The organism is Streptococcus pantholopis, from assembly GCF_001642085.1.
Classification (GTDB): domain Bacteria; phylum Bacillota; class Bacilli; order Lactobacillales; family Streptococcaceae; genus Streptococcus; species Streptococcus pantholopis.
In genome coordinates, this window is the sequence record NZ_CP014699.1 from 749,485 (window position 1) to 864,827 (window position 115,343).

At 42.1% G+C, this 115,343-nt stretch carries 103 protein-coding genes and 2 other annotated features (2 of these 105 only partly in view); of the genes, 87 read left to right on the forward strand and 16 right to left on the reverse strand.

Going from position 1 to position 115,343, the window contains the following annotated elements; translation table 11 throughout:
* Together pepT and A0O21_RS03505 are read left to right on the forward strand one after the other, a co-directional pair.
* Positions 1–13 carry the end of a peptidase T gene (pepT, locus tag A0O21_RS03500; RefSeq protein ID WP_067061345.1) on the forward strand. It extends 1,208 nt beyond the left edge of the window, so 13 of the gene's 1,221 nt are visible here — the last part of the coding sequence; the start codon falls outside the window, past its left edge; the stop codon is at positions 11–13.
* 58 nt (positions 14–71) lie between these two features.
* Positions 72–563, forward strand: a complete 492-nt coding sequence (locus A0O21_RS03505; protein ID WP_067061348.1) for an EbsA family protein — start codon at positions 72–74, stop codon at positions 561–563.
* Here the strand turns inward: A0O21_RS03505 and A0O21_RS03510 are convergent.
* Positions 550–747 (reverse strand): ferredoxin, encoded by a 198-nt coding sequence (locus tag A0O21_RS03510; protein WP_067061351.1) that lies wholly within the window; start codon positions 745–747, stop codon positions 550–552. The two genes, A0O21_RS03505 and A0O21_RS03510, sit on opposite strands and share 14 nt — an antisense overlap.
* Before the next feature lie 46 nt (positions 748–793).
* Here A0O21_RS03510 and A0O21_RS03515 point away from each other — a divergent pair, with 46 nt between their 5' ends.
* The 5 genes from A0O21_RS03515 to rplT all read left to right on the forward strand — a co-directional run bounded on the left by A0O21_RS03515 (position 794) and on the right by rplT (position 3,345).
* The gene (locus A0O21_RS03515) at positions 794–1,303 is read left to right on the forward strand and encodes an SAG1386/EF1546 family surface-associated protein (RefSeq protein ID WP_067061354.1); all 510 of its coding nucleotides are present in this window, start codon (positions 794–796) and stop codon (positions 1,301–1,303) included.
* 18 nt (positions 1,304–1,321) lie between these two features.
* Positions 1,322–2,002 carry a (d)CMP kinase gene (gene cmk / locus A0O21_RS03520; protein ID WP_067061357.1) on the forward strand — a complete coding sequence of 227 codons (681 nt, stop codon included), beginning with the start codon at positions 1,322–1,324 and terminating at the stop codon, positions 2,000–2,002.
* A gap of 27 nt (positions 2,003–2,029) precedes the next feature.
* Positions 2,030–2,156 (forward strand) — a sequence feature (ribosomal protein L20 leader region).
* 17 nt (positions 2,157–2,173) lie between these two features.
* On the forward strand, positions 2,174–2,704 hold the full coding sequence (gene infC, locus A0O21_RS03525; RefSeq protein WP_067061361.1) for a translation initiation factor IF-3: 531 nt from the start codon (positions 2,174–2,176) through the stop codon (positions 2,702–2,704).
* 40 nt (positions 2,705–2,744) lie between these two features.
* Positions 2,745–2,945, forward strand: coding sequence for a 50S ribosomal protein L35 (rpmI, locus tag A0O21_RS03530; protein WP_067061364.1), 201 nt, complete (start codon positions 2,745–2,747; stop codon positions 2,943–2,945).
* 37 nt (positions 2,946–2,982) lie between these two features.
* Complete coding sequence (gene rplT / locus A0O21_RS03535) at positions 2,983–3,345, forward strand: 50S ribosomal protein L20 (protein ID WP_067061369.1); 363 nt, start codon at positions 2,983–2,985, stop codon at positions 3,343–3,345.
* 205 nt (positions 3,346–3,550) lie between these two features.
* On the opposite strand, the gene bsh is transcribed toward rplT, so the two are convergent.
* Positions 3,551–4,531, reverse strand: a complete 981-nt coding sequence (bsh, locus tag A0O21_RS03540) for a choloylglycine hydrolase (RefSeq protein WP_067061372.1) — start codon at positions 4,529–4,531, stop codon at positions 3,551–3,553.
* Between the two features lie 289 nt (positions 4,532–4,820).
* The gene (locus tag A0O21_RS03550; protein WP_418346438.1) at positions 4,821–6,977 is read right to left on the reverse strand and encodes an LTA synthase family protein; all 2,157 of its coding nucleotides are present in this window, start codon (positions 6,975–6,977) and stop codon (positions 4,821–4,823) included.
* Positions 6,978–7,113: 136 nt separating this feature from the next.
* Here A0O21_RS03550 and A0O21_RS03555 point away from each other — a divergent pair, with 136 nt between their 5' ends.
* The 8 genes from A0O21_RS03555 (at position 7,114) to gorA (ending at position 15,923) form a co-directional block, all read left to right on the forward strand.
* On the forward strand, positions 7,114–8,280 hold the full coding sequence (locus tag A0O21_RS03555) for a class I SAM-dependent rRNA methyltransferase (RefSeq protein WP_067061379.1): 1,167 nt from the start codon (positions 7,114–7,116) through the stop codon (positions 8,278–8,280).
* On the forward strand, positions 8,277–8,954 hold the full coding sequence (gene aroD / locus A0O21_RS03560; RefSeq protein ID WP_067061382.1) for a type I 3-dehydroquinate dehydratase: 678 nt from the start codon (positions 8,277–8,279) through the stop codon (positions 8,952–8,954). Before A0O21_RS03555 ends, aroD begins: the two co-directional genes overlap by 4 nt.
* Positions 8,944–9,807 (forward strand): shikimate dehydrogenase, encoded by an 864-nt coding sequence (locus A0O21_RS03565; protein ID WP_067061384.1) that lies wholly within the window; start codon positions 8,944–8,946, stop codon positions 9,805–9,807. Before aroD ends, A0O21_RS03565 begins: the two co-directional genes overlap by 11 nt.
* Before the next feature lie 12 nt (positions 9,808–9,819).
* Positions 9,820–10,887, forward strand: a complete 1,068-nt coding sequence (gene aroB, locus A0O21_RS03570; protein WP_067061388.1) for a 3-dehydroquinate synthase — start codon at positions 9,820–9,822, stop codon at positions 10,885–10,887.
* Positions 10,888–12,054, forward strand: coding sequence for a chorismate synthase (aroC, locus tag A0O21_RS03575; protein WP_067061390.1), 1,167 nt, complete (start codon positions 10,888–10,890; stop codon positions 12,052–12,054).
* A 29-nt stretch (positions 12,055–12,083) separates the two neighbouring features.
* Positions 12,084–13,190: a prephenate dehydrogenase gene (locus tag A0O21_RS03580; RefSeq protein ID WP_067061393.1), complete on the forward strand. Its 1,107-nt coding sequence runs from the start codon at positions 12,084–12,086 to the stop codon at positions 13,188–13,190.
* A gap of 9 nt (positions 13,191–13,199) precedes the next feature.
* On the forward strand, positions 13,200–13,535 hold the full coding sequence (locus A0O21_RS03585) for a YlbF/YmcA family competence regulator (RefSeq protein ID WP_067061396.1): 336 nt from the start codon (positions 13,200–13,202) through the stop codon (positions 13,533–13,535).
* Between the two features lie 1,035 nt (positions 13,536–14,570).
* Positions 14,571–15,923 carry a glutathione-disulfide reductase gene (gorA, locus tag A0O21_RS03595; protein WP_067061403.1) on the forward strand — a complete coding sequence of 451 codons (1,353 nt, stop codon included), beginning with the start codon at positions 14,571–14,573 and terminating at the stop codon, positions 15,921–15,923.
* A 110-nt stretch (positions 15,924–16,033) separates the two neighbouring features.
* Here the strand turns inward: gorA and A0O21_RS03600 are convergent, their stop codons facing one another.
* Positions 16,034–17,296 (reverse strand): bifunctional folylpolyglutamate synthase/dihydrofolate synthase, encoded by a 1,263-nt coding sequence (locus A0O21_RS03600; protein ID WP_067061406.1) that lies wholly within the window; start codon positions 17,294–17,296, stop codon positions 16,034–16,036.
* Positions 17,297–17,488: 192 nt separating this feature from the next.
* Between A0O21_RS03600 and pgfS the strand changes: the two genes are divergently transcribed.
* The 11 genes from pgfS (at position 17,489) to A0O21_RS03660 (ending at position 33,253) form a co-directional block, all read left to right on the forward strand.
* Positions 17,489–18,448: a glycosyltransferase PgfS gene (gene pgfS, locus A0O21_RS03605; protein ID WP_067061410.1), complete on the forward strand. Its 960-nt coding sequence runs from the start codon at positions 17,489–17,491 to the stop codon at positions 18,446–18,448.
* The gene (gene pgfM1 / locus A0O21_RS03610) at positions 18,448–21,384 is read left to right on the forward strand and encodes a glycosyltransferase PgfM1 (protein WP_227806884.1); all 2,937 of its coding nucleotides are present in this window, start codon (positions 18,448–18,450) and stop codon (positions 21,382–21,384) included. Before pgfS ends, pgfM1 begins: the two co-directional genes overlap by 1 nt.
* 365 nt (positions 21,385–21,749) lie before the next feature.
* Positions 21,750–22,130: a DUF1149 family protein gene (locus A0O21_RS03620; RefSeq protein ID WP_067061418.1), complete on the forward strand. Its 381-nt coding sequence runs from the start codon at positions 21,750–21,752 to the stop codon at positions 22,128–22,130.
* The gene (locus tag A0O21_RS03625) at positions 22,130–22,978 is read left to right on the forward strand and encodes a DegV family protein (RefSeq protein WP_067061422.1); all 849 of its coding nucleotides are present in this window, start codon (positions 22,130–22,132) and stop codon (positions 22,976–22,978) included. Before A0O21_RS03620 ends, A0O21_RS03625 begins: the two co-directional genes overlap by 1 nt.
* 9 nt (positions 22,979–22,987) lie before the next feature.
* A complete protein-coding gene (gene dapB / locus A0O21_RS03630) occupies positions 22,988–23,755 on the forward strand; it encodes a 4-hydroxy-tetrahydrodipicolinate reductase (RefSeq protein ID WP_067061425.1) in 768 nt (255 codons plus the stop codon).
* Positions 23,752–24,966, forward strand: a complete 1,215-nt coding sequence (locus tag A0O21_RS03635) for a CCA tRNA nucleotidyltransferase (protein WP_067061428.1) — start codon at positions 23,752–23,754, stop codon at positions 24,964–24,966. Before dapB ends, A0O21_RS03635 begins: the two co-directional genes overlap by 4 nt.
* A 120-nt stretch (positions 24,967–25,086) precedes the next feature.
* Entirely contained in the window at positions 25,087–26,964 is a 1,878-nt protein-coding gene (locus A0O21_RS03640) for an ABC-F family ATP-binding cassette domain-containing protein (RefSeq protein ID WP_067061432.1), read from the forward strand.
* Positions 26,965–26,981: 17 nt separating this feature from the next.
* Complete coding sequence (locus A0O21_RS03645; RefSeq protein WP_067061435.1) at positions 26,982–27,455, forward strand: GNAT family N-acetyltransferase; 474 nt, start codon at positions 26,982–26,984, stop codon at positions 27,453–27,455.
* Positions 27,456–28,494: 1,039 nt separating this feature from the next.
* On the forward strand, positions 28,495–30,219 hold the full coding sequence (locus A0O21_RS03650; protein ID WP_067061439.1) for an ABC transporter ATP-binding protein: 1,725 nt from the start codon (positions 28,495–28,497) through the stop codon (positions 30,217–30,219).
* A gap of 12 nt (positions 30,220–30,231) precedes the next feature.
* Positions 30,232–32,004, forward strand: a complete 1,773-nt coding sequence (locus tag A0O21_RS03655; protein ID WP_067061443.1) for an ABC transporter ATP-binding protein — start codon at positions 30,232–30,234, stop codon at positions 32,002–32,004.
* A 328-nt stretch (positions 32,005–32,332) separates the two neighbouring features.
* Entirely contained in the window at positions 32,333–33,253 is a 921-nt protein-coding gene (locus tag A0O21_RS03660) for an AEC family transporter (RefSeq protein ID WP_067061447.1), read from the forward strand.
* Positions 33,254–33,369: 116 nt separating this feature from the next.
* Here A0O21_RS03660 and A0O21_RS03665 read toward each other — a convergent pair whose 3' ends face one another.
* Positions 33,370–33,876 carry an HdeD family acid-resistance protein gene (locus tag A0O21_RS03665; protein ID WP_067061451.1) on the reverse strand — a complete coding sequence of 169 codons (507 nt, stop codon included), beginning with the start codon at positions 33,874–33,876 and terminating at the stop codon, positions 33,370–33,372.
* Positions 33,877–34,313: 437 nt separating this feature from the next.
* Here A0O21_RS03665 and gdhA point away from each other — a divergent pair, with 437 nt between their 5' ends.
* The 12 genes from gdhA to A0O21_RS03730 all read left to right on the forward strand — a co-directional run bounded on the left by gdhA (position 34,314) and on the right by A0O21_RS03730 (position 47,332).
* The gene (gene gdhA, locus A0O21_RS03670; RefSeq protein ID WP_067061454.1) at positions 34,314–35,663 is read left to right on the forward strand and encodes an NADP-specific glutamate dehydrogenase; all 1,350 of its coding nucleotides are present in this window, start codon (positions 34,314–34,316) and stop codon (positions 35,661–35,663) included.
* 164 nt (positions 35,664–35,827) lie between these two features.
* On the forward strand, positions 35,828–36,274 hold the full coding sequence (locus tag A0O21_RS03675) for a MarR family winged helix-turn-helix transcriptional regulator (protein ID WP_067061457.1): 447 nt from the start codon (positions 35,828–35,830) through the stop codon (positions 36,272–36,274).
* A gap of 1,019 nt (positions 36,275–37,293) precedes the next feature.
* Positions 37,294–39,096 (forward strand): ABC transporter ATP-binding protein, encoded by a 1,803-nt coding sequence (locus A0O21_RS03685; RefSeq protein WP_067061463.1) that lies wholly within the window; start codon positions 37,294–37,296, stop codon positions 39,094–39,096.
* The gene (locus A0O21_RS03690) at positions 39,086–40,837 is read left to right on the forward strand and encodes an ABC transporter ATP-binding protein (RefSeq protein WP_067061467.1); all 1,752 of its coding nucleotides are present in this window, start codon (positions 39,086–39,088) and stop codon (positions 40,835–40,837) included. The genes A0O21_RS03685 and A0O21_RS03690 overlap by 11 nt, the downstream gene beginning before the upstream one ends.
* 276 nt (positions 40,838–41,113) lie before the next feature.
* Entirely contained in the window at positions 41,114–41,569 is a 456-nt protein-coding gene (locus A0O21_RS03695; RefSeq protein WP_067061471.1) for a MarR family winged helix-turn-helix transcriptional regulator, read from the forward strand.
* The gene (locus tag A0O21_RS03700; protein ID WP_067061474.1) at positions 41,562–42,197 is read left to right on the forward strand and encodes an ABC transporter permease; all 636 of its coding nucleotides are present in this window, start codon (positions 41,562–41,564) and stop codon (positions 42,195–42,197) included. The genes A0O21_RS03695 and A0O21_RS03700 overlap by 8 nt, the downstream gene beginning before the upstream one ends.
* Positions 42,187–43,092: a glycine betaine ABC transporter substrate-binding protein gene (locus tag A0O21_RS03705; protein ID WP_067061477.1), complete on the forward strand. Its 906-nt coding sequence runs from the start codon at positions 42,187–42,189 to the stop codon at positions 43,090–43,092. Before A0O21_RS03700 ends, A0O21_RS03705 begins: the two co-directional genes overlap by 11 nt.
* An 11-nt stretch (positions 43,093–43,103) precedes the next feature.
* Positions 43,104–43,877: an ABC transporter ATP-binding protein gene (locus A0O21_RS03710; protein WP_067061481.1), complete on the forward strand. Its 774-nt coding sequence runs from the start codon at positions 43,104–43,106 to the stop codon at positions 43,875–43,877.
* Entirely contained in the window at positions 43,870–44,511 is a 642-nt protein-coding gene (locus A0O21_RS03715) for an ABC transporter permease (RefSeq protein ID WP_067061484.1), read from the forward strand. Before A0O21_RS03710 ends, A0O21_RS03715 begins: the two co-directional genes overlap by 8 nt.
* Before the next feature lie 83 nt (positions 44,512–44,594).
* Positions 44,595–45,215, forward strand: coding sequence for a GTP pyrophosphokinase (locus A0O21_RS03720; RefSeq protein ID WP_067061487.1), 621 nt, complete (start codon positions 44,595–44,597; stop codon positions 45,213–45,215).
* Between the two features lie 205 nt (positions 45,216–45,420).
* A complete protein-coding gene (locus A0O21_RS03725; RefSeq protein WP_067061490.1) occupies positions 45,421–46,092 on the forward strand; it encodes a response regulator transcription factor in 672 nt (223 codons plus the stop codon).
* Between the two features lie 10 nt (positions 46,093–46,102).
* Entirely contained in the window at positions 46,103–47,332 is a 1,230-nt protein-coding gene (locus A0O21_RS03730; protein ID WP_067061493.1) for a sensor histidine kinase, read from the forward strand.
* 135 nt (positions 47,333–47,467) lie between these two features.
* Here the strand turns inward: A0O21_RS03730 and A0O21_RS03735 are convergent, their stop codons facing one another.
* Positions 47,468–48,373: a LysR family transcriptional regulator gene (locus A0O21_RS03735; protein ID WP_067061496.1), complete on the reverse strand. Its 906-nt coding sequence runs from the start codon at positions 48,371–48,373 to the stop codon at positions 47,468–47,470.
* 209 nt (positions 48,374–48,582) lie between these two features.
* On the opposite strand from A0O21_RS03735, the gene A0O21_RS03740 reads away from it, so the two are divergent.
* The 10 genes from A0O21_RS03740 (at position 48,583) to fni (ending at position 64,325) form a co-directional block, all read left to right on the forward strand.
* Entirely contained in the window at positions 48,583–49,596 is a 1,014-nt protein-coding gene (locus A0O21_RS03740) for a uroporphyrinogen decarboxylase family protein (protein ID WP_067061500.1), read from the forward strand.
* Positions 49,597–50,031: 435 nt separating this feature from the next.
* A complete protein-coding gene (locus A0O21_RS03745; protein WP_067061505.1) occupies positions 50,032–50,898 on the forward strand; it encodes a transporter substrate-binding domain-containing protein in 867 nt (288 codons plus the stop codon).
* Positions 50,899–50,909: 11 nt separating this feature from the next.
* A complete protein-coding gene (locus A0O21_RS03750) occupies positions 50,910–51,602 on the forward strand; it encodes an amino acid ABC transporter permease (protein WP_067061510.1) in 693 nt (230 codons plus the stop codon).
* A 9-nt stretch (positions 51,603–51,611) separates the two neighbouring features.
* On the forward strand, positions 51,612–52,292 hold the full coding sequence (locus tag A0O21_RS03755; protein WP_067061513.1) for an amino acid ABC transporter permease: 681 nt from the start codon (positions 51,612–51,614) through the stop codon (positions 52,290–52,292).
* 10 nt (positions 52,293–52,302) lie between these two features.
* A complete protein-coding gene (locus A0O21_RS03760) occupies positions 52,303–53,061 on the forward strand; it encodes an amino acid ABC transporter ATP-binding protein (protein ID WP_067061516.1) in 759 nt (252 codons plus the stop codon).
* Positions 53,062–53,412: 351 nt separating this feature from the next.
* On the forward strand, positions 53,413–59,934 hold the full coding sequence (locus A0O21_RS03765) for a GEVED domain-containing protein (protein ID WP_067061520.1): 6,522 nt from the start codon (positions 53,413–53,415) through the stop codon (positions 59,932–59,934).
* A gap of 565 nt (positions 59,935–60,499) precedes the next feature.
* Complete coding sequence (mvk, locus tag A0O21_RS03770) at positions 60,500–61,381, forward strand: mevalonate kinase (RefSeq protein ID WP_067061523.1); 882 nt, start codon at positions 60,500–60,502, stop codon at positions 61,379–61,381.
* Positions 61,363–62,298 carry a diphosphomevalonate decarboxylase gene (gene mvaD, locus A0O21_RS03775; RefSeq protein ID WP_067061527.1) on the forward strand — a complete coding sequence of 312 codons (936 nt, stop codon included), beginning with the start codon at positions 61,363–61,365 and terminating at the stop codon, positions 62,296–62,298. Before mvk ends, mvaD begins: the two co-directional genes overlap by 19 nt.
* Before the next feature lies 1 nt (position 62,299).
* Complete coding sequence (locus A0O21_RS03780) at positions 62,300–63,322, forward strand: phosphomevalonate kinase (protein WP_173644627.1); 1,023 nt, start codon at positions 62,300–62,302, stop codon at positions 63,320–63,322.
* Positions 63,303–64,325 carry a type 2 isopentenyl-diphosphate Delta-isomerase gene (gene fni, locus A0O21_RS03785; RefSeq protein ID WP_067061530.1) on the forward strand — a complete coding sequence of 341 codons (1,023 nt, stop codon included), beginning with the start codon at positions 63,303–63,305 and terminating at the stop codon, positions 64,323–64,325. Before A0O21_RS03780 ends, fni begins: the two co-directional genes overlap by 20 nt.
* Before the next feature lie 70 nt (positions 64,326–64,395).
* Here fni and trhA read toward each other — a convergent pair whose 3' ends face one another.
* From trhA to A0O21_RS03805, 4 genes are all read right to left on the reverse strand, one after another.
* Positions 64,396–65,052, reverse strand: coding sequence for a PAQR family membrane homeostasis protein TrhA (gene trhA, locus A0O21_RS03790; protein WP_067061533.1), 657 nt, complete (start codon positions 65,050–65,052; stop codon positions 64,396–64,398).
* Positions 65,042–65,494, reverse strand: coding sequence for a DUF1836 domain-containing protein (locus tag A0O21_RS03795; RefSeq protein WP_067061538.1), 453 nt, complete (start codon positions 65,492–65,494; stop codon positions 65,042–65,044). Before A0O21_RS03795 ends, trhA begins: the two co-directional genes overlap by 11 nt.
* A 239-nt stretch (positions 65,495–65,733) precedes the next feature.
* Positions 65,734–67,032, reverse strand: coding sequence for a hydroxymethylglutaryl-CoA reductase, degradative (locus tag A0O21_RS03800; protein WP_067061542.1), 1,299 nt, complete (start codon positions 67,030–67,032; stop codon positions 65,734–65,736).
* A complete protein-coding gene (locus A0O21_RS03805; RefSeq protein ID WP_067061545.1) occupies positions 67,022–68,209 on the reverse strand; it encodes a hydroxymethylglutaryl-CoA synthase in 1,188 nt (395 codons plus the stop codon). Before A0O21_RS03805 ends, A0O21_RS03800 begins: the two co-directional genes overlap by 11 nt.
* Positions 68,210–68,808: 599 nt before the next feature.
* Here A0O21_RS03805 and A0O21_RS03810 point away from each other — a divergent pair.
* The 8 genes from A0O21_RS03810 to mmuM all read left to right on the forward strand — a co-directional run bounded on the left by A0O21_RS03810 (position 68,809) and on the right by mmuM (position 75,898).
* Positions 68,809–69,246 carry a MarR family winged helix-turn-helix transcriptional regulator gene (locus A0O21_RS03810; protein WP_227806885.1) on the forward strand — a complete coding sequence of 146 codons (438 nt, stop codon included), beginning with the start codon at positions 68,809–68,811 and terminating at the stop codon, positions 69,244–69,246.
* Entirely contained in the window at positions 69,243–69,623 is a 381-nt protein-coding gene (locus A0O21_RS03815; RefSeq protein ID WP_067061551.1) for a hypothetical protein, read from the forward strand. Before A0O21_RS03810 ends, A0O21_RS03815 begins: the two co-directional genes overlap by 4 nt.
* Positions 69,624–69,804: 181 nt before the next feature.
* Positions 69,805–70,644: a thymidylate synthase gene (locus A0O21_RS03820; protein WP_067061556.1), complete on the forward strand. Its 840-nt coding sequence runs from the start codon at positions 69,805–69,807 to the stop codon at positions 70,642–70,644.
* Between the two features lie 86 nt (positions 70,645–70,730).
* The gene (locus tag A0O21_RS03825) at positions 70,731–71,228 is read left to right on the forward strand and encodes a dihydrofolate reductase (protein ID WP_067061557.1); all 498 of its coding nucleotides are present in this window, start codon (positions 70,731–70,733) and stop codon (positions 71,226–71,228) included.
* 236 nt (positions 71,229–71,464) lie between these two features.
* Positions 71,465–72,694, forward strand: a complete 1,230-nt coding sequence (gene clpX, locus A0O21_RS03830) for an ATP-dependent Clp protease ATP-binding subunit ClpX (RefSeq protein WP_067061562.1) — start codon at positions 71,465–71,467, stop codon at positions 72,692–72,694.
* 15 nt (positions 72,695–72,709) lie between these two features.
* On the forward strand, positions 72,710–73,309 hold the full coding sequence (gene yihA, locus A0O21_RS03835; RefSeq protein ID WP_067061565.1) for a ribosome biogenesis GTP-binding protein YihA/YsxC: 600 nt from the start codon (positions 72,710–72,712) through the stop codon (positions 73,307–73,309).
* Positions 73,310–73,533: 224 nt separating this feature from the next.
* Positions 73,534–74,910 (forward strand): amino acid permease, encoded by a 1,377-nt coding sequence (locus tag A0O21_RS03840; RefSeq protein ID WP_067061570.1) that lies wholly within the window; start codon positions 73,534–73,536, stop codon positions 74,908–74,910.
* Between the two features lie 37 nt (positions 74,911–74,947).
* Positions 74,948–75,898 carry a homocysteine S-methyltransferase gene (mmuM, locus tag A0O21_RS03845; protein ID WP_067061574.1) on the forward strand — a complete coding sequence of 317 codons (951 nt, stop codon included), beginning with the start codon at positions 74,948–74,950 and terminating at the stop codon, positions 75,896–75,898.
* 58 nt (positions 75,899–75,956) lie between these two features.
* Here the strand turns inward: mmuM and A0O21_RS03850 are convergent, their stop codons facing one another.
* Positions 75,957–76,601: an endonuclease III domain-containing protein gene (locus tag A0O21_RS03850; RefSeq protein WP_067061577.1), complete on the reverse strand. Its 645-nt coding sequence runs from the start codon at positions 76,599–76,601 to the stop codon at positions 75,957–75,959.
* Positions 76,602–76,774: 173 nt separating this feature from the next.
* Positions 76,775–78,886, reverse strand: a complete 2,112-nt coding sequence (locus A0O21_RS03855; protein WP_067061580.1) for an AAA family ATPase — start codon at positions 78,884–78,886, stop codon at positions 76,775–76,777.
* Between the two features lie 425 nt (positions 78,887–79,311).
* Here A0O21_RS03855 and A0O21_RS03860 point away from each other — a divergent pair, with 425 nt between their 5' ends.
* The 11 genes from A0O21_RS03860 (at position 79,312) to A0O21_RS03900 (ending at position 90,774) form a co-directional block, all read left to right on the forward strand.
* The gene (locus tag A0O21_RS03860) at positions 79,312–79,767 is read left to right on the forward strand and encodes a GNAT family N-acetyltransferase (protein WP_067061583.1); all 456 of its coding nucleotides are present in this window, start codon (positions 79,312–79,314) and stop codon (positions 79,765–79,767) included.
* Between the two features lie 279 nt (positions 79,768–80,046).
* Positions 80,047–80,181 (forward strand) — a sequence feature (ribosomal protein L10 leader region).
* 28 nt (positions 80,182–80,209) lie between these two features.
* Positions 80,210–80,710: a 50S ribosomal protein L10 gene (rplJ, locus tag A0O21_RS03865; RefSeq protein WP_067061587.1), complete on the forward strand. Its 501-nt coding sequence runs from the start codon at positions 80,210–80,212 to the stop codon at positions 80,708–80,710.
* A gap of 73 nt (positions 80,711–80,783) precedes the next feature.
* Positions 80,784–81,155, forward strand: coding sequence for a 50S ribosomal protein L7/L12 (gene rplL / locus A0O21_RS03870; RefSeq protein ID WP_067061590.1), 372 nt, complete (start codon positions 80,784–80,786; stop codon positions 81,153–81,155).
* Positions 81,156–81,703: 548 nt separating this feature from the next.
* Entirely contained in the window at positions 81,704–83,575 is a 1,872-nt protein-coding gene (locus A0O21_RS03875; protein WP_067061594.1) for an AAA family ATPase, read from the forward strand.
* Positions 83,576–83,849: 274 nt separating this feature from the next.
* Positions 83,850–84,800: a helix-turn-helix transcriptional regulator gene (locus tag A0O21_RS03880; protein ID WP_067061599.1), complete on the forward strand. Its 951-nt coding sequence runs from the start codon at positions 83,850–83,852 to the stop codon at positions 84,798–84,800.
* A gap of 86 nt (positions 84,801–84,886) precedes the next feature.
* Positions 84,887–85,015, forward strand: a complete 129-nt coding sequence (locus A0O21_RS11065) for a hypothetical protein (RefSeq protein WP_257722086.1) — start codon at positions 84,887–84,889, stop codon at positions 85,013–85,015.
* 138 nt (positions 85,016–85,153) lie between these two features.
* Positions 85,154–86,470, forward strand: a complete 1,317-nt coding sequence (locus tag A0O21_RS03885) for a DUF262 domain-containing protein (protein ID WP_067061602.1) — start codon at positions 85,154–85,156, stop codon at positions 86,468–86,470.
* Positions 86,470–88,254 (forward strand): DUF262 domain-containing protein, encoded by a 1,785-nt coding sequence (locus A0O21_RS03890; protein WP_067061606.1) that lies wholly within the window; start codon positions 86,470–86,472, stop codon positions 88,252–88,254. Before A0O21_RS03885 ends, A0O21_RS03890 begins: the two co-directional genes overlap by 1 nt.
* A 247-nt stretch (positions 88,255–88,501) precedes the next feature.
* The gene (locus A0O21_RS10850; RefSeq protein WP_158511687.1) at positions 88,502–88,675 is read left to right on the forward strand and encodes a hypothetical protein; all 174 of its coding nucleotides are present in this window, start codon (positions 88,502–88,504) and stop codon (positions 88,673–88,675) included.
* 262 nt (positions 88,676–88,937) lie between these two features.
* Positions 88,938–89,558, forward strand: coding sequence for a DNA alkylation repair protein (locus A0O21_RS03895; RefSeq protein ID WP_067065102.1), 621 nt, complete (start codon positions 88,938–88,940; stop codon positions 89,556–89,558).
* 226 nt (positions 89,559–89,784) lie between these two features.
* Positions 89,785–90,774 carry an aldo/keto reductase gene (locus A0O21_RS03900; RefSeq protein WP_067061610.1) on the forward strand — a complete coding sequence of 330 codons (990 nt, stop codon included), beginning with the start codon at positions 89,785–89,787 and terminating at the stop codon, positions 90,772–90,774.
* Between the two features lie 241 nt (positions 90,775–91,015).
* On the opposite strand, the gene A0O21_RS03905 is transcribed toward A0O21_RS03900, so the two are convergent.
* Complete coding sequence (locus A0O21_RS03905; RefSeq protein WP_067061613.1) at positions 91,016–91,903, reverse strand: LysR family transcriptional regulator; 888 nt, start codon at positions 91,901–91,903, stop codon at positions 91,016–91,018.
* Positions 91,904–92,009: 106 nt separating this feature from the next.
* On the opposite strand from A0O21_RS03905, the gene A0O21_RS03910 reads away from it, so the two are divergent.
* The 6 genes from A0O21_RS03910 (at position 92,010) to A0O21_RS03935 (ending at position 95,996) form a co-directional block, all read left to right on the forward strand.
* The gene (locus tag A0O21_RS03910) at positions 92,010–92,381 is read left to right on the forward strand and encodes a nuclear transport factor 2 family protein (RefSeq protein ID WP_082854402.1); all 372 of its coding nucleotides are present in this window, start codon (positions 92,010–92,012) and stop codon (positions 92,379–92,381) included.
* A gap of 20 nt (positions 92,382–92,401) precedes the next feature.
* Positions 92,402–92,845: a nuclear transport factor 2 family protein gene (locus A0O21_RS03915; RefSeq protein WP_227806886.1), complete on the forward strand. Its 444-nt coding sequence runs from the start codon at positions 92,402–92,404 to the stop codon at positions 92,843–92,845.
* A gap of 111 nt (positions 92,846–92,956) precedes the next feature.
* On the forward strand, positions 92,957–93,544 hold the full coding sequence (locus tag A0O21_RS03920) for an NAD(P)H-binding protein (protein ID WP_067061616.1): 588 nt from the start codon (positions 92,957–92,959) through the stop codon (positions 93,542–93,544).
* Between the two features lie 26 nt (positions 93,545–93,570).
* Entirely contained in the window at positions 93,571–94,410 is an 840-nt protein-coding gene (locus A0O21_RS03925; protein WP_067061619.1) for an SDR family oxidoreductase, read from the forward strand.
* Between the two features lie 25 nt (positions 94,411–94,435).
* Positions 94,436–94,993: a DapH/DapD/GlmU-related protein gene (locus A0O21_RS03930; RefSeq protein WP_067061622.1), complete on the forward strand. Its 558-nt coding sequence runs from the start codon at positions 94,436–94,438 to the stop codon at positions 94,991–94,993.
* A complete protein-coding gene (locus A0O21_RS03935; RefSeq protein ID WP_227806887.1) occupies positions 94,986–95,996 on the forward strand; it encodes an aldo/keto reductase in 1,011 nt (336 codons plus the stop codon). Before A0O21_RS03930 ends, A0O21_RS03935 begins: the two co-directional genes overlap by 8 nt.
* Before the next feature lie 99 nt (positions 95,997–96,095).
* Here A0O21_RS03935 and A0O21_RS03940 read toward each other — a convergent pair whose 3' ends face one another.
* From A0O21_RS03940 to A0O21_RS03950, 3 genes are all read right to left on the reverse strand, one after another.
* Complete coding sequence (locus tag A0O21_RS03940; protein ID WP_067061629.1) at positions 96,096–97,187, reverse strand: hypothetical protein; 1,092 nt, start codon at positions 97,185–97,187, stop codon at positions 96,096–96,098.
* 155 nt (positions 97,188–97,342) lie between these two features.
* Positions 97,343–98,521: a low temperature requirement protein A gene (locus tag A0O21_RS03945; protein ID WP_067061631.1), complete on the reverse strand. Its 1,179-nt coding sequence runs from the start codon at positions 98,519–98,521 to the stop codon at positions 97,343–97,345.
* A 169-nt stretch (positions 98,522–98,690) separates the two neighbouring features.
* Positions 98,691–99,608, reverse strand: coding sequence for a polysaccharide deacetylase family protein (locus A0O21_RS03950; RefSeq protein ID WP_067061634.1), 918 nt, complete (start codon positions 99,606–99,608; stop codon positions 98,691–98,693).
* 212 nt (positions 99,609–99,820) lie between these two features.
* Here A0O21_RS03950 and A0O21_RS03955 point away from each other — a divergent pair, with 212 nt between their 5' ends.
* The 14 genes from A0O21_RS03955 to A0O21_RS04025 all read left to right on the forward strand — a co-directional run.
* Positions 99,821–101,107 carry a homoserine dehydrogenase gene (locus A0O21_RS03955; protein ID WP_067061637.1) on the forward strand — a complete coding sequence of 429 codons (1,287 nt, stop codon included), beginning with the start codon at positions 99,821–99,823 and terminating at the stop codon, positions 101,105–101,107.
* Between the two features lies 1 nt (position 101,108).
* Positions 101,109–101,981: a homoserine kinase gene (gene thrB / locus A0O21_RS03960; protein ID WP_067061641.1), complete on the forward strand. Its 873-nt coding sequence runs from the start codon at positions 101,109–101,111 to the stop codon at positions 101,979–101,981.
* A 390-nt stretch (positions 101,982–102,371) separates the two neighbouring features.
* Positions 102,372–103,628, forward strand: coding sequence for a bifunctional folylpolyglutamate synthase/dihydrofolate synthase (locus tag A0O21_RS03965; protein ID WP_067061643.1), 1,257 nt, complete (start codon positions 102,372–102,374; stop codon positions 103,626–103,628).
* Positions 103,629–103,778: 150 nt separating this feature from the next.
* Positions 103,779–104,339: a GTP cyclohydrolase I FolE gene (folE, locus tag A0O21_RS03970; RefSeq protein ID WP_067061647.1), complete on the forward strand. Its 561-nt coding sequence runs from the start codon at positions 103,779–103,781 to the stop codon at positions 104,337–104,339.
* Positions 104,340–105,099: 760 nt separating this feature from the next.
* The gene (gene folP, locus A0O21_RS03975; protein ID WP_067061651.1) at positions 105,100–105,912 is read left to right on the forward strand and encodes a dihydropteroate synthase; all 813 of its coding nucleotides are present in this window, start codon (positions 105,100–105,102) and stop codon (positions 105,910–105,912) included.
* A 109-nt stretch (positions 105,913–106,021) separates the two neighbouring features.
* The gene (gene folB / locus A0O21_RS03980; RefSeq protein WP_067061654.1) at positions 106,022–106,384 is read left to right on the forward strand and encodes a dihydroneopterin aldolase; all 363 of its coding nucleotides are present in this window, start codon (positions 106,022–106,024) and stop codon (positions 106,382–106,384) included.
* On the forward strand, positions 106,381–106,878 hold the full coding sequence (folK, locus tag A0O21_RS03985) for a 2-amino-4-hydroxy-6-hydroxymethyldihydropteridine diphosphokinase (protein ID WP_067061657.1): 498 nt from the start codon (positions 106,381–106,383) through the stop codon (positions 106,876–106,878). Before folB ends, folK begins: the two co-directional genes overlap by 4 nt.
* Before the next feature lie 146 nt (positions 106,879–107,024).
* Positions 107,025–107,924, forward strand: a complete 900-nt coding sequence (gene murB / locus A0O21_RS03990) for a UDP-N-acetylmuramate dehydrogenase (RefSeq protein ID WP_067061660.1) — start codon at positions 107,025–107,027, stop codon at positions 107,922–107,924.
* Positions 107,925–107,955: 31 nt separating this feature from the next.
* A complete protein-coding gene (locus tag A0O21_RS03995; protein WP_067061663.1) occupies positions 107,956–109,098 on the forward strand; it encodes an ABC transporter ATP-binding protein in 1,143 nt (380 codons plus the stop codon).
* Entirely contained in the window at positions 109,095–109,898 is an 804-nt protein-coding gene (locus A0O21_RS04000; protein WP_067061666.1) for an ABC transporter permease, read from the forward strand. Before A0O21_RS03995 ends, A0O21_RS04000 begins: the two co-directional genes overlap by 4 nt.
* 830 nt (positions 109,899–110,728) lie before the next feature.
* Positions 110,729–111,508, forward strand: a complete 780-nt coding sequence (locus tag A0O21_RS04010) for an ABC transporter permease (protein WP_067061672.1) — start codon at positions 110,729–110,731, stop codon at positions 111,506–111,508.
* Positions 111,501–112,568, forward strand: coding sequence for an ABC transporter substrate-binding protein (locus A0O21_RS04015; RefSeq protein ID WP_067065109.1), 1,068 nt, complete (start codon positions 111,501–111,503; stop codon positions 112,566–112,568). The genes A0O21_RS04010 and A0O21_RS04015 overlap by 8 nt, the downstream gene beginning before the upstream one ends.
* A 141-nt stretch (positions 112,569–112,709) precedes the next feature.
* Positions 112,710–113,546: a BglG family transcription antiterminator LicT gene (gene licT / locus A0O21_RS04020; protein ID WP_067061675.1), complete on the forward strand. Its 837-nt coding sequence runs from the start codon at positions 112,710–112,712 to the stop codon at positions 113,544–113,546.
* 219 nt (positions 113,547–113,765) lie between these two features.
* On the forward strand, positions 113,766–115,343 hold the 5' portion of the coding sequence (locus tag A0O21_RS04025; RefSeq protein ID WP_067061681.1) for a beta-glucoside-specific PTS transporter subunit IIABC. The gene runs 363 nt beyond the window's last position; only the first 1,578 of its 1,941 coding nucleotides appear in the window; the start codon lies at positions 113,766–113,768; its stop codon lies beyond the right edge, outside the window.

Consider the following 115,343-nt stretch of genomic DNA (forward strand, 5'->3'; position numbering starts at 1 on the left):
CGTAAAATTTTGATAATTCCCACTAAAAAAGAAAAAAATATGATAGAATAGAGGTATTGGGGGAGGGCTTCATGATCAAGATTTTTGGCAAAATAAGGTACCATTGGCAGCCTGAATTATCTTGGCTGATTATTTATTGGTCAATTGCAATCGCTCCTATATTTATTGGCTTGTCACTTTTGTTTGAAAGAACTAGGATTCCGTCTTATATTTTTATTTTGTTTGCTTTATTTATTGTTCTTGTCAGCATTGGTTTTTACAGGTATTTCATTATCGAAGATAATGGAATTTTGCGAGTCGTCTCTCTGAATCCGAGAATTCCTAAAAAAATAGCGATTGCCTCCATTGACAAAATAGAGGTGACCTATTCAACCTTAGCTCTTCATTTGGCTGACGGACAAAGCTATATGTTCTATATGAGAAAATGGCCGAAGAAATATTTTTTAGATGCTTTGGCTGTCGATCCGGATTTTAGAGGAGAAGTTGAGCTGCTGGATAATTTTACAAAGATGGACTATTTTGAAGTTTATAAAGAAAACAAAAAAACTCCTACAAAATTGTAAGAGCTTTAGTTGGGCAGGCTTTAACAGCTTTTAGGGTATTCTGGTCCTGACTGTTGATTGTTTTAACCAATTCTGAGCTGTCAGAAAATTTGACTATGCCGTCATCGTCATAATCAAACAGTTTGGAATAGGTCTGGCAAAGCCCGCAGGCGATACATTTTTCTGGGATTAATACTACTTTCATGCTATTATTGTAATATGAATTGAATTATTTAACAAGGGGGAAAATCATGGCAAAACAACCATGGGAAGAAAAAATAGTTGACGACAGTGAAGAGCAGACAGCAGACAGCAAGGAAGAAAAGAAAAAAGCAGAAGACAGTAAAACCTTGGTTATTTCGACACCTTGGCTGACAGCTTTGCTGAGCGTTTTTTTCTTGTTGATTGTCGGCATATTGTTTGTCTTTTACTACACTTCAAACAATAATACAGATGAGACTGCCCAGTCATCATCTGCTCAGGTTACAACGTCTGCAGGGAATTCAGCTGAAACGACAGTCAGTCAGGAAACATCAGCCAGCTCAAGCTCTGAAGAAACAACTGCATCTTCCAGTGATACAACAACATCGGAAAGTTCTGAAGGAAACGGTGATACCATAACGGTTTTAGCTGGTGAAGGAGCAGCAGCTATTGCTTCACGTGCAGGGATATCGGTAGAAGAGCTGCAGGCCTTGAACCCAGATCATATGACACTCGGTTACTGGTATGCGGATCCGGGTGATGAAGTTCGCATTAACTAATCGGAATTAGAGGAAACCATGAAACCCATTACAATTGCTATTGATGGTCCGGCTTCAAGCGGAAAAAGTACAGTAGCCAAGATTGTTGCCAAAAATCTTGGCTATACTTACTTGGATACCGGAGCAATGTACCGTTCGGTGACTTATCTCGCTCTGCAGCATCAGCTCAGAGAAGAGCAGATTCCTGAAATTTTGGGGCTTATCAGGACTAATCCTATTTCTTTTTCACAAACAGCTGATGGCCAGCAGATTGTTTTTGCTGGCGATCAAGATATCAGTTCTGCTATTCGCCAGAATGCTGTCACCAGAAATGTTTCTTGGCTGTCAGCTATCCCCGAAATCAGAGAAGAGTTGGTTGCTCAGCAGCGCCGGATTGCAAAAGATGGAGCCATTGTTATGGACGGACGTGATATCGGAACGGTCGTTCTGCCTGATGCAGAGCTTAAAATTTTTCTGCAGGCATCTGTTGAGGAACGGGCGCAGCGCCGTTTTAAGGAAAATCAGGAGAAAGGGATCAAAACCGACTTCGAAAGGTTAAAGCGTGATATCGAAGAACGTGACTATAAAGACAGTCATCGTGCTGTTTCGCCCTTAGTGCCCGCAGCAGATGCGCTTATTTTTGATACGACAGGTGTTAGTATTGCAGAGGTTGTTCATTTTATTCAGGAAAAAGCTGAAAAAATTATTGACAGGAACTAAAGCTCATGTTATACTAATTGCTAGCAGTGAGAAAAGCAGAAGTGAGAACTTCTCGCCTTGCGACTAAACGTTGTCTGGCTCTACATATCAAGTTTCAGTAATGAAATATATTGTAGTGCGGATTTGTGAATCAAGTCCGCTTTCGTTTTTCTCTTGAAAAAGAAAAAAGAGGTGAAGATTATAGCTAAGAAAGATCTATTCATTAATGACGAAATCCGTGTCCGTGAAGTTCGTCTTGTTGGTCTTAATGGCGAACAGCTGGGCATTAAGCCGCTCTCGGAAGCTCAGGCTGCTGCGGATGAGGCTAATGTAGATTTGGTCCTGATTCAGCCGCAGGCGACCCCCCCAGTTGCGAAGATTATGGACTACGGCAAGTTCAAATTTGAATATCAAAAGAAACAGAAAGAGCAGCGCAAAAAACAAAGCGTTGTCACCGTAAAAGAAGTCCGTCTGAGTCCGGTCATTGATAAAGGTGATTTTGAGACAAAACTTCGCAACGGCCGCAAATTTTTGGAAAAAGGCAATAAAGTTAAGGTTTCCATTCGCTTTAAGGGCCGAATGATTACCCATAAAGATATCGGAGCAAAAGTCTTAGCTGAATTTGCTGAAAGAACTCAGGATATTGCGATTATTGAACAGAGAGCTAAGATGGACGGCCGGCAGATGTTTATGCAGCTTGCCCCGATTCCTGATAAAAAATAAGCTTGATATAAGTATATTACGACGTAAGGAGAATAGAAAAATGCCAAAACAAAAAACTCACCGCGCCTCAGTTAAACGTTTTAAACGTACAGGTTCAGGTGGCCTTAAACGCTTCCGCGCTTATACTTCTCACCGTTTTCACGGTAAAACTAAGAAACAGCGCCGCCACCTTCGCAAAGCAGCGATGGTTCATTCAGGTGATTTTAAGCGTATTAAATCGATGGTAACAGGACTTAAGTAAGTCGGTATTTCTGAAAAAAGTATTGGAGGATTTATAAATGGCTCGTGTTAAAGGTGGCGTTGTTTCACGCAAACGCCGTAAACGTGTTTTAAAATTAGCAAAAGGTTATTATGGTGCAAAGCATATCTTGTTCCGGACTGCAAAAGAACAAGTGATGAATTCTTACTACTATGCTTACCGTGACCGCCGTCAAAAGAAACGTGATTTCCGTAAGCTGTGGATTACTCGTATCAATGCAGCGGCTCGTATGAATGGCCTGTCTTATTCGCAGTTAATGCATGGTTTGAAGTTGGCTGAAATCGAAGTTAACCGGAAGATGTTAGCTGATTTGGCTGTTAATGATGCTGCAGCTTTCACTGCGCTTGCTGAGGCAGCAAAGGCTAAACTGGAAACAGCCTAGTTTAAATTGAGATTAGCAGATTCTATAAGACGGTAAAGGCCGTCTAACAAACGAGAGCAGAGGAAAACCTGTTCCTGTCGGAACTGCGTTTTTTCTCCTATTCTTCATTTTTAGGACAGCTATACATGCAAAGCAAGAATAGCTTTGTTTGATTCCAAAAAAACCGAAGCTGAGACATTTTTGTCCCAGCTTCGGTTTTTTGGATTTAGACTTGGTTAACAATATGAACCTGCTGTTCATCACTGATAGGATAGGTGATGGTTTGATGTCCGTCCAAGTCTTCGTTATTCAGATCGACTGCTGTGATTTGGCTGTTATGATAAGTTTTGTAATAATAAAGTCCTTTATCTAGATTACAGCAGGAAGAATAAATCGTATATTCGTATTTTTGCCCCTCAACCTGGCATAAGCCCATTTGCTGTTCAACAGATCCTAAAATGTGGAAGAACTGGCTGATACTTTCACTTTCTGAGCTGCCAGACACTGAGTTAAGCCGTATAAAGGCGGCTTTTACAAAGCGTGAAGCGGATGACAAATCGCCTGGCAGCCCAATACCGCCCATTCCCCGGCTATAAAGATCTAACTCTATTTGGTCAGAAAAGTGGTTCTCCGGTGTTGCTGTAGATAATGCCCGATAATTATTAAGGTTAAACAGCTGATAGTCGAAAGGAGGATTGTTGGTCAATACTCCAGCAGGGTTATCATAAAGTTTTAATCCCTCTTTAACACTTTCAATGACAATAGCCTCATCTTTGTCAGCCAGCAGCCAGTGCAAAGGTGAAAGCGGCAGCTCAGGACTGAAATTGATGTTAACGAGGTTAATGCGGGCTAAAAACTCTTTGGCTTCAGCCACCGTAGAACATTGGCTGAGAATCCAAGGGATAAATTCAAAAGGAGTGATATTATCTTTTTCGTCTGCAAACGGTTTATAATCTGCGTTGTCCGGAAAGTTGAGTCCAGCCATGGCTAAGCCTTTTTCGTTCATAGCATCGTAGTATAAAGGATATTCTTTTACATTAGCTGTGATACCGATAATAGCATAATGGCGGTCAATGCTGTCTGCTTTTCGAAAGACAAAGGGATAATTTCTTGGCGTAATCCTGACAACTTCATTATAAGAAATGTCATAATCAAAATTTCGGCCGAAATAATGATCTTTTGTTGACAATGTTATCGCAGTACACATAATATTGAACCTCCTTAATTATTATAATCTTACATCTTCATGTTAATACTAATTCTAAATTTTTTCAAATAAAGTGTTCATATTTAGTAAAAATTTGTTGCTGAAGACGAAAGAGAAAAATTGCTTAATCAGCTGCTGAAAAATTTTTGGCCGGCGAAAAAACAAAGCTGAGATATTAATCTCAGCTTTGTTTGCTTTATGAGAATAAAAATAAAGGGATGCTCTTGAAATCATAATTTTTTTATCCGCTCGCTTTGTTCTTGCTTAATCTCCCCAGATCAGCCTCAAATTATGGTGCTGAGCTGGAAGAAGAACTGGAGCTTGAAGGAGAAGTATCATGAAGCTCCGCATAGCTGGGTGCCTGAAAGAGGTCCTGAGTTGTTTTATTGCCATTTTGGCTGAATATACTGTTTGATTTCTGCCCCAAATCTTTAGCTGTGCTTTCTAGCTGCTTGAGCTGATCTGTGTAGGCTATCTTACTGCTATCCATAGGTTTTAAATCCTCATTGTTGTAAAAGCGCAAAAGGTCACCTGTTTGAATAGCATCACTGATCGAAAGCTGCATCGAAGCTACCTCACGAATTTCTTTCAGTTTGGCTTCTGTTTCCTCATCAGGGTTTGTAATCTCTTCACCGCTTTGCGTGAAATAGGTTCGTCCGCTGTAGCTGGTGTATTCCGGGGTGATATAGTAACCGGAAGTTCGGAGTGCTACAATCTGGTCATTATCCGGTGAGAGGAGGTCTTGACCTAGCTGTATATATTGACTGGTGTCAATCCCTAACAGATGAAGCAGTGTTGGCAGCGAGTCAATTTCACCTCCGTAAGTATCGCTGATAAATCCTTGACTGTAGCCAGGAATATGAATCATATAGGGTACCCGCTGAAGCATAGCATTGTCATACTCTGTCCAAGTTTCCGGATCTTTGCCGAGTAAGCTGGCTAAGCTGGTATTGCGGCTGTTAGAAATCCCGTAGTGATCGCCGTACAGAACTATTATCGAATTATCATAGATTCCAGCTGCCTGCAGGTATTTAAAGAAAGCTTCGACCGATGCGTCTAAATAGTTTGCTGTTGCAAAGTATCCATTGATGGTTTCATCTCCCGTATCAGCCAGAGGAAAGCCTTCTTCGTCCGCTTCTCCCGACAGGCTGGTGTAGGGATAATGGTTTGAAACAGTGATATACTTAGCATAAAAAGGCTGCTGGAGCTGCTCTAAATATGTTATGGAATCGGCAAACATATATTTATCATTGAGGCCGTATTGGAAAGAATTGCTCTTGGTTTGTTCAGAAAAAGAGGCGGAATCAAAGAAATAGTTGTAGCCCCATTGCTTATAGGTGTTGTTTCGGTTCCAAAAGCTGCCGACATTGCCGTGAAAAACAGCACTGGAATAGTTATCTTTTTGTGCCAGAATGGACGGAGCGGCGTAAGCGGTGTTGTCACCGCCGTAATTAACCATATAGGATCCGGTATTGAGACCGAATAATGATGTTTCCATCATAGTTTCTGCATCTGAAGTCTTACCCGCTTTTACCTGATGGAAAAAGTTGGAAAACGAAATAGTAGACTGAGAATGGTAAAGAGAGTTAATAAAAGGCGTCACTTCATGTTCGCTTCCATCAGCATTTAACTTATAGTCAATCAGGAATTGCTGAAAACTTTCCAAATGAATCACAATGACATTGCGATTTTTTGCGATTCCGAAGTATTTAGCATCGGGTTTAGCATAATGATCTGAAACATAGGTTTCGACTTCGGCTAATTTCTCAGCCGTCGCCTCCGAACGTTCTTTCTGAGCCTGATAGGTCTGATTAGCGCTGTAAACCGTAAAGGCCGGAAGACCGATAGCACGAACGAGATAGGTATTGGAAAAGCCGCGGGTTAGAAGCTGCGGCCGGTCAACCTCTGCCATGAATAGATTAATGGAGAAGAAAAGACCGGATAGGGCTGTGACAGCAAAAGCTGCTCGTTTATTGAAAGGGCGGCTGTCTGTGTTGACTTTTTTTCTGACAAAAATATAAATTAAGAAGAAAAAATCCAGTATATAGATGATATAGCCCGGTTTCAAAAGATTCAATGCAGAATCACCCAAGCCTGCCGAAGCGCTTCCGCTGGCCAGCATGGTACTGACAGTGATGAAATCAGTGAATTCACTAAAATAGATAACATTTGCCAGAAGCAGGAAATTTAAGATAATATAGACTGCAAATTCTACAGTGTAGAAAGCTTTTGTATTGGTGATATATAAGGGTAGCCCCAGAACCAAAAGGGCGATAGGGAGCGGATTGATAACTGTCAGAAAAATTTGGTAAAGATTGCCGACATCTAAGGAAAAATCAATATTGTAGGCCCAGAGGTTTTTTAACCAATAAAACAGCAGCAACGTTAAAACAAAACCCAGACGGCTGTTCATCATAGCGAGAAATTTGTTTATTACTTTTTTCACTAAACTAACTTCCTTATATTAATAGAATTTCCAAAAGGTTCTTATTCACAATTATACCATAAAATGAAAATTTTCATGTGAGAATAAAGTTTTTTAGGAGTAGGAATTTTGCTGAAAATCTGCTATAATATGGGTTATGAGTAAACTGTATGTGACTTCTGCAGCCGAAAGGAAAATAAGCAGAGGAATTCAGTGTTTAGAGGCGAAAGATTTTCAAGAATTAAAGCAGACGGATAAAGAAGTTTTGCTTTACAATAAAGCGCAGCAATTTCTGGGAACAGCTTATCTATCTAAGCAGAATAAGGGAGTTGGTTGGTTTGTATCAAAAGAAAAAATAACCTTAAATAAGGCCTATTTTGTTGCCCTTTTTCGGGCTGCTCGGAAGAGACGGTCCTTTTACGAACGCTCGGATGGGACGACAGCTTACCGTGTTTTTAATCAGGACGGTGATTTTTTTGGCGGTCTAACAGTCGATTTATACGGGGATTATGCGCTTTTCTCTTGGTATAATGCCTTTGTGTACACTATTCGTCAGACGATTGTTGCTGCCTTCAAAGAGGTCTTTGCTGACAAAGTGAAGGGTGCCTATGAGAAGGTTCGTTTTGATGGGCCTGCCTATGACTCCTCTTTTGTTTATGGAGAAAGAGCAGCAGAAAAGTTTCTTATCGCTGAAAACGGCCTAAAATACAGTGTTTTTCTAAACCAAGGTTTGATGACCGGTCTTTTTTTGGACCAGCGCGAAATTCGCAAGGATTTAGCTAACGGTTTAGCAGCCGGTAAACGATTGCTCAATCTTTTTTCCTATACGGCAGCCTTTTCTCTTGCTGCTGCTTCTGGGGGAGCAAAAGAGACAGTGTCGGTTGATCTGGCTAAGAGATCTAAGGAGCTCTCACAAGCCCATTTTGCAGCCAATGCTATTGCAGATGACAGCCATCAGTTTCTTATCATGGATGTGTTTGACTACCTAAAATATGCTAAGCGGAAGGGCCTCCTGTTTGATATTATTCTGATTGATCCGCCCAGTTTTGCGCGGAATAAGAAGCAAACTTTTTCGGTTCATAAGGATTATCCCAGATTAATTTCTCAGTCACTGGATATTTTAACCGAAGGAGGGATGATCATTGCTGCGGTCAATGCAGCTAACATGAGTATTTCCCGATTTCAAAAAGAACTGGAAAAGGGGTTTAGCACACGCAGACACACTTACCTTAGTCTCAAGCAGCTGCCGGACGACTTTGCTGTAAATCAAGCAGATGAAAAAAGTAATTATTTAAAAGTATTCACAATAAAGGTGGAAAAATGAAGATAGTAGTACCAGTAATGCCTCGAAGTCTTGAAGAAGTTCAAGCGTTTGAACTTTCCCAATTTGAAACGGCTGATATTGTTGAGTGGCGGGCAGATTTTTTAAATAAAGATGATATTATGACGGTTGCTCCGGCTATTTTTGAAAAATTTGCCGGCTTTGAAATCCTTTTTACGCTCCGAACGACCAAAGAAGGCGGCAACATTGACTTGTCTGATGAGGAGTATTTGGGTCTGATTAAGGGTATCAGTTCGATTTACAATCCGGATTATATTGATTTCGAATATTTCACACATATGGAAGCTTTTCAGGAAATGCTGGACTACCCTAATTTAGTCTTGTCCTATCATAATTTTCATGAAACTCCGGAAAATATCATGGAAGCTTTTTCTGAACTAACAGCTCTGGCGCCTAGAGTTGTCAAAATAGCGGTAATGCCTAAAAGCGAGCAAGATGTTTTAGATTTGATGAATTATACCAGAGGCTTCAAAACGCTTAATCCTGAGCAGCTCTATGCCACCATGTCCATGGGAAAATTGGGGCGTATTTCACGAATGTGCGGTGACTTGGTCGGTTCCAGCTGGAGTTTTGCCAGCCTTGAGCAAGTCAGCGCTCCCGGACAGATTGCGCTTCCCGATATGAGAAAAATTAAGGAGATTCTTGATGCAGATTGACGGTCATACTAGGCTGGCAGCTGTAGTTGCCAGTCCGATAAAGCATTCAATCTCTCCTTTTATCCATAATTACGCCTTTGCCCAATTAGGCATTAACGGTGTTTATGTCGCTTGGGATACACGGCCGGAGGATTTGGAGGAGACCGTAAAAAATATTCGGCGCTATAATATGTGGGGGATTAATTTGTCCATGCCTTATAAAAGAGTGGTGACGCCTTATCTTGATGAGCTGGATGTCAGTGCTTCTTTATTTGGAATGGTCAATACGGTTGTCAACCGCGATGGTAAACTAATCGGCTACAATACAGACGGCTACGGTTTTTTTGCCTCTCTCCCCAGTGATTTTACTATTAAGGGGACAACACTGACGGTTTTGGGAGGAAGCGGTGCTGCTACAGCTATCTCTGCTTATGCGGCCAGACACGGTGTCGCTAAAATTAATATGTTTAACAAGGAGAAGTACCTCGAAGTCACACGGCAGCGTCAGGGCAAGGTGACTGAGGTAACAGGTGTTCCTGTGGCCGTTTTTGATTTAGCTGATCAGGCCCTTATTCAGCAGAAAATCAATGAGGCTGATTTAGTGGTCAATGCCAATGGTGTTGGCATGGATGGTATTACCATGGTCGTGCTTCCTGAAACGCGTTTCAAACAGGGGCAGCTGGTCGCAGATGTAATCTACAATCCTTTTGAAACTCCTTTTATCAAACTGGCTAAATCGCAAGGCATAGAGACCATCAATGGTTTGGGAATGCTTCTGCATCAGGCTGCTGAGACTTTCAGACTGTGGACAGGGCAGGAAATGCCGGTAATCGAAATTTGGGATGAGCTTTTGAAAAAGTATGCTATCAAGTAAGCAGGTGAGTGAATGAATTTACGGGTTAATCTATCGAGCAATCCTTATGACATTATTATTGACAGACACTCTTTAGCAAAGGCAGGAGAATGGGTCAGCAGCATTTGGCAGCCGCAGAAAATTGCGGTAATTACTGATAACCATGTTGGCAGTCTGTATGCCGAGAAAGTTAAACTCAGCCTTGAGGATGCAGGGTTTGATGTGGTTGTTTTTGATTTTTTGGAAGGTGAAGCCAGTAAAAGTCTGACAACTGTCAATAAAGCTTATGAGTTTCTGGTGGAACAATCCTTAACGCGGAGCGACGGGATTGTGGCTCTCGGCGGTGGGGTTGTCGGAGATTTGGCTGGATTTGTAGCCTCTACTTATATGCGAGGGCTGCATTTTTTACAAATTCCTACCAGTCTGACTGCTCAAGTGGATTCTTCTATAGGCGGCAAAACAGGAGTTAATACAGTATTTGCTAAAAATATGGTAGGAACATTCGCTCAGCCTGACGGTGTCCTGATTGATCCAGAAACGCTTAAGACGTTGGGAAGAAGAGAGCTGATTGAAGGTATGGGTGAGGTGATTAAATATGCACTGATTGCTGATCCTGAACTTTGGCAGGAGCTCCTTTCTATGGATGGTTCAGTTCAGTCTATCTTAGATCATGCAGACTCCATTATTTATCATTCCTGCAATGTTAAACGTAACGTCGTAGTTGAAGATGAATTTGACAATGGTAAGCGGCTCTATTTAAATTTCGGCCATACTATCGGTCATGCTGTTGAGGCGACTGCAGGCTACGGTCAAGTAATGCACGGGGAAGCAGTGGCAATCGGGATGGTTCAGATGGCTCGGGCAGCTGAGAAAAAAAGACTGATGCCGGCTGGAATCGCAGACGACATTGCTGCTATGTGCCAAAAATTCGGCTTACCAACAGTTTATCAGCCATGGGATATAAATAAATTATATGATGCTTTAAGGCATGATAAGAAGGCTCGCGGCAGTTCTATTAAGACGGTCATTGTTCCGGAACTGGGGCGGGCAGCTATCAATCAAATCCCCCTTGAAGAAATGAAAGACTATTTGGAGAGATAGATGAGATATTTAACAGCGGGTGAGTCACATGGTCCGCGTCTGACAGCTATCATTGAAGGTGTGCCTGCGGGTCTTTCCCTGACGGCAGAAGATATTAATATTGACCTCAAACGGCGCCAAGGCGGCTACGGCCGGGGCGGCCGTATGAAAATCGAATCGGATCGGGTTGTTTTTACCTCTGGTGTCCGCCATGGTAAAACAACAGGTGCGCCGATTACTATGGATGTTATCAATAAAGACCATCAAAAATGGCTGGAAATTATGTCAGCAGAGGATATTGACAATCGGCTCAAAACTAAGCGCAAAATTACCCATCCGCGTCCCGGCCACGCTGATCTGGTGGGCGGTATGAAATACCGTTTTGAGGATTTACGCAATTCGCTGGAGCGTTCTTCAGCGCGTGAAACGACCATGCGTGTGGCAGTAGGAGCTGTCGCCAAGCGCATTCTGACTGAACTCGATATTGAAATTGCTAATCATGTAGTCGTCTTTGGCGGTAAAACAATTGCTGTTCCGGACGGCTTAACTGTTTCGGAAATCAAAACCTTAGCCGGACAGTCTGAGCTTTCTGTAGTCAATCAGGAACGTGAGCAGGAAATTAAGGATTATATCGACCGAATCAAAAAAGAGGGCGATACAATTGGCGGCGTTGTTGAAACAATTGTCGGCGGCGTGCCAGCTGGTCTGGGGTCTTATGTCCAATGGGACAGAAAATTAGACGGCAAGCTTGCTCAGGCAGTTGTTTCTATTAATGCTTTTAAGGGGGTTGAATTTGGCGTCGGCTTTCAGGCTGGCTATAGAAGAGGCTCTGAAGTGATGGATGAAATTCTGTGGAATGAAGAAGACGGCTATACTCGCCGTACCAACAATCTCGGCGGCTTTGAAGGCGGTATGACCAATGGACAGCCAATTGTCGTGCGAGGAGTGATGAAGCCTATTCCGACACTTTATAAACCGCTGATGTCAGTTGATATTGAAACCCATGAGCCTTATAAGGCTACGGTAGAACGTTCTGACCCTACGGCTCTGCCGGCTGCCGGTGTTGTTATGGAAGCTGTTGTGGCGACAGTTATTGCTAATGAACTTTTGGACAAATTTTCTTCAGATAATATGGAAGAATTAAAAGAAGCTGTCGCCGGCCACCGGGAGTTTGTTAAACATTTTTAGGCTGACAGCTTATGGGATTGGAGTAAAATATGGAAGAGAAAATCATCTATATAGCCGGATTAGGGTTGATTGGAGGGTCGCTGGCTCTGGGAATTAAGCGCAGGCACCCTCATTATAAGATACTTGGCTATAATCGTTCTGATAAATCACGGATTATCGCTTTGGAACGCGGCTTGGTTGATGAAGCGACCGATGATTTTAAAGCTTTTGCTCCTCTGGCTGATGTGATTATTCTGGCTGTGCCGATTAAACAAACCATCACCTTCCTTAAAATTTTATCTGAAATTGATTTGAAAGAGAATGTGATTATTACAGATGCCGGTTCAACTAAGTTAGAAATCGTGTCAGCTGCTGAGCAATATCTGACGGGAAGACCAGTGCAGTTTGTCGGTTCGCATCCTATGGCCGGCAGTCATAAATCCGGTGCGGCAGCAGCAGATGTGCACTTATTCGAAAATGCTTATTATATTTTTACTCCCAGTAAATTGACAGGACAGCAGACGATTGCAGATTTAAAAGATCTGCTGTCAGGTTTGCAGGCCAGATTTATTGAAATTGAGGCTGCTGAACATGATCGGGTAACCAGCCAGATTTCGCATTTTCCTCATATTTTATCTGCCAGTTTGATGGAACAAGCCGGGGACTATGCTGCTGAACATGAGATGGCCAGCCGTTTCGCAGCCGGTGGCTTTCGTGATATGACCCGTATTGCTGAGAGTGAGCCCGGCATGTGGACCAGTATTCTTTTAACGAATAAAGCAGCTGTTTTGGAGCGTATTTCAGACTTTAAACAGCGTCTGGACAGTGTTGCAGAGCTCATTTCTCAAAATGATGAAAATGCGATTTGGGACTATTTTGCTAAGGCAAGACAGACCCGCAAAGAAATGGAAATACACAAACGCGGCGGTCTTGAAAGTTCATTTGATATTTTTGTGGATGTTCCGGATGAAGAAGACGTGATTTTGGAAATTTTGGAGCTCTTACGAGGGACTTCTCTGGTCAATGTTCATATTAATGAGGAAAATCGAGAAGACATTAACGGTATTCTCCAAATTTCTTTTAAAAATGCTAATGATTTGGAACATGCACGGCAAGTGATTACAAGTAAGACTGCTTATAAGGTTTTTATTGAATAGGAGACAGTAATGGCAAATGTTTATGATATTGCAAATGAGTTAGAAAGAGCTATTCGGGTGCTTCCTGAGTATCAGGCAGCAGTTACTGCTAAGTCAGCTGTTGAGGCTGACAGCGAGGCTAAGGAACTTTGGGAGCAATTTTTACAAGCTCAGAAAAAGTTTCAGACTATGATGCAGTCAGGGCAAGCGCCTTCTCAAGAGGAACAGGAAGAATTAACTGTCTTGGGGCAAAAAATCGAAGAAAACCCTGTTTTGAAGGCTTATCTCGAGCAGCAGCAGCGTTTGTCTGTTTATATTGCTGACATTGAAAAAATTGTTTATGCGCCTTTGCGGGACCTTCAGTAAAAATGCCCTATTAATAAGCGGTCAGTCTATTTAGACTGACCGCTTATTTTATCCAGATACAGAGGCCGATAGCAATCTTTTTAAAAGATTGATAGGCTAATTGGCCCCCTTCCTCACTTATAAGAAGGACGTAGCAGATTTTTGTTTTAAATGCCTTTTTATGCTAAAGTAAAATTATCCTAGTCAAACAGATTGAGCCAGCTAAGCTTTCACAACATGGGACCAACCGTCTGAAGGCTTTGCTGTCTTAACAGTTGACTGCATCTTTCTAGTCGTTCTGGCAGGGGTGCGTCTACGAAATCAAAGATTTCGGACTTACCGTCAGCCGTAAACGTCTGAAGGCTTTGCAGTCTTTACAGCCTGCCGCACCCTTCTAGTCGTTCTGGCAGGGGTGCGTCTACGAAATCAAAGATTTCGGACTTACCGTCAGCCGTAAACGTCTGAAGGCTTTGCAGTCTTTACAGCCTGCCGCACCCTTCTAGTCGTTCTGGCAGGGGTGCGTCTGCGAAATCAAAGATTTCGGACTTACCGTCAGCTGTAAACGTCTGAAGGCTTTGCAGTCTTTACAGCCTGCCGCACCCTTCTAGTCGTTCTGGCAGGGGTGCGTCTACGAAATCAAAGATTTCGGACTTACCGTCTTTTTGCTGTACTCTTTTAACGGGCTTTGTATCTTGGTCAACTGAACACGGCCTAAACTCCGCGGGAAAAAGATGACCTGACTTAGAATCTGGCGATTCGTCAGTCCGTTCCCTATTTTCCTTTTGCGTTTTTAACGGCCTTTGTATCTTATTGGAATTGAACACGCCCTAAAATCCTAGTGAAAAAGATGGCTGTCATCGTGATGCCAGCATCACTTGCCATCCCCTATTTTCATACGGATTTTTAGACGGCCTTTGTATCTTATTGGAATTGAACACGCCCTAAAATCCTAGTGAAAAAGATGGCTGTCATCGTGATGCCAGCATCACTTGCCATCCCCTATTTTCATACGGATTTTTAGACGGGCTTTGTATCTTGTTTTTAGAGGAGTGTGTAATGGTAAAAGCATATGATTATATTGTCATTGGCGGCGGCAGCGGCGGAATTGCTTCGGCTAATCGTGCTGCTATGCATGGAGCTAAGGTGTTGTTAATTGAGGCTAAAGATATCGGGGGAACTTGTGTAAATCGCGGCTGTGTTCCTAAAAAGGTGATGTGGTATGGAGCTCAGGTTGCTGAAACTCTTCACCATTATGCGGCAGATTATGGTTTTTCTTTGTCAGATACTGCCTTTGATTTCGCAACTCTCAAGAAAAATCGTCAGGCCTATATTGATCGGATTCATGGCTCATATGAGCGGGGATTTGATCAGACGGGAGTAGAACGGTTATATGAGTATGCTACTTTTGTCGACAGTCATACTGTTACTGCCGGGGGCGAAAGCTATACCGCTCCGCATATTTTAATTGCTACAGGCGGGCATGCTCTTATCCCCGATATTCCGGGCAGCCAATACGGTATTACTTCAGACGGCTTTTTTGAACTGGAAGCTGTCCCTAAACGGACGGCAATTGTAGGAGCTGGTTATATTGCTGTTGAGTTAGCCGGGGTTCTTCATGCGCTGGGCAGTCAGACCCATCTTTTTGTCCGTAAGGACCGTCCTTTACGGAAGTTTGACCGAGAAATTGTCGATGTTCTTGTAGAAGAAATGACAGAGACAGGGCTGGAGTTTCATCCTTTTTCGATTCCTAAGGAGGTTATCAAAAATGCTGATGGCAGCCTGACCTTGTTCTTGGAAAACGGTCAAACATATGAGGTGGATACGCTGATTTGGGCTATCGGCCGTCAGGCAAATGTGACTAGTTTTAATCTGGAAGTTACCGGAGTTGAGCTTAATGACCATGGTTTTATTGCGACAGATGCTTATGAAAATACCAGTGTTGAGGGCATCTATGCATTAGGCGATGTCAATGGCAAATTAGAGCTGACACCAGTTGCAATAGCAGCGGGCCGTCGTTTGTCAGAGCGTCTTTTTAACAATAAACCTGATGAAAAACTGGATTATACCAATGTTCCAACTGTCATTTTCAGCCACCCTCCGATGGGCTCAGTCGGCCTAAGTGAAGAAGCGGCTGTTGCTCAATTCGGTAAGGATAATATTAAAACCTACACTTCCAGCTTTGTTTCAATGTATACCGCTATTACCAGCCGTCGGGAACGATGCAAGATGAAGCTGGTTTGTCAGGGAGCAGATGAAAAGATTGTCGGCCTTCATGGTATCGGCTATGGTGTGGATGAGATGATTCAAGGTTTTGCTGTAGCCCTTAAAATGGGTGCCAGAAAGGCTGATTTTGATAGTACTGTAGCTATTCATCCGACCGGGGCAGAAGAATTTGTCACAATGCGCTAATTGTTATAAAAAGATTTATCTCTAATGTCATTCAATCAGTCAGTCTAAAACTCTGGGACGGTAAGTCCCAGAGTTTTTGCATTTTTGCCCAGCTTAAGGGGTCGGTCACATTAAATTGAGTGGGAATCTGTGGAGGCAAGCAAATACCGACGGACTTCTGAAATAAAATAAAGCGAACCTGTGACCACATAAAGGTCGTTAGTCTGTTCAGGAATCATTTTCAGCCATAAGTGCCAGTCCTCAACCTTTTTAAAATGGCAGGAGTAGTTTTCCAGATCTTCTGCCCCGGGGAAGTCAAAGCTGGTTACTATTAGGTCATAAGGAGTAAGACAGGCTAACATTTTTTGAATAGGCTTGCGCTTCAGGCCAGCAAAAAGGATATAAATCTTTTTATCAGCGAAATGTTCTTCCAAAAGGGCAGTAAGGCTTTGCATTGCTTCTTCATTATGGGCGCCGTCAAGCAGGATATGAGGGCTTATCAATTCTGCCCGCCCCGGCCAGGTTGCTTTTTGGAGGCCTGTTTTGATACTTTCAGCTGTGATGTTTTTTCGTTTTTTAGAAAGGAGCAGAGCAGCCATGGCAGCTAAAGCAGCATTGCTTTTTTGATGCTCCCCCAATAGCTGGAGCTGAATGTCAGAAAGGCAGAAATCATCTCTGCAAAAGGTTAGGCTGTCTTTTTTTTCTGTATAAAAGAAATCCTTTCCCAGTTCATAAGTTGGAGCGCTAAACAAAGCTGCTCTCTGATAAAAAACTAGACGGGCTTCCTGCTGAAATTGGCCGAAGATGAGCGGGGTGCTTTCTGAAAGAACTCCGACCTTATGGCTAGCAATCTGGCTGAGGGAGCTTCCTAAGGTTTCTTGATGGTCATAGCTAATTGAAGGACAAATAACAGCAAGTGGCGTAAAAACATTAGTGGCGTCCCTTGTTCCGCCCACGCCCGCTTCGATAAGTGCTAAGTCAACTGGCTTAATGCGGGCGAAATAGGTAAACATCAATAGGGTAACCAGTTCAAATTCTGTGGGTCGCCCCCACTTGGACAGGAGCTGTTCATCCTCTACAAGAGGGCGGATTAGTGCGGCAGTTCGGCATAAATCCTTGTCTGAGATGGGCTGCTGGTTTATAGCAATACGCTCATTGAAACGTGTTATAAAAGGGGAGGTAAAAGTGCCGGCGGTATAGCCTGAAGCAGTCAGGATATGCTGCAGGAAGCTGACTGTTGAGCCCTTGCCATTTGTTCCGACAATATGCAGAGCAGTTATTTTTTGCTGCGGATTATCCAATTTTTCCAGAAGAGCCAGCATACGCGCTTGTTTAGGTCTGCGGCCCTTAGCTTTATAGGAATGAATCCAAGTCAGGGTTTCTTTGTAATCCATATGTTTTCCTTATTTCTTTTTAACCATTATACCATTTTTTGCTCTTCTTTAGCGGCTAAAGCAGGCTGACGGAGCCCTTATGTCATATAAAAATAAAATTGTTCTATTTTTTAATCAAATTGATAATCCTAGTCATTTATGATAAAATGAGGTATTATTATGAGAAAAAATAAATGCATATCAGGTGATTGAATGAAACTCTCTTTGCTGATTACTTTTTTAAATGAGGAAACAATGATTGAAAAGACCCATTTGGCTATGGCTGCTCAGCTTGAACGCCTTTTGGGCCATGAGATTGATGATTATGAGCTGCTGTATGTTGATGATGGCAGCACAGATCGGACCTACAGTCTGATGAAAGCTATTGCAGCTGATGACAGCCATGTCAAGTATATCAGCTTCAGCCGCAATTTTGGCCGTGAAGGCGGTATTTTAGCTGGTTTCAAGTACTCAACCGGGGACGCTGTTATGGTTATGGACGGTGATTTGCAGCACCCGCCCAGTCTGATTCCCGAATTTCTTCAGGCCTATAAAGACGGTTTTGAGGTTGTCAGCGGTCAGCGTGACCGGACAGGCGAGTCAAAATTCAGCACTTTTTTTGCGCGTGCTTTCTATGCTTTTGCCAACTATGCTATGGACGTTAAGCTGACAGACGGTAAATCAGAACTCAAATTACTGAGCCGGCGCGCTGTCAATACCTTTTTAGCTATGCCTGAGTATAATCGCTTCAATAAGGGATTGTATGAATGGATCGGTTTTAAAGAAAAAGTTATCCCTTATAAGAACCATATCAGACAAGCAGGGGAGAGCAAGTTCAGTTTTAAAAAGTCAATGAACTATGCAGTTCAGGGGTTGATTTCCTTCAATGATAAGCCCTTGAGGATTTGTATTCAGTTTGGTTTTATCAGCATCGGTCTAGCGGTACTATATCTTTTTAAAGAGTTTATCTCTTATCTGATAAATCCGGGCAACTCAGTCAGTGGTTACTTTACCACCATTGCTGCGATTATTTTGTTCAGCGGCGTGCAGCTGATTTCTCTTGGAGTGCTGGGTGAATATATTGGAAAAATCTATTATGAAGTAAAAAGGCGGCCGCATTTTATTATCAGTGAATCAAATATTGAAGCGGCCAAAAAAGACGGAGTAGGATAATGGCAAACAGAAAAATAAAAATCTGGATGGATTCAGAAAAGCGGTCAGCTTTTTACACAAAGCATAAAAAACTTCTGATCTATCTCTGCAGCGCTTTTTTGCCAATGGCAGTCATGCTGATTGTCTGGCGGATAATGGCGATGTATCCTTTTGGTAGCAGCAGTTTGATGGCAGTAGATTTTGGTCAGCAGTATATCAGTTTCTTTGCTTATTTGAAAAATACGCTGCTGTCAGGAGACTGGTCGGGTTTCTTTTATTCTTTCACCAAATCGATAGGCGGAGAGATGATTGGGGTGGTGGGCTACTATCTCTTAAGTCCTTTTAATATCATCTACATTTTAACCCCGATTCAGTACTTTCCTTTAGCTGTTTTTTTAACCATTTGGCTGCGTTATGGCCTTATCGGTCTGACTTTTGCTCATTTGCTGATCAGACGCTATCAAGGCCTGTCCGGAAAAGTCTGGCTGGTACCGCTGATGGCTTTGGCCTACACCTTATCCGGTATGCTGGTTTCCTACCAGATGAATGTGATCTTCTACGATGCCATGTGGATGCTGCCGCTGATTATTATATACTTGGAAGAGACGCTGGACGGCGGGAAAATCTATCCCTATATTTTGACTTTGGCCTTAGCTATGCTCTTTCAGTTTTATTTTGGTGTGATGATTTGCATCTTTATTGCTCTTTATGCCTGCTATTATGTTTCACCTAACTTGGGCGGAAAGGCTCCTTTAAAGGAAAAGATTCAAGCTTTCTTTTCCCCTTTATTTAAGGTTGTCGGTGCTTCAGTGCTAGCTATTACGTCTGTTTTTGCTCTGCTTTACCCGCTTTACCTTAACTTAGCTTCCAGCAAAGGACAGGTTGGCAGTGCTCTTAACTTCAGCTGGTCTTTGCAAATCAATCCTTTGGATATTCTGTCCAAGCTGATTATCGGCAGTTTTGACAATAACTCCTGGCCGAGCGGTCCCAGCCTTCCTAATATTTATGTCGGCGGTCTGGCCTTAGTCGGCTTTCTGCTCTATTTTGCTTATGCTAAAACCAGTCTCTATCATAAATTATCGGCAGGACTTGTCTCTCTGGTTTTCTTCCTTTCCTTTATCAATGAATTTGCCAGTAAAATGTGGCATATGGGACAAAATCCGGCTGGTTTCTTCTTTCGGTTTTCCTGGCTGTTTTCATTCTTTATGGTCCTTCTGGCCTATCAGTTTTTTAAAGATCACAAACCCTTATCGGTTAAGCCTCTTATTTTAGGCTTGATTTTGATTATAGGCACCGTTTACTATGTCAGCAGCAAGGATTTCTCCTATATTGCCAAATCACAGCCTGAACTGGTTACCTCCTTTTTCCAAACTTACCGGGAGCTGGTTACAGCCCTGCTAGGCTTGATTTCTGTCAGTCTGGCTTATAGTTTTTGGACTTACTTTCGTGGCGCCAAACATAAGCAGTACCTTGCTGCAGCAGTTCCCCTGCTTTTGCTGCCTTTAGTCATCTTTTTATTAGCCAAGGGTTACCTGGTAACGCAGCTGACTGTGACTGCGGCTATCTGGCTTTTGGTTCTGCTGATTATCTATTTCCGATTAGAAAAAACACTGTTTCTTCTTTTGACAGCAGTAACTGTTTTTGAATTGGGCTGGAATGCTTACCTTTCCCAATCCACTTTGGGATATGCTGATGCTTATAAATTTACCGATGCTGTTCTTTCAGTGGGCAAAGTAACAGATACTGTTCAGGCGGAATCTGATGCAGGTTTTTACCGTATCGGATCAACCTTTACTTATTCACGGACGGTACCGACCTTTGTTTCTTATCCGGGGCTGAGCACTTTCAGCTCCACTATTGAGACATCAACTCAAAAGCTGTTTTCTTATTTGGGAGACAGCGGCGTTAACGCTTCGACAATGTATTTAAACGGCACTGCTTTAACAGATGCTTTATATGGGGTCCGTTATTATATTGACGTGAAAGACTACACTAATGACGATGTGCTGAAATATCCCCGCCGCTGGTATTATTCGAGATTGACAGAAAGAAAAGATTTGTCTTGGTCTTATACTAATCTAGTTTATGAAGATGACCGCTATTTAGTCTATGAAAATCCCAATGTCCTCTCTCTTGCTTTTGGCACGAATAAGGCTACAACAGGGATTACATTTGGCCTGAATAATGCTGCCGCCAATCAAAATTTCTTACTGCAGCAGATGGCAGGCACCAAGGAAAATTATTTTGAATCCTTTGACTTTGCGACCATTGAAACGGATAATATGCAAGCCGTCACAGACGACAGCGGACAAACCGTTTACAACCGTCTCGACCGCAGTAAACCGGGAATTATCCGCTATAAGCTGATTCCAAAAAGCAATTATACTTACTATTTCTTTACTCCCTTTGGAGTGACAGATGCCAATAAGGAGCTTTCGGTCTTACTGAACGGCAAATGGTACAATAACCAGAAAAGCTTTGATCAGAGGCAGCTATGGCAGCTGACAGATGATACAGAAGGACAGGAAACAGTTTTGGAGTTTCAGTTTACTGCTGACTCGGTCAATATGACTGGTGCACAATTAGTCCGTGCTAATAAAGAGGCCATAAAAAATGTGATGGCAGAACGTCAGAAGCAAAGTATGACAGTAGATAAATGGAGCAATACTAAAATTGAAGGCAGTGTTAACATCACAGATGACAGTGACATGATGATGACAACAATCCCTTACAGCGAAGGCTGGCATGTTCAGGTGGATGGCAAAGCGGTTGACACTCAGGAAGCCTGGGAAAGTTTAATCGCCTTTCCGATCAGCAGCGGTAAGCACAGCATAACAATGACTTTCAGACCGCCTGGCCTGTATGCCGGCTTGGCTATTTCTGCATTGTCCATTTCTTCGATTTTAGTTCTCAGATGGTATGACAAAAAGACCGATAAAAAAGTAAAAAACAGTTAAGACAAAAAGCTTTTCCTGACATGCCTGATTAAAGGCTGACAAGGAAAAGTTTTTTGCAGCTTAATTAGAGGTCTTCTTTGTCTAAGACCAAATCCTGCAGCCCCCTTTTTTAGCAGCCGTTCCCGGCAACAGGTTTTCTGAAAAAGAAGCCGGAAACTCTGAGCGGCTGCCAATCTCAAGTTCAGTCCGGCCTGCAAGAAATGCCTTTATGTTCTTAAAGTCTTAGTATTTTTAAAGAAGGCCTCAGTTACCGTCAGAACCCCGTATATATCTGTTCATTTAGCCCAGATATCAGAAGCTAAAGACCTTTAACTGGACTGTTTTTTGTGCTATAATAAATATTATTGCTGATTTAGGAGAGAAGTATGAAAGTCGTACGTGAAAAAGAGTTTGTCAATCAATACCATTATAATGCCCGTAACTTAGAATGGGAAAAGGACAATGGCACTCCTAAAACGAATTTTGAAGTGACTTTTCAGCTGGTGAAGAAAGATGAAAAACAAAAGGAAACGACAGTGGTTGCTGTTTTGCAATTCATGGTTGTTCGGGATGATTTTGTTATTAATGGTGTCATCTCCCAAATGAATCACATCAAAGGCCGAATTGTTAATGAACCCAGTGAATTTAGTCAGCCTGAGGTGGAAGGTTTGGCAGCGCCTTTGTTGGACATGGTTCAGCGCCTGACTTACGAAGTGACTGAAATTGCTTTTGACCAGCCCGGAGTTCAATTGGAGTTCAAAAATTAATGAAGTTAGCAGTTATTACCGATTCGACAGCGGCTTTACCGAAGGCGCCAGAGGAATGTGATAATCTTTATATTTTAAATATCCCCATTACAATAGATGGCGTTACCTACATTGAAGGGCAAAATCTAACACTTGCTGAATTTTACGATAAGATGGCAGCCTCCAGTCAGCTTCCTCAAACCAGCCAGCCCAGCCTGACCGAATTAGATGAGCTGCTGACACATTTAGCCAGTGAAGATTATACTCATGTCATCGGGCTTTTTTTGGCTGGCGGGATTTCAGGTTTTTGGCAGAATATTCAGTTCCTTATTGAAGAATACCCTAATTTAACCATCGCCTTTCCGGACAGCAAAATAACTTCCGGTCCTTTGGGCAGTATGGTGGAAAATATTTTTTACTGGCAAAAGCATGGTCTGACTTTTTCGCAGATCTTAGAGAAACTGCAGCTCCAGATAGACGGAACCAGAGCCTTTATCATGGTAGATGATTTAAACCATCTGGCTAAAGGAGGCCGTTTGTCCAACAGCTCAGCAGTTCTGGGAAATCTGCTAAACATTAAGCCTATTCTTCACTTCAATACTGACGGTGTTATTGTCGTTTATGAGAAAGTTCGGACAGAAAAGAAAGCTGTCAGACGTTTGGTGGACTTGCTTCATGAATTGACAGCACAGGGAAACTATAAAACTTTTATTATTCATGCTAAGGCAGAGGCAAAAGCAAAGGACTGCCGGCAGCTTCTTTCGGACTCCGGCTACAGCGGGAAGGTTGAAATCATTTCTTTTGACGGTGTGATTGCGACACATCTGGGAGCAGGAGCAATTGCCCTTGGTTTTACCCCGGTTTTATAAGGAGGTTATCTGATGATTAGTGTTATTATTGCTGGTTTTAAAGGGAAGATGGGGTCAACTGCCCTTGAAATGGTTAAAGGGGATTCGGAACTTCGGCTGGTTGCCTTGCTTGATCCTTTTGCAAAGGAAAAAGAATATGATGGTGTCCCTGTTTTTACAAATAAAGAGGATTTGCAGGGGCTGGCTGCGGATGTTTGGGTGGATTTCACTACACCGCAGGTAGCTTATGATAATACGCGCTTTGCCTTAGAGAACGGTTTTGCCCCTGTCGTTGGAACAACAGGTTTTACGCAGGAGCAAATCAAAGACTTGCAGGATTTGTCTGTTCGAAAAGAACTTGGCGGTCTGATTGCTCCTAATTTTGCAATCGGAGCCATTTTACTGATGGAATTTGCTGCTAAAGCTTCTAAATATTTTCCTGATTTGGAAATTATTGAGCTGCACCATGATAAGAAAAAAGACGCACCAAGCGGAACAGCCGTTAAAACAGCTGAGCTGATCCGTCAGATTCGTCAGCCTAAACAGCAGGGGGCAGCAGATGAAAGCGAGACTTTAGCAGGCGCCAGGGGAGCTGAATTTTCCGGATTTCGGATTCATAGTGTTCGGCTGCCGGGGCTGGTGGCACATCAGGAGGTTATCTTTGGTGCAGCAGGCGAGGGTCTGACTTTGCGGCATGATTCTTACGATAGAAGCTCTTTTATGTCCGGTGTTAATTTAGGAATCAAAGAAGTTGTAAAACGTGACCGGATGGTTTATGGTTTGGAACACTTATTATGAAATTAAATGCTCTGCCTTCTGAATTTCAGGAGGCTTTACCAATCTTGAATAAAATAAAAAGGGATGGTCATCAGGCTTATTTTGTCGGCGGCAGTGTTCGCGATGCTCTGCTGGGCCGGCCGATCCATGATGTGGACATTGCAACTGACGCTTATCCGCAGGAAATTAAACAGCTTTTTCCTCGGACAGCTGATATCGGTATTGAACACGGAACAGTTCTGGTTCTGCACAAAGGGGCTGAATATGAGGTGACAACCTTTAGGACTGAGGAAGCCTATGTTGACTACAGGAGGCCGAGCAGTGTTTCCTTTGTCCGCTCTCTGGCAGAAGATTTACGCCGGCGTGATTTTACAATAAATGCCTTGGCTCTCGATGAAGAGGGGGAGGTTATTGATCATTTTGCTGGTTTGTCTGATTTAAAACATGGCAAATTGAGAGCCGTTGGAGAGCCGTCTGAGCGTTTCAGCGAAGATGCGCTGCGGATTATGAGGGGCTTTCGTTTTGCTGCCAGTCTTAACTTTCAGCTTGAACCAGCAACTTTTACTGCAATGGCAGCTTGTTCACCGCTTTTGGAAAATATTTCAGTCGAGCGTTTATTTGTAGAATGTGACAAGCTCTTTTTATCTCCTTACTGGAAGCAGGGACTTAAGGCCTTGATTGATTCGGGGGCCTTCACCTATTTACCTGGTTTGCAGGGCAAAGAAAAAGAACTGCTTAAGCTGAGGGAGGAGCTGTCTGATTCCTTTGTGTTTGTCAGCAGTGAACAAGCTTGGGCTTTTCTTATTTTGATGATTAAACCGGCTGACAGCCGGCAGTTTCTGCGTCTGTGGAAAGTATCGAACCAGTTTCAAAAAACGGTGCTTAAGTTGACAGCTATTTATAATTTAAGAGGTCAGGGGCAGTTGGATAAGAAAATGGTTTATGACTACGGCAGAAATCTTTTGCTCATTGCTGAAGGTCTAAGAGAAGCACAAGGCCTGTCCGTGTCTTTTGCGCAAATTGAAGAACTTTATCAAGAACTTCCAATCTATAGCAAAAGAGAAGTCGCTGTCAATGGTAAAATCCTGATAAAAGAACTGGGGCTTAAACCGGGTCCGGCTTTAGGGCTTATCCTTGACAATGTTGAAGGAGCAGTTGTTGCTGGTCAGCTTGACAATACAAAATCAGCCATCTTTTCGTATATAGCTGCTCATTATCCTGATATCCGATAAAGTCAGCTCAGCCGGTCAATAGTCACAGTACAGCTGCAGAGAAGGAACTCTGTTTTGCAGTCGGAAATAAACAGTAAAGGGAATGGGACTCCCTTTTATTCTTGCCTAAGGGAGAGTATGATGAATGATTTTTTAGTTGAAAATTTGACCCAGACGGTCGGCGATCAAACCGTTTTTAAAAACCTATCTTTTATTATTCATGATTCGGACCGCATCGGCATCATCGGTGTGAATGGAAGCGGCAAAACCACTCTTTTAGACGTGCTTTCAGGCAGACTGGGTTTTTCCGGTGACCGCTCTCCTTTCTCCAGAAGGAAAGATTATCAAATTGCTTATCTAAGGCAGGAAGCTGATTTTGCCGAGGATAAAACCGTTTTAGAAACGGTTTTATCTGATGATTTGCCCGAAATAGCTTTGATTCGAGAGTATGAACTGCTCATGTCTGACTATGCCAAAGCCGATCCGCAGCGCCTTGAGCGCCTTATGGCGGAAATGGATGCCTTGTCTGCCTGGACTATTGAAAGTGAAGTCAAAGCAGTGCTGTCACGGTTAGGTATCCATAATCTGACACAAAAGGTAAAGACCTTATCCGGAGGAATGCGGCGCCGAGTTCAGCTTGCTCAGGTTCTTTTGGCTGATGCTGACTTGTTTTTATTGGATGAGCCAACCAATCATCTGGATATTGAAACCATCGCCTGGCTGGCTGATTTTTTGAAAAGCCGCAAAAAGACTTTGATGTTTGTGACACATGATCGTTATTTTTTAGATAGTTTATCGACACGTATTTTTGAATTAGCTCATGCTGAACTGACGGAATATCAAGGAAATTATCAAGACTATCTGCGTTTAAAAGCCGAAAAAGATGAGCGGCAGGCGGCCTATCTCCATAAACAAAAGCAACTGTACAAACAGGAATTAAACTGGATGCGCACACAGCCTCAGGCTCGAGCTACCAAGCAGGAAGCCAGAATAAAACGCTTCGGTGCTTTGGAAAAAGAACTGGCTCAGTCACAGCCGCAAAAGCAGCTTGAATTTCATTTTGAAGCCAGCAGAATAGGCAAAAAAGTGCTAGAGTTTACAGATGTTGATCTGAAATATGATTCGGATTATCTGTTTTGCAATTTTAGCTTGCTGCTGCAAAATAAGGATCGTATCGGCATTGTCGGCCCCAATGGTGTCGGTAAGACCAGTCTTCTCAATATGATAAGCGGAGACTTAGCCCCCAGCGGGGGAAGCATAGATATTGGCGAGACCGTCCGTGTAGGTTATTTTTCCCAGCAGATTAGAGGCATGGATGAAAATAAGCGTCTTATTGCTTATCTGCAGGAAAAGGCTGAAACGGTCAGAACCAGAAGCGGTCTGATAAGTGTAACAGAGCTTTTGGAACAGTTTCTCTTTCCGCCTGAGAGTCATGGCAAACTCATTGCTAAGCTGTCCGGAGGTGAGAAGAAGCGGCTCTATCTCTTGCAGATTTTGCTTGAAAAACCTAATCTCTTATTGCTCGATGAGCCGACTAACGATTTAGACATTGAGACTTTAGCCGTATTAGAAAAATTTTTAGAGAATTTTTCCGGCCCTGTCATTGCAGTCAGCCATGACCGTTATTTTCTAGATAGGGTTTGCAATAAAATTCTTGCTTTTGAAAACGGACAGATAAGCCAGTTTGTGGGGAATTACAGCGATTATCTGGCCGAAAAAAATAGAGAAAAATCCAATTATTCCGAACCTTCAGCTGCTGAAACATCTCTGACTTCAGTCAAAGATAAGCCGAGAAAAACACGGCTGACCTATTTTGAACAGCAGGAATGGAGTAGGATTGAAGCCGATATTGAGCAGCTCGAGGCGGCTATTGAAGACATTACAGCGCTTATGCAGGATAATGCTAGTGATTATGAGAAACTGGCTGATCTGCAAAATCAGCTTGATGAAAAAAATGCTGAATTACTGCAAAAATATGAGCGCTATGACTACCTCAGCGATAAACAAAATGAAAAATAATGCTAAATGGAGAAAAGATGGTTCTTAGAGAAATTCAGCAGAGAGATAACCGGGCGGTTGCCTGTCTGATCAGAAAGACTTTGGAGGAATTCTCCTTAGATAAAGATGGAACAGCCTATTATGATCCGCAATTAGAGGATCTGTCAGCTTATTACGCTAAAGAGAGCAGGGGGGCTTATTTTGTTGTTGATGAAAATGGCAGTATTGCTGCCTCCGGAGGCTTCGCTCCGATTTCTTTAACAGTTGCTGAACTCCAGAAACTCTATGTTCGCAAAGACTGCCGCGGGAAAGGGTATGCTTCCTTACTCATGGATAAGATTCTGGCTGCAGCCAAAGCAAGAGGATTTCAGCAGCTTTATCTTGAAACTACTGCTTTGTTATCACAAGCTGTCAACATTTATAAGCATTACGGTTTTAGACAGCTGGACAGCCCTCTGCTGCATGAAAACGGGCATTCAGCTATGGACATTTGGATGATAAAAGATTTATAAAGGTTAAGTTAACATTGCATTACAAGAAAAAGCAGAAGGCTTTTTTAGTGCCGAAATACAGCCGATTGGCCTTATTTTAGAAGAGATGCGTCTGCGAAATCACAGATTTCTGGCTTACCGCCAGCCGTAAACGTCTGAAGGCTTTGTCGCCTTAACAGTCGACTGCACCCTTCTAGTCGTTCTGGCAGAGGTGCGCAGACGAAATCACAGATTTCTGGTTTACCGCCAGCCGTAAACGTCTGAAGGCTTTGTCGCCTTAACAGTCGACTGCACCCTTCTAGTCGTTCTGGCAGAGGTGCGCAGACGAAATCACAGATTTCTGGCTTACCGCCAGCCGTAAACGTCTGAAGGCTTTGTCGCCTTAACAGTCGACTGCACCCTTCTAGTCGTTCTGACAGGGGTGCGCAGACGAAATCACAGATTTCTGGCTTACCGCCTTTTTGCTTTGCTCTTTTGACGGGCTTTGTATCTTGATGAATTGAACACGGCCTAAAATCCTAGTGAAAAAGATGGTATAACCATGCTTTGTAATAGCAATTGATTAGAAAAGCCGTAGCCGTCTGAAAGCTTTGCCGTCCTAGTGGCCGACCGCAGCTTTCTAGTCGTCTTGGCAGAGGTGCGTCTGCGAAATCAGAGATTTCGGACTTACCGTCATTTTCATACGGATTTTTAAACGGCCTTTGTATCTTGGTGAATTGAACACGGCCTAAACGCTGCGGGAAAAAGTATGGTCAAATATAGAATTGATTTCACAGTTAGGCAGCCGTAAACGTCTGAAGGCTTTGCAGTCTTTACAGCCTGCCGCACCCTTCTAGTCGTTCTGGCAGGGGTGCGTCTGCGAAATCACAGATTTCGGACTTACCGCCTATTTTCCTTTTGCGTTTTTCACGGCCTTTGTATCTTGATGAATTGAACACGGCCTAAAATCCTAGTGAAAAAGATGGCTGTCAGCGTGATGCTTAGGCATCACTTGCCATCCCCTATTTTCATACGGATTTTTAAACGGCCTTTGTATCTTGGTGTGAGAAGTGAGGAGTAGATGAATTATATTTGGTCTTATTTGAAACATTATCCCAAATGGTTAATTTCGGATATTACTGGAGCTTTTTTGTTTGTTGTGGTCAACTTGGGACTGCCGACAGCTTTGGCTCAGATGATTAATCAAGGGATTACTGTAGGTAATCGCTCTGCTATTTATTTTTGGGCAGGGGTTATGTTTATTATTGTGCTCTTAGGGGTCATCGGACGGATTACGGTCGCTTACTCAGCAGGGCGGCTGACGACAACAATGATCCGAGATATGCGCAATGATATGTATGACAAGCTGCAGAAGTACTCGCATCATGAGTATGAAAAAATCGGTGTTTCTTCTTTGGTTACCCGGATGACCAGTGATGCTTTTGTTTTGATGCAGTTTGCGGAAATGTCCTTGCGTATGGGTATAATGACACCTTTGATGATGATTTCAAGTGTTGTTATGATTTTAATCACCAGCCCTTCTCTGGCTTGGATTGTCGCAGTAGCAGTGCCCTTTTTGATTTGGGTCGTTGTCTATGTTGCCATCAAGACGCGGCCGCTTTCTGAAAGACAGCAAAAAACATTGGATAAGATTAATCAATACGTTCGGGAAAATCTGACCGGCCTGCGTGTTATTCGGGCTTTTGCGCGTGAGGACTTTCAAGAGAAACGTTTTGCTTCGAAAAATGAGCAGTATGAAACTATTTCCAGCCGGCTGTTCAAACTGACCGGTTTAACAGAGCCTTTATTTGTTCAGATAATCATTGCCATGATTGTCGTTATTGTTTGGTTTGCCCTTGCTCCTCTAGCTCAGGGTGATTTAAAAATCGGTGATTTGGTGGCCTTTATTGAATACAGTTTCCACGCTCTCTTCTCCTTTTTGATGTTTGCCAATTTATTTACTATGTATCCGCGGATGTCAGTTTCAAGCAAGCGTATTCAGGAAGTAATGAATCTCCCTATTTCCATTGATCCCAATGAAAACGGCATTACAGAGACACAGACGAAGGGTTATCTGGAATTTCAGAATGTGACCTTCTCTTACCCTGGTGAGACGGAAAGTCCAGTACTGCACAATATCAGTTTTAAGGCTAAACCGGGAGAAACAGTAGCTTTTATCGGAAGTACAGGTTCCGGTAAATCGTCTTTGGTTAATTTGATTCCGCGTTTCTATGATGTGACTCTTGGGAAAATCTTAGTGGACGGTGCCGATGTCCGTGATTATAACCTGAAAGCGTTGCGGGAAAAAATCGGTTTTATTCCGCAAAGAGCACTTTTATTTACCGGAACAATTGCAGAAAATTTGAAATATGGCAAGGCAAGTGCCACATTAGAAGAGTTGGATAATGCGGCAGACATTGCTCAGGCCAAAGAATTTATCGAAAGCCGTGAAGAAAGATTTGCAGCACATCTGGCAGAGGCCGGCAGCAATCTGTCCGGCGGACAGAAACAGCGTCTATCCATTGCACGGGCAGTTGTTAAAGAGCCGGAAATTTATATTTTTGATGACTCTTTTTCAGCTCTGGACTACAAAACAGATGCCCAGCTGCGGGCCCGTTTAAAAGAGGTGACCGGTCAAAGTACGGTTCTTATTGTCGCGCAGCGTGTCGGAACGATTATGGATGCCGATCAGATTATTGTACTTGATGAAGGCGAAATTGTCGGCCGCGGGACGCATGAAGAATTGATGCAGAGCAACGAAATATACCGCGAAATTGCCAGTTCACAGCTCAGCAGCAATATATAAGAGGGGGAGGATATGCATAAAGAAAGTGTTTTCTTACGTTTGTGGACGTATTTAAGAAACTACAAAGGCTCGCTTTTTCTTGCGATTTTCTTAAAAGTTTTGAGCAGTGTTATGAATGTTCTGGAGCCAGTCATTTTAGGGCTTATTATTACAGAATTAACTGCCAATCTTTTGGATATGGCTAAAGGAGTCAGCGGTGCACAGATTAACACTGCTTATATCTTCGGAATATTGGTTATTTATTTTATCCGCGGTCTTTTTTACGAAGTCGGAACCTATGGCTCTAACTTTTTTATGACCAATGCGGTACAGCGGTCTATTCGTGATTTGCGAGACGATCTGAGTGAAAAAATCAATAAGATTCCGGTATCCTATTTTGATAAGCATCAGTTTGGCGATATGCTGGGGCGTTTTACCAGCGATGTGGAAGTGGTTTCCAACGCACTGCAGCAAAGTTTTTTGCAGATTGTGAATGCATTTTTGACCATCGTTTTGGTTATTGTCATGGTTCTGTATCTGAATTTCAGTCTAGCACTGATTGTTATTGCCTGTGTTCCGCTGACTTATTTCAGTGCTCGCTTTATTTTGCAGAAATCGCAGCCTTATTTCAAAAAACAGGCTGATGCTTTGGGGGACATGAATGGCTTTGTTCAGGAAAATCTGACCGGCTTTAATGTGATTAAACTGTATGGCCGTGAAGAGGTTTCTGCTGAAGAATTCCGTGAAATTACTGAAAATCTTCGTGATGTCGGCTTTAAAGCCAGTTTTATTTCGGGGGTCATGATGCCTGTTCTGCATGCTATTTCAGATATGGCTTATTTAATTATTGCTTTTATCGGGGCTCTTCAAGTCCTGTCCGGAACGCTGACAATTGGAAATATGCAGGCTTTTGTGCAGTATACTTGGCAAATCAGTCAGCCGGTTCAGACAATTACTCAGCTGGCAGGTATCCTTCAAAGTGCTAAATCATCCTTGGAACGGATTTTTGAAGTTTTGGATGAACCGAATGAAGCTAGTGAAGTGACAGAAACGCTCAGTCACGATTTGACGGGACAAGTCAGCTTTCGCGATGTTTCTTTCCAGTATACTGCTGATAAACCTTTGATTCGCCATTTTAGCCTCGATGTCCAGCCTGGAGAGATGGTTGCTATTGTCGGTCCGACCGGTGCTGGAAAAACGACCCTGATTAATTTGTTAATGCGCTTTTACGATGTCACAGAAGGAGCGATTACTATAGATGGACACGATATTCGCCACCTTTCCCGTCAGGAATACCGCAGACAGTTTGGTATGGTTCTTCAGGATGCTTGGCTTTATGAAGGGACAGTTAAAGAAAATCTCCGTTTTGGCCAGCTGCAGGCAACAGATGACGAAATTGTAGCGGCTGCAAAAGCTGCCAATGTTGATCACTTTATCCGGACACTGCCCGGCGGCTATAACATGGAAATGAATCAGGAATCAAGCAATGTGTCTCTTGGGCAAAAACAGCTTTTAACAATTGCCCGCGCCCTTTTGGCTAATCCTAAAATTTTGATTCTGGATGAAGCCACCTCTTCAGTGGATACGCGTCTGGAACTGCTGATTCAAAAAGCGATGAGCAAACTAATGGAAGGGCGAACAAGCTTTGTTATTGCCCACCGGTTATCTACTATCCAAGAAGCGGATAAGATTCTTGTCCTTAATGACGGTCAAATTATTGAGCAGGGGAATCATGAAAGCCTCCTTGCTGCTAAAGGTTTTTACTATGACCTTTATATGAGCCAATTTGCTAAGACACAAATTTAAAAGGTGCCAAAAGCAGATTCACTGTCTGAAATTTCGACGGTGAATCTGCTTTTTAACTTGCTTTTGCTGTGTTATAATGGGAATAGCTTACGGTCTCGAAGTCCGGGAATACGGATTTTTTCACGGGCTTTGTATCTTGGTGGAATTGAACACGGGCTAAGCTCTTTGCAAAAAAGAGACGCAGTCGTAGGAAGCGTATGCTGACGTACGAATGTGGCTACTCTGTGAGTACAGTCCTCCCTAGAGTCTTTAGTGACTCGGCGGTCAGGCTCCTATTTTTGCTGTGAGCTTTTCACGGCCTTTGTATCTTGTTATTGGGAGGTGAGATGTGACTATTGTTGCTTTGATATTTGTAAAATTGCTTGTCTTATTTTTACTGATGGGAGCAGGTCTTTTTTTGGCTTACCGGCATATCTTTACCAAAGAAATAACGTTAGAGCTGTCTAAACTATTAACCAGATTTGTTGCCCCCAGTCTCTTCATTTCTTCATTTATCAGTCAGAGCTTTTCTTGGGAGAAATTGCTGCTGCTTCTTGCTGTGATGGCGTCAGCCTTTCTGATTATTGTGTCACGGATTTTTTTGCTGTCTTTTCTGCTGCCCAAGAGCAGAAATACAGACAAGTATGCTGTTCTTTTCGCAAATGTCGGTTTTATGGGAACTCCATTGGCCTTAGCTGTGGGCGGTAAAGAAGCTGTCTTCTTTATTTCAGGATTTGTGGTAGCCAATCAGATTATGCAGTGGACTTACGGTATTTATTTGATTTCACAAAAACAATCTGTAATCAATTTGCGGGCTGTTTTTATTAATCCGGCTACGATTGCAACTGCAGTTGGTCTGTTTTGTTTCCTTTTACCCTTTAAACTGCCGGGTGTTTTGGTTGATGCTATTGATACCTTTGCTCTGCTGAATACGCCGCTGTCAACTTTGGTCTTGGGTTCTTATTTTTATAAGACAACTTTTAAAGAGATTTTTCTTTACCGTCCGGCATACTATACTGCTTTTTTACGTCTTTTTGTGACATCTTTTATCAGTATTTTGCTTATTTGGCTCTTGCCGTTCCATTCTTCCGCTGTCAAACTGGCTTTGACAATAGCTGCCATATCTCCGGCAGCAATGAACACAGCCCTGCTCAGTCAAGTTTATGGCGGTGATTATGAATATGGATCACGGTTAGTCCTTTTAACAACTGTTTTATCCCTTGTCTCTATCCCCCTTATGGTAGGTATCGCCAGTTTCTTATATCTTTAATGTTCTGTCCTGATTTTTTTCTGTAAATGTTGAAAAGCTCTGGTTTCTATATGAAAACCAGAGCTTTTTAAATGTTGAATGTCGTTTTCAAGACTGAATAACAGTGAACGAAAAAATTAATGAATCTGAATAAAGGTGTAAATGGCTTGGATTCCAATCGCCATAAACAGAACCGCAATAAACCTCCCAATCAGTGCGGCTGTCAAAATAGGCTGTCCCAAAAGGATGAGCCCGAGAACAATCGTGAAAACAGCAGAGAACAGCAGCCGATTGCCGCCTAATGCCCCGGCTCTGCGCAGCTGAATTCCGGCTGTCAAACGAAAAATACCGCTTAAAAGCACCCAATAAGCTAAAATAGTGATGACAGCACCAGACAGTGAGAAAGCTGAACTGCCTAATAGAATCAAGCCAAAAACAATTGACAGGATACTCTGCAGCAATTCCCAAAAAGAGCGACTGTTTTTACTGTCAGACAAGTAAGACAGCAGATTTGTTACACCTGAAACAAAGACAATTAGTGCTAAAAACCATCCTAGACTAGCTACAGTAACTAAAGGATTAGCAAAAAGATAAAAACCAAACAATATCGCTAAAATACCAGCAAACAAAGGGAACCACTTCATAACACACTCCTCAACACAAGATACAAAGCCCGTCAAAGAGCAAAGCAAAAATAGGAAAATTGACGAAGAGTCGCTAAGACTCTAGGAAATTTTATCTTTTTTGCACAGCTCTTAGGGCGTGTTCGATTCACAAGATACAAAGCCCGTTTAAAGAGCAAAGCTTTCAACCTCTACGGCTATATAATCTACCCTATTATAGCTGTAAAGCTGTTAAAAGTCAAAAAAATTAGCTTTGAGAGATAGAGTAAAGCCGTTAATCGGGAGGTTCTTTCTTCTTTTGTTTTATGAAAAATAAGAAAATACAAGGAGTATGTCATGTTTTCTGACATGAAAAACAATTTTTTTCGAAAAAATTGAGGAAAAAGCTTGACAAAAATATTCAGAAAATTTATACTACTTTACGTAATATAAAATCTCAAATTTTGGAGGAAGTGTCTATGACAACAGGAAAAGAGTATGTTACAGCTGTTTTTGAAAAAGTTAAGGCTCAGAATAGTCATGAAGCAGAGTTTCTTCAAGCGGTAGAAGAAGTTTTTGATTCGTTAATACCAGTTTTTGATAAATATCCTGAATATATTGAAGAAAATATCCTTGAGCGCCTGGTAGAACCGGAACGTGTCCTTTCTTTCCGAGTGCCTTGGGTTGATGACCGAGGACAGGTTCAGGTGAACCGCGGTTACCGTGTTCAGTTTTCATCAGCTATCGGTCCTTATAAAGGCGGGCTGCGTTTCCATCCTTCTGTGAATCAATCCATTATTAAGTTCCTTGGCTTTGAACAGATTTTCAAAAATTCTTTGACTGGACTTCCGATTGGGGGCGGTAAAGGTGGCTCAAATTTTGACCCCAAAGGGAAATCAGATAATGAAGTTATGCGCTTCACCCAAAGTTTTATGACCGAACTGCAGAAATACATTGGTCCGGATATTGATGTTCCGGCTGGTGATATCGGTGTCGGCGGCCGTGAGATTGGCTATCTATTCGGACAGTATAAACGTTTGAACGGTTACAAAAACGGTGTACTGACAGGAAAAGGTCTAACGTACGGCGGTTCGCTGGCTCGTACAGAAGCTACCGGTTACGGCGCAGTTTACTTTGCTGAACAAATGCTTAAAGCCCGCGGCGAAGGATTTGCTGGTAAAACAGCAGTTGTTTCAGGCTCAGGTAATGTTGCGATTTATGCGACAGAAAAGCTGCATGCATTAGGTGCAAAAGTTATTGCTGTTTCAGATTCCTCAGGATATGTATATGATAAAGAAGGAATCAATCTGGAAACCTTAAAACAGCTGAAAGAAGTTGAGCGTGCCCGTATTGTTAAGTACACTGAGCACCATCCAAATGCTGTCTTTACCCCTGCCGGCGGTGATTCTATTTGGACTATTAAAGCGGATTTGGCCTTTCCGTGTGCAACACAAAATGAGTTAAATGCGGCAGACGCTAAAGCTTTGGTTGCAAATGGTGTTATTGCTGTCACAGAAGGGGCAAATATGCCATCAACTTTGGAAGCTATTGAAATTTTCCTTGAAGCAGGTGTATCCTTCGGCCCAGCTAAAGCAGCAAATGCCGGCGGTGTTGCAGTATCAGCCTTGGAAATGGCTCAAAACAGTCAGCGGACACCTTGGACTTTTGAAGAAGTAGACAGCAAACTTTACCAAATTATGAAGGCTATCTATACAAATTCAGCAGCAGCAGCAAAAGAATTTGGTGAAGAAGGCAATCTTGTTCTGGGAGCCAATATCGCAGGCTTCCTTAAAGTAGCTCAAGCAATGTCAGCACAAGGTGTTGTCTAAGTCGCTCAAATGTCAGATACATTTCTGCCCCGCTCATAAGGGAAGGCACTAGTCATTTCCCTTATGATGCAGGGCTTTTGTTATGGTTAAAGAATTTTTTCTTGACATTTCTTTTCTTGAAAACTATAATAGTTCTCATGGAAACAAATAGAAAGGGAGTAAGGATGGTTGAAGCGATAGCTGATTTGAAAAATCTGGTAAACCAAATTGAGCAGCTCGCTGATGAATTGGCTAAAAAGAACGGCATCGAACATTTAGCCGGCCCTCAAGGACACGTCCTGCTTTATTTGGGGAAGCATCAGAATGATGAAATTTTTATAAAGGATATTGAAAAGTTTTTAAAAATTTCGAAATCGGTCTGCAGCAATCTAATTAAACGGATGGAAAAAAATGGGTTTATAACAGCCACTTTATCGCAGACTGATAAAAGACGGAAACGTATTGCACTGACGGATGCCGGCCGTCTTAAGCTGAAGCCCCTGGAGCAATTTCATCAGGATATGAGGGATTATTTGTTTAAAGATATTGCCTTTGAGGATTTTCAGACAATAAAAAAAGTCAGCCGACAGCTGCAGACCAACATTGAGCACTACAAAGAAAAGGATGTGTAGACTGAAGTTCTGCCTTACTGCTTGTCCAGTCGTAGCCGTCTGAAGGCATTGTCGTCTTTACAGCCGACTGCCCCCTTCTAGTCGTCCTGGCAGGGGTGCGCCTATGAAATCAAAGATTTCTGGCTTACCGCCAGCCGTAAACGTCTGAAAGCTTTGTCGCCCTATCAGTCGACCGCACCTTTCTAGTCGTTCTGGCAGAGGTGCGCAGACGAAATCAGAGATTTCTGGCTTACTGCCAGCCGTAAACGTCTGAAAGCTTTGTCGCCCTATCAGTCGACTGCACCTTTCTAGTCGTTCTGGCAGAGGTGCGCAGACGAAATCAGAGATTTCTGGCTTACCGCCAGCCGTAAACGTCTGAAAGCTTTGTCGCCCTATCAGTCGACTGCACCTTTCTAGTCGTTCTGGCAGAGGTGCGCAGACGAAATCAGAGATTTCTGGCTTACCGCCTTTTTGCTTTGCTCTTTTGACGGGCTTTGTATCTTGGTGGAATTGAACACGCCCTAAGAGCTGTGCAAAAAAGATAGCCTGTCTTAGAGCCTTGAGGGCTCTTCGTCCAGTCTCCTATTTTTGCTTTGCTCTTTTGACGGGCTTTGTATCTTGGTGGAATTGAACACGGGCTAAGCTCTTTGCAAAAAAGATAAAACTTCCTAAAAACTGAAGTTTTTTCGCCAGTTTTCCTATTTTTGCTGTGAGCTTGTACGCCCTTTGTATCTTGGTGGAACTGAACACGGGCTAAACGCTGCGGGAAAAAAGAGACGCAGTCGTAGGAAGCGTAAGGTGACATACGAATGTGGCTGCTCTGTGAGTATAGTCTGACCTCGAATCTTTCTGGATTCATCGGTCAGTCCCCTATTTTCCTTTTGCGTTCTTAACGGGCTTTGTATCTTGTGAATCGAACACGCCCTAAACGCTTCGGGAAAAAGATGTCCTGACTTAGAATCTGGCGATTCGTCAGTCAGTCCCCTATTTTCCTTTTGCGTTTTTTAACGGGCTTTGTATCTTGTGTTGAGGAGTGTGTGATGTTAACGATTTTTAAGCGTTTAAATACTAAGGAGTGGGGAATGGTTCTCCTTAGTACAGTATTTATTTGTTTAGCTGTCTGGATGGATTTAAAAACACCATCTTATATGTCAGAAATTACAACTCTGCTGCAGACAGAAGGAACAACTGTTTCTGATATTATGGATCCGGGCTCTAAGATGCTTCTTTTGTCCTTTTCCAGTTTTTTAAGTGCGGTAGTGGTCGGTTTTCTGGCAGCACGGACAGCAGCTAGCTTTACAACCCGTCTGAGGGCTGAGATTTTTAATCAGGTTATGGATTATTCAGATGCTGAAATCAAGAAATTTTCCATCCCCAGTCTGTTAACTCGGACTACCAATGACCTTACCCAGCTGCAGATACTTATTACGATGGGAATGCAGGTCGTTACCAGAGGACCGATAATGGCTGTGTGGGCTCTAACTAAAATCTGGGGGAAGAGCTCGGAGTGGACCTGGTCTGTTGCCGGAGCTGTCGGCATAGTTCTGATTTTACTGTCAGTGATGCTTTTTGTGGCTTTTCCGCGAATGAGCCGAATTCAGTCTTTAACCGATGCTTTAAACAGCACGACCAGAGAGATTCTTTCTGGGATACGAGTGGTGCGTGCCTACAATGCCGAGAGTTACCAAGATGCTAAATTTACAAAAGAAAACAATAGGCTGACCAAGCTCAATCTTTTTGTTCATCGGCTGATGGCGCTTATGAATCCTGTGATGACACTGGTTTCAAGCGGTTTGACCTTGGTTATCTACTGGATTGGTGCTTATTTGATTAATGACATCAAGGTGTCAGCAACTGATATGAGTCAGGCAACGGCTGCTGTGAGAGATCGTGTCGCTGTTTTTAGTGACATGGTGGTCTTCTCGTCCTATGCCATGCAAGTGGTTATGGGCTTTATGATGATGGTAGCTATCTTTATTATTTTGCCGCGGGCTCTTGTTTCTGCAGGCCGTATCAATGAAGTTCTGGCCTTGGATTCAAGTGTTTCCTTTAAGGAAAAAACCAGTCAGTCAGACGGTCAGACCGGTACTGTTGTCTTTAATGACGTCTCTTTTCGCTATGCTGAAGAATCTGAGGCTGTTATTGAGCATGTCAGCTTCAAAGCAGAAGCAGGTCAGACAGTTGCTTTTATAGGCTCAACAGGATCCGGTAAATCAACTTTGGTCAACCTGCTTCCGCGCTTTTATGATGTTACTGCCGGCAGTATTTTAGTTGACGGGATTGATGTTCGTGACTACAGTCATGATGATTTAAATGCTAAAGTTGGCTATATTCCGCAGAGAGCCGTACTTTTTAGCGGGACAATTCGCTCTAACATGGAATTGGGGAACAGCAGCCAGTCTCCGCTCGATGATACCAGAATTTGGGAAGCGCTGGAATTAGCTCAGGCTAAAGATTTTGTTGCTAGTAAAGAAAAAGGACTGGATACAGAAGTGGCTCAAGGGGGGACTAATTTTTCAGGCGGTCAGAAACAGCGTTTGGCGATTGCCCGCGCTTTAGCACGGAAACCGGAAATCTTAATTTTTGATGATTCTTTCTCGGCATTGGATTATAAGACTGACCGTATTCTGCGGGAAAATCTGGCTAAACAGACCGCACAGATGACTAAACTGATTGTCGCTCAGCGGATTTCGACAATTATGGACGCTGACCAAATCTTGGTACTGGATGAAGGCAAGGTTGTCGGTCAGGGTACTCATAAAGAGCTGCTGGCTGGCAATAAAGTCTATCAGGAGATTGCCTATTCACAACTGTCCAAGGAGGAATTAGAAAATGGTAAGTAAGAAAAAAACCTCTTTATTAAGTCAGATGGCCCCCTATACCAAAAGCTACCGTCCGGCTTTTCTGCTGGCCATTGCCTTTACAGTTGTTTCGAGCGGAATTACTGTTATTGGCCCCGACAGACTCAAAGAGATTACTGATACAATTACTGCAGGCTTGGCCGGTCAGCTCGATTTGACTAAAATTGCAGGGATCTCTATGACTTTGGCCCTTATGTACGGGGGCGGTGCTGTGATTTCTTATTCGGCAAGCTTTATTGTAACCACTATTATTCAGAAATTTTCTCAGAAGATGCGCAATGCGATTGCTGATAAGATTAATGTTCTGCCCTTACGTTATTTCGACAGCCATCCTCAGGGAGACACGCTGTCGCGTGTAACCAATGATGTCGACTTGATGACTCAGTCTCTTAACCAAAGTCTAGTTTCGCTTGTGTCTGCTGTGGTGCTTTTATGCGGATCAATTTTTATGATGATAAGAACAAATGGCACTATGGCTGCGACAGCAATCGGATCAGTCCTAATCGGCTTTGTTCTTGTTGTCTTTATTATGGGCAAAACCCAGCCCTTCTTTACCCGCCAGCAAAACAACCTGGCTAAGGTCAACGGCTATGTTGAGGAGATCTATACTGGCCACAATGTGGTGACGAGTTACAGTGCTGTGCAACAGACAAAAAATACTTTTAATGAACTTAACCAAGACCTATATACTAGTATGTGGAAGTCACAGTTCTTTTCTGGAATTATGATGCCCATGATGCAGTTTATTGGGAATTTTGGTTATGTTATGGTTTGTATTGTCGGAGCAAGTCTGGCCATTAACGGTGATATTACGATGGGAACAATCGTCGCTTTTATGACCTATGTCCGTATCTTTTCACAACCCTTATCTCAAATTGCTCAGGCGATCACTCAGCTGCAGTCAGCCAGAGCCGCTATGGGCCGTGTCTTTGAATTCCTTTCAGAAGATGAGATGACTGATGAAAGCTCTAAGGATAAGCAGCTGACACACATTAAAGGGGATGTTGCCTTTAAGGATGTTTTCTTTGGTTATTCTAAAGATAAGGTCATTATTCATGATTTTTCTGCAGTGGCTAAAGCAGGGCAGAAGGTGGCCATTGTCGGTCCGACCGGAGCTGGTAAAACAACGATTGTTAATTTGCTGATGAAATTTTATGAAATGGATAAAGGCAGTATCACAATTGACGGTATTGCTATTGATCAGATGAAACGTGAAGAGGTCCACGATGCCTTTGCTATGGTTTTGCAGGATACTTGGCTCTTTGAAGGAAGCGTTAAGGAAAATCTGATTTACAATCAGAAAAATATCACAGATGAGCAAGTTATTGCGGCGGCTAAAGCTGTCGGTGTTCATCATTTTATTATGACTTTACCGCAGGGTTATGATACCTTGCTTGATGATTCGGTCAGTCTTTCAGTCGGACAGAAGCAGCTGTTGACTATTGCCCGTGCCTTACTCAAAGATGCGCCGCTTCTCATTCTTGATGAAGCAACTTCATCGGTAGATACCAGAACAGAAGAGCTGATTCAAAAAGCGATGGATAAGCTGATGGAAGGACGGACTTCCTTTGTTATTGCACACCGGCTTTCAACAATCCGCAATGCGGACTTGATTTTAGTTATGAAAGACGGCAATATTATCGAACAAGGCAATCATGATCAGCTGATGTCGGCTGATGGTTTCTATGCCGACCTCTATAACTCCCAGTTTCAAGCTTCCTAAGAATTAGCAATATCATTTGGAGACAGACTTTTTGTCTTACCTTCCTTGTCAATAGTTTTAAGACCCCAGCCACAGATGGTGGGGTCTTTTTTACAGTTACAAAGCGTCATATTTTTCTATATAATGCTAACGCTTTGCTAACACAAATGCAATCTTTAGCTGATAAAGTGAGGGGAAATGTTTTTGAGAGTTTTTAAAGTTTTTAAGTAAAATAATTTGACTATTTAAAAAAACTGATTTATACTGAAAAAAACATAAAGAAAGTGAGGTCAGAATATGCCGGCTCACTCTAAGGCACAGCAGTATGCCCGTTTGCGAGATGAACAGTTTTCACTTTTTGAAAATTATGCCCGCAAGCACGGAATGAACAGCAAAAGTCTCTTGGTTTTTATGTGGATTTACCATAATCAGGACGGCTTAAGTCAGGAAACGATTGCCAGAAAAACCTTTTCCAGCAAACAGGTTGTTCAGGCAATTATTAAAAATTATATTAAAAAAGGCTGGCTTTTTTTGGAGCCCAGCAAAGCAGATAGGCGCAGGAAATTGGTCAGGCTGACAGAAAAGGGTTTAAAGGCTGCAGCGCAACTTCTGGATCCTTTGGCTGACTACGAAGAAAGGGCCATGGCCGGCTTATCTGATCAGGAGCAGGCTGTTTTATTGAAAGCAACTCGGATTTTTTCCAAACATTTAAATGATTTGCTTGAAGCGCATCAGGTGGTTAAAGATGATTAAAGAGATTCAGGATTATTTTAGTCAAAATAGCAGCACATACCTCACTTATGTATGGGAACATTTAAGTTTAAGCCTATTTTCCCTGCTGCTGGTCGTTCTGATAGCAGTTCCGCTTGGTTACTTAGGCTATCGCAATGCAGCGATGAAACAGTTTGCGACTGCTTTAACACAGGGCCTGCGCGTGATTCCTAGTTTGGGTGTTCTGTTTATTTTGATTCCTTTTATTGGTGTCGGAAGGCTCCCTGCTTTAATTGCTTTGGTTATATTAGGCATTCCTCCTGTTTTGCTTAATACGATTGTCGGTTTTTCAGAAGTCCCCGCTATCCTCTTGGAGACTGGGATAGGTCTTGGGATGACAGAGCGTCAGCTCTTGAGAAAGGTGAGCTTCCCTTTGGCGCTTCCTCATATTTTAAACGGCATTAAACTGGCTTTGGTCGAGATTATTGCCAGTGCTACCTTAGCAACCTATATCGGAGCAGGAGGCCTTGGGACACTCATCTTCACCGGCCTTGGTCTGTACCGTTTTGATCTTTTGATTATTGGCGGCGGATCAGTCGCCTTGCTGTCTTTTATCAGTATGCTTGTTTTTGATTTATCTATTAAAGGAGTAGAACACTATGAAAAATAGGAAACTTATTTTAGGGCTTGTATTAGCAGGGATTGTCCTTGCTGGCGGGATTTTCTTCTTTGCAGCAGGCAGGAATCGGTCTGATTCGGAAGGGACGATACGTGTCGGTTCAAAAGATTTTACCGAAAACCTGCTTGTTTCGGAAATTTATGCTCTTGCTTTAGAAGATGCAGGCTATGACGTAGAAAGAGTGGCCAATATTTCCAGCTCTCTGATTCACGATTCTTTGGTTAATGATGAGATTGATTTATATCCTGAATACACCGGAACCGGTCTGCTTACTATTTTGAGCGAAGAGATGCAGACTGATCCGCAGAAAGTCTATGATACTGTAAAGAAAGAATATGCCGACCAGTTTAATCTAACTTGGCTGGATTATGCTCAGGCTAACGATAGCCAAGGTTTGGTTATCCGAACAGCAGTGGCTAAGGAACTGGGGATTGCAACGATTTCTGACCTGCAAAAACATGCTCCGGAGCTGCGTTTTGCCTCTCAAGGTGAATTCGATCAGCGTGATGACGGGCTTCCGGGGCTGAAAAAAACTTACGGAGACTTTAATTGGAAGTCATCAAATGTTTACGACAACAGCCTGAAATATTCCATTTTAGAAAGCGATGAAGCTGATGTTACTCCGGCTTACACAACTGAAGGCCAGTTAGTTAATACTGACCAGTTTACGCTTTTAGAAGATGATAAACAGTTCTGGCCGCCTTATAATTTGGCTCCTGTTGTCCGTGACAATATTCTTGAAGAAAATTCAGATATTGAAACTATATTAAATAAAATCTCTGCTTCTCTTGATACAGAAACAGTGACTGAGCTGAATGCTCAGGTTGATGTTGAAGGCAAAGAATACACAGATGTTGCAAAAGAATACTATGACAGTCTCAAGTAAAAAGGAACATTATGACAGAAAAAACGATTATTGAATTTAAAGAGGTCAGTAAGATTTATAATGGCAAACCGGCTGTTGACAGCATCAACTTAAACATTCAAGAAGGGGAATTCATTACTATTTTGGGGACGTCTGGCTCTGGGAAAACAACCACTCTAAAAATGATTAATCGTCTGCTTGAGCCCAGCAGCGGTCAGATTTTCTTTGAAGGTAAGGAGCTGTCCTCTTTGGACGCTGTAGCTCTGCGCCGTTCTATCGGCTATGTGGTGCAGCAGATTGGACTGTTCCCGCATATGACAGTATTTGATAATATTGCCACTGTTCCAAAGTTGTTAGGTTGGAGTAAGGAGCAGATCACTCAAACTGTGCGGTCGCACTTAGATTTGGTGCAGCTGCCGTTTGATGAATACAGCAAGCGATATCCCAGTGAATTATCCGGCGGTCAGCAGCAGCGAATAGGTGTAGCAAGAGCTTTAGCAGCTGATCCTGATTTGATGCTTTTTGATGAACCTTTTGGTGCGATAGATGCTATTACTCGAAGTGATTTACAGGATGAACTGCTGCGAATCCATAAAAAACTGCAGGATAAAACCTTTATTTTTATCACCCATGATATTTACGAAGCTTTCAAGCTGGGGACACGCGTTGTCATAATGGATGAAGGAAAGATCTGTCAGTTTGATAAACCGGAGAGAATCATCCAAAAACCGCAGACGGCTTTTGTAGAGAAATTAATTGCAACGGCCAAAGTGCAAGGAAAAATGTGGGAGGAGAGCCATGATTGATTATTTTCAGACTTCTTCGGAAGTTTTGATGTTAAGGCTGCTGGAACACATTGAGATAACAGCTTCTGCCTTATTTTTCGCCCTCCTTCTGGCCGCTTCCGTAACTGTCTTGCTTCGCTTTTACCCTCAGCTTCAAAACTTTTCTGTCTATGTTCTTTCCCTGCTTTATGCTGTTCCCAGTTTTGCACTGTTTGCTCTCTTGATTCCCTGGACTGGTTTGGGCAGAACGACAGCCATAGTTGTTTTGGTGATTTATGCACAGTATACCTTGGTAAGAACCTTTTTGGCGGGTTTGCTTTCCGTAGATGACAGTATTATTGAAGCAGCACTGGGTATGGGGATGACCGATTGGCAGGTTTTTTACAAGATTCAGCTTCCCTTGGCCAAAGCGTCTGTTTTTGCCGGAATTCGACTGGCCGCAACATCGATTATTGCTATGGCCACGATTGCTGCCACTATCAATGCTGGCGGCTTAGGCACTATTTTGTTTGATGGCTTGCGCACCAGAAGTTTTCCTAAATTACTGTGGGGGATACTGCTGACCGTGGCCTTCAGCTTATTGACCAATCTTGTTTTATATTTAATTGAAGAACTTTTGCAAAAAAATACAGTCAGTCAGCCGGCGCCTAAATAAAGGCAGCCGGCTTTTAGGTTTCTTAAAGAATTTTTGGTATGATAATAGTATAATAGTTGGTGACCAATTATAAAGGAATGCTTATGAAAAATTCAGTTTACGGCAAATATGAAGTTTACCTGCCTCTTATATTAGAGGAGTTCAGCCAGCAGCTTGAGGATAAAAATAAGGAAATGCAGCAAAAAACTGGGCACAAACTTTTTGAACATTTTACTGCTCGGGTCAAATCAGCGGCAAGTATGGAAGAAAAGTGTGCTCGGAAACAGCTCCCGGTAACGGCAGAAGGTGCTTTAAAGGTTATTCACGACAGTATCGGTTTACGCTTTGTCTGCGGATTTGTGGACGATATCTATAAATTAGCAGAGCTTATCCGCGGTTTGGACGGCTGTCATATTATCCTTGAAAAAGACTATATTCAGCATGCAAAACCTAACGGTTACCGTTCTTATCATATCATTGCTGAAGTCGAGACGCCTTATGAAGATTGCTTGGGCAATAAACCGGGCTCCTATTTTATTGAAATTCAGCTTCGGACTTTGGCGATGGATTCTTGGGCCAGCTTAGAGCATCAAATGAAATATAAACGAGATATCAAAGATCCTAAGCGGATTGTACGAGAGCTTAAGCGCTGTGCTGATGAGCTGGCTTCTTGCGATTTAACCATGCAGACCATTCGCGACCTTATTCAGGAAAGTCAGACTTAGCTGTCTCTGGGAAGCTGCTGCTAACAAAGATGAAAAGTGCATTGCAGCTGTGACTATAGTTCTTTGTCCTAGGTAAATGATGGATAATTTGTGTGGATCTGAAAATTTTGTTTACTGATTATAAGCAGTTTTATTGTAATTATAGACAGATAAGTGATTGATTTGCAGTACTGTTTCAGATGCTGCATGAGTGAGAGAGGCCGGTATGAAAATTTTAGTTGCAGAAGACGAAGTCCAAATTGCTCGTGTTTTAACAGCTGCGCTTAAGCGCGAAGGGTATGCAGTAGACACTGTTGCTAACGGACAAGAAGCCGTTGACCAGGCAGCAAAGAACGCTTATGATGTTATGGTATTGGATATTATGATGCCTGTTAAAACAGGGATTGAAGCTGTTAAGGAAATCAGGCAGTCGGGCAATCGTTCCTATGTTATTATGCTGACAGCTATGGCGGAAATTGATGACCGGGTAAACGGATTGGATGCGGGAGCTGATGACTACCTGACCAAACCCTTCTCTTTAAAAGAACTGCTGGCGCGTGTGCGTTCGCTGGGACGCAGGGTGGATACAGATTTGGGTATTGTAAGCTTAGGCCATACGGCACTGAACGTAGAAGAACATGAATTAAGCAGCAAAAATACTATCCGGCTGGCTGGAAAAGAAGCAAAAATGCTGGCCTATTTTATGCTTAATGCCGGCAAGCGTCTGTCCACTCAGCAGCTGTTCAGCCATGTTTGGCCGAAAGATGAGGTCAGTGGGGTTGACAGCGGCTATGTTTATATTTATATCTCTTATCTTCGGCAGAAACTGCAGGCTGTCGGTGCTGATCTTGCTATCGTTGCTCATAAAGGCGGTGTCTTTGAATTAGTAGAAATGTAGGTGGTTGAGGATGTTTCGCAAACTGCGTTTTCGCTTTATCGGAATTGCTTCACTAGCGGTTTTATTTCTTATCTTTTCGATTGTTACTGTTATTAACTCAGCCAGATACCTGCAAACTAAGAACCAAATAAATAAGGTGCTGCGGGTCTTATCTGAAAATGACGGCTCTTTTCCGAATGTTTCTCAAACGGCAGAAAAATTAGGCGAAAATATGGTGTCTCTGGACACAATCTCCCAGTACCGCTATTTTAGTGCTGTCATCAGCGACGATGACCTGCTTTCTATAGATACAGAAAACATCTCTGATTTAAGCGATGCTCAAGCTGAAAATTATGCCATTTCTATCAGCCAGTCAAAGGACAATCATGGCGACTTTGACTATCAGGGGCATACTTATTCTTATATGCTGACAAAGCGGAAGGACGGCCGGCACTTGCTGGTTGTTCTTGATTCAACTAATCAGTTCTCTGATAACAGAACGCTTATTCGGCTTTCAGTTTGGATGGGTACTGCCAGCTTCCTTTTCTTCGTTATTGTTATCACAGTGTTTTCTGGGAAAGCTATTCGGCCTTTTGTCGACAATTATGAAAAACAGCGTCGCTTTATCACCAATGCCAGCCACGAATTAAAAACCCCCTTAGCCGTGATTGCGGCCAATAATGAGCTTGTTGAGCTGATGCATGGTGAGTCAGAATGGACACAAAATACTTCGGAACAAGTTCAGCGGCTGACAGGACTGCTTGATGGTCTTGTCAGTCTGGCACGCCTAGAGGAACAGGAGGAAGCCGTTCTGACGAATGTGAATTTCTCTGCCGTAACTGAGGCAGCTGCTAACGATTTTAAGGGTCCGATAATCAAAGACGGAAAACATTTCGAATGGGATATTCAGCCCGGTGTTTTTGTTAAAGCAGAAGAAAAATCACTATTTGAACTAGTGACTCTTTTAGTCGATAATGCAAACAAATATTGTGATGAGGGGGGAACTGTTTCAGTCAGGCTAAAAAAAGGCAGCCGCTTAGCTAAGGGCCGCTTGGAAATATCAAACACCTATGCAAAAGGCAAGAATACAGATTACAGTAAATTTTTTGAGCGCTTCTATCGTGATGACGAATCTCACAGCAGCCAAAAATCTGGCTATGGAATCGGCTTATCCATGGCAGAAAGCTTGGTGAAACTATTTCGCGGAACAATCTCTGTCAGCTATAAAGCTGACACCATCACCTTTACAGTGTCTTTATAATGGTGAGCAGGAATAAAAAATATTATAAGACTGGTAAAGTGCCCTTGTACTCGGCTCTTTATCAGTTTTTTTAGGTCTGATTTTCATAGCGGACAGTCTTTTGCACTGTTAGCTGTGTACTGCAGCTATTAGAAGTTATTGTGTTTGAGCCTTGTCTGTCAGACTTCTTTTGATTTCATTGATAAAAGCCAGACTGATTTCTGAAACTTTTTTATTTTTATTGATAATATAGCCCAAGGTATGAAGAGGGCTGTCTTTTAAGGGAATCAGAACAATCTGTTCTTTGATAAAGCTGTTGACTATACCCAGTCCTGACGCATAAGCATCGGATGCGCACAGCAAATTCATAACTGTGCCTCGGTCACTGCTGTAGATAATATTTTGTTTTTGAGCGACCGCAAGGGCATCCTCGTCAAAATTAAGACCGGCCTTATCTTGATGAAAACGGATTTGCGGGTAAGCATTCAGTTCATCTTCAGCAATTACAGCATGTTGGGCTAAAGGATGGCCTTTTCTCAGAAAAATACGAGTAGGGAAATCCCCCAGAGGCGTAAATTCCAAATTTTGATGCAGAAAAGCATGCTCTAAGATGTGCCTGTTGTCGTCATCAAGGAAAATAATTCCCAAATCAGCCGCAAAATCAGCGACACTTTCCAGAATCTTTTTGCTGCTTGTTTCAATAAGCTGAAATTCTTGGTAGCTTTCAGCGAACTGTTCTGAAATATGGGCCAGAGGGAGAGAAAGAAAATCATAATGGTGAGAAACAACCGTAAAACTCTTTTTATATTGACTGTGATAACGCTCTTCCAGTAAACTCAGCTCACCGATAATCCGTTTAGCATATTTAAGGAAATCCTGTCCGGCTTCTGTAAGACGTGTTCCGGTATTCGACCGCACAAAAAGCTGAACTCCTAATTCATTTTCTAAATCTTTGATTGAACTTGAAAGGTTCGGCTGAGAGACAAAAAGCTCTTTAGCTGCTTGACTGAAAGAGCCTGTTCTTGCGATAGCTTCAACATAATGGCATTGCTGAAAATTCATAAAGTCTTCACCTCTTTAATTGCTGGCAAATAAAAGTGTAATGTCATTATAACAGAATAACACTGCAAAAATAAACGCCGGACCGATACAAAAAAACTATTAATCTATAACTTTTGTTTATGGCAGACCATAAGAAATAAAGATTATACAAGAGGATAGAAAAGGTGATAAGATAATGGCAAGCTTACTGGAAATGGGGAGAAAAGATTATGACAAATAAAAAAGAATGGGTCCTAAATGCTTTTTCAGGTCAAACTGCTGAGCAAGTCCCTGTCGGTTTTTGGCATCATTTTACAACCGAAACGGAGTGGACAGAAGGTTTAAATAACCCAGAAATTTATCAGAAAAATTTAGCAGGCCACCGTCAGTTCCTAGCAGATGTTCAACCGGATTTTATTAAGTTAATGAGCGATGGTTTCTTTGATTATCCTAATGAAGCTTTTAAGGCAGGACTAAAAGATTTTAAAGACTTGAAAGAAATAAAACCGCTGCCTACTAACCATCCTTGGTTCAGTCAGCAGGTTCAGCTGATAAAGGAGATTAAAGCGAGTTTCTCTGAGGATATTGTAACACTCTATAATATTTTTGCACCGGCTACACATCTTAAATGGAAATTGGCAAAACATGTCAGTCAGGGAGACAGTCTTTTTGCCGATTTTCTCGAAGAAGCTCCTGATGTCCTCAAGCTGGTTCTTGATGTTATAGCTCAGGATTTGGCTAAATTAGTGACAAAGGTTATTAAAGAGGCAGAAGCAGACGGTATATACCTCAGTGTTCAAAATATTCAGGACAAGCGGGTTAGTCCTAATGATTATATAGAACTTGTGAAACCCAGTGAATATCAAGTTTTAGAAGTTGCCAATCAGGCTGGCGGGGTCAATATTTTACATATTTGCGGCTATGAAGGAGCGACTAATGATTTAGAAATTTATCGGGATTATCCAGCTCAAGTCTTCAATTGGGCGGTCACTTCTGAAAATATCAGTTTATCTGAAGGGCGCCGGCTCTTTGGTGGTAAAACAGTGCTCGGCGGTTTTAATAATACAAAAGAAGGTTTACTTTATAACGGCAGCAAAGAGGAGATTCAGGCTGCTGTAAAAGATCTTTTAAATCAAGCAGGCCGTCAGGGGACTCTTATTGGTGCTGATTGTACAGTTCCCAGCGATATTGACTCCAAGCGTATTTGGTGGGTCAAGGAGGCTGCAAAAGCAGAACTGAATTAAACGCGGCCTAAGAGCTGTGCAGTGAAATCATCCGGTGGATGATTTCAGCCCGAACCCAGAAAAGGGAGAGTGAGGGGGCTGGAAGTCTGTATCGTTACCTAGTTACCGCCAGCCGTAAACGTCTGAAAGCTTTGTCGCCTTAACAGTCGACCGCACCTTTCTAGTCGTTCTGGCAGGGGTGCGCAGACGAAATCAAAGATTTCTGGCTTACCGCCTATTTTCCTTTTGCGTTTTTGACGGCCTTTGTATCTTGGTGTAATTGAACACGGGCTAAGCTCTTTGCAAAAAAGAGACGCAGTGAAGCGTAAGCTGACATACGAATGTGGCTGCTCTGTGAGTATAGCCCTCCCTAGAGTCTTTAGTGACTCGGCGGTCAGTCTCCTATTTTTGCTGTGAGCTTAAACGCCCTTTGTATCTTGTGTAGAGGAGTAGCAGATGAATAAGAAAAGATGGTTTATTTTTGGTGGTGTAGTAGTTGCTATACTGTTGATAACGATTGTCGGCCGTCAGTTAGCCGGTCAGTCAGGAGGAAGTCAGGGGGCTGATGGTGAAGTAATAACACTTCAGGTTGCTCATACACAAAGCTATGCTCCCTATGATTTTGTTAATGATGATGGCGAAAGTGATGGCTTTGAAGTCGCAGTTCTTAAAGCTGTTGATGAAAAACTGGATAAATATCAGTTTGACTACACACCCACAAGTGATGAAGACCTGTTAATCGGTCTTGAATCCGGTAAATATGATATTGGAACCAAGGGTGCTTGGTATACTGAGGAGAGAGCTGAAAAATTTATTATTCCTGAAGAACCAATCGGTGCCAGCATTATTGGCTTTACTATCCGTAAAGAGGACGAAAATACCATCACTGATATTGATTCCTTTGCGGATTCTAAGGGGAAATTAGTTCCTATTTCTCCGCAAAACGCCCAATACAATGTCATTCAGGACTACAATAAAACAGCTAAGAACCCAATAGGTCTGACAGAAGCTGAAAGCTTTACAGTAGCGGACGCTTATGCCTGGGTATTGGAAGGACGCTATGATGCCTATTTTGACATCAAACTCTCTTTTGAAGAAGCTGTTACTTCTGAAGATGGGGCCTATCACCAATATGCCGATCGTTTGAGCTGGTTTGCTTACAAAGGCATTGAAACTTATCCCTTACTCCACAAAAATAAGACCAATGAAGCTTTTGCAACAGCCTATGATCAGGCTCTGAAAGAACTTCAAGATGATGGAACACTGAGTAAACTGTCGCAGAAATACTTTGGTGAAGATGTCTTTTCCTATGTCAGTGATTAGGGGGAGCTGGTATGGTTTCTTATAATCCTGTATATGTCTTAGATTTTCTTCCGCAAATTATAGCAGCGCTTCCTCTGACTTTATGGATTATGCTGCTAACAGTCGGCGGAGGAAGTTTGCTTGGGCTTGTTTTGACTTGGGCAGAACTGTCCGGCGATAAAAGTCTGTCTGCCATAGCCAGAGGCTATATCTTTATTCTGCGTTGCACCCCGCCCATTGTTTTGCTGTTTATGGTTTTTTATGGTCTGCCGGAATTTTTGAATTGGTGGCTGGGTCTCAATGTTAATGGCTGGCCGAGAGGCGTCTTTGTCATTTTAGCCATGACGCTTTTGTTTGCAGCAAGTATTTCTCAGGTTTTTAAATCAGCTTATACAGGTGTGCCTAAAGGGCAGCTGGAAGCAGGACTGAGCATCGGTTTGACAGATTTTCAGGCTTTTAGACGGATTATACTGCCGCAGGCCTTCCGGCTGGCACTGCCCAATATGACAACAGCTATTCTGAATTTACTGAAAGACACTGCTCTGGCCTACACTATCGGTCTGGCTGATGTTATGGGGACTGCCAATCTTTTGTTGGGACGGAGTCTTGGTAATTATTCTTTAGAAATATACACCGCAGCTGCCCTCATTTATTGGGGCTTAGCCCTGATGCTGTCAATAGGCAGTCAGTTTTTGGAGCAGTACTTAGATACAGCTAAACGGTAGGGGTAGAGAATGGATTTTAGTTATATTTACGAAACATTTATTAAAGCTTTGGCCGGTATTCCTGTTACCTTAGGGATTATGGCAGTATCTCTGCTGTTAAGCTTTCTGCCGGCTCTTTTTCTTGCTTTAGGGCGTATTCACAAATTAAAAGGTGTCACAGCTTTTTCAGTGGTCTACTTGGCCTTTATCAGGGCGACACCGCCTATTTTGCTGATTCTTTTCTTTTACAGCCTTTTTCCCAGCCTTTTAAATACGGTGCTGCACTCAGTTGGGATAAATATTTTTGAACTCAATCCGATTTACTATGCGTTTATTATCTTTAGTATTATGGCTACAGGATCGCTTTCGGAAATTATTCGTTCAAGCATTCTTGCAGTTGACAGAGGACAGCTGGAAGCGGCACAGGCTATTGGGCTGACTGACAAGCAAGCTTATCTCAGGATTATTTTTCCGCAGGCCTTGCCGCTTGCACTGCCTAACCTCAGCAATTTGGTTATCAATCTGGTCAAGGGCACTTCTCTGGTTTTTGTCATGACAGTCAGAGATATCACAGCTATTGCCAGAGTAGAAGCAGCTTACGGTTACCAATATTTTGAATCCTATTTTGTTATTTTTATTATCTATCTTATTATTTGCGGTTTGATACAGTATCTCTTTCGAGTATTTGAAAAACGGTTCCGCGCTGTTTAGGGAGGAATTGATGTTAGAAGTAAAAAAATTGTCCAAAAGTTTTGGGCAGAAAAAAGTGCTTGATGAAATCAGTTTGACAGTTGATCAAGGCGATGTTGTTGTAGTTCTCGGCCCCAGCGGATCAGGGAAAACAACTTTTTTAAGATGCTTAAATCACTTGGAAAAAGCTGACAGCGGTCAGCTGAATTTAGCTGGACAGGAGTACAATTTAGCTAAATTAAGCCGTAAAGAAATTCTCAATATCAGGAAGAAGACAGCATTTGTTTTCCAGCATTATAACCTTTTTGCTAATAAGACGGCTGTGGAAAATATTTTGGAAGGTTTAGTCATTGCCAGACACATTCCCAAAAGTGAAGCGCAAAAGACTGCTGAAGAAGCTTTGGATAAGGTAGGATTGCTAGATTATCGGGATTATTATCCCAGCCAGCTTTCAGGAGGCCAGCAGCAGCGCATTGGCATAGCTCGGGCGATTGCTGTAAAACCCGAAGTCATTTTATTTGATGAACCAACTTCAGCTCTTGATCCGGAATTGATTGGGGATGTCTTAGCCGTTATGAAGCAACTGGCAAATGATGGTATCACAATGATTGTTGTGACCCATGAAATGTCTTTTGCACGCGATGTCGCCAATCATATTCTTTTTTTAGATGATGGTCAGATTATTGAGGAAGGCCACCCCGATCAATTCTTTCTTCATCCTAAAAAAGAGCGGACGAAGCAGTTTCTGACACGAATTATTCCTGATTTAAACAATGATCCGGTTATTTAAACAGGCAGCTTATCCATTTGGATTAGCTGTTTTTAGTTTGCTAAAATCAGTTTTTATTAAAAATAATGTAGTTAGCAGTTAGATAGTTTTATCATAATTAAATTTTAAAAAAATAAAATTAATTTCTCATTTTTTGCGGTGATAAAGCAAGGCGATAAAAAATAGCCAGCTTGGAAATGGTGTGAAATCAGGCTTTGTAAGTGCTTTGAATATTTAAGACAAATTTTTAAGACAAGTTTATAGACAAATGGTCTGTCTTAGTGTAAAATTAAAAGGTATTTTACTAATCTGGATATTATGGGATTAGTCTAAACAAATTTTTTAGATTAAATTAATGGTAAAGGGGAGAAGATGAAATTGGGAAAGTCACAGTCTTTTAACTTGAGCCGGACGAAACAGCGTTTTTCAATTCGGAAAACGCATTTTGGTGCGGCCAGTGTCCTTTTAGGAATGTTTTTATTTTTAGCTGCTCCGCAAACGGCTGTTAGTGCAGATGAAGTATCTGATACAAGCCAAGATGCCGCAGCATCAGTAGTTTCAGATGGTGTCTTGCAGGAAGAGTCGGCAGACGGTCAGGAGCAGTTTTCTGCACTGCCTGAAGAAAGCGCTTTACCTATACCAGAAAATACTGCTGCAGCAGATGCAGACAGCAGTCAGACAGTTAGTGAAGCTGTCCCAGATTCTGCAGCTGCTGAAATAAACAGTGCTGATGCAGGGCAGACAGCCAGTTCAGCTGCTCCAGAAGAGCTTGGTGCAGTGGCTGGTGATAATCTTACCCAAGCGGCTGCAGACGATTCTGCGACTGATATTGATTCTGAAGTGTTTAGTCTTTCAGACCTGCAAAACACTTCAGCAGTCAGTCCGGCTATGTTGACAGCCAATCTCCAGCAAGTTGCTGCAGCTGTTCCAGCATCAGAATTTGCTCCTATTAATGGGATTTATGCTACCCGTTCAGCAGCTGTTGCTGCAGCTTATCAAGATTCTGCAGCCCAGCTGAGAGATGTTCTCTTTTTCCCTGATTGGTCTGGTGCAACGAATTTAGATGCAGACGGCAATCTGCAGGTTGGTACGACTTTAACGGTATCACCTGCTCCGGGATATGAAATTACGATTACGGTAACAAATCTTCAGCCTTTTAATTCAACACAGGAGTACTACAACCGTCTTGTTGCCGCCGGTATTGATCCGGCTGCGACCAACTATGATCCTAATGCTGTTAATAAAGCTTTAGCAAGCCCGACAAATAAAACAGAAACAGCTGCTCCGCTGACACCTGTTATTTACGGAAGAACAGACGGTTCCACTAGATACCGCAATCTTTTGAATAACAGCGGTTATGACTTGGGGTCCACGGCTAAAACAAGTATCATATCAAGGCGGGCTAACGCTGGGGTTACTTTCAGTCTCAGTGCAACTTTTAATGGTGAAACCGTTCCAGTTCAAGCTTTTATTACAGATGGTGAGTCTTTGGACCGGCCAGAAAACACCATTACTATGACCAATGGCGAGGCCTTTAAACTGATAGATGTCTCTTCTACCGGTATAAGTCTTCCGACTGGCAATACGCCAAATCAGACGGTTGTTGCTCCGGATGTTTCAAACCCGGAAGATGATTATTTTGCTGAAAGAATCTTAAATACGATTTACCCGAGCGATTTCGGCTACACCCACTCAGAAGCACTTTATAATTCAAGTCCTAATGGCGGGCAGAATACACAAATCATCAGTAATATCAATACGGGTATTGTCAGATCAGATGGCGGTTTCAGGCCCGATCCTAATAATCCAGGGTACTATCTTTATGACACAGCTCAGTTTGAGCCGCATGCTGTGCCGATTTTAGCAACGTATGGCGTCACTGAGCTGTCGCATTATTTTATTCTAAACGGTGAACAGTCGTTTGTTTTGGGCTTTGTAGTTCCGATTGACTATGGTGATGCCAGTGAATCCTATGGTCTAGTAGGACATCTTTTACAAGCTACAGCTGCTGAGACTGATTTTAAATTAGGAGAAACTAAAGATTTAACTAAGGCTGCCGGTCTGGCTTCAAGGACAGGCAATGGTTCGCCTTATCTTGGTTTGGTAGCTGGAGATCCTGACAATCACACAAGGATTACGACGCCTTGGACAGGTGATGATGGAACAGCGTCTTACTATGACTCTGCTAGTTATGATGAAGGAGAAGCTCAGCTGACAAACGGCGGGACTTACGCTCAGTATAAACGCGGATCTGACAATTATGCACTCAGTGTTCTAGCAAATTTAAACGGTGCAAATACAGCCTACCTATCTGCTTGGGTAGACTTTGACAATAATGGCACCTTCGATGAAAATGAAAAAGCCAGTGTTTCAGTGACTTCAAGCGGTATGGCAACATTGACATTTGATGTTGACCCATCTGTTATATCATCTGATCTTACCAATTTAAATGTTCGTGTGCGGATTGCTTCTGTTGCAGATGATATTGTCAATCCGACTGGTTTGGCACGTGACGGTGAGGTTGAAGATTTCCAAATTCCGATTAGTGATCCGGATAATACACCGACAGCTACTGATGCCGTTTCGACAGATATTCAGGGGGCGACTCAAACAGGGGTACTCACCTTTGATACAGGGGACGACGATATTGCTTTTGTCAGCAAACAACTGATTGATCCAACAAGCGGGCAGCCAACTGACAGTACAGCTATTTTTGCTATGAAAGACGGTGTGGCTGTTGGAACCTATACCTTTGATTCAGAAACAGGAACAGTGACCTTTGTGCCAAATAAAGATTTTGTTGGGACCCCTGATCCAGCACAAGTTTTGGCAAGAGACATAAATGGCAAAACTGTTACGGCCACCTACACGCCAACCGTTACTCCGGTAACACCGACCGGAGAAGATGTCACCTCAACCGGACTTCAGGGAGCTACTCAAACGGGCACACCTGTCTTCACAGCCGGTGATCCAAGTGTGCCGCTTGACGACACAGTTCCAGCTGTTTTTGATGATGGCACAACAAGCCGAACTGTTGATGGTGTTGGCACTTACACAGTGGCTCCAGACGGGACAGTGACCTTCGTACCGGAACCGAGCTTTGTAGGGGAAGCCCCATCAGTAACGGTGGTCCGCCAGGATAGCAACGGTACTCAGGCCAGCGCCACCTACACGCCAACTGTTACTCCAGTAACACCGACCGGTGAGAATGTCACCTCAACTGGCTTGCAAGGTGCCACCCAGACCGGTACCCCAATCTTCACAGCCGGTGATCCAAGTGTGCCAATAGTGGGTTACCAATTGGTTGATCCGGCAAGTGGACAGGCAACGGCTTCAACAACGCTTCCGGCTATGAAAGACGGCGTTCAGGTTGGGACTTATACGCTTGACCCAAGTACGGGAGAGGTCACCTTTGTGCCGAATCCGGACTTTGTGGGCACACCGGATCCGATTGTTGTGGAAGCATCAGACGCTAACGGTACCACAGCAACGGCCACCTACACGCCAACTGTTACTCCGGTAACACCGACCGGTGAGAATGTCACCTCAACTGGCTTGCAGGGTGCCACTCAAACGGGCACACCTGTCTTCACAGCCGGTGATCCAAGTGTGCCGCTTGACGACACAGTTCCAGCTGTTTTTGATGATGGGACAACAAGCCGAACTGTTGATGGTGTTGGCACTTACACAGTGGCTCCAGACGGGACAGTGACCTTCGTACCGGAACCGAGCTTTGTAGGGGAAGCCCCATCAGTAACGGTGGTCCGTCAGGATGCCAACGGTACACCAGCAACAGCCACTTACACGCCAACTGTCACTCCGGTAACACCGACCGGTGAGAATGTCACCTCAACTGGCCTGCAGGGAGCTACCCAAACTGGCACACCTGTCTTCACAGCTGGTGATCCGACTGTGCCAATAGTGGGTTACCAATTGGTTGATCCAGCAAGTGGACAGGCAACGGCTTCAACAACGCTTCCGGCTATGAAAGATGGTGTTCAGGTTGGGACTTATACACTTGCTCCAAGTACGGGAGAGGTCACCTTTGTGCCGAATCCGGACTTTGTGGGCACACCGGATCCGATTGTTGTGGAAGCATCAGATGCCAACGGTACACCAGCAACAGCCACCTACACGCCAACCGTTACTCCGGTAACCCCAACCGGAGAAGATGCCACCTCAACTGGCCTGCAGGGAGCTACCCAAACTGGCACACCTGTCTTCACAGCCGGTGATCCAAGTGTGCCGCTTGACGACACAGTTCCAGCCACCTTTGATGATGGGACAACAAGCCGAACTGTTGATGGTGTTGGCACTTACACAGTGGCTCCAGACGGGACAGTGACCTTCGTACCGGAACCGAGCTTTGTAGGGGAAGCCCCATCAGTAACGGTGGTCCGCCAGGATAGCAACGGTACTCAGGCCAGCGCCACCTACACGCCAACTGTTACTCCGGTAACACCGACCGGTGAGAATGCCACCTCAACTGGCTTGCAAGGTGCCACCCAGACCGGTACCCCAATCTTCACAGCCGGTGATCCAAGTGTGCCGCTTGATGACACAGTTCCAGCCACCTTTGATGATGGCACAACAGAAAAAGTGGTTTCTGGTGTTGGCACTTACACAGTGACTCCAGACGGGACAGTGACCTTCGTACCGGAACCGAGCTTTGTAGGGGAAGCCCCATCAGTAACGGTGGTCCGTCAAGATAGCAACGGTACTCAGGCCAGCGCCACCTACACGCCAACTGTTACTCCGGTAACACCGACCGGAGAAGATGTCGCCTCAACTGGCTTGCAAGGTGCCACCCAAACGGGCACGCCAATCTTCACAGCCGGCGATCCAAGTGTGCCAATAGTGGGTTACCAATTGGTTGATCCAGCAAGTGGACAGGCAACGGCTTCAACAACGCTTCCAGCTATGAAAGATGGTGTTCAGGTTGGGACATATACACTTGAACCAAGTACGGGAGAGGTCACCTTTGTGCCGAATCCGGACTTTGTGGGCACACCGGATCCAATTGTTGTGGAAGCATCAGATGCCAACGGTACACCAGCAACGGCCACCTACACGCCAACTGTTACTCCGGTAACCCCAACCGGAGAAGATGCCACCTCAACTGGCCTGCAGGGAGCTACCCAAACGGGCACACCTGTCTTCACAGCCGGTGATCCAAGTGTGCCAATAGTGGGTTACCAATTGGTTGATCCGGCAAGTGGACAGGCAACGGCTTCAACAACGCTTCCGGCTATGAAAGACGGCGTTCAGGTTGGGACTTATACGCTTGACCCAAGTACGGGAGAGGTCACCTTTGTGCCGAATCCGGACTTTGTGGGCACACCGGATCCGATTGTTGTGGAAGCATCAGACGCTAACGGTACCACAGCAACAGCCACCTACACGCCAACTGTTACTCCGGTAACACCGACCGGAGAAGATGCCACCTCAACTGGCCTGCAGGGAGCTACCCAAACCGGCACACCTGTCTTCACAGCCGGCGATCCAAGTGTGCCGCTTGATGACACAGTTCCAGCTGTCTTTGATGATGGGACAACAGAAAAAGTGGTTTCTGGTGTTGGCACTTACACAGTGGCTCCAGACGGGACAGTGACCTTCGTACCGGAACCAAGCTTTGTAGGGGAAGCCCCATCAGTAACGGTGGTCCGTCAGGATAGCAACGGTACTCAGGCCAGCGCCGCCTACACGCCAACTGTTACTCCGGTAACACCGACCGGAGAAGATGTCACCTCAACCGGACTTCAGGGAGCTACTCAAACGGGCACACCTGTCTTCACAGCCGGTGATCCAAGTGTGCCGCTTGACGACACAGTTCCAGCTGTTTTTGATGATGGCACAACAAGCCGAACTGTTGATGGTGTTGGCACTTACACAGTGGCTCCAGACGGGACAGTGACCTTCGTACCGGAACCGAGCTTTGTAGGGGAAGCCCCATCAGTAACGGTGGTCCGTCAGGATAGCAACGGTACTCAGGCCAGCGCCGCCTACACGCCAACTGTTACTCCGGTAACACCGACCGGTGAGAATGCCACCTCAACTGGCCTGCAGGGAGCTACCCAAACGGGCACCCCAATCTTCACAGCCGGCGATCCAAGTGTGCCGCTTGATGACACAGTTCCAGCCACCTTTGATGATGGGACAACAAGCCGAACTGTTGATGGTGTTGGCACTTACACAGTGGCTCCAGACGGGACAGTGACCTTCGTACCGGAACCGAGCTTTGTAGGGGAAGCCCCATCAGTAACGGTGGTCCGCCAGGATAGCAACGGTACTCAGGCCAGCGCCACCTACACGCCAACTGTTACTCCGGTAACACCGACCGGTGAGAATGCCACCTCAACTGGCTTGCAAGGTGCCACCCAGACCGGTACCCCAATCTTCACAGCCGGTGATCCAAGTGTGCCAATAGTGGGATACCAATTGGTTGACCCAGTAAGTGGACAAGCGACGGCTTCAACAACGCTTCCGGCTATGAAAGACGGCGTTCAGGTTGGGACTTATACGCTTGACCCAAGTACGGGAGAGGTCACCTTTGTGCCGAATCCGGACTTTGTGGGGACACCGGATCCAATTCTTGTGGAAGCGGTAGATACTAATGGCATGACTGTTCGGGCTGCTTATAGTCCGACAGTACTACCAGTGGTACCAGAAGACAGTGACAACAGCTCAGAACCACTTCAAGAGCCAGTGCAGACCCCACAAGGTTCAGAGCCTCATGCAGAAAAATCAGCTGTTTCACTCCAACAAAGTAAGTCTATCTCAAAACAATCAAATGAGCTTCCAAAAACAGGAGATAATGCTAATTATTTAGCTGTCGTTGGTCTCCTCCTGCTCACTACAGCTTCAAGTCTGATTAAACCTCGTAAGAAGCCGTAAGCATTTTATGCAAAAGGTGAGATAATGATTTGTTTTGCTGTGCTGACTAGGTTTCTTAAAAATCGAAACAGCAAAAAAAAAGTCAGTTAGCCACTGTTTTTATGCCTAGCTAGAGATGGCTTTAGCAAAGAAGTCTGGAATTTTTTCAGGCTTCTTTTTTGAAAAAAGTGTAGGCCGTGTTCAGTTCCAACAAGATACAGAGGCCGTTAAAAACGTAAAAGGAAAATGGCGGTAAGCTAGAAATCTCTGATTTCGTCTGCGCACCCCTGCCAGAAGAGTGCGGGCGGCCGCAGGACGACAAAGCCTTCAGACGTTTACGGCTGGCGGTAACTCGGTAACGATACAGTCTTCCAGCCCCTCACTCTCCAATTTTCAAGTTCGGGCTGAACGCATCTGCTGGCTGATGTCCTCCCCGGCTTTTAAGGAGCATGCTCAGTTTTGTTTTTGGTTAAAGTGTATTTTACTAGCTTTTTTACCAGTTTCAGGAACAAATTTTTTTGCCAGTCGCTTTTTTTTCGTTTTGGTGATAAAATAAAAAAGGAAAAAATGATTAAAGAGATTAAAGATGAAGAAAAGAATTGGTATTGGCAGGGCGCACAGTAAAATTATTTTAATGGGGGAGCATGCTGTTGTATATGGTTATCCTGCCATCGCTTTGCCTTTGAAAAATATTGAAGTAGAATGCCGCATTAAATCGGCAGAACAGCCGCTGGCTTTTGATTTTTATGACCCGCTGTCAACCGCTATATATGCTGCACTGGATTATCTTGGTAAAATTAATGAAGACACAATCGGTTATGATATTAAATCTCAAGTACCGCAGAAACGCGGTATGGGGTCATCGGCGGCGGTTTCTATTGCGGCTATTCGAGCTGTTTTTGATTATTATGACCAGCCGCTTGAGGATAATTGTTTGGAAATTCTGGTGAATCAAGCTGAGATTATTGCGCACAACAATCCCAGCGGCTTGGATGCGAAGACCTGTTTAAGCGATACCGCTATTAAATTTATTAGAAATATTGGTTTTACTGAACTTGAGCTGAATTTGAATGCCTTTCTGATTATTGCTGATACTGGTATTCACGGACATACGCGTGAGGCTGTGGTCAAAGTAGCGCAGTTTGAAGAAATTAACCTTCCTTATTTGGCGCATTTAGGAGAACTTACAGCAGCTGCTGAAAAACATATTGCCGCTAAGGACCTTATGGGCCTAGGGCAGGATATGACAGAAGCACATAGCTGCTTACAGAAGATTGCTGTCAGTATCCGTTTGGCAGATTATTTAGTACAGGAAGCTCTACAAGCTGGAGCACTCGGAGCTAAATTAAGCGGCGGCGGACTTGGAGGCTGTATTATCGCATTAGCGGAGGATGCCGGCCAAGCGCAGCACATTGAGCAAAAATTGAAAGAAAAAGGAGCGCTTCACACGTGGATCGAAAAACTGTAAGTGTTAAATCATATGCCAATATTGCACTTGTTAAATACTGGGGAAAAAAAGATGCAGCCAATATGATTCCTTCAACCAGCAGCATCTCTTTAACTCTGGAAAACATGTATACCGAAACACGGCTCTCTTTTCTGCTTAAAACAGCTGAGCATGATGAATTTTATATTGACGGAATTCGGCAGGATGCCAAAGAACAGGCTAAAATTTCTGCTGTGATTGACCAGTTTCGCAAAAACAAGAAACAGTTTGTTAAAGTTGAAACCAGCAATAATATGCCGACGGCTGCTGGTCTGTCCTCCAGTTCCAGCGGTTTATCAGCTCTTGTTAAAGCCTGCAATGCTCTTTTTGCAGCCGGTTTGAATCAGCAGGAGCTGGCTCAAAAAGCTAAGTTTGCGTCAGGTTCCTCTGCCCGTTCTTTCTTTGGTCCGGTTGCGGCATGGGATAAGGACAGCGGCGATATTTACCGTGTTCAGACAGATTTGCAGATGGCTATGATTATGCTGGTTTTAAATGCCTCTCCTAAGCCAATTTCCAGCAGAGAAGGAATGAAGCTGACTGCTCAAACATCAACACAATTTGATCAGTGGGTGCATCAGTCTGAAAAGGACTATGCAGATATGCTGCAGTATTTAAAAAATAATGATTTCGTCAAAGTAGGTGAGTTAACAGAGCGCAACGCTCTCGCCATGCACGCAACAACAGCTGCTGCGCAGCCTCCTTTTTCCTATCTGACGGATGCTTCTTATCAGGCTATGGATTTTGTTAAAAAGCTGCGTCAGCAGGGAGAAAGCTGCTATTTCACTATGGATGCCGGTCCCAATGTTAAGGTGCTGTGTTTGGAAAAAGACCTTGCTAGACTGTCTGAACGCTTTGCCGATAACTATCAGATTATTGTTTCACGGACAAAGGAGCTTTGAAGTGGAAAAAACAATGCAGGTTCAGGCTGGCGGCAAACTCTATCTTGCCGGTGAATATGCTGTCCTTGTGCCAGGACAGTCTGCTATTATCAAAAATATCCCCATTTATATGACAGCTTCTGTTAAAGTCGCTCCTGAGATTGTTATCCAATCTGATATGTTTGATTATCAGGCGGGATTGGAGCCGGACAGGCATTATGCCATCATTCAGCAGACAATTCTCCATTTTGCAGATTTCCTCCAAAAAAGAGCAGCAGATCTGCCTGCTTTTTCGTTGGCAATCAGCGGTAAAATGGAACGTCAGGGGGTTAAATTCGGCATCGGATCCAGCGGCAGTGTTGTTATTTTAACAATAAAAGCCTTAGCTGCTTTTTACCATCTTGACTTATCAGCAGATACTGTTTTTAAATTGGCTGCCTATACTTTGCTTAAGAAGGGCGATAATGGCTCAATGGGAGATGTGGCCTGTATTGCTTATGATGATTTGGTTTATTTTACTTCTTTTGACCGGCAGCAAGTAAAAAGCTGGATAAAGAATGAATCACTCCAGTCTGTTCTGCAAAAGGACTGGGGCTACTGTATTGAACCCATTAAGTCTGCTCTGAATGTTGATTTTTTAGTGGGATGGACCAAGGAAGCTGCGCTTTCAAGCGAGATGATTCGGCTAGTGCAGGGAGCTATTAATCCTTATTTTCTGACCCGCACCCAAGAGCAGGTGCAGGAATTAAAAAGGGCATTTTTAAAGGGGGATAAAACCAAGGTTAAAGAGGCTCTGACAGCAGTAAGCCGCCTTCTTCAGGATTTGCACCCAGCTATTTACAGTGATAAGCTTTTGCTTTTAAAGCAAGCTGCACACGGACTGGATGCGGCTGCTAAATCATCAGGCTCAGGAGGAGGGGACTGCGGTTTAGCGCTGTCCTTCAGCCCTGAAGCAACAAAAATCTTGTCTGAACGCTGGCAGGCTGCCGGTATTGAATTACTTCTTTTAGAACATGTGAGGACAAATGACGAATCGAAAAGATGACCATATACAATTTGCCTTAAACTATCAGGCGCCCTATAATAGTTTCGATGATATGGAACTGATTCACCATTCTTTGCCTGAATATGATTTACAGGATATTGATTTATCAACTCATTTTGCGGGTCAGGACTTTGAATTTCCTTTTTATATCAATGCCATGACCGGAGGAAGTGAGAAAGGCCGATCGGTTAACCGCAAATTAGCTTACATTGCTCAAGCAACGGGTATTCTTATGGTAACAGGGTCTTACAGTGCCGCACTTAAGGGTAAAGATGTCAGTTCCTATCCTAGCCTTAACGACTTTCCCAATCTCCTGCTTGCTGGCAATATTGGTATCGATAAGCCTTATTCAGCAGGCTTACAAACAATAACAGAACTCCAGCCTCTATTCTTGCAGCTTCATCTTAATGCTATGCAGGAGCTATTAATGCCGGAAGGCGAACGACAGTTTCGCTCTTGGCGGACAACTTTAGCTGATTATGCAGCTAAATCCCCTGTTCCAATTGTGCTTAAAGAAGTGGGGTTCGGTATGGACAAGCAAACCATTGAAACTGCTCGGGCTTTGGGTATTAACACATTTGATATTTCAGGTCGAGGCGGCACCAGCTTTGCTTATATCGAAAATCAGCGCAGCACTAAGAACCGTTCTTACCTCAATGAATGGGGTCAGACAACTGTTCAAACACTTCTTAATATCCAATCATTGACTGATAAGGTTGAGATTCTTGCTTCAGGAGGTGTCAGACACCCTTTGGATATGATTAAGGCCTTAGTTTTAGGAGCAAGAGCAGTTGGTCTGTCTCGGACAGTATTAGAGTTAGCCGAACAGTATTCATCATCTCAGGTTATTGCTATCATTAACAGCTGGAAAGAAGACTTACGTTTAATCATGTGCGCTTTGAACTGCCGAACGGTTCCGGAACTTAAATCAGTTGATTACCTCCTGCATGGGCAGCTTTTGACTCAGAAAAAAGCTGAACTAGGACTCAAGCCCAGACATTAAAAAAAACAGGTCTAAAACCATCATCATTAGCGATAAGGTTTTAGACCTGTTTTTAAAGTCCTGTTCAGCTTTAGAGCATAAAATAGACAATGCCAATATACTGTAAGGCTGAAGCGAGCAGGATAAAAAGATGCCAAATCATATGGTCATAAGGTTTTTTTCTGGCGTAGAAGAAGGCACCGACAGTATAAGCCAGCCCTCCTCCCAGCATTAAAGCCCAGAAGATAAAACCTGTTTTACTGATAATAGCTGGAATAATAAAGATGACCAGCCATCCCATCAGAAGATAGAGGAGGAGACTGAATTTTTCATTGATTTTCTTAGAAAAAATTTTATAAAGAATTCCAAAAATCGTTGTTCCCCATTGTAAAAAGATAATGAGATAGCCGAGCCAGCCCCCGACCAATGAAAGCGCGACAGGAGTATAGCTGCCGGCAATGGCAATATAAATCATACTGTGATCAATGATACGCAGAACATATTTTTGCATGGATGCATAAGCCATTGCATGGTAGATAGTAGACGACAGAAACATGAGAAAAAGGCTGATGACAAAGACTGACATGCCAACAGCTGCAGTTTGTCCAAAATGCTGTGAACTGTAAACAGCTGTGAACGGCAGCAGAAGAAGAGCAATAACAGCTCCGACGGCATGAGTAACGCTGTTTGCTACTTCCTCCCCGAAAGAAAGCTGTTTGCTGAGTTTGTGAGTAAGACTAGGATTCATTTCTACTTTCCCCTTGAAGTTCTAAAACGAGCTGATGAGTCTGCTGGTACAATTTTAAGGTCTGACAGGCTGAAACAACAACAGCCGGAATATTTTCGCTTTTCTCGCCGTTCATACAGGCGACAAAATTGTCATACATGATTTGAGAGTGATTGTCTTGTGTTAAAATAGCCAGAGTTTGGCTGATTTCCTGAATGGAAAAAACATTTTTTAAGCTGGTTATCACAATGAGACGGGCCAATTGCCTGCGATTATACTTTTTTTTAACAGGTTTGTCGATGTGTCCGTGTTTGACATAGTTGTTGATCATTGAAGCAGTCAGTCCTTTATCATTGGCTACTCCTGCCTGTTGGCTGATTTGGTTGACATAAAGAAGAACCTGATCCAGATAGAGATCCAGATTTGGTAGTTCAGTCCATTTTGGATAAACTTGTGCTGACAAACTGTTTTAGCCTCCTTATTATCTAGTATCTATAACTAGATTATATAATTTTAATAACTCAATGTCAAGGAAAGAAATTGTAAAAAAAGGCTGGGACAAAAGCCCTGCCTCCTTTCACTTTTTAGGTATATTGTCCCACTCTCTTTTGTCTTTATCAGGATACAGCAAATAATACCATTACTCTCAGGATTTTTAACTTATCAGTCTAAATCAATGAAAGCTGCTTCAAGACTGAAAAACTATTTCTGTGAACTGTGGGCATTTTGCTGACGTAGATCTGACAAGATAGCTTTTGCTTTTTCAAGATTCATGGGCTTAGTTTCTATGAGCTGACTGACGACAGCAGCCACTTCACCTTCCTTTGCTCCGGCTGACAGTGCTAAAGATTTAGCTTGGAGTTTCATATGGCCAGCTTGAATGCCGGTGCTGGTTAAAGCTTTTAAGGCAGCAAAGTTTTGTGCTAAACCGACAGAAGCAATAATTTGAGCCAATTCTTTTGCGGAAGGTTCTCCCAGTAAATCATGGGCTAAACGGACACTGGGATTAAGGCCGATTGATCCGCCTTTGGTAGCAATAGGCATTGGCAAAGTCAGCTGGCCTTTTAGACTGTTTTCATCGCTATCATAGGTCCAAGTTGACAGGCCGCGGTATTGTCCGTCCTTGCAGGCGTATGCATGGGCTCCAGCCTCGATAGCCCGCCAGTCATTGCCGGTAGCTAAAACGACGGCATCAATCCCATTGAAAATGCCCTTATTATGTGTACTGGCACGGTAAACATCGGCTTGTGCCAACTGGCTGGCCAGAGCTATTTTGCGGGCAAACACCTGGGCTTGTTCTTTATTGCGGCTGAGAAAACGCAGTTTAATCTGGCATTCAGCAGTAACAAGGGATTTAACGGCATAGTTAGAGAGCACTGCCAGTAAAGTCCGGCCTCTGGAAAGTTCTTCAAGCGGAGAAGCCAGGGCCTCTGTCATGGTATTAATGATATTGGCTCCCATCGCTTCCTTTGTGTCTACAGTAAGGTAGACAAGTATCAAGTCATCTTTGGCCTCAACAGATAAATCGCAAGCACCGCCGCCTCGCTTGACAATAGAAGGGTAGGCCTGATTAGCCAAAGATAATAAATGTGACTTTTGTGCCAAAATAGCTTCTTGGGCCTTTTCTTTGTCAGTGACATCATAAATAGCCAGCTGACCGACCATTTGGCGGCTATGAATCCGCGCAGTAAAGCCTCCCGAGCGTTTGATAATCTGTGCAGCAAAACTGGCAGCTGCTACGACAGAAGGCTCTTCTGTGACAAAAGGAACCTGATAAACCTGGTGGTTGATAAGAAAATCAGGGGCTATGCTAAAAGGTAAAGCCAGTCTGCCAATAACATTTTCTGTGATTTGATCTGCCCGGCTTAAAGAAAGCAGTTCTTCATCAGCCAACAGTTGCTGAGAATCATCGGAAAGGAGCTTGTGTTCCTTTAGGTAAGCTGCCCTCTCAGCAGGGGTCTTCCTAGCAAAGCCGGACCAGTTTAGTTTTTTATTCACCATTGGCTGCCACCTTGCGGTAAATTCTTTGATGGCCTAGAATCTCCTTTAGAGCAAAAGGGCCGGTTTTATAGTTATCAAAAGACGCATGGCCGTTTTCATCAATCTGAGCTTCTTCAAAAAACATCTTTTCATAGTCTGTAACAGAAAGGACGGTTCGTTTTTTTAATTCCTGCAAACGGCTTTGTCCTTTGAGGAGCTGCTTTTTAAAACCTTTTGCCAAAGTTCCGGTGAAAATCTCAGCTACAGCACCGCTGCCGTAACTAAACATAGCGATTTGGTCGCCTTCCTGCAGACTTGTACTGTTTTCAAGCAAAGATAAAAGCCCTAAAAAGAGAGAGCCAGTGTAGATATTGCCGATCTGTTGGCTGTAAAGAATAGAGTGTTGAAAATTATCTTTGAGTTTTTCTTTAACAGCTTCCGGAAGCTGTTTGTCCAGAATTTTATTGAAGCCCTTAAGCGCAAGCTTTGGAAATGGGATATGGAAACAAAAAGCGGCGAAATCTGCTAAGGATTTGTTAAAACGCTTTTGATACTCATCCCAGCTTGTCTTGAGCATATCAAGGTACTGCTTTGTTGAATACATGCCATTAACATATGGTGTCACTGAATAGTTGGGACGCCAGAAATCCATAATATCACGGGTTAAAGCCAGTGACTGATCATGCAAAACCATGATAGCAGGGTCTTTTGTCAGAAGCATAGCCACACTTCCGGCTCCTTGAGTGGATTCTCCCGGAGTGCCGATACCATATTTAGCAATATCAGAAGCAATAACCAATACCTTACTGTCCGGATTTTTTCCGATATGAAGTTTAGCATAATCTAATGCAGCCGTTGCGCTGTAGCAGGCTTCTTTCATTTCGATACTGCGTGCAAAAGGCTGGATGCCAAGCAGCTGATGGATATAAACTGCAGCAGCCTTGCTTTGATCGATACCTGATTCTGTAGCCACAATGACCATATCAATATTTTCTTTATCTGCCTGCGTCAGAATTTTTTGAGCCGCCGATGCTCCTAAGGTTACAATATCATCAGTAACAGGAGCGATACTTAAGGCCTGCAGAAGCAGACCTGTACTGAATTTTTCCGGATCCACACTACGGCTGTTTGCCAAATCGTCCATATTCAGCACATACTGTGCCGTTGCAAATCCTATTTTATCAATTCCGATTTTCATGTTTACCCAGTAAACCTTTCTAATCTCTTAATGCCTAACCTTAATTTTACCATAAAGTCAATAAATAGATTCACAAAAAAATTATTTCTTTCAAATATCAAAGTAAAATAGTCGGATTTTTTATAAAATACCATAAGACTTCAATTATCGCATAGAATATTGACATATCAAAAATAAAACTAATCAGCCTATCGCTGATTTTTCTGATGTGACTTGAGTTTTGAGCTGGTATTTTTCAGAGAGCAATGAAAATTAAAGGGATTTCTAACTATAAATGAAATTTTTACAGGGGTAAATACTTTAAAATAGTTTTTTTTCTCACATTTGAAAGTCGCAAAAGATAGTAGAACGATGATAAAAATGGAAAATAGAGGTTGCCTTAATGACAATCACACTGAAACATCAAACCGCTTGATTCAATACTATCAGAAAGGCAGGCACAGTAGTAAAATATTTTAATTTATAAATTACGGCGTTACAGTTCCTAATACTTGAAAAACAATGATAGCTTTTTTGACTATTTATGTTGCTAAAACAAGAGATTTGTAATATAATATGTATACAAATAATTTTTATACATATTATATGGGGAAGGAAAAATGATGAAAATTGAAGATTCGCTAGGGTATCTGCTGAATTCGAGTGCCAAACTAATAAAAAGAACACTTGATGCACAATTAAAGATGTACGATATTACCTCTTCTCAATGGGCTGTTTTGAGTGTGCTGTCTGTAGAAGATGAGTTATCTCAGGCCGAAGTAGCCGATAAAATTAATTCGGACAGAGCGACATGTGGCACTATTATCGATAAATTAGTCTCTAAAAAGTTAGTCGAAAAAAAATTATCTGAAAACGACCGTAGAAGTTATAATGTAAAGCTTTTACCCAAAGCAGTGAATATTATATCTGAGGTTTCTTCAATAGCTAATAGTGTCAATGATTTAGCAGTAATAGGATTATCCGCATCGGAAATTCAAACTCTCGTTAAGTGCTTAAATATCATTATGAAAAATTTAGATGGAGGTTTGCATAAATGAAAATGACAATGTGGATTATGTTCTTTATTGGAGTGACTGAAATGGTTGCCAATTTGTTTTTCTTGTTCAATATCACAAAAGGAAAAGGTTTAAAAGCAGCTAAAAAATTTCATGGAGATTTTCCTGCTTATGCAACTGATAAAGCTTGGATTCTAAAAATATTAGTTTCTTTAGTATTGGGTCTTATTGCAATAGCGGCAGCTTTTTCTATATACTTCAATACAAATTCAAAGATGCTTCTGTCTGCTCTATTTGTTGGTGGCCTTTTTTCATTATGCAGTGTGCAAGCTATTTTGTATGGGAAAAAGTATATACCTGCTCGAATAAGCATTGTAGTAGCTGTTACACTTATATTATTAGTTTTTCTAAAATTATAGCAACTAAACAATGAAAAATTGGCATTTCAAAATTTATACAGGGCGGTGATTAAAAAACAAAGTATCTTTTAAACTCTGCTCTGCTGTCGGTCTGAACGGTTTTAAGAAAAAGGTTTTTTCCTCGCTTTTTTTCGATTTTTCCGATAAAATAATAACAGCTATTTTTAGGAAGGTATGTTCGATGACTAAAGCAGATCTCATTTTCAAGGATAATATTAGAAAAATCATGGACGAAGGGGTTTTTAGCGAACAAGCCCGGCCTAAGTATAAGGATGGGACAACCGCTAATTCTAAATATATTACTGGGGCTTTTGCGGAGTATGATCTGGCGAAAGGAGAATTTCCTATCACAACCCTGCGGCCTATTGCTGTAAAATCAGCCATCAAAGAAATTTTTTGGATTTATCAGGATCAGTCAAATGACCTTTCTGTTCTTAATGATAAATATGGGGTGAAATACTGGAATGACTGGGAAGTTGGAGAGTCCGGAAATATCGGTCAGCGTTATGGTGCGGTTGTCAAAAAACACCGTATTATTGATACGATTTTAAAGCAGCTGGCAGATAATCCCTGGAACCGGCGCAATGTCATCTCGCTTTGGGACTACGAAGCTTTTGCAGCCAGTGACGGGCTCTACCCCTGTGCTTTTCAGACAATGTTTGATGTGAGACGGGTAGATGGTGTTATCTATTTAGATGCGACACTGACTCAGCGGTCCAATGATATGCTGGTTGCCCACCATATTAATGCCATGCAGTATGTTGCTCTGCAGATGATGATTGCCAAACATTTTGGCTGGAAAGTGGGCAAATTTTTCTATTTTGTCAACAACCTGCATATCTATGACAATCAATTTGATCAGGCGCGTGAATTGCTGCGGCGGGAGCCGTCAGACTGCCAGCCTCAGCTCCGTTTAAAGGTTGCTGATGGTACGAATTTTTTTGCTATCAAACCAGAAGATTTTGAATTAATTGATTATGATCCGGTTAAACCGCAGTTAAAATTTGATTTAGCTATCTGAAAAATGCAGAGAATTTTTATCTCTGCATTTTTAAAAGAAATCTGTTAGAATTGAAGTAAATGTGAGACCAAAAGGTAAGAGAAAAAATGACAAAGCGAATCATTGCGATTTGGGCAGAAGATAAAGCCGGCCTGATTGGGGCTGATGGCAGCCTCCCTTGGCATCTGCCCAAAGAGCTGCAGCACTTTAAAAAAACGACCATGGGACAGGCTCTTTTAATGGGACGTGTGACTTTTGACGGGATGAACCGCCGGGTTTTACCGGGACGTGATACCTTAATTTTAACGCAGAAAACTGACATAAAGAGCCAAGAAAACCTTATTGTTGTTCATAGTGTTGCTGAGGCTTTAGAATGGTTTGCCAAACAAAATAAAAGTTTGTTTATTGTCGGCGGTGCCAGTGTTTACAAGGCTTTTTCCGAGCACTATGATGCGCTGATTAAGACAACTGTCGACGGCAGATTTACAGGAGATACCTATTTCCCAGAACTTGATTTGTCTGATTTCCATCAGACTTCCCAAATCTTTTATACGAAAGATGATAAAAATGCTTATAATTTTTCGGTTACGGTTTTAGAAAAATAGGAAAGAAGGAGTTCCTTTTTACAAAATGCAACGAAGTGTTTTTGGAGTATTCACTGCCTTTTTATGTGTGATTTGCGTATTGTGCGCCCTGCCTGCCTTTAAGAAAAAGCGCTATGGTTTAGGGGCTTTGCTTTTGCTGAATGCTTTTACTAATTTAGTAAATACCATTCATGCTTTTTATAACACCCTGTTTTAACAAACGGTTATTTAGCTAGGATAGTCTAGAAAGAGGAATCATGGCTGGAAATAGAAATAATGATGTTAAAGTTTACTGTTCTTTCTGCGGGAAAAGTCAAGATGAAGTGAAAAAAATTATTGCTGGCAACAGTGTATTTATTTGCAATGAATGTGTTGCCTTATCGCAGGAAATCATCAGAGAAGAGTTGGCCGAGGAGGTCTTGGCCGACTTAGCAGAAGTGCCTAAGCCAAAGGAACTTCTGGCTGTTTTAAATGAGTATGTGGTCGGACAGGAACATGCTAAGCGCGCCTTAGCAGTAGCTGTCTACAATCATTACAAGCGCATTTCTTTTACAGAAAGCCAAGAAGAAAGCGATGTCGATTTACAGAAGTCAAATATTCTCATGGTAGGTCCGACAGGGTCGGGAAAGACCTTTTTAGCACAGACTTTGGCTAAGACCCTCAATGTTCCCTTTGCAATTGCAGATGCGACATCGCTGACAGAAGCCGGCTATGTCGGAGAAGACGTTGAAAATATCCTTTTAAAACTGATTCAGGCTGCTGATTTCAATATTGAACGGGCCCAACGCGGGATTATCTATGTCGATGAGATTGATAAGATTGCTAAAAAGGGTGAGAATGTCTCCATTACACGGGACGTATCCGGTGAAGGTGTTCAGCAGGCTTTGCTTAAAATTATTGAGGGGACCGTTGCCAGCGTTCCGCCGCAAGGAGGGCGCAAACATCCTAACCAAGAGATGATTCAGATTGATACCAAGAATATTCTTTTTATTGTCGGCGGAGCTTTTGATGGTATCGAAGATATTGTCAAACAGCGTCTGGGAGAGAAGATAATCGGCTTCGGACAGAATAATAAGCTGCTGGCTGATAGTGCTTCTTATATGCAGGAAATCATTTCCGAAGATATTCAGAAATTCGGGCTGATTCCTGAATTTATCGGCCGTCTTCCGGTAGTTGCAGCTTTGGAAGAACTGACAGCAGATGATTTGGTACGTATCCTGACTGAACCGCGCAATGCTCTTGTTAAACAGTACCAGACATTGATGTCTTATGACGGCGTTGAACTGGATTTCGATGAATCGGCTCTCAAAGCTATTGCCGAAAAAGCTATTGAACGCCGGACAGGTGCACGTGGACTTCGCTCTATTATCGAAGAAACCATGCTTGATATCATGTTTGAAATCCCAAGTCAGGAAGAGGTTAGCAAGGTACGTATTACAAAAGAAGCTGTTGAAGGAACAGATGGTCCTGTTTTAGAAACAGCTTAAGGAGGATGGGGATTAATGGCGGATTTCAGTTATTTAAATACACATAGAGCAGAAATCCTTTTAAGTGCCGCTAATAAGTCGCAGTACCCTCAGGATGATCTTCCTGAGATTGCTTTAGCAGGCCGTTCAAATGTAGGGAAATCCAGTTTTATTAACTGTCTGCTGGGGCGGAAAAATCTTGCCCGAACGTCTAGCAAACCCGGAAAAACCCAGCTCCTCAATTTTTACAATATTGATGACAAATGCCGTTTTGTTGATGTCCCTGGTTACGGCTATGCTAAAGTTTCCAAGAAAGAACGTGCCAGATGGGGCCGGATGATTGAAGAATACCTTATCGAGCGGGATAACCTGCGGGCTGTTGTCAGCTTGGTTGATTTCCGGCATGATCCGAGTGCAGACGATGTGCAGATGTATGAATTCTTGAAATATTGCGGCATTCCTGTTATCTTGGTCGCTACCAAGGCGGATAAAGTCCCTCAGGGGAAATGGCCTAAACATGAAACTGCTGTTAAGAAAAAACTGGATTTTGATGAAACGGATGATTTTATTATCTTTTCAGCCCTTAAAGCAAAAGGTGTTGAGCAAGCGTGGGACGCAGTCCTGAAATATCTGTAACAAACGGTTCTGCTGAGCTGAAAAAGGTATTCTGCCAGCAGCAGACATAAAGTATAAAAAATGAGGCTGGGACAAAAGTCCTGTCTCATTTTACTTTTTGAGATTGAAGAGAGGTCTTAAATCAGTTTCCTTTATAGTTTTTACCTAAGTCATCGATAGGAAAAGACTATTTTTAAGTCCATATAGAATATGATAAGATAAAACTATCAACAAATGGAGGCCTTATGGAAAATCATCGGTTTAAAAATGAAGGAACGTTCAAACGGGAGATGACCCGTCGTCATCTGCAGATGCTCTCAATAGGCGGTGTTATCGGAACTGGTTTATTCTTAAGTTCAGGATATACTATCGCTCAGTCCGGACCTCTGGGAGCAGTGTTTTCTTATTTATTCGGAGGTTTGGTCGTCTATCTGGTCATGTTTTCTTTAGGTGAACTGGCTGTTGCTATGCCTGTTACGGGCTCTTTCCATACCTATGCCAGCCGCTTTATCAGTCCTGGGACGGGTTTTGTAGTTGCATGGTCCTATTGGCTGTGTTGGGTAGTGGCTCTCGCCTCTCAGTTTTTAGGAGCTGCTATGCTCATGCAGCGCTGGTTTCCAGGAATTCCTGTCTGGTTTTTTGCTGCACTTTTTGCTGCTATAATTTTCTTTTTGAATACCTTGAGTGTCGGCTGGTTTGCTGAAACGGAGTACTATTTTTCCAGTATTAAAGTCTATGCGATTTTGGCCTTTATTCTGCTGGGATTAGGAGCTGTTTTTGGCCTGCTGCCTTTTTCTGGAACAGACCAAGCGCCTTTATTTTCTAACCTAACGGCTAATGGGTTTCTGCCCAAGGGTTGGGTCGGTCTTGTTTCTGTTATGCTTGCTGTTAACTACGCTTTTTCAGGTGTTGAAATGATCGGTATTGCAGCAGGAGAAACGGATAATCCGGAAAAGGAAGTGCCTGCCGCTATAAAATCTACTATTGCTCTCTTGATTGTCTTTTTTGCCTTAACTATCTTTGTTTTGGCCTGCTTGCTTCCTATGAAAGAAGCAGGAGTGACTGAAGCCCCCTTTGTTTTAGTTTTAGATAAAATCGGTCTGCCTTTTGCAGCCGATATTATGAATTTCGTTATCCTGACAGCCATTCTTTCAGCTTCTAATTCAGGTCTTTATGCTTCTGGACGAATGCTTTGGTCTTTGGCTAATGAAGGGATGCTCAGTAAAAAAATAGTAAAAATTAATAAGCAAGGTGTCCCGATGCGGGCAATGCTTTTATCAATGGTAGGGGTCATTTTTACACTTTTTTCCAGTATTTATGCTGCGGATACAATTTTTTTAGCGCTTGTTTCTATTGCTGGCTTTGCAGTAGCAGTTGTTTGGCTGTCTATCCCTATTGCCCAAATAAATTTCCGTAAAAAATGGCTGCAGGACCATACAGAAGATGAACTGACCTATAAAACACCGTTCAGTCCCGTCCTGCCTTATCTGACGAGTGCTTTGCTGCTGCTGTCCATTGTCGGGATTGCTTGGGATCCTTCACAGCGTGCCGGCCTTTATTTTGGACTTCCCTTCATGATTATTGCTTATGTCTATTACCGATTGTGGCACAAAAAATGGTAAACTGCCCTTTTGTATCTTAAATGGAGGTGATGATAAAATGGCATTATTTAAGGATTTGCTGACTGTAAACGATTATTTGATATTGGACGGTGCTTTAGGTACAGAACTTGAAAAAAGAGGTTTTGATGTAACTGGTAAGCTCTGGTCAGCTAAATATCTGCTGGAAAAACCCAAAGCTATCCAGGACCTCCACGAGTTATACTTAAGGACCGGCGCGGATATTCTGACAACGTCCAGTTATCAGGCGACTCTGCCAGGCCTGCAGGCTGCCGGACTGTCGGAAAAGGAAGCTTTGGATATTATTTCATTAACTGTCCAACTAGCTAAAAATGCTCGAGATAAAGTCTGGCAGGAACTGTCTGAGGATCAAAAAAAGCAGCGGCCTTATCCGCTGATCAGCGGCGATGTCGGACCTTATGCAGCCTATTTGGCTGATGGTTCTGAATATACCGGTGCCTACCGTTTAACTCAAGAAGAGTATAAAGCCTTTCACAGGCCGCGAATTCAGGCTTTGATAGCAGCAGATTGTGATTTACTGGGAATAGAAACCATTCCAAATGCCGACGAAGCTCGGGCGCTTCTTGATTTGTTGGCAGAGGAATTTCCTGATACTGAAGCCTATATGTCTTTTACGGCACAAGATGACGTCCATATTTCTGACGGAACAGCCATTGAAGAACTTGCTCTCATGTGTGATAAAAGTGAGCAAATTTTAGCGCTGGGGATTAACTGCAGTGCTCCGAAAGTCTTCGACGGCTTGCTCAGGCGAATACGGTCAGTCACAGACAAGCCGCTCATCACTTATCCTAACTCGGGCGAAGTTTATGACGGCACCACACAGACTTGGAAAGACTCTCCGGACCAATCGCACAGTTTGCTGGAAAATGTTCTGCGGTGGCATCAAGCAGGCGCAAAAATTGTCGGCGGCTGCTGCCGGACTGGACCGGAAGATATCAGCTATCTCTTTCAGGCAATTCGCCTAAAATAAATGAAAGAGACTTCCGAAAAAAGGCAGAATGACAATCCCTCTTTCTTGGAAGTCTTTTTTAAAGAACTAATTGATCTCCGGCTAAAAAGCTGGACTCAAATTTTTGAGGCGGTCGGAGATATTTTTTGCCGAATTCATCAATAAGTCCGTGAAATTCCTGAGCGTCCTGAAAGGTGAAGGGATCCGGAAGGACTGACAGTCTTTGGGCTAAGCTTTTATAGTCTGTCAGATCCTCTATCCCGAGCTGTGTAAAAAGTGTCCTTGCGTATTTATCTGAAATAAACTGCGGCTGATCAAAAATATAGACCAGCAAAACGTCTGCTGTTTCCTGACCGACGCCATGCAGGGACAGCAGCTCTTGACGCAGATTTTTACCGTATCGCCGGATAATCTTATCCGGCTTTTTTTGGTGTTCAAGGTACCACTGTGCAATGGTTTGAATAACCTTGCTTTTATTTTTCATAAAACCGGCCGGTCTGATCCATTCCTCTAGTTCATCTTGCGGCAGTTCTGCAATTTTTTTGAAATCATAATGGTTTTTTTCTTGTAACACCTGCGAAGCACTGAGAGCATTTTTTTCAGTAGTATTTTGGATAAGAATCGCTTCAATGATAATTTGCTCTTTCGTCTCAGCCGGCCACCAATGTGTCGGTCCCATAGTGTTCAGCATTTTTTGGTATAAATCATAGAGTGTTAAATGCATAAAGATCTTGGTCTTTCTTTTTTTCTAACGTTACCTTATCACAATTAGCATTATTAATCAAAAAGAAAGAAGAAGGAACCCATAGAAGGGACGGAAACAAATTTGGACAAAAGCAGGAAAGAGAGTGCAAAAAAGCTGGGATAGTGTTCATCCCAGCTACTGGATATAAAGTCTTATAACGATGCTTTTCTCTCAGAAATGATGATTTGATGGTCTTTATAATCTGCCAGAAGATGCTTGCAGTCAAGATGGTCAAGATAGAAATCGGTAATTTTGTCGCGGATTTCCTGTTCAATCACTCTTCGGAGCGGTCGGGCTCCCATCGCTTCATCATAGCCAAGTTCAATGAGATGGTTTTTCGCTTGATCAGTCACTTCCAAGTCAATACCCTTTTTAGCTATTGTCTGCTGTACTTCGCTGAGCATCAGATTAACAATCTCTTTTAAGTCTTTTTTACTTAAATGTGAGAATTCAATAACACCGTTAAATCGGTTTAAAAATTCCGGACGGAAATAAGGTGCAATCCGGTCCATAATGTCCTGCCGTTCTCCTGTCTCTTCCTTGTCAGGAAGGGGGCTGCCGAAGCCGGCATTTGAGGTTGCAATAATAACTGTATTTTTAAAATCAACGGTATTGCCTTGTCCATCTGTCAGCCGGCCGTCGTCTAAAACCTGCAGAAGCAGTGTGATAACCTGAGGATCAGCTTTTTCAATTTCATCAAGCAAGATGATGGCATAAGGATTTCGGCGGACCCGTTCAGTAAGTGTGTTGCTGTTATCATCATAGCCTACATAGCCAGCGGTCGTACCGATCAGTTTTGAAACGGCTGTACGGTCTGAGTATTCCGACATATCCAGCCTGATAATGGCATCCTTGGAACCAAACATATCAAGGGCTAGCTGTTTAGCTAATTCTGTTTTCCCTACACCTGTCGGTCCGACAAAGAGAAAACTGCCAATCGGACGATTACCTTCATCAAAACCTGCTCGATTGCGCCGGATTGCCCGAGCCACAGCGGCGACCGCTTCATTTTGCCCGATGACTTTTCCCTGCAAACGCTCACCCATTGCTTTTAATCGTTCGATGTCACTGGCTCCCATATTTGAGACAGGGATACCTGTCAGGCGTTCAACTGACTCAGCCACATCATTGATTGTAGCTGTTACTTTTTGGCCTTCTTTATGATTATCAATCTGCTTTTGCAAGTCCTCAATCCGTGTTTTAACAGCCAAGGCTGCTTCATAATCTTCACGGGCAGCGGCCTCTTCTTGCTTGTTTTTTTGCTGTTTGATTTCTGCTTCGAGCGTTTTGACATCTGTGACCGGATGCTGCGCTGCTAAATGGGCAGCAGTCATATCAATAAGGTCAATAGCCTTATCCGGCAAACTGCGCTGCGGGATATACTGAATAGAATAATCAATGGCAGCTTTTAAAACCTTATCCGGTAAAATCACATTATGATGCTGCTCATACAGTGTGCGAATTCCCATCAGAATCTGGAAAGTATCTTGGTCTGAAGGAGCATTGACCTTGACCTCATTAAAGCGGCGGGCAAGTGCAGCATTTTTCATGATGGTATTGCGGTATTCATCTTGGGTTGTTGCCCCTATGACGGTTAAATCGCCGCGAGACAGGGCTGGTTTTAAAATATCTGCCAGCCCTTTTGAGCCACTATCACCACCGGTGCTGCCGGCGCCAAGAATTTGATGGATTTCATCAAAAAATAAAATAATATTGCCAGCATCTTTTACTTCCTGAATTAAATCTTGAATGTTTTCTTCAAAACTGCCGCGATACTGTGTGCCGGCTTCCAAGCCAGAAATATCAATCGAAATAATGTCCTTATTTTTAATTGCAGCAGGGACATCGCCATTGACAATGGCCTGAGCCAGCCCTTCAACAACAGCTGTCTTACCCACTCCTGCATCTCCGACAAGAACAGGATTATTTTTTGTCCGGCGGGAAAGAATCTCTGCTGTTTCCTGAATCTCCTTATTACGTCCAATCACCGGATCTAAATGCGATTGACGTGCCTCTTGTGTCAGATTTGTTCCCAATTTAGCCAAAATCCCGTCTGTTTTCGGTCCAGCAGGACTTTTAGCTTTTTCTGGATTTCCGGGAAGCTTGCCGGTTGCCCTGTACTGTTCAAATTCTTCCGGCGTAATTTCCCGTCCGTTAATCAGATAGCGGCGGTTTTCAGTGTTATAACCGCCCATATTGCCCATCAGTTGGCTGAAGATATCATCCATATTTCCAAAAGGATCACGATTAGAATAATTTGCCATAATGCTTACCTCACTTTTATGAAAAAATAATATTATTATATGATTTAAACTTAGAAGGTAATACAGGACTAAATAAATGAAATCCCATTAAAAAGCTTTTTAGGATTATTTTCTCAATCACCTTCTGATACTATTATACACCATTGGTCAGTGAAGGTCAATATAAAATGATACAAAACTGCGTTTTTTTTGGCAAAATATGGATATAAAATCTCTTTTTTGATATTATGATAGGATTTTGGGAATAATATCGAATTTAAGAAGCCAAACGAGGACACTAATGATGTCTTCGATAATCGACAAGGGTAAGGACCAGTCCAAAGCTTGCTGGAATAAAAGTGGTGACAAATGACGAATTTCCTGCTACTATTTTCTTGAAGGGTTCAGTGCCTTTAGAATGGATTCTAAATTTGTGAGGGTTGAATATGACTGTCAGGTTTGAAAAAGGGATAAATAAGGATAACGCTCTTCTTTTATGTGAATGGTCCAATAAAGAAGGAAAAGCGTTTCAGGAACAATGGATGGGGTCTCGAATTTCTTATCCTCTGAATTATGACAAGATAAAAGAACTGGAGAATATCTTTTCGATCTTCGATAAGGAGAAATTTATCGGAGTGGTACAAGAAGTATGTATTGATAAGGATAAGATACATATAGGAAGATTTGTCATAGATCCCCGAAAAACAGGACTGGGTCTTGGAATAGAAGCGCTGAGAGAATTCATGGCCTTCATTTTTAAAGATGAGGCTATTAAAAGTATTTCGCTAACTGTTTTTGATTTTAATCAAAAGGCTAAGAAACTTTATGAGAAACTCGGATTTGAAATTGATGAAATCATCGAGACCCCGAAGCTGAAGTATATCATGAGGAAATACAGGTAAATGTCAGTTCGCATTGACCCTAACAAGTAAATAGTAGCCTCTTACCAGGTTCTTTTTGGTACATTTTAAAATAGATTGCAATGAATGATGCATTCACTACAATGGAAAAAGTCAGGATTTCCAAAAATTAAATTTATAAAGGCCAAACCAATCAAAGCAGTAAACTAGATTCCAGGACCCTGCTTTCTGTCTGGGAAACCGGGTGATTTTTATGCTTAGGTCCTGAAAAAATCGACAGTATGTGTTGACAGATAAGCGATATTAGGGTATACTAATGAAGGTTTTGAATAAAACTGACCTAAGACAGCAGGGGAGCTTGGCTCGTAATCTTCCTGCCGAGGCACAAAACGTCATTAATGAATAACGTATTTGTACTTTCGTGTCTAGGTTTAGGTGCGATTTTTTTGTGCCTAGCCCAAAAATAAAAACGGAGGTAAAAGGAATGAGTGAAGCCATTATCGCTAAAAAAGCTGAGCAGGTTGAACGTGTTGCCGAAAAAATGAAATCAGCAGTAAGTATTGTTGTTGTTGATTCACGCGGTCTTACCGTTGAGCAAGATACTGTTCTGCGCCGTTCTCTGCGTGAAAGCGGCGTTGAATTCAGAGTTGTTAAAAATTCTATCTTGACCCGTGCAGCTGAAAAAGCAGGTCTTGACGATCTGAAAGATATTTTTGTCGGACCGTCTGCAGTAGCTTTTTCAAATGAAGATGTGATTGCTCCGGCAAAGATCATCAATGATTTTGCAAAAGATGCTGAGGCTCTTGAAATTAAAGGCGGTACGATTGAAGGCGCTGTTTCAACCAAGGAAGAAATCCAGGCGCTTGCCAAACTGCCAAACCGCGAAGGTATGCTTTCTATGCTTCTTTCTGTACTGCAAGCACCAGTGCGCAATGTTGCCTATGCTGTTAAAGCAGTTGCGGAAAGTAAAGACGATGCTGCCTAAGCGTTTTGTAACATTATCTTGCAGCTAAGCTGCAAAAACATTTGATTAAACTGATAATTTGGAGGAATACACAATGGCATTGAACATTGAAAACATTATTGCTGAAATTAAAGAAGCATCAATTCTTGAACTTAACGATCTTGTAAAAGCTATTGAAGAAGAATTTGGTGTAACTGCTGCTGCACCGGTTGCTGCTGCAGGGGCTGCAGGCGGAGCTGAAGAAACTGCTGCTAAAGATTCATTTGATGTTGAATTAACTGCTGCAGGCGACAAGAAAGTTGCTGTTATCAAAGTGGTTCGTGAAATTACAGGCGAAGGCCTTAAAGAAGCTAAAGGCCTTGTTGATAACGCACCATCTGTTCTTAAAGAAGGCGTTGCTGCTGCAGAAGCTGAAGAACTTAAAGCTAAGCTTGAAGAAGCAGGTGCTTCAGTTACTCTTAAATAATAAGGGTATGCAATTACATTGCGAAATCCAAGCTTAGCAGGGTTTTGAGCAATGTCAAAAAGTGAAAATGAGGTGGAAAATGGTTTCATTCTCCACCAAAACCCCACCAAGAATCATTTCTTAGTGGGGTTTTTTTATGTGACTTTCAGTCCGTCACGCTCCGTAGGGTGCGTGACAAATGAACCACCCGTTTGACGGGTGGTCATGATTTTTCTCGACGGTATAAAATCCGAATAGAAAATAATCTGATAAATTTAAGTTAAGCTGACAAAAATTATTGAATACGGTAAAATAGTGAAAATGATTAAATAAGGAGAATTATGCAATGCCACATTTATTGACTCAGCTTAATGATATACTTACTGCAGGCTTCCTGACAGGTGATTAGGAAATTAATCATTTTTATTGTCATAACAGTTTTTGCTTCTAGTTTGCTAATATTAGACTGCAAATAAAATTGGTAAAACAATATATGGACGGTAGACGGTAAATGTCCACTCTTTATTTTATAATGGATTTATAAAATTATAAAACGAGGTGCCAGTTGAATGAAATACTACCGAGTTCAAACAACTGTTGAAGGAGAATTTCGACAAGAGTTAGATGTGCATTTTTTGGAAAAATATGGTTATCTTTACTTTCCAGGGCAGGAAAGGGAAATCTATATTGTTTCAAATGATGTGAAAAGCAGAAAAGATCTTGATTCTAGTTTAGATATCATTTATAAAAATCCAGTTGATATAATGACTTATGATAGTATTTCAGATAAAGATTTTACAACTAAAGTAGACAAAGAAAAGTTAGGTATATTTGGATACTTTTTATTAGATCGACCTGAAAGAGATGAAAAAGACGTGTTAACAGTAGATTATGGGGTTTTCTCTGAACTAGAGACTATTGTCTCTCTAGACGATTTCAAAGAAAAAATCACACATTTAGTGACTTATCTTAACCATCAAAATCAGATGAACACTCAAATTGAAAAAGAAGATATTTTTTTGATTTTTAATGGAGGGAATGGGACAGGTAAGAAATATGCTATCAATTTTCTCGAACGATTATTTCATTTAACATCTGTAACAGTTGATGGAAGCCTATTCTTCTTACCTAAGATTGATGTCAAGCAGTTTCCTGTGATGGTTAACTTTTTCAAGACTAGACCAAGAGCCAAAATTGAGTTTCTAGAAAATTTAAGATTAAAAGAATCTGCTAATATCTGTCTTATTATAGCTAATTCAGCTACAGAGGCTGAAAATATCAGGAGAGAGCTCTATCAAACTTACTATAAGATAGAAATCATTAATTTTCCTAACTATGATTTAGAAGCCTTAACCAAGATTGGCGTCAAAATGCTGACTAAACGCTATATTTTTGTTAACAATGAAATCTTATCGGCTATAATTCGGGACGATTCAAACTGCCGTGATGCCAAGAAAATTCGGCATCTTGCTCAAGATATCTACCATTTTGCACTTGCTAGTGATTATGACTTTTCTGATGAGTCGCTGCTTGATTTAAAATCTTTTAAACCAAGAGAAGTGAAACAGCATGTGCCCCCTCCAAACGCTCAAATAAAATTGGATGCGATGATTGGGCTTGAACGAGTAAAAAGCTTGTTAAAGCAGCAAGTTGCCTTTTCACAACTTCAAAAGTTAAGAAAGAATCAAGGTATACAAGTGGATAATTTCCATAAACATCTCGTCTTTTCTGGAAATCCAGGAACAGGAAAAACGGAAGTGGCTAGGTTATACACCGACATTTTATATCATCATGAAATCATTAGAGAAAATAAACTAGTAGAAGTTGGGAGAGCTGATTTGATTGGTGAGTACGTTGGGCACACGGCACCAAAAGTCAAAAGAGTCTTTAATTCGGCTTCTGGCGGAGTTCTCTTCATTGATGAAGCATACAGTCTTATTCCAGAAAGTGAACGAGATTTTGCAAACGAAGCTATCTCCGCTGTCATTCAAGAAATGGAAAATAGACGTGATGAAGTTTTGGTCATTTTTGCTGGATACCGAGATTTGATGAGAACGTTTATTAAGACAAATCCTGGATTGCAATCTAGAATCTCCAGAGAAATTTATTTTGAAGATTATTCGATTGACGAGCTTTATGCGATTTTCCAATTAATGCTTAGGCAGAAGTCTTACAGCTGTTCAGTAGAGTGCGGAGAACTTTTAAAAGCGCATTTTTCTCAGATTATACAGACATCACATTTTGGTAATGCTCGTTATGTTCGTAAAGTTATTGATTCTGTTGTGCAACATCAGGCGATTCGAATAATGAACCATTGCAATGCTGAATCTTTGACGAAAGAGGAATTAAATCTAATAATAGGGACAGATATTGAATTGGCTGTCCAAGATTTTTCGGATATAAATAAAAATGGAAATGTTATTGGATTTAGAATGCGTTGAGGGAAAAGGAAAATATAAGAAGAAATGCAATAATGAAGATCTAATCAAAATTTCAGCTGATGATGGCAGGTTTGTGAGTAAATTTGAATTGATTAGATTATCATTGAAGCTATTAGGGATGGTACAGATGAATTACAAGAGAAGCTAGTTAAAGTGTTTGAACATTTTTTGAAAAACTGGAGGGAAAACGTCTGAGATTAGAAGTGTTTTTGATAACTTATGTGGACTTCTAAGCAAAATGGATACTTTGTAAAGACTTAAAATTGAGGGACTAATGAACGATCAAGAGAGATTATTAACCATTTTTTTACGCTTACAAGCTGGAGCACACTTGTCAAAGAGACAGTTGTCAGATGAGTTTGAAGTCAGTCAGAAAACTATCCAGCGTGACTTTGCTTTGCTAGGACAATTTCTTGAGCAACAACCTATGATTGCTGCTGAGTTAGCTTATGACCATAAACACCATACCCGCTATTTTAAAGGAAAGTCTCTTTTTAATAAGAAAGATATCCTAGTCATTTCAAAGATACTCTTGGAAAATAGGGCTTTGAACAAGGAAGAAAACGAGGCTTTATTAGATGGGTTATTAAGCTTAGTTTCTAAAGAGGAGCAAAAAGATATTTCAGCTATTATTGGCAGTGAACGCCTTCATTATACGCCGCTATTTGATACACAAGATCGTATTGACAAGATTTGGGAATGGTCAGAGGCAATACGAAAAGAGCTTGTGTTAGAGATTGACTATCAGTCACCTTATTCCAGTCGGAAAAACTTAATTATTTTTCCTGTTTCTCTCTACTATGATGCTCATTATTTTTATAGCGTTGCCTACAATCTTAAATATAAATCCTATATAACTTTGCGGTTGGATAGAATTATAAAATGGAAATCATCACAAGCTAAGAAACCTGGCATCTCTTATGGTAGAAAGTTTCGTGATGGTGAGATTCGTTCCAAGCATGTGGATGCATTTATGGGCAAAGAAATAACGATTAAAGTAAAATTTCGTTATGATCCAGCTATCATTATTGATCAGTTTCCAACTGCAAAGATACTTGAGACAGATTCAGATGGTACGGTATTTGAATTTCAAAGTCAAAAGACTCCTGGCCTGATGCGCTGGTTTTTGAGTCAGGCAGAAAGCTTAACAATCTTATCTCCACAATCTTTGATTGATGAAATGAGGGTATTGCTGGCAAAAATGCAAAAAAATTATAGAAATTAGATGATATAGACAAATACTGTCTGCGGCGTCTGTTATATTAGTGATAACAAGTATTGATTTCTTAGTCTGGTAGGAAGGAGAGTGGCATGATGCAAGAATGGATTGTTGTAGATCAATTTGGTAACCAGATTGCAGGACCATTTTACGATAAAATGTCTGCGGAAATATATGCTCAAAATATTCCTAATGCAACGGTTGTTTTGAAGAATAAGTAGCTGATTTCATCTGCTGGCGCATCACAATGATCAGCTAAAACTTGAGGCCGAATTGTTTTTTCCTTAATTGTTTATATTAAAGACAAGCATTTACATGTTATAATGGGGTTAATGAGTTTAACTAAGGAGGTAGGTAAATTGTCCTTAATTCAAGAGGAGTTAGAGATTATTAATATAAAAAAATTGATGGAATTAAATCTAAAAATTCCTGAATATCAGAGACCTTACCGTTGGTCATCACGTTCAGTGGATACTTTATTCACAGATACCTATGAAGCTTTTAAATCTAAAATTGATGAGTATCGACTGGGTTCGGTTATTCTACATAAAGAAGAGTCTGAAACGAAGAAATATAACCCTCGCTATAATTTAGTCGATGGTCAACAACGAACAACGACACTTTCAATTTTATTGTTTGCATTGGGAGAAGATTCCCAAGCTCTTTTAAACGAAGGTTACAGCATATCCTCACGGGACTCAATTCAAAACAACTTTGCTTTATTACAAAAACGCATTAAGGAACTTTCTGAAGATGAGAGAGATAAGTATAAACGGTTCCTTAAGGAAAATTGCAAAGTTGTAAAGATTGTTACTGATAGTGAGCAAGAGGCTTTTCAATTTTTTGATTCACAAAATTCCCGGGGGAAAGCTCTGAAACCACATGATTTATTGAAGTCTTACCATCTAAGAGAAATGACTAGGGAATCTGAACAGGAAAAAATAGCTTTAATCTCTCAATGGGAAGACACTAATCAAAATGACTTAGAAAACTTGTTTAGAACTTATTTATATCCTGTTATACGTTGGATTAGAAATCGTGATGGGCTGAACTATTCATCAGATAAAATTCAACTTTTTAAAGGAATCGAGCCATCAAATATCTTCAATTATGCAATTTATCATAAGGCCAGCAATATTTTTATTGAGCAAATGAATTCAAATGAATTACTTAACTTTGATGAGGTGAATCAGTTCCAATTGACGCAGCCTATTATTGCTGGGAGGCGATTTTTTGTCTGGACATTACATTATGCAGATTTACTAGACCAAGTAAAAGATAAAATTGGTAGCTACCACCATCATAATGAAGGTGAGCTGCCAAGCAGACGTACTGGCGATATTTACATTAAGCAGCTTTATGAAGCTTCCTTATTGTTTTTTGCAGATCGATTTGGATTTGAGGCTATCGATGACGGTGTTATGCATCAGCTTTACACATGGTGCTATTCACTCAGGGTAGAGATGAAAGCCGTTTATCCGCAAACAATAAACAAATACGCTCAAGGGAAACACGAACGTATTAATACTGGGAAGTTTGTATTTTCCTTATTAAGTGAGATGACTGATCCACAAGAGTTGAAAACTGTGATTTGGGATAGGGTTGAACTGGATAATCAAAACAGTAAATACAAAGAAATATATGAACTAATGAAAGAGTGGAATGGGTGGCAGTGATGGAAAATAGGCCAGAAAAGATACCAGTATCAAAGATTTTTTCTAATGTACGATACGAAGTCCCTATCTATCAAAGAAATTATGCCTGGGATACTGTTCAAATAGAACAGCTGATTGAAGATATTGACAATTCTCAGGAAGATTATTTTCTTGGCAATTTAATTGTTAATCAGAGAGATTTTGACCATTTTGAAGTTATCGATGGTCAGCAACGATTAACAACTTTGTACCTGTTGGAACGATATTTAGGTATTTCATTCAGTGAGAAAGCGCTACAATTTGAAGCGCGTGAAAAGGCAAATGGAACTTTAAAAGCTTTATCCAATTTAGACCAATTGGAGGAGAAATTCCATTCTGATGAAATAAAATTAGGGTTTAAAATTATCGAAGATTATTTTGAGAAGACAGGACTGAAAAATCGCAAGGAAGAATTTATTCAAAGATTAGATAGAGTAAACCTTATCCGAATACAGGTACCTGATAAAATTGATTTGAACCATTATTTTGAAATCATGAATACGCGTGGCGAGCAACTAGAGATCCATGAGATTGCAAAGGCTAATTTTCTATCTAAACTTATTTCTGAAAAAGATAAGTTAATTGCCAATGATATATGGGAATATTGTTCCAATATGGATTCCTATATCCAAATGAACTACCCACAAGAAAAACGAGATAAAATTTTTAATTCTAGCTGGAGTGCTTTATCTGACCATACTGTCAATTTTGATTCTTTAAAATCATATTATCATGATACTAAAGAATTTGATGGAAGACTTAGTCTGTCTGAAATTATTCTTAAAGGAAAAGTTGGAAAAGCCTCTCAGGACAATCAATATAAAGATACAGAGAATGAACGATTTGAATCAATTATTTCGTTTCCTGATTTTTTACTGCAGGTTAATGCAGCGCTGAATAGTGCAAACAGTGAAGATGATTCGAGTCTGGATGATAAAAATTTTTTAAAAACTCTTGAAAATAATTGGGAAAATGAAGCGTCAGCTAAAAAATTTTTATTTACTCTTTTAAAGGCGCGTGTTATATTTGACAAATATGTTTTGAAACGTGAGTACCTACGTGATTACAAAGAGACAGGGAAATGGTCGCTTCAAAGTCTTGAAAAATACAGTGACAGAGGCGGTGACAAGCCAAGGTATGTTAGGACTTTTAGTGGTGGAGAAGACAAGCGAAACCAACAAATTCGTGCCTTACAGTCTGCGTTACGTATTACTTACACTTCGCCTAAAACAATGCATTGGATTTCATTAATTTTATCAAGTTACCTTAATGATGCTAATTCTGATATGTTAGGAATTCTCGAGGACTATGCTCAATCTAAGATTGATGCTTCTGGGTACCAAAAAGCCAAAGGATTTACTTTTGAAAGAATTGTATTTAGTTATTTAGATTATCTACTTTATCGAGATGGCTATTCTTATAATGGTCAAGAAATAGTAAAGCCGCTAGCTGATGATTGGCATTTCCAATTTAGAAGTTCGATTGAGCATTTTTATCCGCAGTATCCAGCTGAATGGCCTAAATGGGATGATAATGATTTAAATTGTTTTGGGAATTTAGCTCTGATTACAGTTTCAGGTAATTCAACATTTAGCAATGCAACGCCGATAGGTAAGGCAAGTACACATCCGGCTATCATTGAGCAGAGTTTGAAATTAAGAATTATGGCTGAAATGATGAAGCAAAATGATAATAACTGGAATCAAGATTTAGCACAAAAACATCAAATCGAAATGTTTGAAGTCCTTGGAAAAGACTCAAACTAATTCCATATCACAATTAAAAATGCTATAGTGGCACGAAAGAGAGTGAGATGGTGGTGTCCCTGCGTTTGCGCCTAGACTGGGGTTATATTGACTTCCTTCAAAGATAATAACGTTAATCTTAGGGGTTAAAAGAATTATCTTCGTGGGGTTTTCTTTTTGAGAAAATGGCTTGAAGTCATAATACAAAAGGGAACCGACTACTCGGTTTCCTTTTGTATTATCAATTACTTTGTACGAAAAAATATGTATGATCTTGGTTGTAAAGGGTGTGGGAGTAGTTAAAGGGTCTGCCGTCTGTGAGCTAGGAGATTTTTTCTATGAGAAGGGCAGGACTCTGGCTGGGAAGCTGGAGCAGTTGCGCTTGGGTGTCATTTGGTATAAGAAAATCATTGCAAGTAACGGACAAATCTTGAGTGATTAAAAGATATATCTCCAGAAAGAATCTGGAGATTTTTAAGTTACAGTGTTTTTGATGGTTATGATTTAGCTATCAGAAAAAAGCAGTTAAGAATTAATTAACAGCAGAACAGATCCCTAGTTCTCTTAGTAAGACTTGCCTTGGTGGAAATTTTTTGATTAAAAACATGGTATAATAAAGGCGGAATACAGGTTTTGCTTATTCAGAGGATTGATAGCTGCCGCAGCAGCCTTATCTTATTATGGTTTTTTTAATGGCCTTGAAGATGGATGGTTACATTAAACATTTGGAAAACGAATTCGCTTTGATAGAGTACGGCTTTAAAGCGGAAGAAAAGCAGGCTTTAGCTGATTTTAATGTTTTGGCTCCTGCCTCTGTTAAAAAGCAGGCTTTTAAAGCTTATCAATCTGCTGTCTATCAAGTCAGAATGTATGCTGTCTTTCTCTTTAGCTGTTTATCAGATGATGAGACTGTTTTAACATTCATGAGAGATGAAGTTTCTAAGGATGATAATTGGCGGGTACAGGAAGTATTAGCAAAGTCCTTTGGTACCTTTTGCCAAAAAACTGGCTATGAAACATCGCTTCTGACTATTGATGAATGGCTGAACAACAGCAATCCTAACACTAGAAGGGCGGTGACGGAGGGGGTGAGGATATGGACAAGCCGGCCTTTTTTTAAAGAAAAACCAAATGAGGCCGTCAAAAGGCTGTCGCGTTTAAAAGAAGACAGCAGTCAGTATGTCAGAAAGTCTGTGGGCAATGCTTTAAAAGATATCAGCAAAAGGTTTCCTGAACTGATTAAAACAGAAGTGGAAAGCTGGAGTTTAGAGAGCAGAGAAATTAAAGAAGTCTACAAACTAGCTAGCAAATTTTTAGAGAAATAATCTAGTTGCGGGATGATAGTGAATGATAAGAGTATTGGTGTTAGGTTTTATCATATTTGAGATTGAGTTAATCAAATTCCATATTTATTTTAGGTTTAATATTTTCTTCAGTAAACTACTCAGTTGTTCTTTTGTCAAACTCTGCAACTGTTTTTACTTGACTTGGAGTCTACTCCAAGGTGTATAATGAAAATATTTAAATAAGCAAAAAATAAGGAGGTCTCTTATGGAATATACAAAATTGGGAAATACCGGGCTTGAAGTTTCCAAATTATGTCTCGGTTGTATGAGTTTTGGTGATGCCAGTCTGGGTTACCATCATTCCGGCTGGCTGCTTGATGAAGAAAAGTCACGTGTCATTATAAAAAAAGCTTTAGATTTAGGCTTTAATTTTTTTGATACCGCCAATGTTTACGGCAAAGGGACAAGTGAGGAGTACCTTGGACGTGCTTTGCGTGACTTTGCTGACCGCGACGAAGTGGTGATTGCGACCAAGGTTTTCTTTGGTGACAACTGGCTTATGGGTAAAAATCCAAGGGGCTTATCCCGTAAGGCTATTTTCAGTCAGGTTGAAGCCAGTCTTAAACGTTTGGGAACGGACTTTATTGATGTGCTTTACATCCACCGTTGGGATTACTATACGCCCATTGAAGAAACGATGGCTGCACTGAATGATTTAGTGCGGTCAGGCAAAGTTCACTATCTTGGTGCATCGGCTATGTACACTTGGCAGTTCCAAAAAGCGCAGTATGTAGCTGAGAAAAACGGCTGGACAAAATTTTCAGTGATGCAGAACCACTACAATATGCTATATCGCGAAGATGAGCGCGAGATGATTCCTTTTTGCAAAGATTCAGGTGTCGGATTGGCTCCTTACAGTCCTTTGGCAGCAGGACGTGTAGTGCGTGACTGGAGTGCTGATACAGCCCGCAGTAAGACAGACCAAGTCGCTAAATCAAATTATGACAGTACGGAAGCAGAAGACAGAGCTATTGTGTCGCGTGTTGCAGAAACTGCCGAAAAATACGGTGTGACACGTGCTCAGGTTGCATTGTCCTGGCTCTGGAAAAAAGGAATCGATTCGCCTATTGTCGGAGTGACCAAAGAAAAGTATTTGGATGATTTTATGGGGGCTTTTGACCTTAGCCTGACTGATGAAGATATGGCTTATTTGGATGAAAAATATCTGCCGCATAAAATTGTCGGTGCCTTATAGCCAATAAAGAAGCTGAGACAGATTCCTGCAATGAAACAATCAGGAATCTGTTTTCTTTTCACGACCGCTATAGTGCTCAGGAGCTTCTGGCCCAAAACGGTCCTACTGCTGATAATATTATCGGCCATATTCTGGCAGATTTAGTCTAAAATAAAATCAGTACTTTCGAGTACTGATTTTTAATTTTATGACTGATTTTAGGCTGAGAACAAAAACGTTTTTTAAAAGAGAAGAGCAAGCATTATAAATGCAGCTGAGTTTTATCATAAAGATTTTGTAAGATATCAATGAGAACTTTGATGCTGGCTGAATGACTGCCCTTATGGATACAAAGAACGAAATCGAAATGCTCGGGGCAGTCAAAAGGAATCCAACTGAAGGTTCCGCTGTGATCATTTAGGTAGCCAGGCGATAAGCAGATTGCTTTATCGCTGGCTACTTGAATCAAAGTAAAATCATGGGTCGGGCTGTTATAGTAGCTGATGGGAACTTGTGACAGCACTCGCTGCTGTACCTGACGCAGTGTTTTTGAAGATCCGCCATTTATCAGGAGTGTTCGATGGGCCAAGTCTTTACTGGCAACATGGCTTTTTTGCGCTAAGGGATCCTTATTTTGACAAAGCAGATAGATGTGGCTGGTATATAAAGGATAAGCAGTGATACCAGTCAGTTTTTCGGCTTCTTCTTTAGGCAGCAGAATCATATCTAATTCTTTCTGGATAAAAGCAGTAATAGAGTCATTCGGTGCCTGTATTTCAGGAACGATTTGGACAGTAGGCTGTTTTTCCTCGAATTCTTTGATCGCTTGAGGGAGCAGGTAAAGAGCTGAACGTGAAGCAAAACCAATCTTAATAGAATTTTTGTACTTCTCACCCATATTCTGAGCCTGTTCTATTGCTAACTGCCACTCAACAGAAATTCGCTGCAGGGAGCTTATCAGCTGTTGTCCTGCAGGTGTCAGCCGAATGCTTTTCCCGATTCGATCGAAAATTAAAAAGCCGACCTCTTCTTCAATAACTTTAATCTGATAGGACAAAGATGGCTGTGAGATAAATAGGTTTTCAGCAGCTCGGCTTAAATTAAGTGTTTTAGCCGTTTCAATAAGGTATTCTACTTGTTTGATATTCATAAGTTTCTCTTATAAAATTATTTTATAAATAATAGGAATTATGTGTTGGACAATTTTATTATACGACATTATAATGGAAGTATCAAGTGAAGAGATAGGAGAAAGGATGTCTGACCAAGAATTGTTAAAAAAACTTTACCGCCAGGTCAATCAGGCGATGGTTGCTAAAGATACGGCTGCTTTAAGAGAGCTTCTGCAGCCCGATACGGTTTTAGTCCATATGTCCGGCTATATTCAGCCTGTATCAGAATGGCTAAATCAGATTGAGACTGGAGAAATGGTTTACTATTCTTGGAAAGAGGAGGCTATCAAAAACTTGGTTATCGACGGCAATAAGGCAAGCTTAATAGGGCAGAGCCGTGTTAAAGCTAAAGTTTGGGGGAGCGGTCCTCACACTTGGCCTTTGCAGATTAAAATGTTTTTTGAAAAAGTGGGAGAGGATTGGAAAATTACAAAACAGATTGCTTCAACTTATTAAAGAAAATGGAGGATATACAGATGACAATGACAGCAGCAGAAGAATTAGCAGCTCGTTCAGAGCTGAAATTGTTAGTCGATCGCTATGCAAATGAGTCAGATAAAGACAATCAGGATTATTATGTTAATATTTTCACTCCTGACTGTCAGGTCCGTGTTTACTTTAATAATGAGGTGGGTATGGAATTTGATAATGTTCAGGATTTGATTGCAGCCTATAAAAGTTTTGGTGCAGCCAAAGAGGCCTTGCATATTAACGGACAGCAAGTGGTTGAATTTCAGGATACAGAACATGCTACAGGTGTGTGCTACGGCTTGGCTCATCTGGTTAATGAAGAAGACGGAGCAGATAAAATAACAACACACGGTATTCGCTACTATGATAGCTATGTTAAACAAAACGGTAAATGGGTGATTGCTGAACGCGATCAATACTTTGTTTTTTCAAAAACTGAAGATTTATAAAAAGTGACAGTCGTTTAAGGCTGTCAGCAGCCATTCGCGGCCTTTGTATCTTATGAACTGAACACGGCCTAAGTTTTCTTTGTTATCTTAATCAAATGGAGGTATTTTATTATGGCTAAGAATGTATTAATTATTGGCGCGACAGGTTCTTTAGGTCGTGCGCTTACACAAACGCTTCTTGAGGAAACAGATGCACAGTTGACACTGTTTTCGCGCTCGGCAAATCGTATCCCTGCAGATGATGCACGGGTAAAAAAGATTTCAGCAAGTGTTTTCGATACGGCTGAATTAAAACAAGCAGTGGCTGATCAAGATGTGATTTTTGCGGCTCTTTCCGGAGATTTACCTGCAATGGCACAAGCCATTATCGAAGCGACAGGTAACAGTGCAGAACAAAGGCTGGTTTTTGTCAGCTCTTATGGGATTTACGGCGAATTACCGGGACAAAATGGACGGGTGGATCCAGTCCTTCGCTCCTACCGTCAGGCTGCTGACCTTGTAGAAGCTTCTCATCTGGATTATACGATTCTTCGTCCGGGCTGGTTTGATAACAGCAGTGATCTCAGTTATGAACTGTTTCCAAAAGGAGAGACGATTTACGGCAATAGCATCTCGCGTCGGGCAATTGCGCAGTGTGTGAAAACAATTGTTGAAGATCCGACTTTGCACAGTCGGATGAATTTAGGAATCGTACGTTAAAAAGGAGCAAAGATAAGGGGATTTAAATGGTAAAAGATGTTTTACTAGTAATGGGTGCTGGCCAGATTTCTATGGCTATTGCCCGGCGTATTGGTTATGGCAAGAAAATTATTGTCGGAGATAGATCCAATGAAAATGCCCAAACTGTAACGCAAATTATGGTAGAAGCCGGATTTGATGCTGAAAAATTTATAGTAGATTTATCTTCCCGCCAATCGATTCAGGCTTATATTGCCTTTGCAGAGACCTTTGGCCCAATCAAATATCTTGTTAATGGTGCCGGGGTATCCCCGTCTCAAGCTTCGGTTGAAACAGTTTTTAATGTTGATTTGTATGGTACGGCTGTTTTGCTGGAAGAAGTGGGTCAAGTGATTGCTGAAGGCGGTGCCGGAGTTACAATCTCAAGTCAGTCTGGTTTTCGCATGCCGGCTTTGACACAGGAGCAGGACCGTGCTCTAGCTATGACAGAGCCTGAAAAACTATTGAGTCTGGATTTTTTACAGCCGGATCGGGTCAGAGATTCTCTTCATGCTTATCAGCTGGCTAAGCGGGCAAATGAGAAGCGCACAATGTATGAAGCCGTAAGATGGGGGGAACGCGGCGCCAGAATCAATGCTATTGCACCGGGTATTATAGTGACACCCTTAGCTTTAGATGAATTTAATGGTGTTCGCGGTGATTTTTATAAAAATATGTTTGCGAAATCTCCTGCGGGCCGGCCCGGAACAGCAGATGAGATTGCTGATATCGCTGAACTTGTGATGAGCGAGCGGGCACAGTTTATCACTGGTTCTACCTTCCTGGCTGATGGCGGTGCAACTGCTTCTTATTTTTACGGACCTCTGCAGCCGAAAACCAAAGATTAGTGACGTTAACAAGTGAGGGCTCAATATGGATATTTTCCAAAGAATGCATCAGGGAGAATGGATTAACCGTTTGACTGATGAAGACTATAAGACGGTTGCGGCTGAAGAAATGGCCAGAAGCCGGAAACTCTGTTTTCAGCTCAATCAGACCCCGCCGGGTGATTCAAATGAGCGTCAGCTATTAGATCAATTATTTGAGGGAAGGCTGCCGTCCACTTCAACTATTTTAACGCCTATGCAGATTGACCGCGCCAAAACCATGACAATTGGCGAACATGTCTTTATCAATCATGGTTTAACCTGTATGAGTTCAGGCGGCATAACCATAGAAGATAATGTTATGATTGGTCCTGAAGCTGCGCTTATTACAGCCAATCATGATTTCCAAAACTTAGATGTTCTGCAGTTTAAACCTATTCACATTAAAAAAGGTGCTTGGATTGGAGCTAGGAGCATTATTTTACCAGGAGTGACCGTAGGTGAGGAAAGTGTTGTAGCTTCTGGTGCAGTAGTGACCAAAGATGTTCCTGCTAAAACGATTGTAGGCGGCAGCCCTGCTAAAAAAATTAAAATGGTTGATTAAAAGAACAGCTACATTTGATATCATAAAGAAAGTAGGTAGTGCTATGACAAAGCGGAGGTTAGGAAAAAATCTCGAAGTGTCTTCTATTGGTTTTGGGATTATGGGGATGGATCACGCTTATGGTGCGCCAAAAGACAGAAAAGAAATGATAAAGCTGATTCATCAGGCATTTGACTTGGGTTGTTATTTTTTTGATACGGCTCCTGTTTATGGTGTGGCTAATGAAATCCTGCTTGGTCAGGCTATAAAGGGGCACCCAGATGCTGTTATTGCCACTAAATTCGGGATTATCGGAATGACAGCTGTTAATGGTCTTATTAAGCAGGAATTTAACAGTTCACCTGAATCCATCAGACGGCAGGTTGAAGATTCCTTACGTCGTTTGGAGGTAGAGAGTATTGATCTGTATTATCAGCATCGTATCGATCCTGCTGTCGAACCTGAAATCGTTGCTGATACCATGGGACAGCTAATTAAAGAGGGTAAAATCAAACATTGGGGAACGTCTAACGCTCCAATTGATTATGTCAGAAGAGCGCATGCCATCACCCCGATAACAGCGATGGAGAACCAATACTCAATGGTCTACAGAAGCCCGGAAAAAGATGTGTTTCCTCTTTGTGAGGAGCTGGGAATCGGCTTTGTAGCTTACAGTCCGCTGGGGAATGGTTTTTTATCTGGTAGATATAGTGCAGAGACAGTATTTGAAGATGGGGATTTTCGAAATACAATGGGACGGTTTAAGGCTGAAGTTATTGCCAAAAATCAAGTATTGTTAGATTTCTTAAAGGATTTTGCCGGTCAGAAACATCTGACTCCTGCCCAGCTTGTTTTAGCTTGGGAATTGGGACAGAAAAACTACATTGTCCCTATTCCGGGAACAACAAAAAGTTATCGGCTGAAAGAAAATTTAGCTACTATGTCAGTTCAATTGACTGATGCTGAAATGGCAGAAATTAATCAAGCTTTAGATACTTTTGAAATTGATGAAACACATTTTTAAATCAGAAAGTGAAACAACCTTATAACATTGGGGTGCCTATCACACTGCTTATCAGTCCTAAGTGTTTGTAGGCTTTGTATTTTTAGTAAAAAAGAGTGATTATGATAGAATTGCTGAAAAATCAAATTTAAGGATTCGGTCGACAAGGACAATATTCCAATTGTCACGGTAGGCTGATGCGGAAGATTCAAATAAGGCATAAAGTCTGTTTCCGTCTGCCCAAGTCTGTTCCAGATAAGGAGGGGCCGCTACTTTTAGGAGGGTCTCTCCCTCTTTTAAATGATTGAGTTTGTCCAGTCCGGGGTTTTTGTAAATCAGGAACTGCGAATCTGTTTTGCCGTAAGATTGAGAAAAGATGATTTTATCCTTATAAAAAGCAATACCCTGTACTTTTTTGGGGATAGAGATGGTTTTGGCTGCACGACTGGTCTCATAGCTGTCTAGGTCGGTTTCAAGGGGCAGACCCTCGCTGTCTAAATTATAATAGCTAAGGTGGCCGGCTTTTTGTTTGTCAAAATAGCCGACAAACAGCTTATTTTGGTAAAGTGTCATAAAAGAAGAACGCTTGATACCAGCTAAGTCAAACTTATATTCATAAGGAAGTGTTTTCTGGTTTTTATCAAAATCATACTGCTTTATATCTGCCAGCGACAGAGCCGCCACAACTGAATGGCTCCAGCCTTTTTCAGTACTGGTAAGCCAGAGCCGCTGATGATTGGCATCATAAGCCAAACCACCGACATGGTCTGTTCCTTCGAGGACAATTGTTTTGACAAATTTACGATTGCTCTTGTTAATAATCCAAAGAACAGAGTGAAAGGTTTTACTTTTACTGTAAGCTGAAATAATCAGATAGTCTTTTGTGACTGTTAAACCTTGGGGTGTCATATCAAGCGCATAGCCGATTTTTCCCTTTTTTTTGCCTGCAGCATAAATATTTTTGGATCTGATAAGGCCGGGTACAGCATAACTGCGGGGTTTATCAGGGCTGAGGAAAGGAGTGAGCTGAGGGTAATGAGTGTTTAGTTCATTTAAAAATGACTCGGAACTTTGAATCGCCGAATCCACATTGGTACCATTTTTGATTTTTAAATCCTGAAGTTCCAATACAAAATAATTCTGATAAAGATAATAGCCGGCTGCAGATAAGAGGAAAAGAGCTATGGTTAAAGTAATCAGTTTTTTCTTCATAAACAATTGCCTCTCTGTTTCCTGCAAAATGGTTTTTAGTGCATAAGCATTAAAAGACAGTCTTTCTTTTAATGCAATAATAAGATGAGCTTGTAAGAAGCAGCGATGCTTTTTAAAAGTGGGGCGGCTTTCTCTGTTAAAATGAGCAGCATAAATTAATTTTTTTCATTATGATGATGGCGCATCTCTTTAAGGAATTTTTGACGGGGGTTAGGATGTGGGATGTTGTTCCGTTCTCGTGCTTTTTTTCGAGCAAGTAATATGATACGAGACATCCAATAATTTAAAATAACCAAAAACAAGCTAATTAAGGGGAGATGTGACCTAAAGACAACCATCAGACTACAGCAGATAACGATTGTTAAAGTCGAGTACAGAATGGTTTCTTTTTTCAGCCTGTAAAGCGGTTTATTATAGTAGTTGGTCAGTCCAACTCCCAAATAGTAGAGAATGATAGCTGAAAGTAGAAAAGTTAAACCATGAGCCCTATGTTGGGTGTCAGCTAGAAATTCCATGCCAATTGTAAAAAAATTAACCCCTATAATAATGATAATATGGGCATAAAGCAAAAAACCTCCTGAAGCATTTTGATGGTGTTCAAGGTTTAAATAAGTTTGAGACATATAGACCATGAAAGCCAAAGACATACCGAGAAAGAACAGGATACCAGTAATTGGTACCTGCATCATTGGATAATGATTGACAATAGCTATGGCCGCCTCTCCAAAGGTTAAAATAGTCAGGAGCTGTGCCCTTTCTACTAGATGAGGAAAATTGGTGCGGAGTTTTCCGCTTTGCGGCTGATTGAAAAAAGGCAGTATGATAGGAATCAGATAGATAAAAGACATAGTAATAGGATTGGCTGGCAGAAACTGAAAAACAAAAGGAAGGACACTGAGGGCATAAATAAGATTGTTGGCAATGCTCCTTTTGATTTCCTTATCAAAACCGAGCAGTCGTCCTTTAAGGGTATACTGCAAAGCGATGACAGCATATATTCCAAAAAGCAAAGCATTAAAGATAGTGACTTGATTCGCCGTAATCGTTTCAACCTCAAAATCAAAATATAAGGAGAGATTGCCGATGAAGTACATGAGCGGAATGATAGTGTAAATGTCAATCCTTCGCGCATCTCCGTATTGATTGAAGAAATAGACTTCATTGATCCAAATGCTTAATAGGATAATATTGGTAAAAATAAAAGAAATGACAGACGAAGCGGTCAGATGCTGGACATGGTAGAGATTGCCGTTTAACTGCCCCATAGCAATAACAAAAGCTAAATCGAAAAAAAGCTCATAATTAGAAACCCGTTTGGCTTTAATAGAAACCATCCTTGCCCTCCTCTGAAATAAGATATAAAATCATTTTGGTTTAAAATATTATACAGGAGTTTTTGGCAATTTTCAATGCAGCAGCACTCGAGCTGATCTGCCCAAGAGAAGATGGAATTGTTATCTTAAACGGGCAGTCAAAAAAGGATGGCTCTTTGGCTGTTCTTTTTTAGACCGGCTCAATTCTCTTAAGCAGATTCTCTGCAGTCGTTGAAGGAAGAATGCGGATACGTTTGAGAGAAAGTAAGCCGTCGTCTGAGGAAGCTAGGCCTTCATTGGTTGTGATGCCCAGTTTGTAGGAGTGAGCAGCCTTATCGAGCGTCAGCTGACTATATTTTCCGGAAGGGTAGGCAATTGCAATGGTATCTTGAGAGAGTGCTTGGTCAAGATAGGTTTTAGCTTCGGTCAGTTCACTGGATTGTTTTTCCGGGCTACTGTCAGCCAGATTAGGATGGCTGACAGTATGAGATTGAAAGGACATACCGTTTTCTTTCATTTCCAGCATTTGTTCCACAGTTAAACTGGCAGGATATTCTTTAGCGACATAATCTGTGATGACATTATTTGTTGCTCTAGCTTGATACTTTTTCAAGATGGGATAGGCAACAGTATAAAAATCAGCATTGCCGTCATCAAAGGTCAGCCAGACAATTTTTTTATTATTATTAGGCAGACTGTTTTCTGTCAGAGCTTTATGAACTTCTTCCGGACTTAAAAAATAGTAGCCCTTTTCTGAGAGCTGTTTAATATGCTCTTCAAAGACCTCAGGATCAACAATCAAATTGGCATTGGCTGCCTCAGATGCATCCATGACATGAACGGCATGGTACATTAAAATGGGAAGAGCAATTTTTTCCGCCTGAGGGACCCAGTTGGCAGTAGATTTTTCCTTGTCTGCCTTTTGTTCTGTTGTATTTTCAGAAACAGTATAGCTGCTGGAAGCTGATGAATCTTTTGGCTGATTGCTGAACTTTTGTGTTTTAAGAGTAAAAATCAGCATAGCAAAAGCAAAGCAGCAAAGACTGATTAAGATGATATTGAGAACAAACCATATCTTCTTTTTTTCCATATGAAACTCCTTAGACATTAACGATTGTATCGGTTACCTTTATCATTTTATCATTTAGTGAAGCAGAGAACAGTCCTTATAATAAAAAATAGAAAAAAAACAGACAGGATCCGCCAAATCTGAACAGGTGGTTTCAGTTGTCAATTATTTAGTAAATTTGCTATAATATTAGCGACAACGAGCAGTGACGATATGTTTACGCTTGAAACTTAAAATCAAAGGAGTGGCACATGGCTGTTAAGATTGGTCTGCTTGGCTTTGGAACGGTTGCCAGCGGGATTCCTTTTTTATTGAAGGAAAATGGTGAAAAAATTAGGGCAGCAGCGAAAGACAAGATTGAAATTGCAAAAATTCTTGTTAAGGACGATGATGAAAAAAACCGTCTGCTTGCTGCCGGCAATGATTACCATTTTGTTACAGATGTTGATGCTATTATCAAGGATCCGGATATCTCTATAGTAGTAGAGCTGATGGGGCGTATAGAGCCCGCTAGGACTTTTATTGAAGCGGCGCTTGCAGCCGGCAAGCACGTCGTTTCAGCTAATAAGGACCTTTTGGCTGTGCATGGTGCTGAACTGCTGGCTGTTGCAAAAGAACATCGGGCCGCTCTTTACTATGAGGCAGCTGTCGCCGGAGGGATTCCCATCTTGCGGACCTTGGCCAATTCACTGACATCAGATAAAATTACCCGTATTCTGGGGGTTTTGAATGGAACGTCTAATTTTATGATGACCCAGATGGTAGATGAGGGCTGGACTTACGAGGCTGCTTTAGCGAAAGCTCAGGAACTGGGGTATGCAGAGAGTGACCCAACAAACGATGTTGAAGGGATTGATGCTGCCTATAAAGCTGTTCTGCTCAGTCAGTTTGGTTTTGGTATGACGATTGATTTTGATCAGGTCTTGCATCAGGGGATCTCGACCATTACGCCGGATGATGTTGCAGTTGCCCAAGAATTGGGCTATGTGATTAAATTGGTTGGAGATATTCGGGAAACGCCGTCAGGAATTGCTGCAGAAGTTTCTCCGACTTTCTTGCCCAAAGAACATCCGCTTGCCAGTGTTAACGGTGTCATGAATGCTGTTTTTGTTGAATCAATAGGCATCGGTGAGTCTATGTATTATGGTCCGGGTGCAGGGCAGAAGCCGACTGCAACCTCTGTTGTAGCAGACATTATTCGGATTGCCCGGAGGCTTCATGACGGCAATGTCGGTAAATCCTTCAATGAGTTTGTGCGAGAAACACAGATAGCCCATCCTTCTGATGTCAAATCGGCCTATTATTTTGCTATCAGTACACCGGATAAGAGAGGCCAGCTTCTTCGCTTAGCGCAAATCTTCAATTCAGAAGCTATTTCTTTTGGTCAGGTGCTGCAGCAGAGAGCCAACGGTGATACAGCGCGTGTTGTGATTATTACCCATTCTCTGAGCAGAACCCAGCTCTCCAATGTGCTTGAAAAGCTTGAGGAAGTTGCAGACTTTGAAGTACTTAATACTTTCAAGGTATTGGGAGAATGATATGAAAATTACTGTACCAGCGACCAGCGCTAATTTGGGACCGGGTTTTGATTCAGTCGGAATAGCTCTTTCTAAGTATTTATCGGTTGAAATTTTAGGAGAAGCTGCTTCTTGGGAAATTATTCATGATTTGGGAGAAAGTATCCCGACTGATGACAGCAACCTTTTGATTGCGACTGCTTTAAAAGTCAAGAGCGATCTGCCTCCCCAGCGTCTGAAAATGGATTCTGAAATTCCTCTGGCTCGCGGACTGGGCTCATCCAGTTCTGTTATTGTTGCAGGAATTGAACTGGCAAATCAGCTGGCCGGACTGCGGCTGACTGCTGAAGAAAAACTTAAGATAGCTACTGAAATAGAAGGTCATCCTGACAATGTCGCACCGGCTATTTTTGGCAATCTGGTAATTTCCAGCTGCTTTGAAGGGACAGTCAGCAGTGTTGTGGCCGATTTTCCGGCAGATTGTTCCTTTATTGCTTTTATCCCTGATTATGAGCTAAAAACCAGCGAAAGCCGGCAGGTCCTCCCTGAGGAGCTTTCTTATAAAGAAGCAGTTGCCGCCAGTTCAATCGCCAATCTCGCCCTAGCCGGTCTTTTAACTGGTGACTTGGTCAAAGCCGGCAAGGCTATTGAATCGGATTTATTTCATGAACGGTTTCGTCAGCCTTTAGTTAAAGAATTTGCACCGATTAAGAATCTCGGCCGAACAAAAGGAGCCTATGCCACTTATTTATCGGGTGCGGGCCCTACGGTTATGCTATTAGCCCCTAAAGAAAAAGAAGAGGTTCTTTATGCTGGCCTGCAGGCTTTAGAACTTAGCGGAGATACATTTGTCCTGCAGGTTGATCAGCAGGGAGTTTCAGTGAAGCAGGACTGACGGCTCTAAACAATCAGTCGACTAAACGGGGAATAACAGATTTTCTGACTGCTGAAAATACCGTCAATAATCAAAGAAGCAGTTCTATGTCTGCAATAAATACAAATGACAAAGTTGAGGCTGGGACCAGAGTCCTGCCTCCTTTCGCTTTTTAGGCCTATGAGCTTGACGCAGCAGCTGATTGGAAGTTCTTATCCTTGTCAAGAGCTAGGGATAGTACAGCTGTGACAAGATGGGACAGCAAAATCAAAATCGTTATTTTATGATGATTTACTGATTTTTGCCCCGCTCTCAACTTTTTTACAAGGCACAAAGGTTCAAGCATATTTGAGTTCCTTTGTCTCTTTACATACACGTTATAGTCATCTGTCAGATAAAATAGGAGGGGAAATGAACTACCTTGAAGCTTTGAATTGGGTACAGTCCAAACTAAAATTTGGGATTAAACCGGGTTTGGAACGAATGGCTTGGATGCTGAATGAATTGGGGAATCCTCAGCATAATCTTGCAGCGGTACACGTTGTTGGCACTAATGGCAAAGGCTCTACTGTCAGCTATCTGCAGCATATTTTCAGCTCAGCAGGTTACGATGTCGGTACCTTTACTTCCCCTTATATCGTTGATTTTAGGGAACGTATCAGCTTAAACGGTCAGATGATCTCAAAAAAAGATTTTGTAGATGTGGTCCAAAAAATTAAACCTGTTGTTGACCGTCTGCCTTTAGAAACAACTCTGGAAGCAGCTACGGAGTTTGAAGTGATTACCCTGCTGATGTTTGAATATTTTGGCCATGTGCATCCTGTTGATATTGCTTTTATTGAAGCAGGTCTTGGCGGTCAGTACGATTCGACTAATGTTTTTAAGGCCTTGGCGGTTATCTGCCCGTCTATCGGTTTGGATCACCAAGCTGTTTTAGGCAGCACACACAGAGAGATAGCAGAACAGAAAGTCGGTGTACTCAAAGATCTGGTCCCTTTTATTTTTGCTGCTGACCGTGATGATGTCAAAACCGTTTTTTATCAGAAGGCAAAACGGACTGGCAGCCCGGTTTATCAGGTCGGTAAAGATTTTTACAGCATTTGGCAGGGGGACTATTTTTCCTATCGGGGATTATCTGTGGAGCTCAGCCATATTCGTCTTAAACTTCCCGGACGCCACCAAGCTCTTAATGCCAGCCTTGCTATAACTGCTGCTGTCCTACTGCAAAGATGCTATCCAAAGATTACCTTAACTGTTATTAAGACAGCCTTGATGCAAACTGTCTGGGCTGGACGAACAGAATTTATTTTACCCAATCTTTTACTTGATGGAGCCCATAATCTTGAGAGCATGGCTGCTTTAATCGATGTTGTTAAAGACTTTTCAGATCAAAAAATTCATATTTTATTTGCGGCTATCAATGATAAGCCCGTCGCAGAGATGTTGAATCTCCTTGATCAGGCAGGGACTGTAGAGGTCACTCAATTTGATTATCCTAAAGCGCTGGCCTTAAGCGATTATCCGACAAAGTATTCTCGAGTTGCGGATTGGCGCTTGTGGCTGCAGATGATTAAGAAGCAAAGCAAAGATGATTTTTACCTTGTCACTGGCTCTCTTTATTTTATTTCCCAAGTCCGCCGACAGCTTTTGTCAACTGCGTCTATTTAAGTTATAATAGTATGGTAATGGCTGAAATAAAAAACTGATTGACAAAAACACAGCTTTTCTTCACCGAATGCAGTGACATTCGGAACTTTTTTGCCTTAACTGTCATCGGTATTTTCGGTCTTTATCAATAAGAATAAATGAGAGAAAGTCATGATAAATCAAGAAAAAGTGGAAGAAGCTATCTACCAGCTGCTGCAGGCTTTAGGCGAAAATCCTGAGCGTGAAGGGCTATCAGAAACACCAAGACGTGTTGCTAAAATGTATCAAGAAGTATTTGCAGGGATAAATGAAGATCCTAAAAACCAATTTACAGCTGTTTTTGCTGAAGATCATGAGGAAATCGTTATGGTTAAGGATATCCCTTTTTACTCAATGTGCGAACATCACTTGCTTCCTTTTTACGGGACAGCTCATGTGGCTTATCTGCCTGAACAAGGGCGGATAACCGGTCTGAGTAAGCTGGCTCGGGCTGTAGAAATGGCTGGCAAGCGTCCCCAGCTTCAGGAGCGTATGACAGAGCAAATCGCTTCAGCCCTTGATGATGCGCTCCAGCCTCGAGGTGTTTTTGTCATGGTCGAAGCCGAGCATCTGTGTATGAGCATGCGCGGGATTAAAAAGCCCGGCAGTAAGACAGTAACGTTAGCAGCAAGAGGCCTCTTTCAGGAGGATTTTCAAAAGCGCCAGGAACTCCTTTCTCTAATGCGGCAGTAAACTTTCTTTCGGACCTACCGTCAGCCGTAGCCGTCTGGGAGTGGGACAGAACTTTTGTCAAGTATAAAAAGTTCGTTGCCCCACCCCCGCAAGGCCTAGTAGGCATTTTAAAGCTTTGAAAAAGCGACTAAAATGTCACTAGACGACTAGCGTTCTGAAAAAGACTAGAACTGATTTAAAAGTTAAAGCTTTTATTGCCCCTTTCTAGCCGTTCTGGCAGGGGTGCGCCTACGAAATCAAAGATTTCGGACTTACTGCCAGCCGTAGACGTCTGAAGGCATTGTCGTCTTAACAGCCGACCGCACCTTTCTAGCCGTTCTGGCAGGGGTGCGCAGACGAAATCAAAGATTTCTGGCTTACCGCCTTTTTGCTTTGCTCTTTTAAGGGGCTTTGTATCTTGATGAATTGAACACGCCCTAAACGCTGCGGGAAAAAGATGTCCTGACTTAGAATCTGGCGATTCGTCAGTCAGTCCCCTATTTTCCTTTTGCGTTTTATACGGGCTTTGTATCTTGATGAATTGAACGCGCCCTAAACGCTGCGGGAAAAAGATGTCCTGACTTAGAATCTGACGATTCGTCAGTCAGTCCCCCTATTTTCCTTTTGCGTTTTATACGGGCTTTGTATCTTGATGAATTGAACGCGCCCTAAACGCTGCGGGAAAAAGATGTCCTGACTTAGAATCTGACGATTCGTCAGTCAGTCCCCTATTTTCCTTTTGCGTTTTATACGGGCTTTGTATCTTATATGGAGTGTGGAGATGAAAATTGGTTGTCATAATGTTTCGGGTAACGCCTGTGTCATGGGAGTGTTAAATGTTACGCCGGATTCTTTTTCGGATGGCGGGAATTATTTGAATGTGGATTCAGCATTAAAGCAAGTTCGGAAAATGCTGGAGGCCGGTGCAGCAGTTATTGATGTCGGCGGTGAGTCTACACGGCCTAAAGCTGATTTTGTATCAGCAGATGAGGAGATGCGCCGTGTTTTGCCGATTATTAAAGCCATCAAAGAAAATTTTGACTGTCTAATCAGTATTGACAGCTATAAAAGCGAGACTGCTCAGGCTGCTTTAGAGGCCGGTGCCGATATTATAAATGATGTCTGGGCCGGTCTTTACGATGGGAATATGCTGACTTTGGCAGCTCAAAAAAATGTTCCTATTATGCTGATGCATAATCAAAAAGAGGAAATATACAGCGATGTGACACAGGATGTCTGCCGCTTTTTATCTGAACGTGCCGAAGCTGCTTTAGCAGCCGGGGTCAGTAAGGAAAATATTTGGCTTGATCCCGGTTTTGGTTTTGCAAAAAATGTTGAACAGAATCTTGAACTGCTGAAAGGTTTAGATCAAGTTTGTCAGCTCGGTTATCCGGTGCTGTTCGGCGTTTCCCGCAAGCGGTTTGTCGACTATCTTTTAGGCGGCCAAACCAAGCCTTCTGAACGGGACATGGCAACAGCTGGCCTTTCGGCCTGGGCTTTGCAAAAAGGCTGTCGTATGGTTCGGGTGCATAATGTGGAAGCCAACCGTGATATTGTTACTGCTATCAGCCAGCTGTCTCCTTTTAAGGAATAAAGAAGGATTGGCAATTAATGGATTTTAGCGGCTGTCTGAAGTCAGATAACGGTTTATTTGCTGTTTGATGAATTATGAAGACGTCAGCTGTTTAGTTTTGAAGAGGATTATGGATAAAATATACTTGCAGGGTTGCCATTTTTATGGCTATCATGGCGCCCTCACTGAGGAACAAAAGCTGGGACAGATTTTTATTGTTGACTGCACACTGTCTCTTGACTTAGAAAAGGCTTCTCAAACAGACCGTCTGACAGATACTGTTCACTATGGTATGGTGTTTGACTGTCTTAAAAAACATGTTGAGAATGAAAAATACCAGCTTCTGGAAAAATTAGCCGGTGTTATTATTGCTGACATTTTTCGGCAGTTTTTGCCAGTTCAGACGATTAAACTGACAATACGTAAGAAGAATCCGCCGATTAACGGGCATTACTCAGCTGTCGGGATTGAATTGGAACGGAGCCGGACATGACAAGTGTTTACTTAAGTTTAGGGAGCAATTTGGGAGAGCAAAAGTCCTATCTCTGCCGTGCTCTTGCAGCATTGGATGCTTTACCGCTTACGCAGGTGACTGCCTGCTCTTCCTTTTATGAAACTGCTCCTTGGGGGAAAACAGACCAGCCTGACTTTCTCAACCTCTGCTGTAAGCTTGAAACGGATTTGCCCCCTCAAGACCTGCTGCTATCTTGCCAAAAGATTGAAGAAGATTTGGGACGTGTACGCCATGAACACTGGGGTGCACGGACGATTGACATTGATCTGCTGCTATACGGGGAAGCCACAATTGCTCAAGACAATCTTCAGATTCCCCATCCTTACATGACAGAACGGGCCTTTGTTCTGCTGCCTTTGGAAGAGATAGCTCCTTATCTGACTTTGGAAGGGGTTCCGCTTAAAGCTTATATAAGCGGTTTGGACGTAACTGGAGTGAAAAAAATAAGTGATCAATCATGTGATAAAGGTTAGCATTAACCAGTAAGACCGTTTTTTGCATGAAAAAAGAATCTTGTAACTTATTTTTAGGCTGTATCCAAACAAGGTGTTTTTTGCTATAATGATAATCGGTGATAACCAATTTTATATCGCAGCAGAAAAGTACAGAATTGAGAAAAATGTTTGATTTTTTAGAGAATGAATTAAAAGGGATAGATATCCGTGTCAACGAACCTTTAAAAAAGTATACCTACACTGAAGTAGGCGGTCCGGCTGACTTTTTAGCCTTTCCACGCAACCGCTATGAATTATCCAGAGTGGTTAAATATGCCAATCATCAAGGTATTGACTGGATGGTTTTGGGAAATGCCAGCAATATTATTGTTCGTGATGGCGGTATTCGCGGCTTTGTCATTATGTTTGATAAATTAAATACGACAACAGTTGACGGTTATATCATTGAAGCAGAAGCAGGAGCGAATCTTATTGAAACCACCCGTGTTGCAAAATTTCACAGTTTAACAGGCTTTGAATTTGCCTGTGGCATTCCGGGAAGTGTCGGCGGTGCTGTATTTATGAATGCCGGTGCTTATGGCGGTGAGATTGCCCATATCCTTCTGTCAGCTCAGGTCCTAACTAAAAACGGAGATGTCAGAACCATTGACAATCGGGATATGCGCTTTGGCTATCGGCGCTCAGCTGTTCAGGCCAGCGGAGAGGTTGTTATTTCGGCCAAGTTTGCTTTAAAACCCGGGGACTATACGCTGATCAGTCAGGAAATGGCCCGATTAACCCATTTGCGTGAATTGAAACAGCCCTTGGAGCACCCTTCCTGCGGTTCAGTTTTTAAACGGCCTTTAGGTTATTTTGCCGGTCAGCTGATTAGCGAAGCCGGCCTTAAAGGTCATAGAATCGGCGGTGTTGAAGTGAGTCGCAAACACGCTGGGTTTATGGTTAATGTCGCTGGGGGAACTGCTCAGGACTACGAAGATTTGATTGCTGATGTCATTGAGAAAGTGGAAGCTCATTCAGGGGTCCGGCTGGAGCCGGAGGTAAGGATTATCGGTGAGAAAAAATAGCAGTAAATTGTCTATGGAGGAACTGTGAGACTTGACTGAACCAATCATTGCTTTTAAGAATGTCACAAAAGTATTTGAGGACAGCGAAACAGTTGTTTTAAAAAATATTAATTTTGAATTGGAAAAGGGGAAGTTTTACACACTGCTTGGGGCTTCAGGAAGCGGCAAATCAACCATTTTGAATATTATAGCTGGTTTACTGGATGTGACCAGCGGCGATGTTTATCTGGACGGCCGGAGGATTAATGATGTTCCTGTGCATAAGCGGGATGTTCATACTGTTTTTCAAAATTACGCCCTCTTTCCGCATATGACAGTTTTTGAAAATGTTGCTTTTCCCTTGAAGCTCAAAAAATTGAATAAGCAGGAAATTGCCCAGCGTGTCCAAGAAGCGCTGGAGCTGGTTCGATTGGAGGGACTGGAAAAACGACGGATTCAAAAACTATCCGGCGGACAAAGGCAGCGCGTTGCCATCGCCCGAGCGATTATCAACCGTCCTAAAGTTGTCCTTCTGGATGAGCCTCTTTCAGCTTTGGATTTACAGCTTCGGACGGAGATGCAGTATGAGCTTAGGACCCTGCAGCAGCGTCTGGGCATTACTTTTGTTTTTGTGACGCATGATCAGGAAGAGGCACTAGCTATGAGCGACTGGATTTTTGTCATGAATGATGGCGAAATCGTTCAGGCCGGCAGTCCTGTTGATATTTACGATGAGCCTATTAATCATTTTGTGGCAACTTTCATCGGTGAATCCAATATTTTGCCGGGAACGATGATTGCTGACTATTTGGTTGAATTTAACGGTAAGCGCTTTGAAGCAGTTGATGGCGGAATGGAGCCTCAGGAAGCAGTCGAAGTGGTTATTCGGCCGGAAGATTTACAGATTACCTTGCCCAAAGCAGGGAAACTTCAGGTCAGAGTTGATACTCAACTTTTTCGTGGCGTTCATTATGAAATTATTGCCCATGATGAATTGAATAATGAATGGCTGATTCATTCCACCCGAAAGGCTATCGAAGGCGAAGTTATCGGTCTGGATTTTCGTCCGGAAGACATTCATATTATGCGGCTTAATGAAAGCAAGGCAGAATTTGAAGCTCGGATTGAAGAGTATGTCGATTTGGATGAACATGAAGAAGGATTGCTTAATGCCATTGCGAAAGGGGAAAAATGAAAACACGCTTTAATCTTTTTTCTTTGCCCTATTTTCTCTGGCTTTTTCTTTTTGTTTTAACACCGCTGATTTTACTGGTTTATCAGTCTTTTTTTAATGTAGAGGGGCAGTTTACTCTAGCCAATTATCAAACCTTCTTTGGATCCTGGACTTATCTCAGAATGAGCCTGAATTCCATTTTATATGCTGCCCTGATTACCTGCGCAGCCTTGCTTATTTCTTATCCGACAGCCCTGATTTTAAGGAAATTGAAACATAAGCAGCTCTGGCTGATGCTGATTGTGCTGCCGACTTGGATTAATTTGCTGCTCAAAGCCTATGCTTTTATGGGGATTTTTGGCCAGCAGGGAGCGGTCAATGACTTTTTGACCTTTATAGGCATCGGGCCTAAGCAGCTTCTTTTTACAGACTTTTCTTTTTTATTTGTTGCGACCTATATTGAAATTCCTTTTATGATATTGCCGATTTTTAATGCTCTGGATGCCATTGATCAGGATTTGCTGAATGCCAGCAGGGATTTAGGAGCTGATGAGCTGCAGACCTTTCGAAACGTTATTTTACCGCTGTCCCTCAATGGTGTCAGAAGTGGGATTCAGTCTGTTTTTATTCCCAGCTTAAGTCTGTTTATGCTAACCAGACTGATTGGCGGAAACCGTGTTATTACTCTGGGAACGGCTATTGAACAGCATTTTCTGACAACACAAAACTGGGGAATGGGGGCAACTATCGGTCTTGTTTTAATTCTTGCCATGGCTGCTGTCATGTGGTTGACAAGTGAACATAAAACCAAATCTAGATGAAACAGCTAGATGGTTCCCTTTCCCATGCCTGCCCCGGCCTTATACAAGAGGGAGTCGGTATTTTAACTGCCCGTCCTAGTCGTTCTGGTAGGGGTTCGCAGACGAAATCAGAGATTTCTGGCTTACCGCCAGCCGTAAACGTCTGAAAGCTTTGTTTCCTTGACAGTAGACCGCACCTTTCTAGTCGTTCTGGCATTTACTTTGCTCTTTTAACGGGTTTTGTATCTTGTGAATTGAACACGGGCTAAACGCTGTGAGAAAAAGATAGCCTTCTCTTGAGTCTTTAGTGACTCAGCGGTCAGGCTTCTATTTTCCTTTTGCGTTTTTTACGCCCTTTGTATCTTGTTGTAATTGAACACGCCCTAAAATCCTAGTGAAAAAGATGGCTGTCAGCGTGATGCCAGCATCACTTGCCATCCTCTATTTTCATACGGATTTTTAGACGGGCTTTGTATCTTGATGAACTGAACACGGGCTAAACGCTGTGAGAAAAAGATAGCCTTCTCTTGAGTCTTTAGTGACTCAGCGGTCAGGCTTCTATTTTCTCTTTGCGTTCTTAACGCCCTTTGTATCTTGTGTAATTGAACACGCCCTAAGAGCTGTGCAAAAAAGATAGCCTGTCCTAGAGCTTATCAGCTCTTCGTCCAGTCTCCTATTTTTGCTTTGCTCTTTTAACGGGTTTTGTATCTTGATGAACTGAACACGCCCTAAGAGCTGTGCAAAAAAGATAGCCTGTCCTAGAGCTTATCAGCTCTTCGTCCAGTCTCCTATTTTTGCTTTGCTCTTTTAACGGGCTTTGTATCTTGTTTTTAGAAAGAAAAGAGAAGTGGATGAAGAGAGTTGCGTTTGTTTATTTAGTTTTTGTTTTTCTTCTTCTTTATTTGCCTATTTTTTATTTGATTTTTTATTCTTTTAATCAAGCTGGTCATATGAATGGTTTTACCAGTTTTACTTGGGAACATTATCGGACATTGTTGGCTGATCAGCGTTTGCTTTTAATTCTGGTGCAGACTTTCTTTTTGGCTTTTCTGAGTTCTCTGCTGGCTACAGTTGTTGGAACATTTGGTGCTATGTTTATTTGGGAAAGACGGCAAAAATATGAGAGTGCTCTTCTGTCTTTCAATAATGTTTTGCTTGTTGCTCCTGATGTGATGATTGGTGCAGCTTTTTTGCTGCTTTTTACCCGTGTTGGTTTTACGCTCGGTCTGCTTTCGGTTTTATTAAGTCATGTTGCTTTTTCTATTCCCATAGTAGTATTGATGGTACTCCCTCGTTTGAAGGCCATGGATACTGATATGATTCGGGCGGCTTATGATTTAGGAGCGACTTCCTTGCAGATGCTTAAAGAAGTCATGCTGCCTTATTTGACTCCAAGTATTATAGCGGCTTATTTTATGGCTTTCACCTACTCTTTAGATGATTTTGCCGTCACTTTTTTTGTGACGGGTAACAGTTTCTCAACTCTGTCAGTCGAAATTTATTCACGGGCTCGGCAGGGAATTTCTCTGGAAATTAATGCGCTCTCAGGCGTTGTCTTTCTTTTCAGTATTCTTTTGGTTATCGGCTATTATTATATCTCGCAGGAAAGAGCAGGTGATGGGGATGCGTAAATTGTATTCTTTTCTCTTTGGTATCTGTGCAATTGTTTTTCTGCTCTGGTCACTCTCAGTCCTAATGCAAAAACAGTCTGGTTCTGCCGCAGATAAGCTGGTTATTTATAATTGGGGTGATTATATTGATCCAGCTTTACTGACTGCTTTTACTGAAAGAACAGGGATAAAAGTGCAGTATGAAACATTTGATTCAAATGAAGCCATGTATACCAAAATAAAGCAAGGGGGAACGACTTACGATTTGGCAGTTCCCAGTGATTATATTATTGATAAGATGATAGATGAGGAGCTTCTGGTCAAATTGGATAAAACTAAGCTTAAGGGGCTGGATAACATTGCTCCCGAGTTTTTAGGGAAGAGTTTTGACAAAACTAACGACTACTCCATTCCGTATTTTTGGGGAACTGTGGGCATTGTTTATAATAAAAAACTTTTGGACAGTTATCCCCAGCATTGGAATGACTTGTGGCGTCAGGAGTATCGAAATCAGATTATGCTTGTGGATGGCGCCCGGGAGGTTCTAGGTTTTAGCTTGAACAGTCTGGGTTACAGTCTGAATACGAAAAGAAGGGCAGAGCTGCAGGAAGCTGAAAAGCATCTGCAGGCTTTGGTGCCGAATATTAAAGCCATTGTTGGCGATGAAATGAAGACTTATATGATTCAGGAAGACAGTGCTATCGGTGTGACTTTTTCAGGAGAGGCCAGTGAAATGCTGGAGGCTAATGCTGATCTTGCCTATATTGTTCCCAGTGAAGGATCCAATTTATGGTTTGATAATTTTGTTATTCCTAAAACTGCTAAGCACTATGATGAAGCCTATGCTTTTATCAATTTTATGCTGGAGCCGGAAAATGCGGCTCAGAATGCCCAGTACATTGGTTATTCAACCCCAAATTCGGCTGCTGAAGCACTTTTGCCGGAGGCTGTTAAAAATAATCCGGCTTTTTATCCCGATAAGTCCGTTTTGAATAATCTTGAGGTTTATGACAATCTAGGTTCTGACTGGCTGGGAATTTACAATGATTTCTATCTGCAGGTAAAAATGTACCGAAAATAACAGTGTTCGAAATTAATATGACTAAGGAGGCAGCAGGCTTCCTGAAATTGGCTTATTCATTTTTGCAGTATCTTGAAAAAAGAAAGCAGATTTGCTATGATACGTATAATGTAAGTCTGAAAGGAACAGGTAAATCTTTGAATGAAAATTGAAAAGGTTTATAATAACAATGTGGTGCAAGTCCAAAGCAGCACAGGCAGAGAAATGATTGTCATGGGAAAGGGCCTCGGTTTTCAGAAAAAATCAGGACAATCTCTTGATCCTTCTTTGATAGAGAAAAAATTCATTCTGGAAGATAATCAGCAGGCAGATGAGCTGTCCCGTGTATATGTGGACTTGAGCCCTGAGGAAACAGAGAGTGTTCTGGCTATTATTGAGCACGGTCAAGAAGTTTTAGGGACAGTCTTTGATGCTTCTTTGTATATTGCCTTAGCTGATCATTTGCATTACACACTTCAGCGCCTCTCAGAGAATTTATCTGTTCCTAATCCTTTGTCATGGGAAATTCGCAAATTTTTTCCCAAGGAATTTCAAGTCGGACGCGATGCCTTGGATATTCTTGCCCAAAAGCTGCAGATAGAGGTTCCGGAAGATGAAGTATCTGCTATCGCCCTGCATTTCATCAACGCTCAAAAAGACTCTGACCTCTTGGCGGAAGGTCAAGAAATTACACGGCTTGTTACCGCTATTTTGGACATTGTCCGTCTGCATTACGGAAAAGTAGCCGATGAAGATACTGTCAGTTACAACCGTTTTGTGACACATGTTCAGTATTTTGCCCAAAGAGTTGTTAGCGGTCTGGTTCAAGGTCAGAACGATGCCTTTCTTTTTCAGCAGGTTAAGCAAAATTATCCTGAAGCATTTTTCTGTTCGGAGAAGATCAAGCATTATGTTGAAACGCGCTACGATTTTCCTATGAGCCGAGATGAGCAGGTCTATCTGACCATTCATCTTCAAAGGCTGGATACTGTTAATTAAGGAAGAAGCAAAAATTAAAAAAAGCGCTTGCAAAAATATAAAAATCTGTTATGATAGATTGTAAGGATTGTTACTGGTAGGCAGGCAAAACCTAAATAAATGCACAGGATAACATCAAAAGCATAGCTGGACTTTTGCGTTTTGAGGTTGTTTGGTATTTATTTAGGTTTTTCTTATGCCCTTAAGAACTATCCAATAACTATTTTAGGAGGACCTATAATGGCTAAAGACTATACTGAATTAGCCCAAGATATTGTTACCCATGTCGGCGGCAAAGACAATATTGTTAAGCTGGTTCACTGTGTGACCCGTCTGCGCTTTACACTGAAAGATGAAAGCAAAGCAGATGATGAGTATCTCAAACAACGTGACGGTATTGTGACTGTGGTCAAAGCAGGAGGACAGTACCAAGTGGTTATCGGCAACCATGTTCCTGATGTTTATGCAGCAGTAACAGAAGTAGCCGGAATTACTGGAGGCGGCGGTATTGATGTTGATGAAGGAGATGTTTCTCAAGGCAATCTCTTTGACCGCTTTATCGCTCTTGTTTCCGGACTCTTCCAACCGATGCTCGGTGCCCTGTCAGCAGCCGGTATGATTAAAGGCTTAGTAGCTGTTATGGCAGCTGTCGGTGTTCCTGAAACAGACGGCGCCTATGTTATTCTGAATGCCGCTGGCGATGGCTTTTTCCAATTTTTACCGCTTATCTTGGCACTGACTGCAGCTAAACGTTTTAAGATGGAACAGTTTACTGCTTTAGCTATTGGTTTTGCACTTGTCTACCCCAATATCGCCGCCAGCTTTTCTGCCGAAACGCCGCTGTACACCCTATTTAAAGGGACATTTATCGAATCACCGATTTACGCGACCTTCTTTGGACTTCCGATTATCTTTCCGGCATCCAGCTATCTGCAGACCGTACTGCCGATTATTGTAGCTGTTTGGATCGGCTCTAAAATCGAAGGTTTCTTTAAGAAAATTATCCCTGATGTTGTCAAGGTTTTTGTCGTTCCTTTCTTTACTATTCTCATCACAGTGCCGCTTTCTTTCTTAGTTATCGGTCCGGTGATGAGCTGGGCGTCTGATCTGGTTGGTGTAATCTTTACAGGCATTTATGGTTTCAGTCCTGTTGTCTACGGCCTGGTGCTCGGTGCTATGTGGCAGGTCTTGGTTATGTTTGGTTTGCACTGGGGCTTGGTGCCTTTGGCTATCTTGGAACTGCAAAAAGGACCCGGTGTCATCTTAGTTGCAACAGTTGCTATCTGTTTTGCTCAAGCCGGATCGCTCCTTAATATTATGTTTAGAACCAAAGAAGATAAGGTTAAACAGCTATCAATTCCTGCTTTCATTTCAGCTCTTTTTGGTGTCACTGAGCCGGCAATTTACGGGATTACCCTGCCAATGCGCCTGCCATTCATCATGACTTGTGTATCTGGTGCCCTTACCGGTGCTTATCTGGCCTTTTTTGATGTGCATATGCAGGTTATGGGGGGATTAGGACTGTTTGCTATCCCATCTTTCATTGAGCCTGATAATGCCATGACACTGATTCACTTTTTAATTGCCATTGTCGCTAACTTTGTGATCGGTTTTATTTTGACACAGTTTGTCAAAATCCCTTATCTGTATGGAGGCCCTGCTGCAGAAGCCGGTGCATCTGATGCTAATGCGTCAGTCCAAAAAGCAGCCCCTCTTAAAGAAATCAAGCAAGAAATCCTCTCCAGCCCGCTGACTGGTCAAGTTGTTAATCTGGCTGATGTTCCGGATGAAGTTTTTGCTTCCGGTGCTATGGGCGAA

Coding starts and splice junctions, on each gene's coding strand:
- A0O21_RS03505 (WP_067061348.1), top strand. CDS start 72: ATGATCAAGATTTTTGGCAAAATAAGGTACCATTGGCAGCCTGAATTA.
- A0O21_RS03510 (WP_067061351.1), bottom strand. CDS start 747: ATGAAAGTAGTATTAATCCCAGAAAAATGTATCGCCTGCGGGCTTTGC.
- A0O21_RS03515 (WP_067061354.1), top strand. CDS start 794: ATGGCAAAACAACCATGGGAAGAAAAAATAGTTGACGACAGTGAAGAG.
- cmk (WP_067061357.1), top strand. CDS start 1,322: ATGAAACCCATTACAATTGCTATTGATGGTCCGGCTTCAAGCGGAAAA.
- rpmI (WP_067061364.1), top strand. CDS start 2,745: ATGCCAAAACAAAAAACTCACCGCGCCTCAGTTAAACGTTTTAAACGT.
- rplT (WP_067061369.1), top strand. CDS start 2,983: ATGGCTCGTGTTAAAGGTGGCGTTGTTTCACGCAAACGCCGTAAACGT.
- bsh (WP_067061372.1), bottom strand. CDS start 4,531: ATGTGTACTGCGATAACATTGTCAACAAAAGATCATTATTTCGGCCGA.
- A0O21_RS03555 (WP_067061379.1), top strand. CDS start 7,114: ATGAGTAAACTGTATGTGACTTCTGCAGCCGAAAGGAAAATAAGCAGA.
- aroD (WP_067061382.1), top strand. CDS start 8,277: ATGAAGATAGTAGTACCAGTAATGCCTCGAAGTCTTGAAGAAGTTCAA.
- A0O21_RS03565 (WP_067061384.1), top strand. CDS start 8,944: ATGCAGATTGACGGTCATACTAGGCTGGCAGCTGTAGTTGCCAGTCCG.
- aroB (WP_067061388.1), top strand. CDS start 9,820: ATGAATTTACGGGTTAATCTATCGAGCAATCCTTATGACATTATTATT.
- aroC (WP_067061390.1), top strand. CDS start 10,888: ATGAGATATTTAACAGCGGGTGAGTCACATGGTCCGCGTCTGACAGCT.
- A0O21_RS03580 (WP_067061393.1), top strand. CDS start 12,084: ATGGAAGAGAAAATCATCTATATAGCCGGATTAGGGTTGATTGGAGGG.
- A0O21_RS03585 (WP_067061396.1), top strand. CDS start 13,200: ATGGCAAATGTTTATGATATTGCAAATGAGTTAGAAAGAGCTATTCGG.
- gorA (WP_067061403.1), top strand. CDS start 14,571: ATGGTAAAAGCATATGATTATATTGTCATTGGCGGCGGCAGCGGCGGA.
- A0O21_RS03600 (WP_067061406.1), bottom strand. CDS start 17,296: ATGGATTACAAAGAAACCCTGACTTGGATTCATTCCTATAAAGCTAAG.
- pgfS (WP_067061410.1), top strand. CDS start 17,489: ATGAAACTCTCTTTGCTGATTACTTTTTTAAATGAGGAAACAATGATT.
- pgfM1 (WP_227806884.1), top strand. CDS start 18,448: ATGGCAAACAGAAAAATAAAAATCTGGATGGATTCAGAAAAGCGGTCA.
- A0O21_RS03620 (WP_067061418.1), top strand. CDS start 21,750: ATGAAAGTCGTACGTGAAAAAGAGTTTGTCAATCAATACCATTATAAT.
- A0O21_RS03625 (WP_067061422.1), top strand. CDS start 22,130: ATGAAGTTAGCAGTTATTACCGATTCGACAGCGGCTTTACCGAAGGCG.
- A0O21_RS03635 (WP_067061428.1), top strand. CDS start 23,752: ATGAAATTAAATGCTCTGCCTTCTGAATTTCAGGAGGCTTTACCAATC.
- A0O21_RS03640 (WP_067061432.1), top strand. CDS start 25,087: ATGAATGATTTTTTAGTTGAAAATTTGACCCAGACGGTCGGCGATCAA.
- A0O21_RS03645 (WP_067061435.1), top strand. CDS start 26,982: ATGGTTCTTAGAGAAATTCAGCAGAGAGATAACCGGGCGGTTGCCTGT.
- A0O21_RS03650 (WP_067061439.1), top strand. CDS start 28,495: ATGAATTATATTTGGTCTTATTTGAAACATTATCCCAAATGGTTAATT.
- A0O21_RS03655 (WP_067061443.1), top strand. CDS start 30,232: ATGCATAAAGAAAGTGTTTTCTTACGTTTGTGGACGTATTTAAGAAAC.
- A0O21_RS03665 (WP_067061451.1), bottom strand. CDS start 33,876: ATGAAGTGGTTCCCTTTGTTTGCTGGTATTTTAGCGATATTGTTTGGT.
- gdhA (WP_067061454.1), top strand. CDS start 34,314: ATGACAACAGGAAAAGAGTATGTTACAGCTGTTTTTGAAAAAGTTAAG.
- A0O21_RS03675 (WP_067061457.1), top strand. CDS start 35,828: ATGGTTGAAGCGATAGCTGATTTGAAAAATCTGGTAAACCAAATTGAG.
- A0O21_RS03685 (WP_067061463.1), top strand. CDS start 37,294: ATGTTAACGATTTTTAAGCGTTTAAATACTAAGGAGTGGGGAATGGTT.
- A0O21_RS03690 (WP_067061467.1), top strand. CDS start 39,086: ATGGTAAGTAAGAAAAAAACCTCTTTATTAAGTCAGATGGCCCCCTAT.
- A0O21_RS03695 (WP_067061471.1), top strand. CDS start 41,114: ATGCCGGCTCACTCTAAGGCACAGCAGTATGCCCGTTTGCGAGATGAA.
- A0O21_RS03700 (WP_067061474.1), top strand. CDS start 41,562: ATGATTAAAGAGATTCAGGATTATTTTAGTCAAAATAGCAGCACATAC.
- A0O21_RS03705 (WP_067061477.1), top strand. CDS start 42,187: ATGAAAAATAGGAAACTTATTTTAGGGCTTGTATTAGCAGGGATTGTC.
- A0O21_RS03710 (WP_067061481.1), top strand. CDS start 43,104: ATGACAGAAAAAACGATTATTGAATTTAAAGAGGTCAGTAAGATTTAT.
- A0O21_RS03715 (WP_067061484.1), top strand. CDS start 43,870: ATGATTGATTATTTTCAGACTTCTTCGGAAGTTTTGATGTTAAGGCTG.
- A0O21_RS03720 (WP_067061487.1), top strand. CDS start 44,595: ATGAAAAATTCAGTTTACGGCAAATATGAAGTTTACCTGCCTCTTATA.
- A0O21_RS03725 (WP_067061490.1), top strand. CDS start 45,421: ATGAAAATTTTAGTTGCAGAAGACGAAGTCCAAATTGCTCGTGTTTTA.
- A0O21_RS03730 (WP_067061493.1), top strand. CDS start 46,103: ATGTTTCGCAAACTGCGTTTTCGCTTTATCGGAATTGCTTCACTAGCG.
- A0O21_RS03735 (WP_067061496.1), bottom strand. CDS start 48,373: ATGAATTTTCAGCAATGCCATTATGTTGAAGCTATCGCAAGAACAGGC.
- A0O21_RS03740 (WP_067061500.1), top strand. CDS start 48,583: ATGACAAATAAAAAAGAATGGGTCCTAAATGCTTTTTCAGGTCAAACT.
- A0O21_RS03745 (WP_067061505.1), top strand. CDS start 50,032: ATGAATAAGAAAAGATGGTTTATTTTTGGTGGTGTAGTAGTTGCTATA.
- A0O21_RS03750 (WP_067061510.1), top strand. CDS start 50,910: ATGGTTTCTTATAATCCTGTATATGTCTTAGATTTTCTTCCGCAAATT.
- A0O21_RS03755 (WP_067061513.1), top strand. CDS start 51,612: ATGGATTTTAGTTATATTTACGAAACATTTATTAAAGCTTTGGCCGGT.
- A0O21_RS03760 (WP_067061516.1), top strand. CDS start 52,303: ATGTTAGAAGTAAAAAAATTGTCCAAAAGTTTTGGGCAGAAAAAAGTG.
- A0O21_RS03765 (WP_067061520.1), top strand. CDS start 53,413: ATGAAATTGGGAAAGTCACAGTCTTTTAACTTGAGCCGGACGAAACAG.
- mvk (WP_067061523.1), top strand. CDS start 60,500: ATGAAGAAAAGAATTGGTATTGGCAGGGCGCACAGTAAAATTATTTTA.
- fni (WP_067061530.1), top strand. CDS start 63,303: ATGACGAATCGAAAAGATGACCATATACAATTTGCCTTAAACTATCAG.
- trhA (WP_067061533.1), bottom strand. CDS start 65,052: ATGAATCCTAGTCTTACTCACAAACTCAGCAAACAGCTTTCTTTCGGG.
- A0O21_RS03800 (WP_067061542.1), bottom strand. CDS start 67,032: ATGGTGAATAAAAAACTAAACTGGTCCGGCTTTGCTAGGAAGACCCCT.
- A0O21_RS03805 (WP_067061545.1), bottom strand. CDS start 68,209: ATGAAAATCGGAATTGATAAAATAGGATTTGCAACGGCACAGTATGTG.
- A0O21_RS03810 (WP_227806885.1), top strand. CDS start 68,809: ATGATGAAAATTGAAGATTCGCTAGGGTATCTGCTGAATTCGAGTGCC.
- A0O21_RS03815 (WP_067061551.1), top strand. CDS start 69,243: ATGAAAATGACAATGTGGATTATGTTCTTTATTGGAGTGACTGAAATG.
- A0O21_RS03820 (WP_067061556.1), top strand. CDS start 69,805: ATGACTAAAGCAGATCTCATTTTCAAGGATAATATTAGAAAAATCATG.
- A0O21_RS03825 (WP_067061557.1), top strand. CDS start 70,731: ATGACAAAGCGAATCATTGCGATTTGGGCAGAAGATAAAGCCGGCCTG.
- clpX (WP_067061562.1), top strand. CDS start 71,465: ATGGCTGGAAATAGAAATAATGATGTTAAAGTTTACTGTTCTTTCTGC.
- yihA (WP_067061565.1), top strand. CDS start 72,710: ATGGCGGATTTCAGTTATTTAAATACACATAGAGCAGAAATCCTTTTA.
- A0O21_RS03840 (WP_067061570.1), top strand. CDS start 73,534: ATGGAAAATCATCGGTTTAAAAATGAAGGAACGTTCAAACGGGAGATG.
- mmuM (WP_067061574.1), top strand. CDS start 74,948: ATGGCATTATTTAAGGATTTGCTGACTGTAAACGATTATTTGATATTG.
- A0O21_RS03850 (WP_067061577.1), bottom strand. CDS start 76,601: ATGCATTTAACACTCTATGATTTATACCAAAAAATGCTGAACACTATG.
- A0O21_RS03855 (WP_067061580.1), bottom strand. CDS start 78,886: ATGGCAAATTATTCTAATCGTGATCCTTTTGGAAATATGGATGATATC.
- A0O21_RS03860 (WP_067061583.1), top strand. CDS start 79,312: ATGACTGTCAGGTTTGAAAAAGGGATAAATAAGGATAACGCTCTTCTT.
- rplJ (WP_067061587.1), top strand. CDS start 80,210: ATGAGTGAAGCCATTATCGCTAAAAAAGCTGAGCAGGTTGAACGTGTT.
- rplL (WP_067061590.1), top strand. CDS start 80,784: ATGGCATTGAACATTGAAAACATTATTGCTGAAATTAAAGAAGCATCA.
- A0O21_RS03875 (WP_067061594.1), top strand. CDS start 81,704: ATGAAATACTACCGAGTTCAAACAACTGTTGAAGGAGAATTTCGACAA.
- A0O21_RS03880 (WP_067061599.1), top strand. CDS start 83,850: ATGAACGATCAAGAGAGATTATTAACCATTTTTTTACGCTTACAAGCT.
- A0O21_RS11065 (WP_257722086.1), top strand. CDS start 84,887: ATGATGCAAGAATGGATTGTTGTAGATCAATTTGGTAACCAGATTGCA.
- A0O21_RS03890 (WP_067061606.1), top strand. CDS start 86,470: ATGGAAAATAGGCCAGAAAAGATACCAGTATCAAAGATTTTTTCTAAT.
- A0O21_RS10850 (WP_158511687.1), top strand. CDS start 88,502: ATGATCTTGGTTGTAAAGGGTGTGGGAGTAGTTAAAGGGTCTGCCGTC.
- A0O21_RS03895 (WP_067065102.1), top strand. CDS start 88,938: ATGGATGGTTACATTAAACATTTGGAAAACGAATTCGCTTTGATAGAG.
- A0O21_RS03900 (WP_067061610.1), top strand. CDS start 89,785: ATGGAATATACAAAATTGGGAAATACCGGGCTTGAAGTTTCCAAATTA.
- A0O21_RS03905 (WP_067061613.1), bottom strand. CDS start 91,903: ATGAATATCAAACAAGTAGAATACCTTATTGAAACGGCTAAAACACTT.
- A0O21_RS03910 (WP_082854402.1), top strand. CDS start 92,010: ATGTCTGACCAAGAATTGTTAAAAAAACTTTACCGCCAGGTCAATCAG.
- A0O21_RS03915 (WP_227806886.1), top strand. CDS start 92,402: ATGACAATGACAGCAGCAGAAGAATTAGCAGCTCGTTCAGAGCTGAAA.
- A0O21_RS03920 (WP_067061616.1), top strand. CDS start 92,957: ATGGCTAAGAATGTATTAATTATTGGCGCGACAGGTTCTTTAGGTCGT.
- A0O21_RS03925 (WP_067061619.1), top strand. CDS start 93,571: ATGGTAAAAGATGTTTTACTAGTAATGGGTGCTGGCCAGATTTCTATG.
- A0O21_RS03930 (WP_067061622.1), top strand. CDS start 94,436: ATGGATATTTTCCAAAGAATGCATCAGGGAGAATGGATTAACCGTTTG.
- A0O21_RS03940 (WP_067061629.1), bottom strand. CDS start 97,187: ATGAAGAAAAAACTGATTACTTTAACCATAGCTCTTTTCCTCTTATCT.
- A0O21_RS03945 (WP_067061631.1), bottom strand. CDS start 98,521: ATGGTTTCTATTAAAGCCAAACGGGTTTCTAATTATGAGCTTTTTTTC.
- A0O21_RS03950 (WP_067061634.1), bottom strand. CDS start 99,608: ATGTCTAAGGAGTTTCATATGGAAAAAAAGAAGATATGGTTTGTTCTC.
- A0O21_RS03955 (WP_067061637.1), top strand. CDS start 99,821: ATGGCTGTTAAGATTGGTCTGCTTGGCTTTGGAACGGTTGCCAGCGGG.
- thrB (WP_067061641.1), top strand. CDS start 101,109: ATGAAAATTACTGTACCAGCGACCAGCGCTAATTTGGGACCGGGTTTT.
- A0O21_RS03965 (WP_067061643.1), top strand. CDS start 102,372: ATGAACTACCTTGAAGCTTTGAATTGGGTACAGTCCAAACTAAAATTT.
- folE (WP_067061647.1), top strand. CDS start 103,779: ATGATAAATCAAGAAAAAGTGGAAGAAGCTATCTACCAGCTGCTGCAG.
- folP (WP_067061651.1), top strand. CDS start 105,100: ATGAAAATTGGTTGTCATAATGTTTCGGGTAACGCCTGTGTCATGGGA.
- folB (WP_067061654.1), top strand. CDS start 106,022: ATGGATAAAATATACTTGCAGGGTTGCCATTTTTATGGCTATCATGGC.
- folK (WP_067061657.1), top strand. CDS start 106,381: ATGACAAGTGTTTACTTAAGTTTAGGGAGCAATTTGGGAGAGCAAAAG.
- murB (WP_067061660.1), top strand. CDS start 107,025: ATGTTTGATTTTTTAGAGAATGAATTAAAAGGGATAGATATCCGTGTC.
- A0O21_RS04000 (WP_067061666.1), top strand. CDS start 109,095: ATGAAAACACGCTTTAATCTTTTTTCTTTGCCCTATTTTCTCTGGCTT.
- A0O21_RS04010 (WP_067061672.1), top strand. CDS start 110,729: ATGAAGAGAGTTGCGTTTGTTTATTTAGTTTTTGTTTTTCTTCTTCTT.
- A0O21_RS04015 (WP_067065109.1), top strand. CDS start 111,501: ATGCGTAAATTGTATTCTTTTCTCTTTGGTATCTGTGCAATTGTTTTT.
- licT (WP_067061675.1), top strand. CDS start 112,710: ATGAAAATTGAAAAGGTTTATAATAACAATGTGGTGCAAGTCCAAAGC.